The 109571-nt window shown below is 70.0% G+C and carries 110 protein-coding genes and 2 pseudogenes (2 of these 112 running past the window's edge); 58 read left to right on the top strand and 54 right to left on the bottom strand.

Going from position 1 to position 109571, the window contains the following annotated elements:
• Together LCY71_RS10835 and LCY71_RS10840 are read right to left on the bottom strand one after the other, a co-directional pair.
• Positions 1-763, bottom strand: partial view of a hypothetical protein gene (locus LCY71_RS10835; RefSeq protein WP_225333161.1) — the start only. 1046 nt of this gene lie to the left of the window's left edge; 763 of the gene's 1809 nt are visible here — the first part of the coding sequence; its start codon is at positions 761-763; the stop codon falls past the left edge of the window.
• A gap of 2 nt (positions 764-765) precedes the next feature.
• Positions 766-1533 carry a hypothetical protein gene (locus tag LCY71_RS10840; protein ID WP_225333162.1) on the bottom strand — a complete coding sequence of 256 codons (768 nt, stop codon included), beginning with the start codon at positions 1531-1533 and terminating at the stop codon, positions 766-768.
• 53 nt (positions 1534-1586) lie between these two features.
• Here LCY71_RS10840 and LCY71_RS10845 point away from each other — a divergent pair, with 53 nt between their 5' ends.
• Complete coding sequence (locus LCY71_RS10845; protein WP_225333163.1) at positions 1587-2222, top strand: IS6 family transposase; 636 nt, start codon at positions 1587-1589, stop codon at positions 2220-2222.
• Positions 2223-2397: 175 nt separating this feature from the next.
• Here LCY71_RS10845 and LCY71_RS10850 read toward each other — a convergent pair whose 3' ends face one another.
• Positions 2398-2721 (bottom strand): zinc ribbon domain-containing protein, encoded by a 324-nt coding sequence (locus tag LCY71_RS10850; protein ID WP_225333164.1) that lies wholly within the window; start codon positions 2719-2721, stop codon positions 2398-2400.
• Positions 2722-2795: 74 nt separating this feature from the next.
• Here LCY71_RS10850 and LCY71_RS10855 point away from each other — a divergent pair, with 74 nt between their 5' ends.
• Complete coding sequence (locus LCY71_RS10855; protein WP_225333165.1) at positions 2796-3359, top strand: DUF6735 family protein; 564 nt, start codon at positions 2796-2798, stop codon at positions 3357-3359.
• Positions 3360-3371: 12 nt separating this feature from the next.
• Entirely contained in the window at positions 3372-4100 is a 729-nt protein-coding gene (gene nucS, locus LCY71_RS10860; protein WP_373325129.1) for an endonuclease NucS, read from the top strand.
• 2 nt (positions 4101-4102) lie between these two features.
• Here the strand turns inward: nucS and LCY71_RS10865 are convergent, their stop codons facing one another.
• Positions 4103-4390 (bottom strand): HalOD1 output domain-containing protein, encoded by a 288-nt coding sequence (locus tag LCY71_RS10865; RefSeq protein ID WP_225333166.1) that lies wholly within the window; start codon positions 4388-4390, stop codon positions 4103-4105.
• A gap of 102 nt (positions 4391-4492) precedes the next feature.
• Between LCY71_RS10865 and LCY71_RS10870 the strand changes: the two genes are divergently transcribed.
• A complete protein-coding gene (locus tag LCY71_RS10870) occupies positions 4493-5200 on the top strand; it encodes a helix-turn-helix domain-containing protein (protein ID WP_225333167.1) in 708 nt (235 codons plus the stop codon).
• Between the two features lie 14 nt (positions 5201-5214).
• Here LCY71_RS10870 and mutS (LCY71_RS10875) read toward each other — a convergent pair whose 3' ends face one another.
• Both mutS (LCY71_RS10875) and LCY71_RS10880 read right to left on the bottom strand, forming a co-directional pair.
• Positions 5215-7965 (bottom strand): DNA mismatch repair protein MutS, encoded by a 2751-nt coding sequence (gene mutS / locus LCY71_RS10875; RefSeq protein ID WP_225333168.1) that lies wholly within the window; start codon positions 7963-7965, stop codon positions 5215-5217.
• 506 nt (positions 7966-8471) lie between these two features.
• Complete coding sequence (locus LCY71_RS10880; RefSeq protein WP_225333169.1) at positions 8472-8711, bottom strand: hypothetical protein; 240 nt, start codon at positions 8709-8711, stop codon at positions 8472-8474.
• A gap of 41 nt (positions 8712-8752) precedes the next feature.
• Here LCY71_RS10880 and LCY71_RS10885 point away from each other — a divergent pair, with 41 nt between their 5' ends.
• Positions 8753-9223, top strand: a complete 471-nt coding sequence (locus LCY71_RS10885) for a DUF7847 domain-containing protein (protein WP_505706964.1) — start codon at positions 8753-8755, stop codon at positions 9221-9223.
• Positions 9224-9293: 70 nt separating this feature from the next.
• Positions 9294-9626 carry a thioredoxin family protein gene (locus LCY71_RS10890; protein WP_225333171.1) on the top strand — a complete coding sequence of 111 codons (333 nt, stop codon included), beginning with the start codon at positions 9294-9296 and terminating at the stop codon, positions 9624-9626.
• Here the strand turns inward: LCY71_RS10890 and LCY71_RS10895 are convergent.
• From LCY71_RS10895 to LCY71_RS10905, 3 genes are all read right to left on the bottom strand, one after another.
• Positions 9623-11923: a glycoside hydrolase family 3 N-terminal domain-containing protein gene (locus tag LCY71_RS10895; RefSeq protein WP_225335908.1), complete on the bottom strand. Its 2301-nt coding sequence runs from the start codon at positions 11921-11923 to the stop codon at positions 9623-9625. The two genes, LCY71_RS10890 and LCY71_RS10895, sit on opposite strands and share 4 nt — an antisense overlap.
• Positions 11924-12088: 165 nt before the next feature.
• Positions 12089-12724 carry a DsbA family oxidoreductase gene (locus LCY71_RS10900; RefSeq protein ID WP_225333172.1) on the bottom strand — a complete coding sequence of 212 codons (636 nt, stop codon included), beginning with the start codon at positions 12722-12724 and terminating at the stop codon, positions 12089-12091.
• A 139-nt stretch (positions 12725-12863) separates the two neighbouring features.
• Positions 12864-13070, bottom strand: a complete 207-nt coding sequence (locus LCY71_RS10905) for a DUF7331 family protein (RefSeq protein WP_444542727.1) — start codon at positions 13068-13070, stop codon at positions 12864-12866.
• Between the two features lie 118 nt (positions 13071-13188).
• Between LCY71_RS10905 and thiD the strand changes: the two genes are divergently transcribed.
• Positions 13189-14484: a bifunctional hydroxymethylpyrimidine kinase/phosphomethylpyrimidine kinase gene (gene thiD / locus LCY71_RS10910; RefSeq protein ID WP_225333174.1), complete on the top strand. Its 1296-nt coding sequence runs from the start codon at positions 13189-13191 to the stop codon at positions 14482-14484.
• 37 nt (positions 14485-14521) lie between these two features.
• Here thiD and LCY71_RS10915 read toward each other — a convergent pair whose 3' ends face one another.
• Positions 14522-16675, bottom strand: coding sequence for a CARDB domain-containing protein (locus tag LCY71_RS10915; protein ID WP_225333175.1), 2154 nt, complete (start codon positions 16673-16675; stop codon positions 14522-14524).
• Between the two features lie 180 nt (positions 16676-16855).
• On the opposite strand from LCY71_RS10915, the gene mutS (LCY71_RS10920) reads away from it, so the two are divergent.
• On the top strand, positions 16856-19555 hold the full coding sequence (gene mutS / locus LCY71_RS10920; protein WP_225333176.1) for a DNA mismatch repair protein MutS: 2700 nt from the start codon (positions 16856-16858) through the stop codon (positions 19553-19555).
• A 68-nt stretch (positions 19556-19623) separates the two neighbouring features.
• Here mutS (LCY71_RS10920) and LCY71_RS10925 read toward each other — a convergent pair whose 3' ends face one another.
• Complete coding sequence (locus tag LCY71_RS10925) at positions 19624-20409, bottom strand: NAD(P)H-hydrate dehydratase (protein WP_225333177.1); 786 nt, start codon at positions 20407-20409, stop codon at positions 19624-19626.
• Positions 20410-20648: 239 nt separating this feature from the next.
• On the opposite strand from LCY71_RS10925, the gene LCY71_RS10930 reads away from it, so the two are divergent.
• The 4 genes from LCY71_RS10930 (at position 20649) to LCY71_RS10945 (ending at position 22198) form a co-directional block, all read left to right on the top strand.
• The gene (locus LCY71_RS10930; RefSeq protein ID WP_225333178.1) at positions 20649-20807 is read left to right on the top strand and encodes a ribbon-helix-helix protein, CopG family; all 159 of its coding nucleotides are present in this window, start codon (positions 20649-20651) and stop codon (positions 20805-20807) included.
• 101 nt (positions 20808-20908) lie between these two features.
• Positions 20909-21733, top strand: coding sequence for a M48 family metallopeptidase (locus tag LCY71_RS10935; RefSeq protein WP_225333179.1), 825 nt, complete (start codon positions 20909-20911; stop codon positions 21731-21733).
• On the top strand, positions 21733-21969 hold the full coding sequence (locus LCY71_RS10940) for a hypothetical protein (protein WP_225333180.1): 237 nt from the start codon (positions 21733-21735) through the stop codon (positions 21967-21969). The genes LCY71_RS10935 and LCY71_RS10940 overlap by 1 nt, the downstream gene beginning before the upstream one ends.
• A 43-nt stretch (positions 21970-22012) precedes the next feature.
• Positions 22013-22198 (top strand): PhlB family protein, encoded by a 186-nt coding sequence (locus tag LCY71_RS10945; protein ID WP_225333181.1) that lies wholly within the window; start codon positions 22013-22015, stop codon positions 22196-22198.
• A gap of 26 nt (positions 22199-22224) precedes the next feature.
• On the opposite strand, the gene LCY71_RS10950 is transcribed toward LCY71_RS10945, so the two are convergent.
• Together LCY71_RS10950 and LCY71_RS10955 are read right to left on the bottom strand one after the other, a co-directional pair.
• Entirely contained in the window at positions 22225-23928 is a 1704-nt protein-coding gene (locus tag LCY71_RS10950) for a methyl-accepting chemotaxis protein (RefSeq protein ID WP_225333182.1), read from the bottom strand.
• A 151-nt stretch (positions 23929-24079) separates the two neighbouring features.
• Positions 24080-24478, bottom strand: coding sequence for a hypothetical protein (locus LCY71_RS10955; protein WP_225333183.1), 399 nt, complete (start codon positions 24476-24478; stop codon positions 24080-24082).
• 333 nt (positions 24479-24811) lie between these two features.
• Here LCY71_RS10955 and LCY71_RS10960 point away from each other — a divergent pair, with 333 nt between their 5' ends.
• The 8 genes from LCY71_RS10960 to LCY71_RS10995 all read left to right on the top strand — a co-directional run bounded on the left by LCY71_RS10960 (position 24812) and on the right by LCY71_RS10995 (position 35157).
• Complete coding sequence (locus LCY71_RS10960) at positions 24812-27031, top strand: glycoside hydrolase family 3 N-terminal domain-containing protein (protein ID WP_225333184.1); 2220 nt, start codon at positions 24812-24814, stop codon at positions 27029-27031.
• An 84-nt stretch (positions 27032-27115) separates the two neighbouring features.
• Positions 27116-28321 (top strand): TrmB family transcriptional regulator, encoded by a 1206-nt coding sequence (locus LCY71_RS10965; RefSeq protein ID WP_225333185.1) that lies wholly within the window; start codon positions 27116-27118, stop codon positions 28319-28321.
• 27 nt (positions 28322-28348) lie between these two features.
• Complete coding sequence (gene mutL, locus LCY71_RS10970; RefSeq protein ID WP_225333186.1) at positions 28349-30562, top strand: DNA mismatch repair endonuclease MutL; 2214 nt, start codon at positions 28349-28351, stop codon at positions 30560-30562.
• A 102-nt stretch (positions 30563-30664) separates the two neighbouring features.
• Entirely contained in the window at positions 30665-31606 is a 942-nt protein-coding gene (locus LCY71_RS10975; RefSeq protein ID WP_225333187.1) for a PfkB family carbohydrate kinase, read from the top strand.
• A gap of 82 nt (positions 31607-31688) precedes the next feature.
• Positions 31689-32783: a CAF17-like 4Fe-4S cluster assembly/insertion protein YgfZ gene (gene ygfZ, locus LCY71_RS10980; protein WP_225333188.1), complete on the top strand. Its 1095-nt coding sequence runs from the start codon at positions 31689-31691 to the stop codon at positions 32781-32783.
• Between the two features lie 210 nt (positions 32784-32993).
• Positions 32994-34139 carry a LolA family protein gene (locus LCY71_RS10985; RefSeq protein WP_225333189.1) on the top strand — a complete coding sequence of 382 codons (1146 nt, stop codon included), beginning with the start codon at positions 32994-32996 and terminating at the stop codon, positions 34137-34139.
• A 336-nt stretch (positions 34140-34475) separates the two neighbouring features.
• The gene (locus LCY71_RS10990; RefSeq protein WP_373325130.1) at positions 34476-34847 is read left to right on the top strand and encodes an ArsR/SmtB family transcription factor; all 372 of its coding nucleotides are present in this window, start codon (positions 34476-34478) and stop codon (positions 34845-34847) included.
• 1 nt (position 34848) lies between these two features.
• Entirely contained in the window at positions 34849-35157 is a 309-nt protein-coding gene (locus tag LCY71_RS10995) for a DUF7521 family protein (RefSeq protein ID WP_225333191.1), read from the top strand.
• A 160-nt stretch (positions 35158-35317) separates the two neighbouring features.
• On the opposite strand, the gene LCY71_RS11000 is transcribed toward LCY71_RS10995, so the two are convergent.
• Positions 35318-36406: a geranylgeranyl reductase family protein gene (locus LCY71_RS11000; protein WP_225333192.1), complete on the bottom strand. Its 1089-nt coding sequence runs from the start codon at positions 36404-36406 to the stop codon at positions 35318-35320.
• A 149-nt stretch (positions 36407-36555) separates the two neighbouring features.
• On the opposite strand from LCY71_RS11000, the gene LCY71_RS11005 reads away from it, so the two are divergent.
• A complete protein-coding gene (locus LCY71_RS11005; RefSeq protein WP_225333193.1) occupies positions 36556-37287 on the top strand; it encodes a sugar phosphate isomerase/epimerase family protein in 732 nt (243 codons plus the stop codon).
• Between the two features lie 22 nt (positions 37288-37309).
• Here the strand turns inward: LCY71_RS11005 and LCY71_RS11010 are convergent, their stop codons facing one another.
• The 3 genes from LCY71_RS11010 to LCY71_RS11020 are packed head-to-tail and all read right to left on the bottom strand — an operon-like array spanning position 37310 to position 40309.
• Complete coding sequence (locus LCY71_RS11010) at positions 37310-38287, bottom strand: Gfo/Idh/MocA family protein (protein ID WP_225333194.1); 978 nt, start codon at positions 38285-38287, stop codon at positions 37310-37312.
• Positions 38284-39300, bottom strand: coding sequence for a Gfo/Idh/MocA family protein (locus tag LCY71_RS11015; protein ID WP_225333195.1), 1017 nt, complete (start codon positions 39298-39300; stop codon positions 38284-38286). The genes LCY71_RS11010 and LCY71_RS11015 overlap by 4 nt, the downstream gene beginning before the upstream one ends.
• 55 nt (positions 39301-39355) lie before the next feature.
• Entirely contained in the window at positions 39356-40309 is a 954-nt protein-coding gene (locus LCY71_RS11020) for a WD40/YVTN/BNR-like repeat-containing protein (protein WP_225333196.1), read from the bottom strand.
• A gap of 464 nt (positions 40310-40773) precedes the next feature.
• On the opposite strand from LCY71_RS11020, the gene LCY71_RS11025 reads away from it, so the two are divergent.
• Positions 40774-41418: a hypothetical protein gene (locus tag LCY71_RS11025; RefSeq protein ID WP_225333197.1), complete on the top strand. Its 645-nt coding sequence runs from the start codon at positions 40774-40776 to the stop codon at positions 41416-41418.
• 164 nt (positions 41419-41582) lie between these two features.
• Positions 41583-41828, top strand: coding sequence for a DUF8593 domain-containing protein (locus LCY71_RS11030; protein WP_225333198.1), 246 nt, complete (start codon positions 41583-41585; stop codon positions 41826-41828).
• A 469-nt stretch (positions 41829-42297) separates the two neighbouring features.
• On the opposite strand, the gene uvrA is transcribed toward LCY71_RS11030, so the two are convergent.
• Complete coding sequence (gene uvrA / locus LCY71_RS11035) at positions 42298-45339, bottom strand: excinuclease ABC subunit UvrA (RefSeq protein WP_225333199.1); 3042 nt, start codon at positions 45337-45339, stop codon at positions 42298-42300.
• A 124-nt stretch (positions 45340-45463) separates the two neighbouring features.
• On the opposite strand from uvrA, the gene LCY71_RS11040 reads away from it, so the two are divergent.
• Both LCY71_RS11040 and LCY71_RS11045 read left to right on the top strand, forming a co-directional pair.
• The gene (locus tag LCY71_RS11040) at positions 45464-46045 is read left to right on the top strand and encodes an LURP-one-related/scramblase family protein (protein ID WP_225333200.1); all 582 of its coding nucleotides are present in this window, start codon (positions 45464-45466) and stop codon (positions 46043-46045) included.
• Positions 46046-46097: 52 nt separating this feature from the next.
• Positions 46098-46298 (top strand): hypothetical protein, encoded by a 201-nt coding sequence (locus LCY71_RS11045; protein ID WP_225333201.1) that lies wholly within the window; start codon positions 46098-46100, stop codon positions 46296-46298.
• A gap of 25 nt (positions 46299-46323) precedes the next feature.
• Here LCY71_RS11045 and LCY71_RS11050 read toward each other — a convergent pair whose 3' ends face one another.
• Positions 46324-47061 (bottom strand): SDR family NAD(P)-dependent oxidoreductase, encoded by a 738-nt coding sequence (locus LCY71_RS11050; RefSeq protein WP_225333202.1) that lies wholly within the window; start codon positions 47059-47061, stop codon positions 46324-46326.
• Positions 47062-47157: 96 nt separating this feature from the next.
• Here LCY71_RS11050 and LCY71_RS11055 point away from each other — a divergent pair, with 96 nt between their 5' ends.
• Positions 47158-48555: an LVIVD repeat-containing protein gene (locus tag LCY71_RS11055; protein WP_225333203.1), complete on the top strand. Its 1398-nt coding sequence runs from the start codon at positions 47158-47160 to the stop codon at positions 48553-48555.
• A gap of 50 nt (positions 48556-48605) precedes the next feature.
• Here the strand turns inward: LCY71_RS11055 and LCY71_RS11060 are convergent, their stop codons facing one another.
• From LCY71_RS11060 to LCY71_RS11070, 3 genes are read right to left on the bottom strand one after another with little or no spacing between them, the layout of a single operon-like run.
• Positions 48606-50036: a ribonuclease FAU-1 family protein gene (locus LCY71_RS11060; protein ID WP_225333204.1), complete on the bottom strand. Its 1431-nt coding sequence runs from the start codon at positions 50034-50036 to the stop codon at positions 48606-48608.
• Positions 50033-50407: a DUF7532 family protein gene (locus tag LCY71_RS11065; RefSeq protein WP_225333205.1), complete on the bottom strand. Its 375-nt coding sequence runs from the start codon at positions 50405-50407 to the stop codon at positions 50033-50035. The genes LCY71_RS11060 and LCY71_RS11065 overlap by 4 nt, the downstream gene beginning before the upstream one ends.
• A gap of 47 nt (positions 50408-50454) precedes the next feature.
• A complete protein-coding gene (locus tag LCY71_RS11070; protein ID WP_225333206.1) occupies positions 50455-50610 on the bottom strand; it encodes a preprotein translocase subunit Sec61beta in 156 nt (51 codons plus the stop codon).
• Positions 50611-50877: 267 nt separating this feature from the next.
• Between LCY71_RS11070 and LCY71_RS11075 the strand changes: the two genes are divergently transcribed.
• Complete coding sequence (locus LCY71_RS11075; protein WP_225333207.1) at positions 50878-51144, top strand: thioredoxin family protein; 267 nt, start codon at positions 50878-50880, stop codon at positions 51142-51144.
• Between the two features lie 148 nt (positions 51145-51292).
• On the opposite strand, the gene npdG is transcribed toward LCY71_RS11075, so the two are convergent.
• The 3 genes from npdG to LCY71_RS11090 all read right to left on the bottom strand — a co-directional run bounded on the left by npdG (position 51293) and on the right by LCY71_RS11090 (position 53426).
• On the bottom strand, positions 51293-51961 hold the full coding sequence (npdG, locus tag LCY71_RS11080; protein ID WP_225333208.1) for an NADPH-dependent F420 reductase: 669 nt from the start codon (positions 51959-51961) through the stop codon (positions 51293-51295).
• A 111-nt stretch (positions 51962-52072) separates the two neighbouring features.
• Positions 52073-52936 carry a TIGR01548 family HAD-type hydrolase gene (locus LCY71_RS11085; RefSeq protein WP_225333209.1) on the bottom strand — a complete coding sequence of 288 codons (864 nt, stop codon included), beginning with the start codon at positions 52934-52936 and terminating at the stop codon, positions 52073-52075.
• Between the two features lie 79 nt (positions 52937-53015).
• Positions 53016-53426: a UPF0146 family protein gene (locus LCY71_RS11090; protein WP_225333210.1), complete on the bottom strand. Its 411-nt coding sequence runs from the start codon at positions 53424-53426 to the stop codon at positions 53016-53018.
• Between the two features lie 39 nt (positions 53427-53465).
• On the opposite strand from LCY71_RS11090, the gene LCY71_RS11095 reads away from it, so the two are divergent.
• The 4 genes and pseudogenes from LCY71_RS11095 to LCY71_RS21690 form a co-directional block, all read left to right on the top strand.
• Positions 53466-53987: an archaemetzincin family Zn-dependent metalloprotease gene (locus tag LCY71_RS11095; RefSeq protein WP_225333211.1), complete on the top strand. Its 522-nt coding sequence runs from the start codon at positions 53466-53468 to the stop codon at positions 53985-53987.
• A gap of 127 nt (positions 53988-54114) precedes the next feature.
• Positions 54115-54321, top strand: coding sequence for a hypothetical protein (locus tag LCY71_RS11100; protein ID WP_225333212.1), 207 nt, complete (start codon positions 54115-54117; stop codon positions 54319-54321).
• Between the two features lie 248 nt (positions 54322-54569).
• On the top strand, positions 54570-55619 hold the full coding sequence (locus LCY71_RS11105) for a pentapeptide repeat-containing protein (protein WP_225333213.1): 1050 nt from the start codon (positions 54570-54572) through the stop codon (positions 55617-55619).
• A 266-nt stretch (positions 55620-55885) separates the two neighbouring features.
• Positions 55886-56081, top strand: a pseudogene (locus LCY71_RS21690) (RNA-guided endonuclease TnpB family protein); the annotation flags it as partial.
• A gap of 52 nt (positions 56082-56133) precedes the next feature.
• On the opposite strand, the gene LCY71_RS11110 reads toward LCY71_RS21690, so the two are convergent.
• Both LCY71_RS11110 and LCY71_RS11115 read right to left on the bottom strand, forming a co-directional pair.
• Positions 56134-57963, bottom strand: a complete 1830-nt coding sequence (locus LCY71_RS11110) for a ribosome biogenesis/translation initiation ATPase RLI (RefSeq protein ID WP_225333214.1) — start codon at positions 57961-57963, stop codon at positions 56134-56136.
• A gap of 2 nt (positions 57964-57965) precedes the next feature.
• Positions 57966-58265 (bottom strand): EMC6-like membrane protein, encoded by a 300-nt coding sequence (locus tag LCY71_RS11115; protein WP_225333215.1) that lies wholly within the window; start codon positions 58263-58265, stop codon positions 57966-57968.
• A gap of 147 nt (positions 58266-58412) precedes the next feature.
• Between LCY71_RS11115 and LCY71_RS11120 the strand changes: the two genes are divergently transcribed.
• Positions 58413-58679: a winged helix-turn-helix domain-containing protein gene (locus LCY71_RS11120; protein ID WP_225333216.1), complete on the top strand. Its 267-nt coding sequence runs from the start codon at positions 58413-58415 to the stop codon at positions 58677-58679.
• A 170-nt stretch (positions 58680-58849) separates the two neighbouring features.
• A complete protein-coding gene (locus LCY71_RS11125; protein ID WP_225333217.1) occupies positions 58850-59809 on the top strand; it encodes a hypothetical protein in 960 nt (319 codons plus the stop codon).
• 65 nt (positions 59810-59874) lie between these two features.
• Here the strand turns inward: LCY71_RS11125 and LCY71_RS11130 are convergent, their stop codons facing one another.
• From LCY71_RS11130 to nikR, 9 genes are all read right to left on the bottom strand, one after another.
• Positions 59875-60606, bottom strand: coding sequence for a hypothetical protein (locus LCY71_RS11130; RefSeq protein ID WP_225333218.1), 732 nt, complete (start codon positions 60604-60606; stop codon positions 59875-59877).
• Positions 60607-60732: 126 nt separating this feature from the next.
• A complete protein-coding gene (locus LCY71_RS11135; protein ID WP_225333219.1) occupies positions 60733-62604 on the bottom strand; it encodes a PINc/VapC family ATPase in 1872 nt (623 codons plus the stop codon).
• A 295-nt stretch (positions 62605-62899) separates the two neighbouring features.
• A complete protein-coding gene (locus LCY71_RS21870) occupies positions 62900-63202 on the bottom strand; it encodes an ATP-binding cassette domain-containing protein (RefSeq protein WP_505706966.1) in 303 nt (100 codons plus the stop codon).
• Complete coding sequence (locus tag LCY71_RS21875; protein ID WP_505706965.1) at positions 63157-63603, bottom strand: ATP-binding cassette domain-containing protein; 447 nt, start codon at positions 63601-63603, stop codon at positions 63157-63159. The genes LCY71_RS21870 and LCY71_RS21875 overlap by 46 nt, the downstream gene beginning before the upstream one ends.
• Positions 63603-64403, bottom strand: coding sequence for an ABC transporter ATP-binding protein (locus LCY71_RS11145; protein WP_225333220.1), 801 nt, complete (start codon positions 64401-64403; stop codon positions 63603-63605). The genes LCY71_RS21875 and LCY71_RS11145 overlap by 1 nt, the downstream gene beginning before the upstream one ends.
• The gene (locus LCY71_RS11150) at positions 64400-65548 is read right to left on the bottom strand and encodes an ABC transporter permease subunit (protein ID WP_225333221.1); all 1149 of its coding nucleotides are present in this window, start codon (positions 65546-65548) and stop codon (positions 64400-64402) included. Before LCY71_RS11150 ends, LCY71_RS11145 begins: the two co-directional genes overlap by 4 nt.
• Complete coding sequence (gene urtB / locus LCY71_RS11155; RefSeq protein WP_225333222.1) at positions 65549-66487, bottom strand: urea ABC transporter, permease protein UrtB; 939 nt, start codon at positions 66485-66487, stop codon at positions 65549-65551.
• Positions 66488-66489: 2 nt separating this feature from the next.
• Positions 66490-67800, bottom strand: a complete 1311-nt coding sequence (locus LCY71_RS11160) for an urea ABC transporter substrate-binding protein (RefSeq protein WP_225333223.1) — start codon at positions 67798-67800, stop codon at positions 66490-66492.
• A 316-nt stretch (positions 67801-68116) separates the two neighbouring features.
• Positions 68117-68527 carry a nickel-responsive transcriptional regulator NikR gene (nikR, locus tag LCY71_RS11165; protein ID WP_225333224.1) on the bottom strand — a complete coding sequence of 137 codons (411 nt, stop codon included), beginning with the start codon at positions 68525-68527 and terminating at the stop codon, positions 68117-68119.
• Positions 68528-68657: 130 nt separating this feature from the next.
• Here nikR and LCY71_RS11170 point away from each other — a divergent pair, with 130 nt between their 5' ends.
• From LCY71_RS11170 to LCY71_RS11220, 11 genes and pseudogenes are all read left to right on the top strand, one after another.
• The gene (locus LCY71_RS11170) at positions 68658-69296 is read left to right on the top strand and encodes an energy-coupling factor ABC transporter permease (RefSeq protein WP_225333225.1); all 639 of its coding nucleotides are present in this window, start codon (positions 68658-68660) and stop codon (positions 69294-69296) included.
• Entirely contained in the window at positions 69296-69595 is a 300-nt protein-coding gene (locus tag LCY71_RS11175) for a PDGLE domain-containing protein (protein WP_225333226.1), read from the top strand. Before LCY71_RS11170 ends, LCY71_RS11175 begins: the two co-directional genes overlap by 1 nt.
• Position 69596: 1 nt before the next feature.
• On the top strand, positions 69597-70388 hold the full coding sequence (cbiQ, locus tag LCY71_RS11180; RefSeq protein ID WP_225333227.1) for a cobalt ECF transporter T component CbiQ: 792 nt from the start codon (positions 69597-69599) through the stop codon (positions 70386-70388).
• Entirely contained in the window at positions 70385-71170 is a 786-nt protein-coding gene (locus tag LCY71_RS11185) for an energy-coupling factor ABC transporter ATP-binding protein (RefSeq protein WP_225333228.1), read from the top strand. Before cbiQ ends, LCY71_RS11185 begins: the two co-directional genes overlap by 4 nt.
• Before the next feature lie 259 nt (positions 71171-71429).
• A complete protein-coding gene (locus LCY71_RS11190; RefSeq protein ID WP_225333229.1) occupies positions 71430-71873 on the top strand; it encodes an urease subunit beta in 444 nt (147 codons plus the stop codon).
• Entirely contained in the window at positions 71870-73627 is a 1758-nt protein-coding gene (gene ureC / locus LCY71_RS11195) for an urease subunit alpha (protein WP_225333230.1), read from the top strand. Before LCY71_RS11190 ends, ureC begins: the two co-directional genes overlap by 4 nt.
• Before the next feature lie 2 nt (positions 73628-73629).
• Entirely contained in the window at positions 73630-73986 is a 357-nt protein-coding gene (locus LCY71_RS11200; RefSeq protein ID WP_225333231.1) for an urease subunit gamma, read from the top strand.
• Positions 73983-74606: an urease accessory protein UreG gene (gene ureG, locus LCY71_RS11205; RefSeq protein WP_225333232.1), complete on the top strand. Its 624-nt coding sequence runs from the start codon at positions 73983-73985 to the stop codon at positions 74604-74606. Before LCY71_RS11200 ends, ureG begins: the two co-directional genes overlap by 4 nt.
• A complete protein-coding gene (gene ureD / locus LCY71_RS11210; RefSeq protein WP_225333233.1) occupies positions 74606-75559 on the top strand; it encodes an urease accessory protein UreD in 954 nt (317 codons plus the stop codon). The genes ureG and ureD overlap by 1 nt, the downstream gene beginning before the upstream one ends.
• Entirely contained in the window at positions 75559-76164 is a 606-nt protein-coding gene (locus tag LCY71_RS11215) for an urease accessory protein UreE (RefSeq protein ID WP_225333234.1), read from the top strand. The genes ureD and LCY71_RS11215 overlap by 1 nt, the downstream gene beginning before the upstream one ends.
• A pseudogene (locus tag LCY71_RS11220) lies at positions 76161-76852 on the top strand (urease accessory protein UreF). Before LCY71_RS11215 ends, LCY71_RS11220 begins: the two are co-directional and overlap by 4 nt.
• Before the next feature lie 28 nt (positions 76853-76880).
• Here LCY71_RS11220 and LCY71_RS11225 read toward each other — a convergent pair.
• Positions 76881-77882 carry a DUF368 domain-containing protein gene (locus tag LCY71_RS11225; RefSeq protein WP_225333235.1) on the bottom strand — a complete coding sequence of 334 codons (1002 nt, stop codon included), beginning with the start codon at positions 77880-77882 and terminating at the stop codon, positions 76881-76883.
• Positions 77883-77997: 115 nt separating this feature from the next.
• Here LCY71_RS11225 and LCY71_RS11230 point away from each other — a divergent pair, with 115 nt between their 5' ends.
• From LCY71_RS11230 to LCY71_RS11240, 3 genes are all read left to right on the top strand, one after another.
• On the top strand, positions 77998-79092 hold the full coding sequence (locus tag LCY71_RS11230; RefSeq protein WP_225333236.1) for a M20 family metallopeptidase: 1095 nt from the start codon (positions 77998-78000) through the stop codon (positions 79090-79092).
• A gap of 80 nt (positions 79093-79172) precedes the next feature.
• A complete protein-coding gene (locus LCY71_RS11235; RefSeq protein ID WP_225333237.1) occupies positions 79173-80669 on the top strand; it encodes a carboxypeptidase M32 in 1497 nt (498 codons plus the stop codon).
• Between the two features lie 99 nt (positions 80670-80768).
• Positions 80769-81734 carry a methyl-accepting chemotaxis protein gene (locus tag LCY71_RS11240; RefSeq protein WP_225333238.1) on the top strand — a complete coding sequence of 322 codons (966 nt, stop codon included), beginning with the start codon at positions 80769-80771 and terminating at the stop codon, positions 81732-81734.
• Between the two features lie 59 nt (positions 81735-81793).
• Here the strand turns inward: LCY71_RS11240 and LCY71_RS11245 are convergent, their stop codons facing one another.
• Positions 81794-82597, bottom strand: coding sequence for a cupredoxin domain-containing protein (locus tag LCY71_RS11245; protein ID WP_225333239.1), 804 nt, complete (start codon positions 82595-82597; stop codon positions 81794-81796).
• Positions 82598-82786: 189 nt separating this feature from the next.
• Between LCY71_RS11245 and ubaA the strand changes: the two genes are divergently transcribed.
• Positions 82787-83596 (top strand): SAMP-activating enzyme E1, encoded by an 810-nt coding sequence (gene ubaA, locus LCY71_RS11250; RefSeq protein ID WP_225333240.1) that lies wholly within the window; start codon positions 82787-82789, stop codon positions 83594-83596.
• Here the strand turns inward: ubaA and LCY71_RS11255 are convergent.
• Positions 83566-84528: a cobalamin-binding protein gene (locus LCY71_RS11255; protein ID WP_225333241.1), complete on the bottom strand. Its 963-nt coding sequence runs from the start codon at positions 84526-84528 to the stop codon at positions 83566-83568. The two genes, ubaA and LCY71_RS11255, sit on opposite strands and share 31 nt — an antisense overlap.
• A 186-nt stretch (positions 84529-84714) precedes the next feature.
• Positions 84715-85008 carry a DUF6432 family protein gene (locus tag LCY71_RS11260; RefSeq protein WP_225333242.1) on the bottom strand — a complete coding sequence of 98 codons (294 nt, stop codon included), beginning with the start codon at positions 85006-85008 and terminating at the stop codon, positions 84715-84717.
• Positions 85009-85164: 156 nt separating this feature from the next.
• Here LCY71_RS11260 and LCY71_RS11265 point away from each other — a divergent pair, with 156 nt between their 5' ends.
• Complete coding sequence (locus LCY71_RS11265) at positions 85165-86109, top strand: DUF7093 family protein (RefSeq protein WP_225333243.1); 945 nt, start codon at positions 85165-85167, stop codon at positions 86107-86109.
• 26 nt (positions 86110-86135) lie between these two features.
• The gene (locus tag LCY71_RS11270; RefSeq protein WP_225333244.1) at positions 86136-86528 is read left to right on the top strand and encodes a DUF5611 family protein; all 393 of its coding nucleotides are present in this window, start codon (positions 86136-86138) and stop codon (positions 86526-86528) included.
• Positions 86529-86859: 331 nt separating this feature from the next.
• On the opposite strand, the gene LCY71_RS11275 is transcribed toward LCY71_RS11270, so the two are convergent.
• The 4 genes from LCY71_RS11275 to LCY71_RS11290 form a co-directional block, all read right to left on the bottom strand.
• Complete coding sequence (locus tag LCY71_RS11275; protein ID WP_225333245.1) at positions 86860-88095, bottom strand: COG1470 family protein; 1236 nt, start codon at positions 88093-88095, stop codon at positions 86860-86862.
• A 161-nt stretch (positions 88096-88256) separates the two neighbouring features.
• Positions 88257-89051, bottom strand: a complete 795-nt coding sequence (locus tag LCY71_RS11280; RefSeq protein WP_225333246.1) for an ABC transporter permease — start codon at positions 89049-89051, stop codon at positions 88257-88259.
• The gene (locus LCY71_RS11285; RefSeq protein ID WP_225333247.1) at positions 89048-90022 is read right to left on the bottom strand and encodes an ABC transporter ATP-binding protein; all 975 of its coding nucleotides are present in this window, start codon (positions 90020-90022) and stop codon (positions 89048-89050) included. The genes LCY71_RS11280 and LCY71_RS11285 overlap by 4 nt, the downstream gene beginning before the upstream one ends.
• Before the next feature lie 166 nt (positions 90023-90188).
• Complete coding sequence (locus tag LCY71_RS11290; RefSeq protein WP_225333248.1) at positions 90189-90548, bottom strand: cell division protein SepF; 360 nt, start codon at positions 90546-90548, stop codon at positions 90189-90191.
• Positions 90549-91014: 466 nt separating this feature from the next.
• Between LCY71_RS11290 and LCY71_RS11295 the strand changes: the two genes are divergently transcribed.
• On the top strand, positions 91015-92097 hold the full coding sequence (locus LCY71_RS11295; RefSeq protein ID WP_225333249.1) for a GNAT family N-acetyltransferase: 1083 nt from the start codon (positions 91015-91017) through the stop codon (positions 92095-92097).
• A gap of 217 nt (positions 92098-92314) precedes the next feature.
• Here the strand turns inward: LCY71_RS11295 and LCY71_RS11300 are convergent, their stop codons facing one another.
• Positions 92315-92845 carry an RNA-binding protein gene (locus LCY71_RS11300; RefSeq protein WP_225333250.1) on the bottom strand — a complete coding sequence of 177 codons (531 nt, stop codon included), beginning with the start codon at positions 92843-92845 and terminating at the stop codon, positions 92315-92317.
• A gap of 271 nt (positions 92846-93116) precedes the next feature.
• Between LCY71_RS11300 and LCY71_RS11305 the strand changes: the two genes are divergently transcribed.
• Complete coding sequence (locus LCY71_RS11305) at positions 93117-93392, top strand: DUF7562 family protein (RefSeq protein ID WP_225333251.1); 276 nt, start codon at positions 93117-93119, stop codon at positions 93390-93392.
• Between the two features lie 134 nt (positions 93393-93526).
• Positions 93527-94717: a DUF7344 domain-containing protein gene (locus tag LCY71_RS11310; protein ID WP_225333252.1), complete on the top strand. Its 1191-nt coding sequence runs from the start codon at positions 93527-93529 to the stop codon at positions 94715-94717.
• 221 nt (positions 94718-94938) lie between these two features.
• On the opposite strand, the gene LCY71_RS11315 is transcribed toward LCY71_RS11310, so the two are convergent.
• The gene (locus tag LCY71_RS11315) at positions 94939-97437 is read right to left on the bottom strand and encodes an integrin alpha (protein ID WP_225333253.1); all 2499 of its coding nucleotides are present in this window, start codon (positions 97435-97437) and stop codon (positions 94939-94941) included.
• A gap of 511 nt (positions 97438-97948) precedes the next feature.
• Between LCY71_RS11315 and LCY71_RS11320 the strand changes: the two genes are divergently transcribed.
• Positions 97949-98797: a M14 family metallopeptidase gene (locus tag LCY71_RS11320; RefSeq protein ID WP_225333254.1), complete on the top strand. Its 849-nt coding sequence runs from the start codon at positions 97949-97951 to the stop codon at positions 98795-98797.
• 350 nt (positions 98798-99147) lie between these two features.
• Positions 99148-100461, top strand: a complete 1314-nt coding sequence (locus tag LCY71_RS11325) for an RNB domain-containing ribonuclease (RefSeq protein ID WP_225333255.1) — start codon at positions 99148-99150, stop codon at positions 100459-100461.
• Positions 100462-100639: 178 nt separating this feature from the next.
• On the opposite strand, the gene LCY71_RS11330 is transcribed toward LCY71_RS11325, so the two are convergent.
• Together LCY71_RS11330 and LCY71_RS11335 are read right to left on the bottom strand one after the other, a co-directional pair.
• Positions 100640-101248 (bottom strand): YciE/YciF ferroxidase family protein, encoded by a 609-nt coding sequence (locus LCY71_RS11330; protein ID WP_225333256.1) that lies wholly within the window; start codon positions 101246-101248, stop codon positions 100640-100642.
• A 157-nt stretch (positions 101249-101405) separates the two neighbouring features.
• Positions 101406-101756 (bottom strand): winged helix-turn-helix transcriptional regulator, encoded by a 351-nt coding sequence (locus LCY71_RS11335; RefSeq protein WP_373325131.1) that lies wholly within the window; start codon positions 101754-101756, stop codon positions 101406-101408.
• A gap of 247 nt (positions 101757-102003) precedes the next feature.
• Here LCY71_RS11335 and LCY71_RS11340 point away from each other — a divergent pair, with 247 nt between their 5' ends.
• Both LCY71_RS11340 and LCY71_RS11345 read left to right on the top strand, forming a co-directional pair.
• Positions 102004-102228, top strand: a complete 225-nt coding sequence (locus LCY71_RS11340; protein ID WP_225333257.1) for a DUF8015 family protein — start codon at positions 102004-102006, stop codon at positions 102226-102228.
• Between the two features lie 329 nt (positions 102229-102557).
• Entirely contained in the window at positions 102558-103514 is a 957-nt protein-coding gene (locus LCY71_RS11345; RefSeq protein WP_225333258.1) for a phytoene/squalene synthase family protein, read from the top strand.
• Positions 103515-103593: 79 nt separating this feature from the next.
• Here the strand turns inward: LCY71_RS11345 and LCY71_RS11350 are convergent, their stop codons facing one another.
• The 3 genes from LCY71_RS11350 to LCY71_RS11360 all read right to left on the bottom strand — a co-directional run bounded on the left by LCY71_RS11350 (position 103594) and on the right by LCY71_RS11360 (position 106945).
• On the bottom strand, positions 103594-104184 hold the full coding sequence (locus LCY71_RS11350) for a 50S ribosomal protein L15e (RefSeq protein WP_225333259.1): 591 nt from the start codon (positions 104182-104184) through the stop codon (positions 103594-103596).
• Positions 104185-105328: 1144 nt separating this feature from the next.
• Positions 105329-106225 carry a serine/threonine-protein kinase RIO2 gene (locus LCY71_RS11355; protein ID WP_225333260.1) on the bottom strand — a complete coding sequence of 299 codons (897 nt, stop codon included), beginning with the start codon at positions 106223-106225 and terminating at the stop codon, positions 105329-105331.
• Positions 106226-106402: 177 nt separating this feature from the next.
• On the bottom strand, positions 106403-106945 hold the full coding sequence (locus tag LCY71_RS11360) for an iron transporter (protein WP_225333261.1): 543 nt from the start codon (positions 106943-106945) through the stop codon (positions 106403-106405).
• A 106-nt stretch (positions 106946-107051) separates the two neighbouring features.
• Here LCY71_RS11360 and LCY71_RS11365 point away from each other — a divergent pair, with 106 nt between their 5' ends.
• Positions 107052-107387, top strand: a complete 336-nt coding sequence (locus tag LCY71_RS11365) for a DUF8062 family protein (protein ID WP_225333262.1) — start codon at positions 107052-107054, stop codon at positions 107385-107387.
• 73 nt (positions 107388-107460) lie between these two features.
• Here the strand turns inward: LCY71_RS11365 and LCY71_RS11370 are convergent, their stop codons facing one another.
• The 3 genes from LCY71_RS11370 to LCY71_RS11380 form a co-directional block, all read right to left on the bottom strand.
• Positions 107461-107883, bottom strand: coding sequence for an acyl-CoA thioesterase (locus LCY71_RS11370; RefSeq protein ID WP_225333263.1), 423 nt, complete (start codon positions 107881-107883; stop codon positions 107461-107463).
• A 7-nt stretch (positions 107884-107890) separates the two neighbouring features.
• Positions 107891-108415 carry a peptide-methionine (S)-S-oxide reductase MsrA gene (msrA, locus tag LCY71_RS11375; protein ID WP_225333264.1) on the bottom strand — a complete coding sequence of 175 codons (525 nt, stop codon included), beginning with the start codon at positions 108413-108415 and terminating at the stop codon, positions 107891-107893.
• A gap of 69 nt (positions 108416-108484) precedes the next feature.
• Positions 108485-109571 carry the 3' portion of a vWA domain-containing protein gene (locus LCY71_RS11380; RefSeq protein ID WP_225333265.1) on the bottom strand. 563 nt of this gene lie beyond the right edge of the window, so only the last 1087 of its 1650 coding nucleotides appear in the window; its start codon lies off the right edge, out of view; its stop codon occupies positions 108485-108487.

Genomic DNA, 109571 nt, shown 5'->3' on the forward strand with positions numbered 1-109571 from the left:
CGCTGCCCTTGTCGGGCAGGTAATCGAGGAAGTCCCGCGGGACGTGCATGTGCGCGTCGTCGGAGTCGAACGTGGGGCACAGCTCCGCCAGCGTCGTGTCGGCGGTGATCTCCGAGGCCGGCAGCACGTCCTCGGGCTCCTTCTCGTTGCCTGCCTCGACCTCCCAGGGCCAGGCCTCGGGGTCGGTTTCGGTCGGCGGCGGCGTCGACTCGCCGTCGTCGTCACCGATCGACGGGAACGGCGTGGCGGCGAAGGCGATCCAGTCGACCTCGACCCTCCCGCTCTCGCCCTGCCAGAAGTTCAGGCGCACGTCGTCGACGGCCGATCGGTCGACGCCCATCGCGTCGATGTCGACGGCGACCTCCGCGAACTCGGTCGCGATCGGTTCCTCGGTCAGGTCGGCGAGCCGTCCCTCGGTACCGCCGACCTCCACCTGGATGCCGCTCTGCTCGTCACCGGAGACGCCCCGCATCGACAGCACCAGGTACTGATAGTCGGAGACGTCCTCGTGGACGCGGGTCGCGAAGAAGCCCGACTCGTCGTACGCCAGGCTGAGGGCGCCGTCCTCGACCTCGGCGCTCTCCAGCGCGGCCGTCGTCCAGTCGCGGTCGAGGCTGTTCTGGTCGCCGGATTCCTCGAAGTCCTGTACCACGAGCGGGTCGGGCGACGAGTCTTGGGCGCCAGCCAGCGACGAGCCGGCCACGCCAGCGAGACCGCCCGTCCCGAGCGCGAAGCCGCCCTTGATGATGGTTCTGCGTCGCATAGTTACACCTCCCCGAACAGGTCGACGAGGTCGGCGTAGTCGACGTCGCCGTTGCCGTTGTAGTCGTAGTACTCGACGTTGTCGGTCATCGCGTCGCTCTCCATGTTGTCGAAGTAGGTGACCACGTCGTCGTAGTCGACCTCGCCGTTGCCGTTGAGGTCCTCGTACTCGCCGTCGCCGTCCGGGTCGGTCGGGCTTGCGTCGTTCCTGCCGACCGGCGGCGGACCGTCGCCCCCGTCGCCGTCACCGCCGGCGAACCGGACGGCGGCCAGGTCGACCCGGCCGTTGGCCTCGGGTCCGAAGGTGAGCCAGACGTCGTCGACGGCCGTCCGGTCGACGCCCGCGGCTTCGAGGTCGACGGCGACCGTCGACAGCGAGGTGCCGACGTCGTCGCCGGTCAGTTCGGACAGGGCGTCCTCGACGCTGCCGACCTCGAGGCGGACGTCGCCCTCCTCGCCGCCGTCAGCGCCGCGGACGTCCAGTTCCAGCCGCTGGTACGCAGACACGTCGCGGCCGACGTTGGTCCCGTACCAGCCGCCGCCGTCGTACGACAGGCGCAGCGCGCCGTCGGTGACGGTCGCCTCCTCGGCCAGGTCGCCGGCGTCGGTCCACTCCCCGAGGTCGTTCTCCCCGGGCCAGCCCGGGTCGCCGTCGAAGTCGTCGACGACCAGCGCCGATTCGCCGGACTGTCCGCTCGCCGTCGTCGCGAGAATCGCCGTTCCGGCGACCCCCGTCGATACCCCCTTGATGAATGTGCGGCGTCGTATCACGGTCGTGTTTAGTTAAGCGTGAAAAGTGAGGCGGGAGAATTTCTTGCTGGTTCATGGCAGAAATCGCCCGCCTCAACGGCAGTAGCGACTGGATAGATTTGGGTTTTGTGGAGCGCGAGCGGACACCCGAGCCGGCGATGATGCTGGGTATTCGATCGCACGTTGCGGGGCTATCGCTGTCGAATACCGTCGATTTGCTCGAGGACCTGGGTGTCGATCGGTCGCGGAAAGCGATCCACGATTGGGTGCAGAAAGCCGATTTACAGCCAGAACTAGGGAAATCGCCGAATCAGATCGCGATCGACGAAACGGTGATTCGGATCAACGATCAGCAATTCTGGCTGTACGCCGCCGGTGATCCTGCTAGAAACGAGCTGCTGCACATCCGGCTTTTTTCGACGACGACCACCGCTCTCACCGAAATATTTCTCCGCGAACTCCAGCAGAAACACGACATCGAAACAGCCGAATTTCTCGTTGATGGTGCCCAACACCTCCAAACCGCATTGCAACGAGCAGGCCTCCGATTTCAGATATCTCGCCACGGAAATCGGAATACTATCGAACGGATTTTTCGAGAACTCAAGCGCCGAACCTCGTCGTTCTCGAATTGCTTCAGCCACGTTGAGCCGGTAACAGCCGAAAATTGGCTCCAGAGTTTCGCTCGCTGGCACAATGCTTCTAACTAAACACGACCCGTATCACTGTCTCCCCCTCGTCAGTTCACATTTGGAACAAAGACGATAAATTTTGCTATGAGATGCGATATATAACGGCGTTCGTCAGGGGAACAGCGGGCTCGGTGAGTATCGGAACACGCCCGCAGTCGACGGTCGAACCGGAAGCCAGCGGCGACAGTCCGCGTCAGTTCGGCTGCGTTCGGCCCGTCGGCCCGTCCATCCGCGGCCGGCCGCCGGGCAGCTCCGCGACGCACTGCTTGCAGAAGCGGTACCCCGACTCGTTGGACGTCCCGCACTCGGGGCAGCGGCAGACTCCCGCCTCGTCGTCGCCGACCTCGGTGCGGGCCTCGCCGTCGCCCAGATCGGTGCGGGCCTCGCCGTCGGCGTCGTCCTCCGCCTCGCCGACCGCCGCCGGATCGCCGCGCATCCGGTAGGCGTACAGCAGGGTCAGCAGGTGTGCACCGAGGAGCACCGCGATAGCGGTGTACACCCACTCGTTCCCCAACATGTCTAATGATAGGCATAGTCGTCACTTCAGCGTTGCGTCCAGATACTTTAGGGCGATGACGGGCCAGGCCCGCCATGGCTCACCGCGCCCTCGTCGCCTATCGCCGACTGCCGGACGCGTACGCGCTGCACTACGCTCACTGGGGGACGGGACTGGCCGACGCAATCGGCCCCGACGCGCCCTTCGGCGGGGTCCGCGAGTTGGCTGACCCGGCCCGCGGCGTCGCCGAGCGCCTCGGTCTCGACGCGTCCGGCGGGTACGATCCGCCACCGACGCGGGTCGATCCCCGGCCGCTGCGCCGCCGGGCGACGCCCGAGGCCGTCCTCTCCGCTGTCGATCCGAGCGTCGAGTCGCTGGTGGTCGTCGACCGCGACTACCGGGCACAGACGTACGTCGTCTGCCCGGTCGGGTTCGGGCCGGCGGACGCGCCCGGCGACCCCGGCATCGTTCTCGCCCACCCCGACGGGGACCCGGCGGCCCTCCGCGAGCTGGTCGTCGAGACGCGGTCGGCGCTGGACGCGGCGGTCGCCCGCGTCGCCCTGACGCCGGACGCGGCGCGGGCGGCGTTCCGACGTGCGCTGGCCGCGCGTGCGACGGTGTATCCGGCTGACGACGCGTCCTTTTTACGCGCCGACTGACTACACAACCGCGTGACGACCGTCGAGCGCGACCCGCAGTCGCTGTCGGACCCGACTCCCGACGAGGCCCGGTCCCTGATCGAGCGCGGCCTGGACGCAGACGCCCTCGTGACCGTCTTCGGCCGCTGTACCGTCGAGTACGAGGGCCGAGCGGCCAGCACGCTCGGGCCGGGCGACCGCCACGTCATGCTCAAACCCGACGGGGCCGCCCTGGTCCACACCGACGAGGGCCAGCAGCCGGTCAACTGGCAGCCGCCGGGCTGCGAGCACGCCGTCGACGTCGCGGACGGCGAACTGATCGTCGAGAGCGACCGCGAGTCACCCGACGAGCACCTCTTCGTGACCTTCGAGCGGGTGGCCCACGCAGCCGCCTTCGACGTGGTCGACCCCGAGGACCTCGCGCTGACCGGGACCGAGGAGGATCTCCGACAGCGCATCCTCGACGAACCGGCGCTCGTCGAACCGGGGTTCGCACCGCTGTCGACCGAGCGAGGAACGCCCGCCGGCGCGGTCGACATCTACGGCGAGGACGCCGACGGCCGGACCGTGGTGGTCGAGCTGAAGCGACGACGGGTCGGCCCCGACGCGGTCGGCCAGCTCGGCCGGTACGTCGACGCCCTCGAGCGCGACCTCCACGACGACGCCGAGGTACGGGGGATTCTGGTGGCACCCTCAGTCACCGACCGGGCGCGCGACCTGCTCGCGGAGCGCGGGCTGGAGTTCGTCTCGCTGGAGCCCTGAGGTCAGTCTCCGGGGTCGACGTCCGAGTGGACGCTGACGACCCCCGACGCGGTCACGACGACCCCGAAATCGCAGTATCTGAAGGCGACGAGTCCCTGTCCCGCCTCACCGAACAACTCCCCCAGCGCGTCCGGATCGCCGGCCTCGTACAGCGGCGGAAGCCTGTCACGCGGGACGCCGCGGACCGAGGCGATCGACCGCGTGACGACCGCGGCGACCGACTCGCTGTCTCCGATCGTCGTCTGGACCAGCGGCGTCGTCTTCCAGGGGCGCTCGCGAACCAGATCCATGGGTCTAATGACTGGGTCGTCGCCATCAAAGGCGATTGGGCTAGACATCTAGCCACCTCTCGACGGGAAGGTACATGTTCTCCTGGTAATACTGGTGATCTAATGGGTGTGAACGACGGTCACGCCGATGCGTCCGCCACGAGAGTCGAGTTCACCTTCGACGCGTCCGACAGCGGCCTGCCGTTCGTCGAGGTCGCCGCACGCGAGTCCTGTTCGGTCCGTTTCGAGGAACTCGTCCCGCGCGGAGCCGACCGCTACGCGGAGTTCTTCAGCGTCCGCGACGCCGATCCCGACCGGGTGCTCGCCCACCTCGAATCGGTCGACGGCCTGGACGCGGAACTGATCACGGGCGGCTCTGACGGCGGGCTGTTCGAGTTCCTCCTGACCGGCCGGGACTGCCCGGTGGTGACCCTCGCCGAGGCGGGCGCACTTCCGCGGGGCGTCCGGAGCGTCGACGGTGGCGCCCGGATCGTCGCCGAGGTACCCGGCTCCGGCGACGTCGGGGCCGCCGTCGACGCGTTCGCCGACGCCTACCCCTCCGCAGAACTGGTGTCCAAGCGCGAGGGTGAGGGGCCGACGACGATCTTCGCCGAGCGGGACCTGCTGAGCGCGCTGGACCGACGGCTGACTGATCGCCAGCGGGTGGCCATCGAGGCCGCACACGAGTCCGGCTACTACGAGTGGCCCCGCGAAGCCACCGCCGAGGAGGTGGCCGACGAACTGGGCGTCGCCGGCGCCACCTTCCACAAGCACCTCCGGGCCGCCGAGCGCAAACTCATCGCCGCGCTGGCCGAGTACGCCGGCGAATAGTCGTCCGTCCTCTCTCAGTCGTCCGTCCGCTCTTTCAGTTCCGCGAGCGCGTTCATCGCCTCCAGCGGCGTCATCGTCGCCACGTCCAGCTCTCGCAGTCGCTCGCGAACTGGACCGTCCGCCGTCGCCCGCTCGCCGTCGTCGGCCCCGGCGTCCGTCCACCGCTCCAGCGAGGGCGCGGTCGCGTCGGCGCCGTTCGCCACGTCGGCAGCGGGCGCGTGGCCGTTCGACGTCGCGCCGGTCCCGTCCGACCCGTCGGCCCCGGCGTCCGCGCCGTTCGCCCGGGCCGCGGCGTCGTCCGTCTCGGCGTTGGCGGCCTCGCCGTCCAGCAGGTCCCGGGAGCGCTCGACGACGGCGTCGGGAACGCCGGCCATGCTGGCCACCTCGACGCCGTAGGAGGCCGCGGCGGCCCCCTCGGCGACGGAGTGCTCGAAGACCACGTCGCCGTCCACCCGCCGGGTCTCGAAGTGGAGGTTGAACGCCCCCGGCAGGTCCGCGGCCGTCTCCGTGAGGTCGTGGTGGTGGGTCGCGAAGAGAGCGTACGCGCCGACCTCGTCGTGGACGTACTCGGTGACGGCGCGGGCGATGGCCAGCCCGTCCGCGGTGGAGGTCCCGCGGCCCACTTCGTCCAGCAGGATCAGCGAGTCACTGGTGGCGCCGCGGAGGATGTCCGACAGTTCGTCCATCTCGATCATGAAGGTCGACCGGCCGCCGGCGATGTCGTCGCTGGCGCCGACGCGAGTGAACACCCGGTCGACGACCGGCAGCGTCGCGCTCTCTGCGGGCACGAAGCTCCCGGCCTGCGCGAGCACACAGAGTAGCGCCACCTGGCGCATGTACGTGGACTTCCCGCTCATGTTGGGGCCGGTGATCACCGCGAGGAAGCGCTCGCGGTCCAGCTCGGTCCCGTTGGGGACGAACGACTCGTCGGTCCGCTCGACGACGGGGTGGCGCGCCGCGTCCACGTCGAACGCGTCGGCGCCGACCGTCGGCCGGCAGTAGTCGTGGTTGGCGGCCACCTCGGCGAAGGCCACCAGCGCGTCCAGCGTCGCCAGCCGGTCGGCCAGCGCCTGCACGCGCTCGGACTCGCCGGCGACGGCGTCGCGCACCTCGCAGAACAGCTCGTACTCCAGGTCGTCGGCGGCCGACTCCGCCCGGAGGATCTCCTCCTCGCGCTCCTTCAGTTCGGGCGTGTAGAAGCGCTCGGAGTTCTTCAGGGTCTGGCGGCGCTGGTAGTCGTCGGGCACCCGGTCGAGGTTCGGGTCGGTCACCTCGATGTAGTAGCCGTGGACGGAGTTGTGCCCCACCTTCAGCGAGTCGATGCCCGTCCGCTCGCGCTCCTGGGCCTCGAGGTCCTCGATCCAGGACTTGCCCGACCGCTCGGTCTCCCGGAAGCCGTCCAGCGTCTCGTCGTAGCCCTGCCTGATCACGTCGCCCTCGGTCACCTCCTGGGGCGGGTCCTCGCGGATGGCGGCCTCGATCTCCTCGCGCACCGCGGTCAGCGGGTCGATCGACCCGTGGAGGTCGGCCAGCAGGTCGCTCTCCGCGCCGGACAGCGCCTCGCGGACGTCCGGGACGACCGACAGCGACGCCGCCAGCGAGCGGAGGTCGCGGGCGTTGGCCCGCCCCCTGGCGACACGAGAGATCAGCCGCTCGAGGTCGTAGACGTCCGCCAGTCGCTCGTGGAGCCGCTCTCGCGTCCGGACGTCGCGGACCAGTTCTTCGACCGCGCCGTGGCGGCGATCGATGCGCTCCCCGTCCAAGAGCGGCCGGCGGAGCCAGTCGCTCAGCTGTCGCCGGCCCAGCGCGCAGGCGGTCTCGTCGACGGTGTCCACGAGCGTCCGGCCCTCGTGGCCCCGAACCGACCGTCGCTCGAAGACCTCCAGGCCGTCGAGCGCCACCGCGTCCAGCAGCATGTACTCGCGGGGGTCGTACCGCGTCAGGTGGTTCAGGTACTCCAGGCGGCCGTCCTCGCCCCCGGAGATCTCGTCGCTGGTGCCGGCCCCGCCGCCGCGGGTGTACTCGGCGTACTCCAGCAGGGCCCCGCAGGCCCGCACCTCGACGTCGCCGGCCAGTAGCGTCTCCGGCTCCCCGAAGTACGCCCGCACGCGCTCGCCGGCGACCTCGCGGTCGAACACCCCCTCGTCGTAGGGCGAGACCTGACACGCCGGGCCGAACACGCCGGCGTCGTCCACGTTCGGGCCGACGATGGCCTCCGCCGGGGCGAACCGGTCGGCCTCGTCGGCCACGGTGTCGACGTCACTCGCGCTCGTGGCGTAGAAGTCGCCCGTCGAGACGTCCAGCATCGCCAGCCCGTAGCGGCGGCCGTCCGTGGCCAGCGCCGCCGCGTAGTTGTTGTCCGGGCTCTTCAGCAGTTCGTCCTCGGTGAGGGTCCCGGGCGTGATGACCCGCGTGACCGCGCGCTCGACGACGCCGCTGACCTCGTCGGGGTCCTCCACCTGGTCGGCGACGGCGACGCGGTAGCCCGCGTCCAGCAGCGTCTCGACGTAGCTCTCGGCGTTGTCGATCGGGACGCCCGCCATCGCGTACTCCCCGGTGGAGTCCTCCCGTTTCGTCAGCGTAATCTCGCAGAGCCGCGCCACCCGCTCCGCCGCCTCGCAGAAGGCCTCGTAGAAATCTCCGACCTGAAAGAGCACCAGCGAGTCGTCGTAGCGCCGACAGAGCTCGTAGTACTGGCTCATCATCGGCGTCAGATCGTCGGCGTGCTCGGCCATCTGCTCCGGCGGCCCCAGCACCGCGTCCATGTGCGACCCCGGGCGTTCGCGGTAGATAACCCCTGGGATCGACCACTGTCGGAGCTTCGCTCCGACAAGGTTCGCCTCGTGTCTCTCGGCTCACCACCGTCAGAGAGAACTCCGACGAGGTTCGCGATTCGCTGGTCGCTCACCACCGTCAGAGAGAACTCCGACGAGGTTCGCGATTCGCTGGTCGCTCACCACCGTCAGAGAGAACTCCGACGTGGCTCGCCTCGCGTTGCTCGGCTCACCGCCGTCCTCGGGGCCGTCGGGCGAACTGGTTTCCCGACGCCGCTTCGCACCGCCGGGTTCCACGGAAAACGAAACGACCGCCAGCGAGAGCATCCGAGACGCTATTTTCCCGTCTAAAACGGGAGAAGATATTTACGAGGGCGCCGTGCAGGTCCGGCCGACATGTCGATCGATATCAGCGACGCCCTGAAAGGCGGCTTCCGGCGGTTCGCCAGCCGCACCGGCGCGGCCCTCGTCCTCGGGTACTTTCTCCTGTTCGCCGTCTACCAGATGGCGTACAACAGCCTGTTAGCGAGGCTGTACTCGTTGCTCGACCTGGCGACGCCCGCACCGGGACTGACGCTCGACGTTCCGGCCGCCGTCGCCGGCGTCGTCGTCCTCGCCTGTCTCGTGGCGATGACGTACCTGTCGGTGGTCGCGATCAGGACGTTCCTCGCCGGATCCAGGTCGTCGTTTCCCGACGCCGCTCTCTCGCGGAACGCGCCCGTCGCAGTCGGTAACATGATTGCCGGCGGAATCTCGCTGATGCTCCTGGGGGGGGCTGCTGTTCGGGGTCCCTGTGGCCGTCGTCACCCAGGTCCTCGACGGTTTCGCGGCCGTTGGCGCCGCACTCGTCGTCGGTCTCGCGGCCCTCGTCGCGGTCGTCTACCTGACCGTGAGCCTCGTCTTCATGCCGATGTACGTCGCCGCCGAGGACCGTTCGTTCGTCGCCGGTTTCCGCCGGAGCTGGGCGCTGACCCGCGGTGAACGGCTCTCGGTGTTCCTGCTGTACCTGGTCCTCTTCGTCCTCGCGGTCGGGGTGAGCATCCCGGTCGCGCTCGTCAGCTTCGTCGCAGTGATCGGCATCGGCAGCAGCGGGATGGCCGTCTCCCAGTTCCTCAACGTCCTGCTGATCGCGCCGTTCGCGATGTTCCAGCTCGCCGTCTTCGCGGTCGCGTTCCAGCAGCTCCGCGGCGACGAGGTGCCGGATCAAGGCGGCGCCGCAGCGAACGACGCGCCTCCCTCGCCCGTCTGACATCGCCGGCGCTGCGAGCGCCGCACACAGCCCTGAAAGCCTTACCCGCGCTCGGCGCGTACGCTCCGCTATGTCCACGACAGACTACGACCGGCCCGTCCCGCTCGATTCGAAGGACGACCTCGACGCCCTCGTCGCCGACCACGACCGCGTCCTCGTCGAGTTCCACACGGACGGGTGTTCCATCTGCGCCTCCCTGGAACCCGTGCTGGGCAACGTCGCCCGCGAGAGCGACGCCGTCGTCGCGACGATGAACCCCCGCGACGACCCCGTGCTGGTCGACGAGTACGACGTCCGGTCGGTTCCGAAGCTCCTGCTGTTCGTCGACGGCGAACTCCGCGAGACGCTCGAAGACGGGTTCGTCCCGACCGAAGACCTCCTCGAGTTCGTCGGCGACGTCTAGCGCTCGACCTCGCTCTCGCCGGCGTAGACGCGACCGCTCCGGGGGACCTCGCGGCGGTCACCGACGACTTCGAGGTCCGCCGTCGACTCGACGTCGGCCGCGGAGCGCCCGACCCGTAGCTCGTACTCGCCGGGCTCGACCACGAGGTCCATGTCGGCGTCGTGGTAGGCGAACTGGCCGGCGGCGACGGTGAAGGTGACCGTCGCGGACTCGCCGGGCTCGAGGTGGACCCGCTCGAAGCCCAGCAGCTCCTGGACCGGCCGGGCCTGGCGCGGGTAACGGTGGTGACCGTACAGCTGGACGACCTCGCTGCCGACGACGTCGCCGGCGTTCTCGACGGTGATCGACGCTTCGACGGTCCCCGCGGGACCGACTTCGCCGTCGGCGAGCTCGACGTCGCCGTACTCGAAGTCGGCGTAGCTCAGCCCGTGGCCGAAGGGATACAGCGGGTCGCTGTCGGCGTAGACGTGGTCTTCCTCGCGGCTGTTGGGCTTGCGCGAGTAGTAGACGGGGAGCTGACCGACCGACTTCGCGACGGAGACGGGCAGCCGACCGCTCGGGCTGTGCTCGCCCAGGAGGACGTCGGCGACGCCGTGGCCGCCCTCCTCGCCGGGCAGCCACGCGTGGAGGACGGCGGGCACGTGCTCGTCGATCCACTCGACGGCGTGGGGCTTGCCGCTGATCTGGACCACGACGACCGGCGTGTCCGTCTCGTGGAGCTCCTCGACCAGGTCCTGCTGGACGCCCGGTAGTCCGAGGTCGGTGACGTCGGCGCCCTCGCCGCTGGTGGGGACGTCGGGCTGGTCCTCGTGGTCGGCCTCGTCCTCGTCGGTGAGCGAGATGGCCGACCGCGCGCCGACGAAGGCGACCGCCACGTCGCTGTCCTCGGCGGCGGCGACGGCCTCGTCGAACCCGTCCGTCGCCGGGCCGGTCGTCGTGCAGCCCTCCGCGTAGGCGACGCGGTCCTCGCCGAGGCGCTCCTCGAAGGCGTCCCGGGGCGTGACGACCCGCCGGTTCGACTCCTTCTCGGGGTAGTGGGCGGCGTAGGCGTAGTCGCCGAGCTGGCCCTCGGGGGTGTCGGCCTTCGGACCGACGACGGCGACGGACTCGTCGCCGGAGAGGGGCAGCAGGTCGTCGTTCTTCAGCAGCGTCACGGACTCGCGGGCGAGGTCGCGGGCGTAGTCGCGGTCGGCGTCGGGGCCGAAGGCCTCGTCGGGCGAGGGTGGATCGACGGCCGCGTCGCCGCTCGCGTCGGGGTGATACTCCTCGAACAGCCCCTTCTCGACCTTCTGGCGGAGGACGCGCCGGGCCGCGGTCTCGACGGTCTCCCGGGCGAGGTCGCCGTCCTCGACGGCCTCGACGAGCAGCTGGTAGCACTCCCGCTGGGGCAGTTCGACGTCGATGCCGGCCTCGACGGCGCGGATTGCCGCCTCCTTCCGGTCGCGGGCGACGCCGTGTTCCTCCTGCAGGAAGCGGACGCTGAAGTAGTCCGAGACGACGGTGCCGTCGAAGTCCCACTCACCGCGGAGGATCCCGGTCAGCAGCGACTCGTCGGCGGCGCAGGGGATCCCGTCGACGTCGTGGTAGGCGTTCATCACCGACTCGGCGCCGGTCTCGCGGACGGCGACCTCGAAGGGGAACAGGTGGACCTCGCGCAGTTCGCGCTCGCCGATCTGTACCGAGGAGCGGTTCTTGCCGCCCTCGCCGACGGCGTGGCCGACGAAGTGCTTGACCGTCGCCGAGACGCCCTCGGCGGGGCTCTCGCCCTGGAGGCCGCGCACGTAGGCGCTGGCCATCTCGGCGACCAGCAGCGGGTCCTCGCCGAAGGACTCCTCCGTGCGGCCCCACCGCGGGTCGCGGGCCACGTCCAGCACCGGGGAGAGGGCGTGGCGGCAGCCGATGGAAAGTAACTGCTCGCGGATACGGGCCGTCATCCCTTCGACGAGGTCGGGGTTCCACGTGCTGGCCAGGCCCATGCCCTGGGGGTACGTGGTCCCGTCCGGGCCCATGTAGCCGCTGAGACACTCCTCGTGGGGGACCGCGGGGATCCCGAGGCGCGTCTCCTCGACGAGCATCTCCTGGAGTTCCTCGGTCACCTCGAGGGCACGCTCGGGTTCGAGGCCGCCGCCGCCGCCCAGGCGGGTGAAGTGGCCGACGCCGCCGGCCAGGAGGTCCCGGGCGGTCTCGTGGTCGATGTCGCCCTCGTCGTCGAGCAGCTCGTCGGGGTCGTCGGCCTCGCCGGTCAGCGGGCTGGCGGGGACCGAGGTCAGCTGTGCGACAGTCTCCTCGAGCGTCATTCTGTCGAGTAGGTCGTCGACGCGCTGCTCGACGGGCAGAGTGGAATCGAGATATGGGGGCGTGTCAGAACTCACACCCTCTCCGATGATGGCCTCCGATTAAATTCTAATGGACGACTGGGAAGGTCGCTGTAGCCAGTTGACGGGTCGGGTGGCCCGGCGCGGTCACTCGCCCTCGACGAGCCGCTCGAGGTGCTCCGGGGGGACGGCGCCGCGCGCCGCGTGGCCCTCGTAGGCGAAGGTGGGGACGCCGGTGACGCCGCGCTGGCGGGCGTGCTCGAACAGGGCCTCGACGTCCTCGCGGAGGTTCTCGTCGTCGAGGGCGTCGCGTACTTCGGCCGGGTTGACGTCGGCGTCCTCCGCGAGCTCGGCCAGCACGTCCGGGTCGCCGATGTCCCGGCCGTCCTGCCACAGCGCCTCGTAGATCCCGTCGTCGAACGCGCGCCACCGCTCGTAGTCGGAGTGCTCCTTGACGTAGTAGGAGGCGACCTGTGCCTGCAGGGAGTCGACGTCCGTGACGAGCTCTTGCGCCATCTCGACGCCGTACTCGTCCTGGAGCCGCCGGACGTTCTCGCGGGCCTGCTCGTAGTAGTCCTCGTCCTTCCCGCTGTCGGCCTCGGGGTCGATCTCGCCGTCGGGACCCCGCTCGTTGGACCGGAGGTCGAACGGATGCCAGTCGACCCGCAGCTCCTCCTCGCGGCCCTCCTGGTACCAGTCGAGGGACTGTCGGCCCAGATAACAGAAGGGACAGACGTAGTCGGCGAAGAGCGTGATGCTCTCGTCGGTCTGCTGTTCGCTCATGGTTCCCGTTCGCGCTCGGGACACAAGAGGCCGTCGTGGCTGTGGCCGTGCCGTGCACGGGCCGCTGGCACCTCGACGACGGGTTTCTCGGGGCTGCGAACCGGTACCGCCGGGACCGTAGGTGGACGCCAGAAAGGCCCTAGGCCTCGGCTTCCTCGTCCGGTCCGACGGACACCGAGTAGTCGGACTGGATCCAGGCCTCGGGGTTCCGTCGGTCGTAGACGATGGTGTCGCCGCCGCCGGTGGTGAACGCGCCGTACTGGTCGTCGGCAGTCTGGTCCTGGTCGGTCATCGATCGGTCGGTGGACGTTCTAGAGGGCCCGGACCGTATAACCCTTTCAGCCAAATGATTTGTGTTGTGGGGAACATACCAGTCGGCTTCCAGTGAGTCCAGTCGCCAGCGACGCTCGCGGGCCGGCTGCGGGACCACCACTGCTATTACCACCTGGATGTACAACTCGGATATGACGCGACAGCCCGCACCGGTCCGACCGCCGGTCGTGCTGACGATCGCCGGCAGCGACGCCGGCGGGGGCGCCGGGATCCAGGCCGACCTCAAGACGATCGAGGCCGGCGGGGCCTTCGGGACCAGCGCGATAACGAGCGTGACCGCCCAGAACACCCGCGGCGTCGAGAGCACGCACCTGCTGCCCCGGGAGGAGATCGAGGCGCAGATCGAGGCCGTCCGCGGGGACTTCGACGTCGCCGCGGTCAAGACGGGGATGCTCGCGACGACCGGGGTCGTCGACCTGGTCGCCGAGCGCGCGCCCGACCTGCCGAACCTCGTGGTCGATCCCGTGATGGTCGCGGCCTCCGGGGACCGACTGCTCGAACCTGAGGCGGAGGCGGCCTACGAGGACCTGATCGCCGAGGCGCGCCTCGTGACCCCCAACGCCGACGAGGCCGAGGTGCTGACCGGGATCGAGGTGACCGAGCCCGAGGCCGCCCGCGAGGCGGGCGAGCGCCTGGTCGAGGCGGGCGCCGAGGCCGCGCTCGTCAAGGGCGGCCACGTGTCCGGCGACGACGTCGTCGACGCCCTCGTCAGCGGCGACGCGGTCCGGACGTTCCGCCACGACCGCGTGGACACCGACGCGACCCACGGATCGGGGTGTACCCTCTCCAGCGCGATCGCCGCTCGCCTGGCCCGCGGCGACGCCCTCGAAGCCGCGGTCGGCGCGGGGATCGACCTGCTCTCGCGGGCGGTCCGGTACAACCTCGACGTTGGCGAGGGGCCCGGCGCAGTCCACCACGCCGTCGCCCTCCGGAACGACGCCGCGCGCGCCGGGACCGCCGCGGCCGTCGAGTCGGTCGCGACGGCGCTGGCCGAGGCCGACGCCGGGACGCTGACCCCGTCGAGCGGACCGACCGTCGTCGGCGCGACTCCCCACGCCGAGACGCCCGCGGACGTCGCGGCCGTCGAGGGCGACTCCGGGGCGGCGGAACTGCGGGCGGACCGCGGCGTCCGCTTCGGGACCGCCGGCGACCCGGCCGAGCGCCTGCTCGCCGCCCGAGAGGCCGATCCGTCGCTGCGGTTCGCCGTCGACTGCCGCCGGTCCGATGCCCTCCGCTCGGCCGTCGATGGACCGGTCGCGACCGCCGAGGCGGGGGCGGACGTGGGGGTCCAGCGGGCCGTGGCCGCCGTCGACGGGACGCCGGCGGCCGTCGAGGTGACCGACGCCGACCTGCTCACGCTCGTCGCGGCGGACGCCGACCGGCTGGCACACCGGGTGCAGGCCCTCTCGGCGGCACTGTCGGCGTAGCCCGGACGCCACGGAGCGCCCGAGGAGAATAGACCGCTCACAGCCGGCGACCCAGGAGCGCGAGCGCGACTGCCGCGGCGAGCGCGACGGCACCGAAGCCGGCGCCGCTCCCGTCGGTGGACTCGCCCGGCGTGGTCGTCGCTGACGGATCGGCCGCCGTCGTTTCCGCGTCCGGCGTCGCCGCCGGCGTCCCGTCGCTGCCGTTCACGCCCTCGTGGACCGGTTCGACCCGTATCTCGGTGGAGCCGGCGTTCTCCGCGCCGACGGAGACCGTCCCGGCCTCGGGGAGGGCGATCTCCGCCTGCACCTCCCCGGTCGTGCCCGACGGGAGCTGGACGGTCCGACGCTCGACGACCTCGGAGCCACGCGTGAAGTTGACCGTGGCGCGCCCGGGCCGGTCGGCGTCGTTCGCGACGGTCGCCGTGGCGGTGATCCGCCCGCCCTGCCGGATCGTGGTGCGATCCACTCGCAGCCCGGTCACCGCGGCGGTCGCCGGCTGTTCGACCACGACTGTCACGGCGTCCTCGTCGACGCCGACCTCGTAGCGGCCGGGATCGTCGAACGTGTGGTTCAGCTGCGCGGTCGTGGACTCGCCCGCCTCGACGGTGCCGTAGGCCCGTTCGACCACCGTGCCGTCGACGGTCAGCGGCACCGCGTAATCGCCGGCAGCTCCGCCGGAGTTGTTCACCCGAGCGCGGACGGTGAGCGACTCGCCGGGCACGAGTCGGATCGGCTCGCTCCCCCCGACGGATCCCACCCGGTACGGTCCGTCGACCCCGAAGCTGTTGAAGTGGGTCGGGTCCGGGAGGGAGTAGTCGATCCGGGCGGGCACCTCGCCGAAGGCCGCGCTGTGGGTCGAGGCGTTCCACATGGTCGCCGTCGCGGTCCGCTCCGTGTACCGCCGACCGGCGTCCGTCGCCCGGTCGCCGCCGGTCTCGCCGAGCGTCGCGAGCAGGGCCGATTGCGTCAGCCGGTCGTTGCGGGTGTTGCTCTGCCTGACGGCGTCCTGAAGGCTCCGCTCGCCGCCGGTCGCACGCCTGATCGCGAGGTCCAGGCGGCCGGCGATCAGCGCGCCCCGCTCGTAGTTGGCGTGCCCGACCCAGGTCGACGAGTTCGACAGGACGACCTCCTCGTAGGTGGCGTGCTCGCCGTCGGCGAGCATGTCCGCGAACGCCTCGAAGCCGATCAGGCCCTGCTCCAGGCTCAGCAGCGCGCCGTAGTAGGTCGCCGTTCCCTCGTTGAGCCACACCGTCTCGGAGGTCGACCGGAACCGCTGGCGGGTGTGGACGTACTCGTGGAGCCAGACGTTGTCGGCGGTGTCGAGGCGCTGTACGTCTCGGACCCACATGTCTGCGTCGCCGGTCTGGGCGCCGCGGACGCCCCAGCCGACGCGGCCCGTCGGCGCGGCCACGACGAACACCTCGTCGTCCCGGTCGCCGACGCGGAAGTCGTCCGAGGCTCTCGCGAGCGAGTCGAGGACCGCCTCGCGGTCGGTCGCCAGGTCCGCCGCCGCGGGGACGATCAGCTGGAACCGCTGGCCGTTGGCCTCCCTGCCGTACTCCTCGTACTCGCCGAGGTAGACGAGCCACTCGCCGGCGGTTCCGTTCCCGACCGTCCGGGTCCGGCGCTCGAAGCCCAGCGGCTCGGACCCCCTGTAGGTCCAGTTCGTCGGCATACTCGGGCGGGCGAACAGCGCCCAGTCGCCGACGCCGGCGTAGACGTAGCGCCCGTCGGCGGCTTCCGGTCCGCCCGTCTGGATGGTCTCGTTGACCTCGTGCCGGTAGGTGATCGACGCGGTGTTGTCGTCGCCGGTCCAGGCGTAGCGCCGCCCCTCGTCGCGCTCGAACGACTCTGTCTCTACGAGCGTCGCGCCCTCTGGGACGGTCGTGTTCAGGCTCACCACCCGCTCCGGGACGGAGTAGTCGAGCGTGACGGTCACTTCACCCGGCCGCTCGGGCGCCAGCGCGAAGGCCTGGGTCGCGCCGATCTCCTCGTCCCCGTCGACCTGCTGGGCCGGTGCGCCGCTCCCGCTTCCGGCGCGGACGACGGGGAACCGGTCCTCGGCGGCCTCCGGGTCGAGGACGCCGGCGACGGCTGGGTCCGGCCCGCTGCCGAGTGCCGGGGTCAGCCCGCCGGACACCAGCAGCATCGCCAGCGCGAGCGTCAGTAGCCCGCGGCGAAGCACCGCCATGTTACCCCTCATTGTTCGTGATGACTCAAATAGCTGACTCGGGTTCGGGTTCCGGCCGGACGCGCGCGAATCCATCGTTGGCAGTCGCCGCCCCGCCCGGACGGCCGGTCATCCCCCGCCGGCCGACACTTTCAATCCGGACCCGTAGCGTTTTACACCGCACCCGACACACCACAGGGTATGACAGAGGCGACGGGCATCGTGGGGGAGTTCCTCGCGCTCAAGGAGGAGACGGACGCGGACCTGCTGGCCATGCAGTGCGGGGACTTCTACGAGTTCTTCGACGAGGACGCGGAGATCGTTGCCGACGAACTGGACCTGAAGGTCTCCCAGAAGTCCTCGCACGGGTCGTCGTACCCGATGGCGGGCGTGCCCGTCGACGACCTGACGCCGTACGTCTCCGCGCTGGTCGAGCGGGGCTACCGGGTCGCCGTCGCCGACCAGTACGACACCGCGGACGGCCACGCGCGCGAGATCACCCGCGTCGTCACGCCGGGGACGCACCTGGAGACCAGCGACGACGCGGCCCAGTACCTCGCGGCGGTCGTCGAGGCCGACGCGGACGACGCCTACGGGCTGGCCGTCGCCGACGTGACCACGGGCGAGTTCCACGTCACGCAGGTCGACGGCGAGGACGCCCGCGCCCGCGTCGGGACGGAGCTGTACAAGTTCGACCCCGCGGAGGTCCTTCCGGGGCCGACCCTCCGATCCGCCGACGAGTTCGTCGACCGCGTGCGCGAGCGGACCGACGCGGCGATGACGCTGCACGACACCGAGTCGTTCGCGCCGGGGCGCGCCCGCCACCGCGTCCGCGAGCAGTTCGGCCGGGAGACCCTCGAGAGCGTCGGCGTTGCAGGCCAGCAGGCGGCGATCAGAGCGGCCGGGGCCGTCCTCTCGTACGTCGAGGAGACCGGTGTCGGGACGCTGGCCTCCGTCACGCGCCTGCAGGCCTACGGCGCGACCGACCACGTCGAACTGGACGCGACGACCCAGCGCAACCTCGAGCTCACCGAGACGATGCAGGGCGAGAGCGACGGGTCGCTGTTCGAGACGGTCGACCACACCGTCACCTCCGCCGGCGGGCGCCTGCTGCGCCAGTGGCTCCAGCGCCCGCGCCGGGACCGCGCCGAGCTGACCCGTCGGCAGTCCTGCGTGAGCGCCCTCGCCGAGGCCGCGCTGGCTCGCGAGGAACTGCGCGAGACGCTCGACGGCGCCTACGACCTGGAGCGCCTGGGCGCGAAGGCCGTCTCGGGCAGCGCCGACGCGCGGGACCTCCGGGCCGTCGGCGAGACGCTTGCGCTGTTCGAGCGCGTGGCCGATCTGGTCGCCGAGTCGGACCGGCTGGCGGAGTCGCCGCTGGCCGACGCGCTGGAGGGAGCAGACCGTGCGGCCGCGACCGACCTCGCCGACGAACTCGACGCCGCGCTGGTCGAGGACCCGCCGGGCACCGTCACCCAGGGCGGCCTGTTCCGCCGGGGCTACGACGAGGACCTCGACGCCGTGATCGAGGACCACGAGGACGCGCTGGAGTGGATCGACACGCTCCCCGAGCGCGAGAAACGGCGGACGGGGATCACTCACCTCTCCGTGGATCGCAACAAGACGGACGGTTACTACATCCAGGTGGGCAACAGCGAGACCGACCAGGTGCCCGAGGAGTACGAGCGCATCAAGTCGCTGAAGAACTCCGAGCGCTACACCGTTCCGGACCTCCGCGAGCGCGAGCGCGAGGTGATGCGCCTGGAGGAGCAGCGCCACGACATGGAGCGGGACCTGTTCGACGAACTGCGGGAGCGGGTTGGCGAGCGCGCCGCGCTGCTGCAGGACGTCGGCCGCGCGCTGGCGGAACTGGACGCCGTCGCCGCGCTGGCGACCCACGCCGTCCGCAACGACTGGACCCGGCCGGAACTCACCGAGGGCCGGGAACTGGACGTCGAGGCCGGCCGCCACCCCGTCGTCGAGCGCACCACGGAGTTCGTGCCCAACGACCTCCGGATGGACGGGGATCGGCAGTTCCTCGTCGTCACCGGCCCCAACATGTCCGGGAAGTCCACGTACATGCGACAGGCGGCGCTGATCACGCTGCTCGCGCAGGTCGGGAGCTTCGTCCCGGCGCGGTCCGCTCGAATCGGCCTCGTCGACGGCATCTACACGCGCGTCGGCGCGCTCGACGAACTCGCGCAGGGGCGCTCGACGTTCATGGTCGAGATGCAGGAGCTCTCGAACATCCTCCACTCCGCGACGGAGGACTCCCTCGTGATCCTGGACGAGGTCGGCCGCGGGACGGCCACCTACGACGGCATCTCCATCGCGTGGGCGGCGACCGAGTATCTGGCGAACCAGATCAGGTCGAAGACCCTCTTCGCCACCCACTATCACGAGCTCACGACGCTGGGCGAGGAGATCCCGACGGTGCACAACGTCCACGTCGCCGCCGACGAGACCGACGGCGAGGTCACGTTCCTGCGGACGGTCCGCGACGGGCCGACCAATCGGTCGTACGGGGTGCACGTCGCGGACCTCGCCGGCGTCCCCGAACCGGTCGTCGACCGCTCGCGGGACGTCCTCGAACGGCTCCGCGAGGACAAGGCGATCGAAGTGCAGGGCAGCGACCGGTCCGGTGGCGACGGCACGGAACAGGTCGTCTTCGACCTCGGCTCGGGCGAGCTCACCGCTGAGGGGTCGGACAGCAGCCAGCAACAGGTCGCGACCGACGGCAGCCAGATGGAAGCGCCCGCGAGCGACTCGAGCGGTCAGTCGCTCGATCCGGAGACGGAAGCCGTCCTCGACGAACTCGGCGATCTCGACGTCAACGAGACGCCGCCCGTCGAGCTGATGGCGAAGGTCCAGGAGTGGCAGTCGGAACTGGACGACGCGTAGGCGGTCGCCGACGCAGCGCACGCGCCTCGTGGCTGTCGACGGTCCGCCCTACGGCGCGTCGCGGTCCGCTATCGCCCCTCCCGAATCGCCCGCGGGATCCGTTCGATGACGTCGGTCGCGACGATGCCGGTACCGTACTCGTCCGCGGCGAGCACGCCCGCACGGCCGGCGATCCACGGGCCGAGCCGCGCCGCTTTCGCTGGCCTCAGTCCCTGTCCGAGCAGCGATCCGACGATCCCGGCGAGGGTGTCGCCGGTCCCGGCGACGGTCATGGCGGGCGACCCGACGTCGTTGGTCCACCGCTGCTCGCCGTCGATGATCTCGTCCTCCGCGCCCTTCGAGACGACCACGACCTCCGTCTCCCGCGCGAAGTCGTCCAGCGAGCCGTACTCGTCCTCGATGGCGTCCACCTCGGCGGCGTCGGGCGTCACCACGGCGGTCCCGACGTCGGCGTCGAGCGCCGCCCCGATGGCGGTCGCGTCGATCACGAGGGGGACGTCGATCCCGTCGACGATCTCCCTGATCGCGTCGGGGTGTGGGTTCTCCAGGCCCGGCCCGATCACCACGGCGTCGGACCACTCGGCCAGCGTCAGCGCCTTGCTGACCGAGTCCGCCGTCAGGACGTCGCCGGTGAACCGACCGGCGAGCAGGTTCGGCGAGAACCCGGCGACGGTGTCGACGGCGCGCTCGGAGGTGAGGATCCGCGCGACGTCGGTCCCGGTCCGGAGCGCCGCCAGCCCCGAGAGCGCCGGCGGACCGGGGTACTCGATGCTGCCGCCGACGATGCTCACGCGCCCGTTGTCGCCCTTCTCGGAGTCCGCTGCCGTCGAGAGCTCGCTCAGGAGGTCGTTCACGGACGGGGTTCGGCCCGGACGACCATGTGCCGCCGGGGATCCGGGAACCGAGCCGACGCAATCCGCGTCCAAGCGGACGGTTCTGGGAAGCGACGCGCAGCTATCGCGGGGCCGAGACCGGACGCCGGCGGTGAGGTCGGACGGCCGCGAGCGGCCGCGACCGCGCGTCGCCGGACGTGTCGCCTGTCCGACCCTCGTCTGACGGACTCTTTTATAGGTCACGGTCGTTCGTCGGGCCGATGAACGACGGCGCGCTGGACATGGAGGTGGTCACGCTCGAGCTCACCGAGGAGGAGCTGGAGGCCATCGACGAGAAGGCCTTCGCTGAGCACCGGGACAACCGCGAGGCGGCGATCCGGGACCTGTTCGACGAGTGGCTGAAGGCCCGCGAGGACTGACGGCGACGGCCCCAGAACGGTCGCACCCTAGTGTAAAATACCAAACAGCTAGCCGATCCCCAGCCAGAAAGTACTAGTGGCCCGGTAGGTAACCGGCGCACATGCGACACCCAGGTCTGAAAGCGCGGATGGCGATCGCGGGATCGATCCTGTTCGCGTTCTACGCCGTCGCCGCGGTGGTGGCGATGGGGATGTTCGACGCGCCGCTGGCTCTCGTGCTGGCCGGCAGCGTCGTCTTCGTGGGGTTCCAGTACAAGGTCGGGAAGTGGATGGCGATCCGGTCGGTCGGCGCCGAGGACATGCCCGAGGACCAGTTCCCGGAGATCCACCGCCGCGTCGAGTACCTCTCCGAGGACATGGGCATCGAGAAGCCGCGGCTGATGGTCGCCCGGATGGGCGTGCCCAACGCCTTCGCCGTCGGGCGGAAGGGGGCCGGCACGGTCGTCGTGAGCCAGGAGCTGCTGGCGATGCTCGACGCCGACGAGGTCGAGGGCGTCCTCGCCCACGAACTGGCCCACATCCGCAACCGCGACGTAGTGATGATGGTGCTGGGCCAGGGCGTGGCCTCCATCGTCGCCATCGTCGCCCAGTGGATCGTGCTGCTGACGGGCGACAACGAGATCGTCGACTTCTTCCTGGCCATCGTGGTCGGCCAGATCGTCCAGATGCTCGTGATGGTCTTCGTGCTGGCCATCTCGCGGTACCGCGAGTACGTGGCCGACGCCGACGCCGCGGCCGAGGTCGGCGGGGAACCGCTGGCCAGCGCCCTGGAGAAGATCAGCGCCGGCAACGAGCGGGCCCGCGAGTCCGCCGTCGACGAGAACGTCAGCGCGCTGTGCATCTTCGGCCAGGAGCGGGGCCTGATCGCGACGCTGTTCGCCTCGCACCCGCCCGTCGAGAAGCGCATCGAGCGCCTGCGTAACTGATGCCCGTCGACTTCCGGACGCTGCTGGCCGGCGTGCTCGGCGTCGGTCTGGGCCTCCTGCTGGTCGCCGCTCCGGAGTCCGTCGTGCGCGCCCACGGGGTCGGCCGCGTCCCGGGTCCACGGCGGGGCGAGTACGGGGACGACGGCGACTCCAGCGGGCGTGTCCGGCTGGTCGTCCGGGCCGTCGGCGGCCTGCTCGTCCTCGCGGGGCTGTACTTCGGGTATCAGGCTGTCTGAACGGCCCCGTCACTTTTTCCCGGAGCCGAGCGAGTCGAGAACCATGGGACTGTTTCGCGACCTCGGGGAGCGCGTCGAGAAACTCAAGCGGCAGGCGACGGACGCCGCGTCGGAGACGTACGTCTGCGCCGAGTGCGGGGCGGAGTTCGCGACCGGCTACGAGACGTGCCCCGAATGCGAGAGCGAGAGCGTCGAACGGGTGGAATCGAGCGGCCGGGGAGGACAATAGAGCGGTCGGGGAGAACCGACTGACGGCTAGTCGTTGCGGAGGTCCCGGGCGGTGTCGTTGAGGTCCTGCAGCACCTCGTCCTGCTCCTCGGCGACCTCGGTGGCCCTGGTCGCGAGGTCGTTGACCTCCTCGGAGAGGTCCTCGGCGCTCTCGACAGTCGCGGTCACCTCCTCGACGCGGCTGGCCTGGTCGTCGTTGGCGCGGGCGAGCTCCTCGACGCCGGTCGCGGCCTCGTCGATGGCGTCGGCGGTCGCGTCCATGGCCTCGAGGGCGGTCTCGATCTGCTCGCCGGCCTCCTCCAGGCGCCGGTTCGAGTCGGCCACGGCCTCGACCGTGGCGTCGGTCTGCTCGTCGATGACGTCGATCTGGTCGGCGATCTCCGCGGTCCGCTCCTGGGTCTCGTTGGCGAGGCTCTTGACCTCCTCGGCGACGACGGTGAACCCGCTGCCGTCCTCGCCGGCGCGGGCGGCCTCGATGTTGGCGTTCAGCGCCAGCAGGTTCGTCTGCTCGGCGATGTCCTCGATGACCTCGACGATCTCGACGATCTCGTCGAGCTGGGTCTCCAGTTCGTCCATCTCCGCCTCGACGCGCTCGCCGGCCTCGACGATCTCCTCGGTGGCCTCGTCGGCGGAGGCGGACGCGTCCTGGCCGCTCTCGGCGGCCTCGCGGGCCTGCTGGGCGCTGGTCGAGACCTGGTCAGCGGTCGCGGCGATCTCCTCCATCGAGGCGGAGAAGGAGGACATCTCGTCGGCGACCTCCTGGAGCAGCTCGAGTTGCTCCTCGGTGCGGTCGTCGGCCTCGTCCATGGCCGACGCCGTCTCGTCGGCGAGGTCGCAGACGTACTCGACCTTCTCCCGGATGTCGTCGGTCAGCGTCTCCAGCGTCCCGGCCATCTCGTTGACGTGGGTGACGACCTCGACGACCTCGTCGTCGAGGACCGCCTCGGCCTCCGCCGGGGCCTGTGCCCGGACCGAGAGGTCGCCGCTACCGACCGCGTCCAGCGTCGTCGCGACCTCCTCGACGAGCGACCGGATGGCCGCCTCGCGTTCGACCTGGTCGCTCTGGTCGTACACCATCTCGACGACGCACTCGAGGTCGCCGTGCTCGTCGAACAGCGGCTGCGCGGTGAACCAGATGGGGATCTCCTCGCCGCTGGCGTCGAGCATCGTGCTCTCGTCCTCGTAGCGGATCACGCCGACGTCTCCGTTCCGGTTGACGCCGTACTGCTCGTGGGCGGTCCGCGGCGCGTCGACGATCTTGTCCGCCAGCGTCTTCGAGCGCCGGTCGTCCTGGTAGAACGCCGTCGCCGACTCCGCGGTGCCGACGACGTCCTCGCGGTCGGTGCCGCACAGCTCCTCGGCGCCGCTGTTCCAGGCCAGCACCTCGTGGTCGGGCGCCATCACGAAGATACAGAAGGGCAGCGCGTCGAGGACGTCCTCCGGCCGCAGCCCCGCGGTCACGAGCCGGCTGTCGGGCGCTCGCCGCGAGGCGGTCCCGTCGCCGCGGTCGGCCTCGTCCCCGGCGTTTTCGTCCTCGGCGCCGTCGCCGGACACGTCGGCAGCGTCGTCGGTCGCGGGACCGCCCTCTGACCGCACCCCGCCGTCGGCGACCCGCCGCTCGCCCGAGCCGGTCGCCGTCCGGTCGTCGGGCGCGGCTCCCGATCCAGCCTCCGCGAACGACGGGTCGCGACCCGGTACTAACCTGTTGAGCAATCCCGTTATCTGGTTCATAGGTGGGGTAGCCGTGGTAACGACCTTAGTCTATTCCACCAGTATCAAACGTGATACTCTGGCGGCGAGAGAGCGGCGGACGAGCCGTCGCTCGGCGGGGTGACGCCCGCTCACGGCGGGTCAGCCGGCTGCGACTCGTCAGGCCCCTCGCTCACGGCAGGCCGCCGGGCCCGCTCGCCTCGACCCAGTTGTCCTCGTCGAGCATCAGTTCCGAGAGGGCGGCGGCCACCTCGCGGGCGGTCGCCTCGCGCTCGAAGAAGGAGAGGTTCACCAGCGCGTCGCCGAGGGTCCGCCCCACCTCCTCGGTCGGGTAGCCGTCGTCGCCGACGACCGCCTCGACCCGGCGTGTGAGCAGCTCCTTCAGCTCGGAGTGGGCGGACTCGGAGAGGCGATAGCCCGCCGGCATGAGGTCGGCCGTGACGGCGTACCCCTCGTCGTAGCGCTCGACGGCGAAGAAGGGTCTTCCCTCGGCCTCCGCGGCCGCGTAGGCGTCGTCGCGGGCTGACTGGGTCTCGTACAGCGGCACGTCCGACGGATCGTACCCGGGCACGGTCGACGATAGCGCCTCGACCGGCATGTAGTTGTTCCCGGGTAGCGGGGTTCCGACCGCAGGGAGGAACCCCGATAGCAGCGAGCGGGAGTGAGCGCAGCGAATACACGTGGGCCGCGAAGTCGCGACCGCAGGGAGCGGCCTCGGAGAGAGCGAGCGGGAACGGAGCGAAGTGAGGCGACACGCGAGCCGCGAGTAGACCGGCTGGCCCTCGTCCGAACCGCCCCTCAACCGGCCAACCGACCGCAAACGGCGGCGTCGGGGCCGCTGGCGGCGCACTGGCTGTCCCGCGACCCATATATTTATGTGGACACTATCGGAATCGAAGGGCGTATGGCATCTAGCGAGTCGGTATCTACGACAGGCGGTGACGCCGTCGACGTAGACGAGCTCCTCGAGAATCTCTCGCTCTCGGAGAAGGTCGGGCAGATGGTGGGGACGTTCGTCGGGTCGATGGACTTCGACGTCTCGCCGGAGGACGCCAAGGAGATGATCCGCGAGCACGACGTGGGCTCCGTCGCGGCCTTCGGGATCGGGGTGTCCTGGCACCACGACCCCGAGGCGGTCGCCGAGCTCTCGAACGAACTCCAGCGGGTAGCGGTCGAGGAGACCGACCACGGCATCCCGGTGTTGCTGCCGGTCGACGCAATCCACGGCAACGCGTACGTCAATGAGGCCGCGGTGTACCCCCACGGCCTGGGGATGGCGGCGACGCGCAACGAGCCGCTGGTCGAGCGCAGCGGCGAGATCACGGGCACGGAGATCCGCGCCAGCGGCGCCCGGATCAACTACGGCCCGAACTGCGACCTCGTCCGGGATCCCCGGTGGGGGCGCACCTTCGAGACGTTCGGCGAGAGCCCGCTGCTGTGTGGCGACTTGGGCGCGGCGCTGATCCGCGGCCAGACCGACCCGCCGGAGGGCGAGGGCGTCGCCGCGACGGCCAAGCACTTCCCTGCCTACGGCGACCCTGAGGGCGGCGAGGACACCGGCGCCGTCGACCGTTCGCCCAGCACTATCCACCACACCTTCCTGCCGCCGTTCGAGAAGGCCATCGACGCGGGCGCGCGCATCGTCATGCCCTGCTACAACTCCATCGACGGCCTGCCGGTCCACGGCTCCGAGCGGTACCTCACGGAGCTGCTGCGCGAACGCCTGGGCTTCGACGGTCCCGTCCTCTCGGACTGGGGCGGCGTCGACATGCTCCACGAGAAGCACAAGACGGCCCGCGACCAGCGCGACTCCGCCCGCCAGGCCGTCCAGGCCGGCCTCGACCAGGTCTCCATCGGCGGTCCCGAGTACGCCGAGCACATCCAGTCGCTCGTCGAGGACGGCGAGCTCAGCGAGGAGCGCGTCGACGAGGCCGTCCGCCGCATCCTCGAACTCAAACGGGACGTCGGCCTGTTCGCCGACCCCTACGTCGACGTCGACCGCGCCAGCGAGGTCATCGGCCGCGAGGAGCACCGCGAGCACGCCCTCGAGGCCGCCCGTCAGGCCCAGACGCTGCTGAAGAACGAGGACGACCTGCTGCCGCTCGACCCCGACGTCGACTCGGTCCTGCTGACCGGGCCGAACGCCGACGACCTCAAGCACCAGATGGGCGGCTGGGGCGTCGACGAGGTCGAGGAGACCTCGGGCACGACCGTGCTGGAGGGCGTCGAGGACGTCGTGGGCGACGAGACCACTGTCCGCTACGAGCGGGGCGCCACGGTGCGGGAGACGGACGACCTCGACGCGGTCCGCGAGGCTGCCGCGGACAGCGACGTCGCCGTCGCCGTGCTGGGCGAGAACTGGTACTTCCACGAGTTCGGGCCGCAGGACATCGCCGGCCAGACCGGCACCTGGCCCACGCGGACCGACCTCGAACTGTCCGACGCCCAGCAGGAGCTGTTGCGGACCGTCCACGAGACGGGGACGCCGACCGTCCTCGTGACGATCACCGGCCGGCCGCTGGCGATCACCTGGGCCGCCGACAACGTCCCGGCCATCCTGCAGTCCTACTACCCGGGCAACGAGGGCGGCCAGGCCGTCGCGGAGACGCTGTTCGGCGAGCACAACCCCGCCGGGAAGCTCCCCATCTCGGTCCCGAAGTCCGCGGCACACCTGCCGACGCGCTTCAACTACCTGCGCCATCCGACCCCGATCGGCGCGGACGAGCACCCCGACTCCTACGACCCGCTGTTCGAGTTCGGACACGGCCTAAGCTACACGGACTTCGCGGTCCGGAACCTGGAGCTGTCCGAGACCGAGATCGGGCCCGGTGAGTCGGTCACTGCCACCGTCGAGGTCGAGAACGTCGGCGACCGCGCGGGCACACGCGCCGTCGACGCCTTCCTGTCGGACGCCGTCAGCAGTCGCGTCCGGCCCGTGAAGGAACACGTCGGCTACGACCGCGTCGAACTGGCGTCCGGCGAGTCCGCGACCGTCGAGATCGAGGTCCCGAACCGCGCGCTCGCGGTCACCGACTCCGACGGCCGCAAGACCATCGAGCCCGGCCGGTTCGACCTCGAAGTCGGGGGTCTGGAGGCCTCCTTCGAGGTCACCTCCGAGTACTGACTGCGCCGTTCGAACCGCTCACTATTCAATTAAGTGCAACGACTGCGGCGGAACGTTTTACTCCTGAGACGTTTGCTATCCTCCATGGACACCGACCGGCTCCACGACGCGCTGACGCGCGCCGGGCTGACATCGTACCAGGCGGACGTCTACCTCGCACTGCTGGAACTGGGGTCGGCGCCAGTGGTGGACGTGGCCGACCGAGCCGGCGTCCCGACGTCACAGACCTACGACGTGGTGCGGTCGCTGGAGGATCAGGGCTTCGTCGAGACCGTCGAGCGCGACCGGCTGCACGCCCGGGCGACCGAACCGAACACCGTCCTCGAGGAGCTACGGGGGACGGGGGAGCTGCTGACCGACGCGGCCGACGAGATCGAGGACCGCTGGGAGCGGCCCGCCCCGGAGGACTACCGGGCCAGCGTCGTCAAGCATCGGGAGACGGTCCTCGACAGGGCTAGGGAGGCCCTCGGGGAGGCCGACGTCTCGGTCGAGATCGCCCTCAGGTCCGACCAGTTCGAGGCGCTGCGGCCGGCCCTCGTCGAGGCCGCCGAGCGGGGCGTCATCATCCGGGTGGTCCTGTACGGCCCGGCGGACGGTCTTGACCTCGCGGACACGTCCCTGACGGAGGTCCACCACAGGGCGCTCCCGGGGCCGTTCCTGGCCATCGTCGACCGGCGGCAGTCGTACTTCGCACCGAACGTCCACGGCGACGAACCGTACGGCATCCTGCTGGACGACACCATCCTCTCTTTCATCCTGCACTGGTACTTCATGACCTGCGTGAAGGCCCAGTCGGACACGCTGACCGTGGGGGCGGACCGCCCTACCTACGTCAGCATCGAGGAGTTCGTCCGCGACGCCGCGCCGCTGTGGCACGACGGGGCCGCAGTCGAGATCACCGCCGAGGGCCACGTGCCCGGGACCGGCGAGCGCGCGACCGTGGGCGGCGTCGTCGTCGACATGCTCGCCGAGGACGCGCTCTGGCCCTCCCGGTCGCCCACGTTCGAGGAACTGGCCGGCATCTCGGCGCTGGTCGTCCTGAACGACGAGGGGCAGCTCCGGACGGTCGGCGGCTGGGGGACCCTCTACGAGGACCTCGAGACCGAAGTCATCCGCGTCGACGGGATCTCTTACCCCGGCTCGTCGCCCGCCGACTCGTCGCCCGCCGACTGGCTCTCGCCCGGGGGCACCGAGTGGCCGGTCGACGAATCGGCGGTCGAGACGGCGACGGACGGGGAAGCGACGACCGACGGCGACGGTCGAAGGGGCTTTGACGCCGGCGACGAATGATCAGGGCATGACAGGCGGGTGGCTCCCATGACGGAGATCCGGGAACTCGATCCGGAGACGGTCGAGCGCATCGCCGCGGGCGAGGTGGTCGAGCGGCCGGCCTCGGCGGTGAAGGAACTCGTCGAGAACAGCCTCGACGCCGACGCCGACCGCGTCGAGGTGGCCGTCGCTGACGGCGGCCGCGACGGGATCCGCGTCACCGACGACGGCGTCGGGATGACCCGCGAGGAGGTCCGCCGCGCCGTCGAGAAGCACACCACCTCGAAGATCACCGACGTCGACGACCTGGAGGGCGGCGTCGCGACGCTGGGCTTCCGCGGCGAGGCCCTGCACGCCATCGGGGCCGTCTCCCGCGTGACCGTCACCACGCGCCCGCGGGGCGGCGGCGAGGGCACCGAACTCCGCCTGGAGGGCGGCGAGGTCACTGACGTCTCCCCCGCGGGCTGTCCCGAGGGGACCACCGTCGAGGTCGAGGACCTCTTCTACAACGTCCCCGCGCGCCGGAAGTACCTCAAGCAGGCCTCGACGGAGTTCGCCCACGTCAACACCGTCGTCACGAGCTACGCGCTCGCGAACCCTGCCGTCGCGGTCACCCTCTCCCACGACGGCCGCGAGACGTTCGCTACCACCGGCCAGGGCGACCTCCGGGAGACGGTGATGAGCGTCTACGGCCGGGAGGTTGCGACGTCGATGACCTCCGTCGAGGCCGACGGCGACGAGTTGCCAGACGGGCCACTGGACGCCGTCACGGGGCTGGTCAGCCACCCCGAGACCAACCGCGCCGGCCGCGAGTACCTCTCGACGTACGTCAACGGCCGGTACGTCCGCGCCGACGCCGTCCGCGAGGCCGTCGTCGAGGCCTACGGGACGCAGCTGGCGCCGGACCGCTATCCCTTCGCCGTCCTCTTCTGCGAGATGGACCCGGCCAACGTCGACGTCAACGTCCACCCGCGGAAGATGGAAGTCCGATTCGCCGACGAATCGGGCGCCCGCGAGCAGGTCGAGACGGCCGTCGAGGACGCCCTGCTCCGGGAGGGGCTGCTCCGCTCGACGGCGCCCCGCGGCCGGTCGGCGCCCGAGCAGACCGAGATCGCGCCGGAGCGCGGAGAAGAATCCGGCGGCGACGCCGCGAGCGAGTCGGGCGTCGCGGACGGCACCGCGGGCACAGTCGACCCGGACGCGGCCGATTCGGCCGACCCCGGCATGACGGAGGCCGGCGACCGCGGGCCGGCCGTCGACGGCCAATCTGCCGCCGACCGCGAACCCGCCGTCGACGGCGATTCGGGGTCAGGGGCGTCGGCGGGTATCGACGCCGGGGCGTCGACCGGCCGAGGCGAGACCGGGGTCGGTAGCGGCGACCGGTCGACCACCGACGCGGCCGCGTCGGCGCGGAGCAACGGCGGGTCCGCGCCGCGATCGTCCCAGGGTAGTTCGTCGGGCGCGGACCGCAGCCCCCGGCCGTCCGGCGGCGCGTCCGCGGACGCATCCGCCGCCGACGATGACCGTACGGCCCCCGCCTCGGGTCGAGCGGACGACTCGCCCACCGACGCCCCTGGCCGGAAGTTCGCCGGCGGCGGCGAGCAGTCCCGGCTGGGCGAGGACCCCGACGACCCCGCGGCGTCGTTCGACTCGCTGCCCGCGATGCGGATCCTCGGCCAGTATCGGGAGACGTACGTCGTCGCGGAGACCGACGACGGCCTCGTGCTGGTCGACCAGCACGCGGCCGACGAGCGGATCAACTACGAGCGGCTGACGGCGACCTTCGAGGGCGAGACGACGACGCAGGCCCTGGCCGAGCCCGTCGAGCTGGAGCTGACGGCCAGGGAGGCCGCCGCCTTCGCGGACCGAGAGGCCGCGCTGGCCAGCCTGGGCTTCCACGCCGAGCGGACCGGCGAGCGGACCGTCGAGGTGCGGACGCTGCCCGGCGTCGTGGCCGAGGCGGCCGGCCCGGACCTGGTGCGGGACGTCCTCTCGTCGTTCGTCAGCGAGGACCGCGACGCGGCCGAGACGGTCGAAGCGGCCGCCGACGACCTGCTGGCCGACCTGGCCTGCTACCCCTCGATCACCGGCAACACGTCGCTGACGGAGGGGTCGATACGGGACCTCCTGGCCGAACTCGACGACTGCGAGAACCCCTGGGCCTGCCCGCACGGCCGGCCCGTGGTGGTCCGGCTCGACGAGGCCGAACTGGAGGATCGCTTCGAGCGGGACTACCCCGGGCACACCGGCCGGCGGGAGTGACCGGGGCGACCGGGCCCGCTCGGGCGAACTGTCGGCTCGGACCCGGTCCGGTCTGGCGATACTCCCGCATGAGTTAAGCCGCACCGGACTGACGGGGTGTCCATGACGCGACTCGTCGCCGTCGGGGAGACGCCGCTGGCACTCGCGCCGTCGGAGAGCGACCGCCTCGAGCACGCCCGCGATCTGGGACTGCGGGCCGATGGGACCGAGAGCAACGCGGCCGTCGCTGCGTCGCGGCTGGGCGCTGCGGCGACGTGGGTCTCCCGACTCCCCGACACGCCGCTGGGACGGCGGGTAGTGGCCGAGCTGCACGAACACGGTCTGGACACGGCGGTCGACTGGATCGAGGACGGCCGCCAGGGGCTGGCCTTCAGTGAGCCGGGCCGAGAGCCCCGCGAGGGCGCCGTGATCGAGGACCGGACCGGCGCGGCGATGGCCGAGACCGAGGCCAACGCGCTCCCCAGAGCACCTATCGAGCACGCGGAGACGCTGTTCGTGGCCGGGTCGACGCCGGCGCTGTCCGAGACGGCGCGGCGCACCGCCCGATCCCTGTTCCGGCACTTCGACGGCACCCGCGTCCTCGACCTGGACTACCGGCCCGGGCTGTGGTCGGTCGAGGCCGCCCGCGAATACTTCACTGACGTGCTCGACGCGGTCGACGTGCTGATCGCCCGCGAGCGGGACGTCGAGCGGGTGCTCGGCGAGTCGGGGTCCGCCCGCGAGGTGGTCCACGCGGTCGCGGCGGGCCACGACCTCGACTGCGTCGTGATCACCTGTGCCGACGGCAGCGCCGCCGCCCGCGTCGACAACGTGGTCCACGAGGTCGCGGCCGTCGAGGCCGACGTGGCGAACTCCGCCGGCGATCACGAGGCCTTCACGGGCGCCTTCCTCGCGGCGCGGCTCGACGACGAACCGGTCGCGGACGCGCTCGACCGCGGGGCCGCGGCCGCCGCGCTGGCCCGGACCCTCGAGGGACCGATCCCCGACGTCTCCGCCCGCGAGGTCCAGCGACTCGTCGACGAGCGGTCGTCGAGCGGGCGGTGACCTGCGCTGAGGTGCCCACCCGGATCGCGGACCGGAAGCAAGTGCGGGAGCCTTAACCGGGTCACGCTCCCATCCGTGACCAATGACTGTCATCGAGGGCGTCCACGAGGACCACGGCGCGGCCTTCCGCGAGGTCGGGGGCCGGCGCGTGGTCGACCACTACGGCAAGCCCGAGCGCGTCCACCGCGCGGTGCGCACCGTCGTCGGCGTGATCGAGATGGGCTACGGCGTCGTGACCGTCACCGGCGAGGACCGCGTCGACTTCGTCGACGATGCCGTCTCGAACCGCGTGCCGACGACCGACGGCGAGGGCGTCTACGCGCTCCTGCTGGATCCCGACGGCGCCGTCGAGACGGACATGTACGTCTACAACGCCGGCGAGCGACTGCTCCTGTTCGTGCCGCCGAACCGCGCCGACCCGCTGGTCGAGGACTGGCGCGGCAAGACCTTCGTCCAGGACGTCGAGATACGCGACGCCACCGACGAGTTCGCCGTCTTCGGCGTCCACGGCCCGCAGGCCACCGAGAAGATCGCGAGCGTCCTCAACCACGCGGCTTCGCCCGACGGGTCGCTCTCCTTCGTCCGCGGAACGATGGTCGACGCCGGCGTCACCGTGATCCGGGGCGACGGTCTCGCCGGCGAGGAGGGCTTCGAGGTGGTCTGTGCCGCCGACGTCGCCGAGGAGGTGTTCGACACGCTGGAGAACCGCGGGCTCAACGCCGCTCCCTTCGGGTACCGGACGTGGGAGGCGCTGACACTGGAGGCGGGGACGCCCCTGTTCGAGCCCGAGATCGAGGGCCGGATACCGAACGGTGTCGGCCTGCGCAACGCGGTGGACTTCGAGAAGGGCTGTTTCGTCGGCCAGGAGGTCGTCGCCCGGATCGAGAACCGCGGCCGCCCGCCCGAGCGGCTGGTCGGGCTCTCCTGCGAGGCCCTCCCCGCGGCCGGCGCGGCCGTTCTGGACGGCGACGCCGCCGTCGGCGAGGTCACCCGCGCCGTCGAGAGCCCGACGCTCGGTGAACCGATCGCGCTGGCCGCGGTCGATTACGACCCGCCGGCCGACCTGACCGTCGGAGTCGACGGCGACGCCGTGGCCGCCGAGCGGACCGCCCTCCCCTTCGTCGACGGGTCCGACGACTCCGCTCGCCGGCCGCGCTACCCCGACGACGCGGCGTGACGGTCCGCTGACTGCGGTCGCGACGCCCGCGGCGAATTCGTGACCCCGATCGACTGGATCGATCGGTGCCGGATAGTCACCGATCCGTGACCGCCAGAATTTAAATACCCAATATCTGGATCTAGTATCAACGCCGCCCTGCGGCACACGAAAAACATCGCTCCTCTACACATGGTACGTCGGCACGTCACCACCGAACGTCTCGTTCTCGTGGCTGTCACGCTGGTCGTCGCGAGCGGGCTCGCCGGGACCGCCTGGCTGGTCGCCGCCGACGGGGACGCGCCGGCCCGCCCCGCCGTCGACGCCGACGTGGCAGCACAGTACGACTCGATCGACGGCGTCGCGGCCAACCGGACGACGGTGATCGAGCGCAACGGAACGGTCGCCGGCGAGACGACCTATGCGGTGCGCCTGCGACCCGGGACGGGCGAGCGGCGCCTGGTCCTCCGGTCGGGCCCGCACCGGTACGACCGCCGCGTCTCGAACGGCTCGGTCCGCTGGCTGTACGACGCCGACGAGGGCACCGCGATCGTGATCCCCGACGGCGGCGTCCCGGAGCAGACGGTCCGCGGCGAGCGGACCGAGCGGCTGTTCGCCCGACTGAACGCGTCTGCGGGCGACGAGAGCGCACGTCCGCCCGTCGAACCGCTGCCGGTCGTCCCCGAATCGGGCGGCGCGGGATCGGTGCCCGCCCGGACCGACCTCGGTGTCAGCTACGCCGGTACGGAGGCCGTCGACGGCCGGCCGGCCCACGTCCTCCGGATCACGCCCCGCGAGGGCGTCGACGTCGACTACGAGCAGACGCTGTGGCTCGACGCCGAGCGGTTCTTCCCGCTGCGCCAGCGGACGGCGTGGACCGACGACGGCGAGCGGACCGTCCTGACGACGACCTACGCGGACGTCCGCTTCGATCCGGGGCTGTCCGACGACGCCTTCGAGCCCGCCGCCCCCGAGAACGCGACCGTCCGGCACCTGGAGACGCCCGAGACGCGGACCTTCCGGCGGGTCGACGACCTCCGGGCGGCGACGAACGTCTCGGTACCGGCACCGGACCTGCCGCCGTCGTACGCCCTTACCTACGCGACGGCGACCGAGGGGCGCGTCAGCGGAGTCAGTCTCCGGTACGCGAACGAGACGTCCTGGATCGGCGTCGCGAAGTACGACTACACCTACCGGAACCGGAACGACGGCGAGCGCGTCCGGATCGGCGACCGGAACGGGACGCTCGTCCGCGGGACGACCCACTCGCTGTCCTGGCAGTGCGACGCCTACCGCTACACCGTCCGCGGACGGGGCGTTCCACCCTCGCTGCTCGTCGAGGTCGGCCGGTCGGTCGGCTGTCCGGCCGACCGATAAGGCGGCGTCGACGGTCGGTGTCGCCGGTGTCGCTCTGCCACCCCCGACTTCTGGGTCAGAAGCCCGCCGCCACGGTTTATGATCGCCCCGCGCGCAGGACGAAGTGCAGCGGTCGTGATGCCACACCCCTCGCGACCCACTCCATCACGGTCCCCGCTGCCATCCCTGCCCGAGCCCCGCTGTCGCTTCGGGGTGTCTCCGTCTCCCCGGCCGACCGGGCGGTCCGCCCGTCGCGGGCGTCGTTCCTGGCCGACCGCCGGTCGGCCGGGGGACCCGGACTTCTCACCCGGAAGCCGACGGAACCATTTATTTCGTGACCCGCCGATGACTCGAACCGTGAGTGGGGACTCGGAGCTGGCCGCGCTCCTCGACGTGCTCAGCGACGACTACGCGCGGTCCATCCTCGCGGCGACGAGCGTGCGACCCATGTCGGCGAAGCAGATCGCCGAGGAGTGCGACATGTCCGGGCCGACTGTGTACCGCCGCGTCGAGCGGCTCCGGGAGCACGACCTCGTCGAGGAACAGACCCGCGTGCGAGTCGGCGGCAACGACTACAACACCTACGCGGCGACCCTCTCGGAGTTCTCGTTGCAGCTCGACGAGGGCTCCTTCGAGGCGACGCTCGAGGCGGCGCCCCCGCCGGAGTTCCCCGGACAGCACGAAGACGACGCGGCGGACCGATTCACAAAGATGTGGGAGCACCTCTGACATGGCCGCCTGGACGCTCGTACAGTGGCTGATCGCGGCGCTCGCCTTCGGCTCGACAGTCGTGGGCGGGTACGTCGGCTACCAGGCCTACCGCGGCTTCCGCCGCCACCACAGCCGCACGATGCAGTACCTCTCGCTCGGCCTCATCTCGCTGACCGCCGTCTCCTTCGGCGTCGCCTTCGCCGGCTCCGTCCTGCTGCGGCGGGGCTACCTCCCGGCGTCGTACCAGCAGCCGCTGACGCTCGCGACGCGGACGTTCCAGTTCGTGGGCGTGTCGCTGATCGCCTACTCCCTGCACAGGCGCGGCTGATCGGTGCGTCGGTCGTCGAAACGAGAAATGAGGCGGCGGTAGAAACGCGCCGCCTCGTCGCCCTGAATGATCCCCGCTGACGCTCCGGCCCTCCAAGACGGAGCGTCGCCGACAACTCGGGCGAGGATCGATAAAACAGTTACGCCATGGGACGCCGCTGTCAGCGGAGCGACGGGACGAGCGCGCGCAGCTGTTCCCGGGAGAACAGCGTCGTCGGACGGTCCATGTGGACGCCAATCTCGCCCTCGAAGGCGCGCATACCGGCCCGCTGGAGCGGTTCGGGCGCCGAGTAGCCCGCCCGCACGAGGCGGCCCAGCCGGATCTCGTCGCGGAGGTCGTCGCGCCAGGCGCGCTCGTAGTCGCCCAGCGTTCCCGGGTCGGTCGGATCGATCTCGCGGGCGGCGTGGTCGGCCGCGGTCATGCCGTAGAGGATGCCGCCGCCCGTGAACGGCTTGGTCTGGGCGGCCGCGTCGCCGATCAGGAACGACCTGCGGCCCGTCACGCGCTTCGGCGGGCCGATGGGGATCAGCCCGGAGCAGCGGCGGTCGGTCTCGACGCCGTAGCCGCCGGTGAAGGCCTCGAAGCGGTCGCGGACGTCGTGGCCGGGCGGCATGGCCAGGCCGTACTCGACGCCGGTCTCGCCGCGGGGGATGCGCCAGGCGAAGAAGCGCGGGACGGTGAGGTGGACGTCGACGAAGTCGCCGTCGTCCCGCTCGTCGGTGAATCCCAGCACGCCGTGGAGCAACTCGTCCGGTTCGGGGAGAGAAAGCGCGCGGCGCACGCGGGACTTCGGGCCGTCGCAACCGGCCACCATGCGCGCCCGATGAGTCTCCGTGCCGTCCGGCCCGCGCACTTCGACGGCGACGTGGTCCCGGTGCTCTGCCACGTCCAGGACGGTGTGGTCCTCGCGGAGGTCCGCGCCGGCGTCGCGGGCCGCCTCGGCGAGCGTCCGGTCGAGGCCGACGCGGTCGATGACGTTCGAGATCACCTCGTCCTTGTGGAAGCGGTGGGCGCGGCTGTCGGCGTCGCCGAGGTGGAACCGGGCGCCGTACACCTCGTTCTGGAGGAGGTCGGCGCGGGCGCCGTCGGGCGCGTACTCCCAGACATCGGTGCTGACGTGGCCGGAGCAGGCCAGCGGCTCGCCGACCGCGCCCTGCTCGAACGCGAGGACGTCGTAGCCGGCCTCGCTGGCCCGGCGGGCGAAGCGCGAGCCGGCGGGCCCACACCCCACCACGACGAAGTCGTGCATACGCGGCGAGTCCGTCGCCGATTCCCTTGTTAGTTGGCTTTTTCCGTCTGAACGCGGCACCGAATCCGGTGGCCGTCGGCCGCGCCCGGGCCACCGTCGCGTCCGGAGTCCGCGCCAGTCCTTTTGTGCCCCCCGCTCCTCTCCCGGATATGGACGCGATCCAGCTGTACACGCTGCGGGAGATCGACGCGCCGGTGACCGAACTCCTCGAACGGGTCTCCGAGGCCGGCTTCGACGGGGTGGAGTACGCCTACCGCGTGCCCGAGGCCGACCCCGAGGCGGTCCGCGACGCGCTCGCCGAGACGGGTCTCCGGGTTCCGGCCGCCCACGTCCCCATCGAGGACCTGGAGGGAGACCTCGAGGCGACCGTCGACCGCTATCGCGACCTCCGCTGCGAGCGGCTCGTGGTGCCCTACCTGGACGACGAGCACTTCGCCGACGAGGAGTCCGTCACGGAGACCGCCGAGCGCCTGGAGGCGCTCGCGGACCGCCTGGACGAGCACGACGTCCCGCTGCTCTATCACAACCACGACGCGGAGTTCACCGAACTGGCCGGCGGGACCGCGTTCGACACGCTCGTCGCCGAGACCCAGACGCTGGACTTCGAACTCGACGTCGGTCTCGCGGCCAGCGCCGGGACGGATCCGGCCGAACTGATCGAGAGCTACGGCGGCCGGATCGAACTGCTGCACTGCACTGACGCCGACTTCGACGACCCGGACCCGGCGCACGTCTCCTTCGGCGAGGGCGACGTCGACTACGGCGCGGTGTTCGACGCCGCCGCCGACGCCGGCATCGAGTGGTACGTCTACGAGAACGGATCGACCGACGAGCCCGCGGCGGAGCTCGCTCACGCCGGCGAGCGGTTCGTGCGGCGGTAGCCGCCCCCTCCCGCGAGCGGGATCACTCGACGGAGACGGGCTCGCCGCGCTCGACGGACTCGTAGGCGGCCTCGATCACGGCGACGATCCGCACCGCCTCCTCGCCGGAGATCTCGGGATCGCGCCCCTCCCGCAGGCTCGCGACGAAGTCCTCGATCAGGCCGGCGTTCGGATCCCGGCCCCAGAACGCCGTCTCGGTGTCGGTCTCGCCCTGGCTGCCGACGTACTCCAGAGTCTGACCGAAGCAGTCGACGGCCATCGTCCCGTCGCGGCCCTGTAGCTCCAGCGTCGCGCCGCCCCACGTGGGCCACTCGTCGGGCCGCGACCAGGACCCGTCCAGCAGGAACTGCGTGCCGTCCTCCAGCGTCATCGAGAGCACGTTGACGTCCTCGACGGGAACGTCGTGAAAGCGGGAGCCGCTCTCGGCGTACACCTCGGCGACCTCCCGCTCCGTCAGGTCGTGGACGACGTCGACGACGTGTGCGGTGTGGTCCATGATCGCGCCACCCCCGGACTCCTCGGGGTCGGTGAACCAGCCGCCGGGCATCTCGCCGCGGTTGGTCCCCGAAATCGCGTAGAGGTCGCCCAGTTCGCCCGCGGCCAGCGCGTCCTCGGCGCGCCGGATCGGCTCGCTGAACCGGAGCGGCATGGCCACGCCCAGACGGATCCCGGCGTCCTCGGCCGCCTCGACGGCGGCCCGGGCCTCGTCGACGGTCGGCGCCAGCGGCTTCTCCGAGAGGACGTGCGTCCCGCGCTCGCCCGCCCGCTCGATCCACTCGCGGTGGGCGGCGTTGGTCGAGCAGACGACCACGCCGTCCGCCGCGTCGAGCAGCTCGTCGGGCTCCCGGTAATCACAGCCGAGCGCCTCGGCCGCCGACCGGCCGCGCTCCTCGTCCCCGTCGGCGACGCCCAGGAACTCGACGCCGTCCATCCCCTGCAGGATCGGGGCGTAGGCCGCGTGGTGGAGGTGGGCCGTCGAGCAGATGCCGACGCGGGTCATGCGTCCACCTCCCCGTCCGCGGCCGTATCGTCGCCGTCGGCGGTCACCTCGGCGACCGCGACCGGTTCGCCGCGCTCGGCGGACCGCTCGGCCGCCTTCGAGATCCGCATCGCCTCGATGGCCGCGTCGACGTCCACGTCGGGCGTCGCGCCCGACCGAACGCAGTCGACGAAGTGCCGCAGTTCCCGCACGTAGCCGTCGGCCGGCCCGGCCGGACTCTCGTCGCTCGCCGCCTCCCCAGTCCACAGTCGCACGGGCGCGTCGTCGCCGGAGTCGTAGCTCACGACGCCCTCGTCGCCTGCGAGTTCGAGCTCGAACTCTAGCTCCCGGCTCCCGGGCTGGGCCCACGACGCCTCGACGTAGCCCGTCGACCCGTCTTCGAAGGACAGCGTCGCCGTCCCGTGCTCCAGGCCGTCCTCGCGGGTCCGGCGGGCGAAGACGCGCTCGACCTCGCCGACGGTCCACCGGAGGAAGTCGAAGTCGTGGATCGCCAGATCGAGGAAGACGCCGCCGCTCGACTCCCGGTCGGCGTACCACTCGGCCCAGTCGGGGAACGGCGAGAGCCGACGGGCGCGGGCGACGCCGGCCGCCCCGATGCGGCCGTCGGCGACCTGGTCGCGCGCGGCGGCGTACTGCGGGAAGTACCGCAGGACGTGCGCGACCATCACGGGCACGTCGGCCCCTGCGACCGTCTCGCGGACCGCGGCGGCGTCGGCGAGCGTCGGCGCCAGCGGCTTCTCGCAGACGACGGGCAGTCCAGCCTCGACCGCCCGCTCGACGTGCTCGCGGTGGGTGTGCGTCGGCGTGCAGACGTCCACCGCGTCCACGTCGGCCTCGGACAGCGCCGTCTCGACGTCGGAGAACGCCGTCGCGTCCAGCCCCTGCTCCTCGACGAACGCGTCGGCGCTGTTCGGCGAGACGACGGCCGTCACGTCGACGTCCTCGACGTAGTCGTACGCTCCGCAGTGCATCTCCGCCATGAACCCTGCGCCGAGCAGACAGACCGATACCATACCGGTCCGTGGGACCGGGTCACTAATTAGCTTATGTCGGTGAAAGCGACGGAACTCAGACGACCGCCAGGCCGCGGGGCACCTGCTCGCGGTACGCGCTCGACCAGGACAGGTCCAGCGGCTCCCAGGCGTACCCTTCCTCGCTTGCGTAGACGCCGTCGTTGCTCAGCGCGTAGAAGCGATCACGGTGGGCGAGGACCGGACGGGCGGCGCCCTCCGGTCCCGGCAGGCCGTCCATCGCGACCGCCCAGTCGTCCCCCGACCGCCGGTATACGTACGCGGTCCCGTCCGGGTCGTGAGCGGACCGCGCCCCGCTGGCCGAGGAGACGACGACGTCGTCCGGGTCGTCGCCGACGGCCAGCCCCCAGACGTAGCGGTGGTCGAGGCCGTCCTGCGGGTGGGTCCACGTGTCGCCGCCGTCGGTCGACTCGGCGTACCCGTCGCCGGCGGCCGAGTACACGCGACCCGGGGCGTCGGGATGGGTCGCGATCGTGTGGTTGTCCCGGCGCGCGCCGGCGGGGTGGTCGATCCACGTCTCCCCGGCGTCGTCCGTCCGGACGAGCGCGCCCGCCTCGATGGCGACGTAGAGGCGGTCCGGGTCGCGGGGGTCGACCTCGATCCAGCGGACGTGGTGGGTGTGGGGCCGCGGCGGGAACGACCAGCGCTCCTCGCTGTCGAGGTCGGTCAGGCCGGGCCGCGCGGCCCAGGTCTCGCCGCCGTCCGTCGAGCGGTAGACGGCGGAGGGTTCGGTGCCCGCCCAGACGACGTCCGGGTCGTGTGGGCTCACCGTCGCGGCGGTGACGCGAGCGTCGACGTCCAGCGAGCGGTCCCACGTCTCCCCGCCGTCGGTCGTCCGCCGGAGGCCCGCGTCGACGGTGCCGGCGAAAGCCCGGCGGGGTGCGTCGGGGTGGGCCGCGACGCACTCGAGGTCGTAACCGACGAGGGCGTCGCTGACGGCTTCCTCGACCGCGAGGACGCGGTCGTCGAGCGCTGCGTAGAGGGTCGGCATACCGCACGCTACGGTTTCGGGGGATAAACAATCTCGCCGGCGTCCGGGCCTGCACCACGACGCCGGGATGGCCCACGCTCGACGTCGGTGAGCGGTCCACGTCAGGGCACCGTCGTGGCGGTGGTCTGCTCGCGTCGACTGGCTGCCGCGGTCGGTAATCTACCGCCCCGGTCCCGCCCTAGGCCGACGGTACGCGCCGCGTGAGGTCGGTAAGGGGGCGCTGCTGGCCGACGTGCGTCGGCAACTCGCAGGTGATGACACCGAGTATGAAAGTCGGGCGGCCGCGACCGGCCAACGACCGCTAGCAAGTCACGGGCAACTCCGACTCGACGTCGCCACTATTCAGTTCCAGCCGGCCGCAGTAAGGCAGTCTTAGCCGATACCGCGCCGCTCCGGAACTGCAAACGGTCGCCCTGTTTACGTGTGTCAGAACGTCAACTAGAGCTGCGGATGGAGGATCACTCATGACTGACGACCACGACTTACTCGACAAGTTCACGGACCCGACGCGTCGATCGGTACTGAAAAAGGGAGCGGCGGCGACGGCCGGACTCGGACTGACTGCTGCGGGCTCCGGCAGCGCGGCCGCACAGGACGACGGGGACGACGATATCATCGACGACCGGGAGTGGGACAAGGCGATCATTCCGGCCGGGCAGTTCCAGCCCCGCAGTCGGTTCATCATCACGTCGCCGGTGCTCCAGTGGAACCCGCGGGTCGAGGAGATCCGCGACAACGTCTGGTCGGAGTACAACACCCGGGCCATCCGGTACCTGAACAGCAACGAGCACGTCCTGTTCTGGCAGGCCCAGGACGCCGAGGTCCCCGAGTTCGATCAGGAGGCGGGCTACGTCGTCGACGCTGAGGGCGACACCTTCCAGGACGACACGCCCCAGCCGGAAGTGTTCCGGATGCACTCGGAGGGTGCCCTGTTCGGCGACTCGGGGTACGTCACGATCAACTTCACCCCCGTCGGCGAGGACGAGGAGGACCAGTTGTTCAACGACGAGGGCGACGTCTTCTTCGAGGACGAACCGCGGGAAGCCGAGCCGGTAGGCCTCGACGACGTCCCCGGCAACTTCACCGACACCGACGGCAACAACTCGTAACTGACGCCCCGCCGGACCGCAGCGCGGGCGTCGAACCGCTGATCGATCGCGGCCGCCTCTCTTTTGGCTCCAGCGCGACCGACATCCTCGACGAACTCGCCGCCTGCCAAGCGACGAGTGGGCCCGGCGAGCGTATTTATGGTTAGGGAACCAACAAGAACGCGATGGCAGTACTCTCCGACGACGACGAAGGGAAGTACCTCGTGGACGACACCGGCGAACAGCTCGGCATCGTGTCAGAAGTCGACGAGGCGGCGGGCGTCGCCTACGTCGACCCCGACCCGGGCGTCATCGAGTCGCTCGTGGAGACGTTCGGCGGCGGCGACGCCGACGAGGACGACATCCGGGTCCCCGAGAACAGCGTCTCGAACGTGACCGACGACGAACTGCGAGTCGACGCGGACCTGTAGGTCCCTCTTCTCGACTTCTCGCATCGGTCGTCCGCCGACTCAGTACTATCGACCCCGGAGTTACGCGAAGGAGTGCAACCTGAAGGGCGTCACCACCTGCGTGAGCGACGAGGAGCCGGACTCCGTCGATCGACTGACCGGGGCGAAGGCCGAGAGCAGGAGCGACGCCGTTCGGTAGGCGCTTCGGCGCGGTGTACGGGCGAAACGCCGGTCTGATCGGGCGGGAGGAAGAAGCGGTAGCCGTCGGAACCGGACGTGAACGGAGTGAGCGTCCGGATTTGTCCGCCCACGTTTTTTGGCAGCGAGGGATCTTCGATCCCTCGGGCCGTGCGAACGGGCGCTGCGCGCTCGTGAGCAGACGGGGTCGAGCGCTCGTCCGGCGACCGCGAGGTCGTTCGAAAGATGCCTCCGGCGTCTTTCGTGATCACGAGAGCTTCGCTCTCTCGGACGACCCCGTGAAAAAGGGCAGTTAGTCGTCGCCGGTCCCTGCAACGACGTCGCCGTCCGCGTCGGCCGCGATGACCCGATCCGAGCGCGGCCCCTCCAGGTCGACGCCGGGCAGCAGGTCGCGCAGGTAGCGACCGGTGTGGGAGTCCTCGTTCCGGGCGACGTCCTCGGGCGTGCCCTCGGCGACGAGTTCGCCGCCGTTCTCGCCGCCCTCGGGGCCGAGGTCGACGATGTGGTCGGCGTTCTTCACCAGGTCCAGTTCGTGCTCGATGACGACCACGGTGTTGCCGTCGTCGGTCAGCCGGTGGAGGACGTCGATCAGCTTGCGCTCGTCCTCGGGGTGGAGCCCGGTGGTTGGCTCGTCGAGCAGGTAGAGGGCGTCGCCGGAGTCCTTCTTGCCCAGCTCCTCGGCGAGCTTGATGCGCTGGGCTTCGCCGCCGGAGAGCGTCGTGGAGGGCTGGCCCAGCCGCATGTAGTCGAGGCCGACGTCCTTCAGGAGCTTCAGTCGGCGACGGATGCCGGTGTGGCCCTCGAAGAAGTCGTAGGCCTCCGCGACGGTCATGTCGAGGACGTCCGCGATGGTGGCGTCCTTGTAGGTGACGTCCAGCGTCTCGTCGTTGTAGCGGGCCCCGCCGCACTCCTCGCAGGGGACCTGCACGTCCGAGAGGAAGTTCATGTCGATGGTGACCGTGCCCTGGCCGCCGCAGGCCTCGCAGCGGCCGCCCTTGACGTTGAACGAGAACCGGCCCTGGTCGTAGCCGCGCTGCTTGGCGAGGCTGGTCTCCGAGAACAGCTCCCGAATGTGGTCGAAGACGTTGGTGTAGGTCGCCGGGTTCGACCGGGGCGTCCGGCCGATGGGCGACTGGTCGATCAGGCGGACCGTCTCCACCTCGTCTAAGCCCTCGATGTCGTCGTGCTCGCCGGGGTTGACGTCGGTGTCGTTCATCCGGCGCACGATGCCCTTGTAGAGGACGTCGTGCATCAGCGTGGACTTGCCGGAGCCGGAGACGCCGGTGATGGCGGTGAACGCGCTCAGCGGCAGGTCCACGTCGAGGTCCTTCAGGTTGTGCTGGCGAGCGCCCCTGACCGTGAGGGAGCCGTCGGGATCGCGTCGCTCCTCGGGGACCGGAATCGCCCGCTCGCCGGCGAGGTAGTCGCCGGTGACGCTGTCCTCACAGGCCTTGACGTCCTCGACGCTGCCGTTGACGACGACCTCGCCGCCGCGCTTGCCGGGGCCGGGCCCCATGTCGATGACGTTGTCCGCGCGGCGCATCGTCTCGGTGTCGTGCTCGACGACGAGCAGCGTGTTGCCGAGGTCGCGCAGCTCAGCCAGCGTGTTCAGCAGGCGGTCGTTGTCGCGCTGGTGGAGGCCGATGGAGGGCTCGTCGAGCACGTACAGCACCCCGACGAGGCCGGAGCCGATCTGGGTGGCCAGGCGGATGCGCTGGCTCTCGCCGCCGGACAGCGTCGCGGCCTCCCGGTCGAGCGTGAGGTAGTCGAGGCCGACCTCGACCATGAAGCCGAGACGGGCGCGGATCTCCTTGAGGATCTCCTCGGCGATTTTGGTGTCGCGCTCGTCGAGGTTGGCCTCCATGCCCTCGAAGTGCGCCAGCGCGTCGCCGATGGACATCCGGTTGACCTCGGTGATCGAGGTTCCGTCGGAGGGAACCTCCGACGACGTTCCGCTCGCATCGCTCGCGGAACTTCCGTCCACGAGCACGGCGCGCGATTCGGCCTTCAGGCGGGTGCCCTCGCAGGCCGGGCACGTCGTGGTGGCCATGAACTCCTCGATGTGCTCGCGGGCGCGGTCGCTGTCGGTCTCGACGTGGCGCCGTTCCAGATTGGGGATGACCCCCTCGAAGCGCTCGGTCTTCTCGCGGGTGCCGTTCTTGGTCCGCCACTGGAAGTGGACCAGGTCGTCCGTGCCGTAGAGGAACTGCCGCTGGATCGCCTCGTCCAGCTCCTCGAAGGGCGTGTCCAGCGAGACGCCGAAGTGCTCGGCGACGTTGTCCAGCTGGCGCGAGTAGTAGGTCCGGTCGTAGCTCCAGGGCTCGAAGACGTGCTTCAGCGGCTTCGAGGGGTCCTGGATCACGAGGTCCTCGCTGACCTCCTTGGTCTCGCCCAGCCCCTCGCACTCCGGACAGGCGCCGTGGGGGCTGTTGAACGAGAACGAGCGGGTCTCGATCTCGGAGATGTCGATGCCGCAGTGGGTGCAGGCCAGGTCCTCGGAGAACTCCACGACCAGTCGCTCGCGGTCGCTGTGGTCCTCGCTGTCGCCCTCACCGGCGAGATCGCCGGTCGACCGGGCAGTCGAGCCGCCCAGCTCCGCGTCCTCGGGCGGGTCCGGGAGGATGACCTTGATGATCCCGTCGCCCTCCTCCAGGGCGGTCTCGACGGAGTCCGTGATTCTGGACCGGGCGTCCTCGCTGACCTTCACGCGGTCGACGACCACGTCGACGGTGTGGTCGTAGTTCTCGTCGAGGTCCGGGCGGTCCAGCGTCAGGTCGTACTCCTCGCCGTCGACCTCGACGCGGGCGTACCCCTCGCCGACGAGGTCGTCGAACAGGTCCTCGAAGGCGCCCTTCTGGTCGCGGACGACCGGAGCACAGATCTTCGCCCGCGTCCCCTCGGGCAGGTCGAGGATCCGACTCACCATGTTCTGGGCGCTCTGCTCGCCCACCTCGCGGCCGCACTCGGGACAGTGCGGCGTGCCGACGCGAGCGTACAGCAGGCGGAGGTAGTCGTGCAGCTCGGTGACCGTCCCGACGGTCGAACGGGGGTTGTTGGCGGCGTTCTTCTGGTCGATGGAGATGGCCGGCGACAGCCCCTCGACGTTCTCGACCTGCGGCTTGTCCATCTGGCCCAGGAAGTTCCGGGCGTAGGCGGACAGCGACTCGATGTATCGGCGCTGGCCCTCAGCGTAGACGGTCTCGAAGGCGAGCGACGACTTGCCCGACCCCGACAGCCCCGTGACGACGGTCAGCTCCTCTCGGGGGATCTCGACGTCGACGTCCTTGAGGTTGTGCTCCTCGGCCCCTCGGACCTCGATGACGTCCTTACTCATCTATCCAATCACAGGCGTCGGCAGTTGAAACCCTGTCGGTTGCGCGCGCCCGCGCGTTTTGACCGACATCCGGTCCCGAAAACCTTTACCACAAGGTGCGGCCATCCCTCAGCAGAGATTGACAATGAGCGTGACCAGTGAGTACGACATTCAGGGAGTCGACCTCTCCGAGGACAGGTATGTCGTCGAGCAGTCGCTGATCAGGAACAAGTACAGGGCGATGGACTCGGCGGGGGACGTCGTCCTGCGGGGCAAGCAGAAGCTGTTCAAGATGAAAGAGGAGTTCCCCTTCACCGACGCCGACGGCGAGGACGTCTTCACGGTGAAGGCCGGCGGGATCATCGACGTCGCCGGCAACTACGTCCTCAGCGACGCCCGGACGGGGGAGGACCTGGTCATCCTGGACAACGACTACTCGCTGCTACAGGACACGTGGAAGATCCGCGACGCCGACGACGAGCGGAAGATCGCCGAGATCAACTCGCGGGGGGCGCTGGTCACCGTCGCGCGGAACGTCCTGCCGTTCGGCGAGCTCATCCCGCACAGCTACGAGATCACTGACGCCGACGGCGACCACGTCGGCTCGATCGGCGGCCAGCTGTCGCTGCGGGACCGCTACGAGATCGCGATCGACGACGCCGGCGACGTCCCGCGGGAGCCGGTGGTCGCGGCCGCGATGGTCATCGACGCGATCCAGGACAACTAGCGGCTACCGTTCCGACGGACACGTACTTACGTGATCGTCGGGTAGCCCGAGCGTGGCATCCGACAACCGATCGCCGCTCACCAAACTGCTCGTTCCTGCCGGGACGCTCTACCTCGTCTGGCTCGCGCTCCGGCCGCCGCCGGCCCGCTGGGTGGGGCTGGCCTGCCTGGCCGTCGTCGTGCCGCTCGTGATCGGCTGGCTCCTCGGAAACCTGGCCGGCGTCGGACCCTGGGCGGATCCGGAGACGCGGTAGGGCCGGCCCCGGTCTTCCCGTCGCGCTACACCGTCTCGGGTAGCCAGCCGCCGTCGACCTCGACGTTCTCGCCGGAGACGTAGTCGGAACCGGGATCGAGGAAGAACATCGCGGCCTGGATCAGGTCCTCGAAGGCGGCCGGCCGGTCCCGCGGCAGGTCGTCGGGGAACTCGTCGGAGTTCTCGACGACGTACGGCGAGACGGCGTTGACCGTGATCCCGCCGTCCTGCGTGTCCGCGGCGAGCATCCGCGTGAACATCAGGACGGCCTTCTTGGCGGCGAAGTACGGGAAGTTCTTCGGGTTCACCATGCCCTGCTCGGCCGACGCGTAGCCGACGTTGACGATCCGGCCGTACTCGCCGTCGCGCATCCCCGGTAGCGCCCGCTTCGAGCAGAGGTAGGTCCCGTTGAGGTTCGTCTCCCACACCGCGTTCCACGTCTCGAAGTCCATCTCCTCCCAGTGGCTGGGCGCGAACGCGCCGACGTTGTTGACCAGCACGTCGACGTTCCCCAGGTCGGACTCGACGGCGTCGAACAGGTCGTCGACCGCGTCGGGATCGGTCACGTCGCCCTGCGTCGCCGTCGCCGTCGCGCCGGCCTCGCGCGCCCGCTCGGCCACTTCCTCGGCCGCCCCCTCGCTGGAGCGGTAGTGGACGGCCACGTCCGCGCCCCGGTCGGCGATGGCCAGCAGGAGCTCCCGGCCGATGCCTTTCGCGCTGCCCGTCACGAGCGCCGTCCGACCGCTGAGGTCCGGCGTGAGCATACGCTCCCTTGTGCCGGCCGCGCCTTCACTCCGGTGCTCTCGGCCGGCGCGGCCCCGAGCGCAACGCTTCTACCGGCGGAGGCCGAAGCCGGGTCCGTGCATCGCCGGTCCTTCCTCCGTACCATCGCTGGCGCCGCGGTCCTGACCGGCGCCGGCGTCGCTGGCGCCCACCCCACCGTCACCGACCCCGCGACGCCGCCCGAGGAGAGCGCGCCCGAGCCGCTGGGCGCGCTCGAAGTCGAGACCGCCCGCGAGGCCGTGGTGGGCGGCGACGGCCCGGTCTACGTGGCCGCAGACGACGGCTTCCTCGTCGTCGACGCCGCCGACCCCGCCGAGCCGACGGTCGTCTCCGAGACGCGCGGACTGGCCGGGGACGGCGACGCCGACCCGATGGAGGACGTCTACGACCTGAGCGTCGAGGGCGACCGCCTGCTGGTCGTCGGCCCGGCCAATCCCGGCCACGACGGGTTCCACGGCGCGCTTCTGTTCGACGTCTCGGACCCGGCCGCCCCCGAGCGCGTCGCGGTCCACGAGACCGACTATCCGATCCACAACGCCTGTCTGGTCGACGGACTGGCGTACCTGGCCGGCACCGCGACCGAAGGCAACCCGCTGGTGGTCGTCGACGTCGGCGACGGCGAGGTGGGCCGATGGTCGCTGTTCGACCGGGACGACGCCTGGCGCGAGGTCGCAGCGCCGCTGCGCGTGCTCCACGACGTCACCGTTCGCGGCGACCTGGCCTACCTCGCCCACTGGGACGCCGGGACCCGGATCCTCGACGTCTCCGACCCCGAAACCCCCGAGTTCGTCTCCCGCGTCAGAGGCCGTGACCCGGAGACGCTGGCCGACCTCGACTTCGACGAGGCGACGCGCCCGCCGGGCAACGACCACCGCGCCGCCGTCGGTCCGGAGGGGGACCTGCTGGGGATCAACGCCGAGGCCTGGGCGGTCGAGGCGGACGCCGACCGCGGTCCCGGCGGGATCGAGTTCTACGACGTGAGCGATCCGTCCGAGCCCGTGCGGCTGTCGCGCATCGACCCGCCGCCGACGCCGGACCCGACGCGCGACGGCGTTTGGACGACGGCGCACAACTTCCAGATCACCGGCGGGCGCTGCTACACCTCGTGGTACCAGGGCGGCGTGAAGGTCCACGACGTCTCGGACCCCCTCGCCCCGCGGGAGCTGTACCACTGGCGCGACGCGGGTCAGGCGCGGTTCTGGACCGCCCAGCGCCTGTCCGACGGCGACGCCTTCGTCGCGTCGAGCATGGGCGTCCCCGGCGAGGACGGCGCCCCCGGCGGCCTGTTCGCCTTTCCCGATCCCGACGCGCCGGACGACTCCCGGGGGAGCGAGTCCGCGCCGTCGGCTGACGGAGGGCCGCCGGGCGGAACGTCGACCGGCGGGGAGCCGTCCGACGCGACGGGGGACGCCCGGGCGCTCGGCCTGCTCGGCCTCGGGGCCGCCGCAGTCGGCGCCTGGGCGCGGCTCAGATAACGCGACGACGGCAGCGCTTCGAGTCGGCCCGTGCCGTCGCCGCTTCCGCGTTACTCCAGCGCGTGCTCGACGCTCGCGGCGACGCTGCGGGCCTTCTCCGCGAGTTCCTCGCTGACGTGGCCGGCATCGACGGCAGCGTCCAGTTCGTCGTCGTCTACCCGCTCGACCGTGCCGTCGGCGTGTTTCACCACGTCGACGTGGAGGTCGACGTACCGGACGCCGTCGGGGAACACCTCGACGGGTGTGCAGACGTTGACGTAAGTGCCGCGGCGCTGCCCGTCGCTGCCGCGGTACACCGTCGGGTACCACCACCGGCCCTCGCGGACCTTCGTGGTGGCGACGTCGCCCGCCTGCCGCCGGACGCCGAGGCCGTCGTAGGTCCCGCCGGGGGACATCTCCCGCTCCAGCGTGACCGTCCCGTCGGGGTCGACGGCCTCGACGCTGGCCTCGCCGAGCGTGATCAGCCGGCCGTCGGGCTTGCCGTGCTCGATGGCCACGGAGTCGCCCTCGCGCGGGCCGTACTGGCCGGTCACCGCCTCGAAGGGGAAGTCCGACTCCCCCGTACGGAACCCGTCGGCGACGGCCTCGGCGAGGTCCACCCCGCCCGACGCGCTCGCTGAGCCGGCCTTCACGCGGTGGTGGCCGGGCATCGTGGTCGTCACGTCGCGGCGGACCCCGTCGAGTTCGAAGCGGGCCTCGCGGCCGAACCAGACCCACGCCGTCGCCTCGGGAGCGACGTAGCAGTGGGGCGCGGCGTCGGCGGGCGACGGGGCGTCCTCGACGGCGGCGTCGACGGTCTCGGCGCGCTCGTTCGCGGCGTCCAGCGCCCCGCCGAGCGCGTCCAGGCCGGCGTCGTCGCTGGCGCGGTCCCAGGTGATCCCCCAGCCCTCGCGGGGGTCCGCCGGGAGCACGTCGGCCAGCTCCGGCCCGTTCGCGCTGCTCGTCCCGCCGCGGACCAGCGTGGCGAGCGCGCCGTGGGCCCGGACGGTCGTGTCAAGCACCGGCCGACCGCCGGTCCAGGGCACCGTCGGCTCGTCGACCTGAACGCGGAGCCGGTCGCCCTCCTCGATCCGTCGCTCTGTCTTCGAGTACGGCAGGAACCCCTCCGGATCGACGCCGGCCGTCGACGCCGGCACCGCGTCGGCCGGGTCGACCGCAGTCAACTGGACGACGGCGCCCCCGCCCAGCGTCTCCGTCACCTCGCCGGCGTAGACGGCCCCTCGGGGCGTCGGGTCCGCCCAGGCCATCGCGTCCCGGCCGACCGCGCGCAACCGCTCGACGGCGGCGGCGACCGTCTCCGGGTCGCCCGTGACGCCGACGCCCTGGCGGTCGTCGGTCGTGGTGACTGTCGCCCGCGGCCGCTCGTCGGAGAACTCGCGGTCGAATCGCTCGGCGATGGTCGGCGACGGCAGGGCGACGCCAACGTCAGCCAGCAGCTCGGTCAGCGCCGTCGCGTAGATGCCCCGCACCCGGACCGTCATAGGTCGGCGCGGTCGGCGGCGAAGCGGACCCGGTCGTGGACGGTCGGCCCCAGCGTCAGTTCGACGACCCCCTCCGAGAGGACGCGCCCGCCCTCGACGTAGACGCCCCACGCGTCGAACCGGAGGTACCCGCGGACGTCGTCGGCGTGGGTGAACAGGTCGAGGTACTCGACGGCGTGCTCCTGTACGTCGCTGCTGCTGTGGGCGCGGTCCATGTCCGAGTAGACGACGTCGCGGCCGTCGAAGAAGTCCTCGAGTTCCTCGGCCGCCGCCTCCGTCGCGTCGGCGACGGCGTCGGACGCAGCCCTGATCTCGTCGGTCGAGAGACCGGCCTCGCGCAGCGCCGCCTGTTCGCGGGAGCTGAAGTGCATGGCCGCGCTTCGCGGGCCCGGTAGGAAAACGTCGCGGTCCCGGAGCGCTACAGCGCGTTCAGCAGGAGGATCATGAAGCCGAAGGCGGCCCCGACCGCGACGACGGTTCGCGGGTCGAAGCGGATCGTGTTCTGGTCTTCCGCGTCGAAGTACCGCACCAGTCCGGCGCTGGACATCAGGCCACCGCCGTCGTTGCTGCTCATACTGAACTCTGGTCACCGGGCCGGAGTAAGCCTTTCCCTTCGGACGCCCGGCGGCGGTCGGCGTCCTCGCGGCTCGCGTGTCGCTCACTTCGTTCGCTCTTGCTCGCTCTGCCGAGACCTCTCACTGCGTTCGAGGTCTCGCGGCTCGCATGTCGCCTCGCTGGTTCCGAGGTTCTTCCCTTCGGTCAGAACCTCGCCGTGGGTAGGCACACCCGGCGAACGCGGTGACAATCCTTATCCCGCCTGCCGGGTAAGTACGTGGCGAGTATGTCTGTCACGCTCAAGGACTTCTACGCCGACTGGTGCGGTCCGTGCAAGACTCAGGACCCCATCCTGGAGGAACTCGAGGAAGACTGGCCGGACGTCGACTTCGAGAAGGTCGACGTCGACGAGGAGCAGGACGTGGCCAACGAGTATCAGGTCCGCTCGCTCCCGACGCTGGTCGTCGAGAACGACGACGGCGTCGTCGAGCGCTTCGTCGGCGTCACCCAGCGCGACGACCTCGAAGAGGCCCTGCAGACGGCCGAAGCGTAACTGTCGGCTTCTCGGCGGCCGATCGGCCGCCTCGCGTCGCTACCGTCCAGTAGCGGCGTCTCTGATCACGACGGATTTCGCCGTCGACGCTGCTCACGGGTCGCTCCGCTCCCCGCTCGCTGGTTCCGAGGGCTCGCTGCGCTCGCCCTCAACGGAACTCCAGCCCGAGATCGTGCATCCCGTCGTTGTGCCGCGCGACGTTGATCAAAAGCGGCGTCACCGCCTCGACCTCGGCGGCGTTCTCCAGGGGGCCGCCGTCAAGCGGCCGGAGCCCCTCGATGGACTCGGCCAGTTCCATCACGGTCGCCTTGGCGTCGCCGTCGTCGCCGACGACGACGGTGTCCCACTCGAGGGTGACGTCGAGGTTGGCCAGCCGGCCGGCCGCGAGGTTGTGGAACGCGCCGACGACGGAGACGTCCTCCGGCGCGGCGCTGGCCGCCAGTTGCGTCACGCTGCCGGCGCCGGGGCGGTTGTAGTGAAAGCCCGCCTCGTCGCGCTTCATGCCGACGGCGGGGGAGACGAGCACGTCGGTCGGTTCCAGTTCGTCGGCCACGGCCTCGACGGTGTCCGTCAGGTGGTAGGCCGGGACGGCGGCGACGACGACGTCCGCCCGCGCGGCCGCCTCCTCGTTGGCCAGGCCGTCGATGTAGGCCTCGACGCCGCGACTGTCCAGTTCCGTCTCGTACTCCTCGGCCTTGTGCGCGGCGCGGTCGGCGTCGCGCGAGCCGATGATCACGTCGTGGGGCGAGTCGTAGGCCCACCGCAGCGCCAGTCCCTCGCCGATGTCGCCCGTGCCGCCGAGCAACGCGATGTCCATGTCGAGGAATTGGACGAACGGCGAATAAGCGTTGTGCGACCGGCCGAGGTTGCCTCGGTCCCGGACGCGGTCGGACGTGTGCGTCCCGCCCGGCAAATTCGGTCGAGACGGCTACTCCAGCAGGTCCGGCAGGTCGTTGACGCTCTCGACGACGGCCGCCGCTCCCTCGCGGCTGTACTTCCGTCGTCCCTCGTCGCCGGTGAGGCCGCCGGTCAGCACGCCGACGCCGTAGTAGACCCGCTCGTCGGCCGCGTCGGCGTTGACCGCCGTCCGAACGTCGTCGAGCGTGTCGCCGACGAAGGCCACCCGATCGGCGCCGAACCGCTCGGCCAGCGTCACTAACGCGGCCGGGTCGGGCTTGCCCTCGTCCCAGTCGTCCATCGTGAAGCGGTGCTCGTCGGACACGTCCAGCCCCGCCCGCACCAGCGCGATGTCGGCCTCCGCGGCCGGCCGGCCCGTCAGGACGCCCACGTCGTAGCGCTCCCGGAGTTCGGCGACCGTCCCCTCGTCGACGATGACCGGCTCGTCGTGGATGAACCCCGCCGTCTCGAGATCGGGTTCGCCCCCCTCCAGGTCGCGGTAGAGGTCGCTCCCGAGGTACAGCCGCTGGAAGACGTCGCGGAGCCGTTCGGGGTCCCACTCCTCGAAGACGTCCTCGGCGTCCGTCTCGGGGAGCGCGTCCCGGACCACGGCCTCCGCCGCGTCCAGGCCGCCGCCGCGCTCGGCGATGCGGTCGGTGAACTCATCGACGCCGAGGTCGAACCCCGACTGCGAGCCCAGCACGTACAGGGCCGCCGCGTACGTCAGCTCCCAGTCGTTGTTGAACCCGCCAGCGTCCTTGAACGGCTGAATCTCGGCCCGGTCGATCGTCTCGCCGTACACCCGCTCGACGGACTCGACGATCGCGCGCCGGTAGGAGTCGGCCACGTCCACCAGCACGCCGTCGACGTCGAGCACGACAGCGTCCACGTTCATGTCCGCTCCCTGGCGGCCGGGCCACATTTCGCTTCCCATTCGCGGCGTCGGCGGACCGGCCGGTAGCCGCGCCGCTCCGCTACTCCGGCACGCCCGGCCCTTCCTCACGGGCCCAGTAGAGCGTCTCGCCGTCCGGCAGCGACGCCCGTTCGACGGGAATCGCCGGCCCGTCGCCGCCCAGCGTGGTGAACAGGAAGGCGGCGTCCGCCGCGCGGGCGGCTTCCCACGTCGGTCGATGCAGTTCCGGCGGGAGGCTCAGCGCGTAGACGGCGTCGACGCTGGCGTAGACGGACGGGTCCGGATCGGTCACGTCGTCGCGGACGAAGCGGACGCCGTCCGGCGTCGACCGCTCGACGACGTCGGTGGCGGTCACGCCGGTGCCGCGATCTGCCAGCGCCGCGGCGACGGCCGGCCGCCGGCCGATCCCGACCTCGACGAGCCGGTCGAAGGCGGACAACCGCTCGACGAGGGCGTCGCGGGCGTCGGTCATGGCGGGATGTTTATGGTATCCCCACCCATATCGCTTGGCATGCACGTCGACGTCGTGCCGGTGGGTGACATCTCGGCCCGGGTCAAGCGGGAGGCCTCGGACGGCCTGCGCTCGGTGTACGACTGCGAGGTCACCATGCACGATCCGGAGTCGGTGCCGACCGGCGCGTACGACGCCAACCGCGACCAGTACCGCGCGGAGGAGTTCATCGACCTGGCCCAGCGGGTGGGGGACGGCACCAAGAACATCGCGATCACGTCGCACGACCTCTACTACCGGCGGCGCAACTACGTCTTCGGGCTGGCGTACCTCTCCGGTAGCGGGAGCGTCATCTCGACCAACCGCCTCCAGACGTCCTCCGACGGCGGCTTCTCGAACCGATCGGCCGGCGACATCTTCGCCGACCGCGTCCGCAAAGAAGTCGTCCACGAGATCGGTCACACGCTCGGCCTCGAGCACTGCGACAACAAGCGCTGCGTCATGAACTTCTCGCCGACCGTCCGCGAGGTCGACGTCAAGGAGCAGTCGCTGTGCGGCTCCTGCCAGCGCCAGCTCGACTGATACGGACCGTCGTGGCGACGTTGCACTCCGACAGTCCGTCCGACGACCCCGCAGCCCCGCGGTTCTCGCGCTCCCAAATCAGTTAGGCAATATCGCTATTTACTGTGTGCTGTTATGACACGTTGTCATGAGCGAGAGTCAATCCAACTCCAGCACCGAGGACCTGAGCGACCTCTTCGTCTCCGTCACGGGCGACGACTCCGTCACGGAGCGCCAGGAAGAGGACCAGACCAACCGTGAGGTCGCCGAAGAGGAGGTGATCGACGTCGACGACGGCCTCGACGACGCCGTCGAGGGTGCCGAGATCGGGACCGTCGGCGACCCGTCGGCCTGACGGCGACGGATGTGAACCGACGGCGAATCGACCGCACGCCGTCGTGCGGCCGCGTCGGCCCGCCCGTCACCTGACGGGACGCGTCGCGGACACCCGTCGCTTCTGCCCGCGCATCGACACCGGGACGTCGGCCACCCCTGACTGGTCACGACGTCCTGATCAGGCGACTGACCGCGAAGCCCCAGTTACGGCGGTCGTACCCGCCGATGCGACCGGGAACACTTGGGGCTGGCGCTCGATGTGTCAGTATGGTATCGGATCCCTCCGACCGGTGTGGGTTCCGTCTGAACGTCGGCGTCGACGGCGCCGGCCCGGACGAGCCCTGCGACCGACCGACGTGGGAGGACCACGACCACTGCATCTGGCACGCCGAGGTCGACGGCAAGACGCGCGATCAACTCGAGGACGCCCGGTCCGATGGTGAAGACGGCCTGAACGGCGCGTACCTCCGGGAGGCGTCGCTCGTCGGCGTCGACTGGTTCGCCGACGCGTCGCTGATCGGTGCGGACTTTTCGGGCGCCACGCTCATCGACACAGACTTCTCCGGTTCGGATCTCACGCTGGCGACGCTGACGGACGCGAACGGGATCAACGCGGACTTCTCCGGTGCGAACCTGGAAGGCGCGATCTTCACGAACGCCGACCTCCGGCGCGCGAACCTGCTGGACGCCTACCTCAACGACGCGGTGCTCACCGACGTCCACATCGGCGAGGAGACCGAGTTCGGCGATCTGTCCATCTACGAGCGCGAGACCGCCGAACCCGGGTTCGGGAACAACCACCCGCTGGAGGCCGCGTCGTGGACCTACCGCGAACTCCAGCAGCTCTACCGCGACAACGCGCTCCCGAAACTGGCCCGCCGGAGCTACAACCTCGAGAAGGACGCCCGACGCCGGCTCGCCTGGACGCAACGCGACTACGGGAACGCGATCAAGTGGGAGGTCTCGCGGTGGGTGATGCACTACGGCTCCAGCCCATACCGCGTCCTCGGCGTCTCGCTGTCCGTGATCGTGATCTGCGCGCTCCTCTTCCCGCTCACCGGCGGGATTCAGGAGACGCAGGGCGGACAGGCCATCACCTACACGATCGAAGACCCCGAGGCGACGCCGCTCTGGTGGACGGCCGAGATCCTCTACAAGAGCCTCTACTTCAGCATGATCACGTTCGCCACGCTCGGGTACGGCGACATCCAGCCCGTCGGCCCCTACGCCCGCATGCTCGCCGCCGTCGAGACCATCATCGGCTCCCTGCTGTCGGCGATCCTCGTGTTCGTGCTCACACGAATCGTCACCTGGTGAACGTTCCACGTTGTCGCCACTTTGCCCCAGGTTTCGAGTGGAGAACCACGACGAGCGGTGGCCGAAAGCGGCCGCCTCCCTGCGATTCACCGATCATTGCGTCTCCCGATCGCCAGTGAGGTACGCCACGGTTCGCTCCCCGTTTGCCAGTTCAGAGAACCGTCGCTTCACTCAGGAGATCCCTCTCTCACGGTTCCCTGCGGTCACCGCTCGCATATAGGAGGTTCTCACGCCGCTCACTGCGTTCGCGGCGGTCAAACCTCCCTACAGCGTCAGAGACGTTCCTGCAGCGGCACGCAGACCAGACAGCCAGGCCGATGGCTCGGCCCCGTGCGGTTCGAGTGGAATGACCACCGATGGTCGGAGTCACCACACTCTCCCGTGAGGGTCAGTCCCAAAGAACAGCGCACAGACATCAGTACCGTCCACAGTGACGGGAATGTTGCCTCCGAGGATTCGTAGACTAACTAAGACTCCCACGGAGGAAACCCCGTCGTGAACGACGGGGAGGATGTCATGGCGCGTAGTAGTACTCCCCGTCCCGCTTCTGTTGCTTGTCCAGCTGCGAGCCGGGCTTGTTGATCCGGGGCCGGCCGGTTCGCTCGTCGCGGCGGAAGGTGACGTCGAGGTTCGCGAGGAACTCGTTCATGCCCTCGCGCATGCCGACGGGCGGGCTGGCCTGCCCGCGCTTCGCGGGTTCGCCGTCGAAGACCAGCAGGCGATCGGACAGCAGGTCGATCATGTAGATGTCGTGGTCGATGACCATCGCCGTGGCGTCGTTGTTCTCGGCGTAGCGGCGGATGGCGTCGGTGGCGAGCACGCGCTGCTCGACGTCAAGGTGCGCGGAGGGCTCGTCCAGCAGGTAGAGGTCGGCGTCCTTCGAGAGGCAGGCCGCGATGGCGACCCGCTGGCGCTCCCCGCCGGAGAGGTCGGTGAGATCCTGCTCCATCACCCGCTCCAGCTGGAGGGGCTTGGCGATCTCCGTGTTCCAGTAGGAGCTCCCGAAGTCGTCGGTGATCGACGAGAGGAACGCGTCGACCCGCATCGGCTGGTCGATCTCGATGTACTGGGGCTTGTAGGCGATGTCGAGGTCGGCGTCGACCTCGCCCTCGTCGGGTTCGAGGCGGCCGGCCAGCAGCTTCGCGAACGTGGACTTGCCGATCCCGTTCGGGCCGACCACGCCCAGCACTTCGCTCTCGCGGATGTTGCCGCCCTCCACCTCCAGCGAGAACTCGCCCTCGCCGTAGGACTTCGACAGGTCCGGGTACTCGATGACCACGTCGCCGGCAGACACCTGCCGTGGGGCGTGCTCCTCGAACTCGATCTCCTGCTGGCGAAAGCGCATGTTCTCGTTCTCGAGGTAGCCCGAGAGGTACTCGTTGATCCCGTTCTTCGTGGACTTCGGGCTCGTGATGATACCGTACGCGCCCGGCTCACCGTAGGCGACGTGTAGCGCGTCGGCCAGCAGGTCGAGGATGGCGAGGTCGTGCTCGACGACGAGCATCGAGCGGTCCTCCTCCTCGGCCAGCTCCTGAATCAGCCGCGCGGCGGTCATCCGCTGGCCGATGTCCAGGTAGGGCGTGATCTCGTCGAGGAAGTAGAAGTCGGCGTCCCGCGCCAGCGTGGCGACCAGCGCGACCCGCTGGAGTTCGCCCCCGGAGAGGTTGTCGACGTCGTTGTCGACGACGGGGGCGATGCCGACCCGCTCGATCAGGTCGTCGAGCGCCCCGCGCTCGTCCGTGGACTCCAGCAGCTGGCGGGTGGTCCCGTCGAACTGGTCGGGGATCTGGTCGACGTACTGGGGCTTGCGAGCGACGGTGACGTCGCCGTCCCGGAGCTCCTCGAGGTAGCCCTGCAGTTCGGTGCCGCGGTACTCCTCGAGCACGGCCTCCCAGGACGGCTCGTCGTCGAACCGACCGAGGTTGGGGGTCAGCTCGTCGGCCAGGATGTGGACGGCCGTCGTCTTCCCGATGCCGTTCGGCCCGAGGATGCCCGTCACGCGGCCCTCCTGGGGCGCGGGGAGGCCGTACAGCGCGAAGGTGTTCTCCCCGTAGCGGTGGACGGGCTCGTCCTGCAGTTCCTGGGGCAGGTTGATGATCTCAATGGCGTCGAACGGGCACTTCTCGACGCAGATTCCGCAGGACTCGCCCAGACAGATCTCCTCGGAGATGCTTATCTGCTCGGGCGTGCCGTCGAACTCCTCGCCCTCCTCGAAGCGCTCGTCGCGCGTGACGATGCACTCCTTGCCCGTCCGGTTGGGCGGGCAGAAGTTCGCGCACTCGTAGTTACACCGGTCGGGCTGGCACCGATCGAGGTCGACGACGGCGATGCTATCCTCTGCCATCGTTAGATCTGGGTGGTCGTCAGCAGGATTCCCCAGGAGACGAACCAGAGCGCGAACGTCATGAACGCGACGTAGAGGTAGTCCTTCGTGGAGAAGTCCTCGACGTCGACGCCGATCAGCCGCAGGATCGGGAACTGCGCGATGATCGCTGCCGCCAGAACCACGAGCCCGAGGTTGTCACCCGGGCCGGCGGCGACCATGCTGGCGGCGACACCGGCGGACAGCCCGCCGATGGCCGCCACCGTCGTCACCGTGAGCCCGCGCAAGTGGGGGCTCATTCCCTCGACCGTGTCCGTAGCCATGGTCCAAGGTCGGCCACCCGGGACCAAAAGCCGCCCGGTTCTGTCGCCGCGCGAGCGCGCCCGCCGCCGCTCCATCCCCGGACGCGACGGCCGCCTCGCCGCCTCACTCCTCAATCTTTATTGCGAACGCGCAACTCGTACCACGTGATGACCGAATCCGACGGGGAGGCCCTCGCAGACCTTCCGCCGAGCGCGAAGCTCGTGTACAAGGTTCTGGAGTACGACGGCCCACTCACCCAGAAGGGGATCGTCGAGGAGTCGATGCTCTCTGCGCGGACTGTCCGCTACGCGCTCGAACGGCTGGACGAGGTAGGCGTCATCGAGGAGGACGTCTACTTCGCCGACGCCCGACAGAACCTCTACGAGATCAGCGAGCCCCCTGCCGAGCAGGCCGACGCCGCCGTCTCCGACTAACAGGACTGTCGTAGCCGCGCTCCCCCGCTCTTTCTGCCCTCCCGCTCCGGGCGTCTCCTCCGTCCGATCCCGGACCGACTCCGATCACTCGACCCACTGCTCGTCGCCGCCACTTGCCCGATACCTGCCACCCCCGGCCACGGTAAGGGCGTCCGGCGCGTAGCGGGCACATGGTCACGCTCGACGACCGGGACACCGCGACGCTCTGGCGGCTCCGCCGGGGCGACGCCGACGTGGGAACGCTGGCCGAGACGGTCCGGTGCGACCCCTCGCCCCTCCAGGACCGGCTGGCCGAACTCGCGGACAACGGGCTGGTCGCCGCCGTCGACGGCGGGTATCGCATCACCAGCGACGGCGAGCGCGTCCTCGCGGCCAGCGGGACGGGAGCCGACGACGACCGGATCGACACGTCGCCGGACGTCGAGCAACGGATCGAGTCGTTCGCCCTCCGGGCCGACAGGGAGGCTGCTGTCCGGTCGGCCTTCGCCGTCCTCCACTACTGGGGCGACGCTACCCGGGGGGAGATCATCGACGCCGTCTACAGCGAGGACCCCGCCGGCTACGAGACGCGCGACGAATGGTGGGGCGAGGGCGTCCGCGCGAACGAAGCGAGTGCGGGCTCAGAAGACGACCAGCGGGAGTCTTCTGGCGTTCGAGAGTACCTGGCCGACCTCCCCACCGTCGATCCGCCGGACTCGCCCGACGCGCCCGGTGCCACGTGGCGCTACGAGGGGACGCCGACCGTCGCGGAACTGACCGACGATGGCCGCGTCCTCCTCGAACGAGCGGTGACGCCCTTCAGCGCCCGGTTCGCCGTCGAGCGGCTGGACCTGTCCGACGACGAGCGAGCGGCGGTCCGGGCCGCCGTCGACTGGCTCGTCCGCGAGGGCGAGAGCGACGCCGAGGGGATCGCGGACGCGGTGTTCGGCAACTATCCCGCAGGTCACGACTCGCCGGAGAAGTGGTGGGCCAGTTGCGTCGAGCCCGCGTTCGAGGCGATACCGGGCGTCCAACGTGCGGACAGCGAAGAGGAGCGGTGGCGCTATCGGCAGCGGTCGATCGGCCGGACGTCGACCGATCCCGGCGCGGGCCTGCCCGACGAGTCGCTGGCGTCGGACGAGGACCCGTGACGGGATCTGTGTCCGCGTTTACAGGCTGTCGAGGTGAATGCCCCGAGGCTTGACCCCGAGGCGGTTCACGACGACTTCGCCACGACTTCTCCGTCGTGCTCGACGACGACGGTCTCCGGTTCCGAAGACACCGATCCGGACATCTCGTATTCGAGCTGGTTCTCGAGGGTACACACGGTCCCCTCTGGTGGGGCGGCCGTGGCCACCGACAGCGTCAGCCGTCCATTGTGATACGTGACGTCGTCCAGCAACGCGTCGTAACACGTCCCAATCTGAATTGTCCCGTCGACGGAGACGTCGGTTCCGTCGACGCGAACGGTGGCGTCGTTCTCTGTACCGACACTCGAATCGGTGATACGGAAGCCGAAGCCCGATACCTGGAGTTCGTGGACTACCTCGACCTCTGCGGGCTCGCTCGTCGTGGCTACCGTCACCTCGTAGTCGACTGCGGAGGCCGTCGTCCCCCTCCGACTGCGAGTCCGCCGACTGACGCCCGACTCGTCTTCGTTGAATCCGGCCACCACGGTCAGTACGCCGTCGTCGAGCGACGCCGCGAAGTCGGTCAGCTCGACCGGATCGTTCGTCGGTCCGGTGACGGTCCCGGTCACGGTAATCGTCCGTCCGTCGTCCGACCTGGAGACGTCGTAGCCGTCGTACTGTGCCACACTGGGTCCCCACGTGGCAAACTCGACGGAGGCCTCGGACTTTGTGGCGGTCCGGCGCGCCGACGCAGCACTGGTCGCACCGAGGAGGGCTGTACTGGCGAGGGTCCGCTTCAGGAAGTTACGGCGTTGCATCAGATTAATCAATATACGAGTTGTAACAAATATATTTACATTACGCCCGCGCATCACGAATTGCGAATCGGAAGCGGTGGATCTGCTACCCGACGGCGAGACGAGCCGTCCCGCGTCGCGCGGCCGTCACGACGGGACGACGCTGATCGTCTTCCCGCGGTCGATGGCCTGTTCGAGTTCCTCGGCGATGGCGCTCCCGCGTGAGACCTGGATCTCGCCGCCGCGGGAGACGGTGGCGGTGAACAGGTAGTCGCCGTCGGCCTGCACCTCGACGGTGTCGCCCTCGTGGCCGTCCATCGGGACGACGACGTGGCGGGAGGTGACCTCCGGCGTGACGGTCTGGCTGGCCTGACCGCCGCTGGGACCGCCGCCGCTGGGACCGCCGCCGCCGGCACCGCCGCCACCGGTCGAGGGTTTCTCCGAGAGCGTGCGGACGTCGATGTCGATGCCGAGGCGGTTCTCGACGTCAGAGATGCGGCCGCCGCCCTTGCCGATCACGCGGGAGATGTCGTCGTCCTCGACCCACACGACGGCGGTGTCGGAGCCCTTCAGCTCGACCTCGACGTGGCCGTGGGCGATCGACCGGATCTCCCGCTCGATCTCCTGCTTGGCGATGCGGTCGACGCCGGTGTCGCGGCCGTTGCCCTCGCCCTCGTCCAGCGGGACGGTGACGACTTGGCGGTTGAACGTGTAGATCTCGTAGGCGGGCTTGCCGGTCTCGAAGTCGCTGACGAGGATGACCGGCCGGGCCAGGTCCTCCTCCATGAGCCCCTGCGGGACCTTGACCTCCGTCGTCACGTCGTAGACGGTGTCGACCTCGCCGGCCTCGATGTAGACGACGGTGTCGACGACCTGCGGGATGAGGCCGAGTTCGACCCGGCCGATCAGCCGCTGGAGCGCGTCGATGCCGCGGGTGGCGTGGACGACGCCGACCATGCCGACGCCGGCCAGGCGCATGTCGGCGAACACCTCGAAGTCGTCGGTCTTGCGGACCTCGTCGTAGATGGTGTAGTCCGGCCGGACCATCAGCAGCGAGTCGGCGGTCTTTGCCATCGAGCCGCCCAGTTCCGTGTACTGGGTGATCTCGTCGCCGACCTGCAGGTCGCGGGGCTTCTCCATGGTCTTGACGGCGAAGCCCTCGTCGGCGAGGAACTCGCCGACCGCCTGCGCGAAGGTGGACTTGCCGGCCCCGGGCGACCCCGAGATCAGGACGCCGCGCTGGCGCTCCAGCAGGCGCTCCTGCAGTTCGTCGGCGTGCTCGTAGTCCTCCATCGTGGTCTTGACGATGGGGCGGACCGCGGTGATCTCCAGCGCGTCGGCGAAGGGCGGGCGGGCGATGGCGATCCGCATGTCGCGGAACTGGACGATGGTCATGCCCGGTTCGTCTAGTTCGACGAAGCCGTCGGGGCTGGCGCGGGCGCCCTCCTCGATGTTTGCGGCGTACTCGCGGATCTCCGCCTCGTCAGCGGGATCGTCGCGGATGGGCTGGTACTCCATGTCGCCGATCGAACCCCGCTTGGCGTGGGGTCGCATGCCGGCCCTGAGGTGGACGCTCATCGTCCCCTCGTCGAAGAAGTTCTCGATGGTCAGCCGCTCGAAGTCCCGCACTCGCGGCTCGATGTACTCGACGTCGAGGCCCTTCGACTGGGCCACCTCCGCCTGGACGTCGTCGCTGGTGACCAGCGCCGCGCCGCGGTCGGCGGCGACGTCCCGGATCAGCGCGTCGATCTCGCCCTCGCCGGCCTCGCGCTTCTCGACTGCGTCCGGGCGGCGGCCGACGTACTCGACCTCGATCTCGTCCTCGTCGGACAGGTCGACCAGGCGCTGGAGCTCCTCCAGCCCCTCCCAGCCGGTCTCCCGGCCGTCGTTGGCCTGGGACTCCAGTTCGCCCACGACGGCTTCGGGAACGACCACGGTGGCGCCCGCGAACTCGCCGGACTCCACGCGCTCGGACACGCGACCGTCGATGATCACGCTCGTGTCCGGTACGATTTCCATACCCGAACTTGGCCGTCGCCCCTCAAAAGGGTGTGGAGTGCCGGCGGAGCCGTCGGCTCCTCTGTCCCGGAATCGGCGCGAATCGCGGGGGAAGAGTGGTGGGAGTGAACAGCGATGGAAGTGAAGGTGGGGGGTGAAACTGGTGGGGGATCGCTGTCGTCCGATCACCGGGACCGGACGCAGATATGCTTTGACGAGTGATACACAAAAAATTACGTGCAGTTTTGACTGTCGTTACGGGGCCCGGCGTCGGTGGTGGTCTCCCGAGACCGAACCGAGTTGCTGGCGGCCGCCCTCAGACCGCCAGATACCGCTTGAGGGCGTCGTCGCCGGTCAGTTCGTCGGGGCCGAGTTCGTCGACGACGGTGCCTCGCTCCACGGCGTAACACCGGTCGGCCATCTGGCGGATCACGCCGAGGTTTTGCTCGACGAAGAGGACGGTCGTTCCGAGTTCGTCGTTGATCGCGCGGACGTCCTCGCCGATCCGATCGACGATCGACGGCTGGACGCCCTCGCTGGGTTCGTCGAGCAGCAGGAGGTCGGGGTCGCCCACTAGCGCGCGGGCGATGGCGAGCATCTGCTGCTGGCCGCCGGACAGGGTCCCGCCGTCCTGCGTGGCCCGCTCCTCGAGGACGGGGAAGAGGTCGTAGACCTCGTCGTAGAGGGTCTCGGGGAGCCCGCGTTGACGTGTTCGCCCATCCTGAGGTTCTGCTCGACGGTGAGGTCCGGGAAGACGCCGCGTCCCTGTGGAATGTAGCCGATGCCCGCACGGGCGCGGGCGTCGGCGGGCGCGTCGGTGACGTCCTCGCCCCGGTACTCGACGCTCCCGCTCTCGGGTTCGAGCAGTCCGATCACGGTCTTCAGCAGCGTCGTCTTCCCGACGCCGTTCTTGCCGACGACGCCGACGATCTCGCCCGCCTCCGCAGCGAGGTCGACGTCGCGGAGGACGGGCGTCGCGCCGTAGCCGGCGGTCACGTCGCTCAGTTCGAGCAGCGCCATCACTCCTCACCTCCGAGGTAGATGCGACGGACCTCCGGATCCGACTCGATCTCCTCGATCGACCCCTCCCGGAAGACGTCTCCCCGGTGGAGGACCGTCACCGTGTCGGCGATCTCGGCGACGAAGTCGGTGTCGTGCTCGATGACAACGAAGGCGATGCCCGCCGCCTCGTTGAGCTGGGTGACCCGCTCGGCGATCCCCTCGCGCTCCTCGACGGAGAGGCCGGCGACGGGCTCGTCCAGCAGGAGGAGGTCCGGCTCCAGCGACGCCGCCATTCCGATCTCCAGTTGCTGTTGCTGGCCGTGCGAGAGGGCGCTGGCGGGGACCTTCTCGTAGCCGTCCAGGCCGGCGGCGGCGACGGCCTCGTCGACGCGCCGCCGCCGCTCCTCGCCGGCGGCGAACTGCTGGACGGGCAGGCGGGCGTTCTCCCGCACCGTGAGGTCGCCGTACACCGACGGCACCTGGAACTTCATGCTGATCCCGCGCTGGACTCGCTCGTGGGGCTCCAGGTCGGTGACGTCGTGGCCGTCGTAGTAGATCCGCCCGGCCGTCGGCTCGTAGGCACCGGTGATCAGCTTCAGCAGCGTCGACTTGCCGGCGCCGTTCGGGCCAATCAGACACCGGAGCTCGCCCTCGTCGACGGCGAAGCCGGGCTCGTCGGTGGCCGTGAAGCCGCCGAACCGCTTGACCAGCCCGTCGGTCTGCAACAGCGTGTCGGTCTGCTCGCCGGTCGCCTTCGCGGCGGGCGTCCGGCGGACGTTCGGTCCGAGGTTCCGTGCGCTCTCGTCGGTCTCGCTCATTGATCGCTCACCTCGGTGTGTGCGTCGGGGGTCCCCGGACCCTCGACGTCTGCCGGATCGGGGCGGTTCCGGACGATCGTCCCGTGGAGCCACGGGACGAGGCCGCCCGGCAGCGCCAGGATCGTCACGAGCAGCAGGGTACCGAGGACGACGAGGCCCCACTCGCCCGACGTGGAGACGCGGATCCACTCGACGGCGACCGTCGCGACGACGGCGCCGAGCAGGCTCTTGCGCCCGCCGACGCTCACCCAGATGACCGGCAGCGTCGCGAACGTCAGCGAGAACACCGTCGGGTCGATGAACACGTTCCGCGCGGCGTACAGCACGCCGGAGAGCCCGGCGAGCGCGCCGCCGATCACGAACGCGGTCAGCTTGACGCGCCTGACGTCGTAGCCGAACATCTCGGTCCGGTCCTCGTCCTCGCGGACCGCGACCATCACGCGGCCGAAGTCGGAGTTGACCAGCGCACGTAGTCCGAGGTAGGCGATCACCAGGAGCGCGAGCGCGAGGTAGTAGAACGGGTCGAACTCGGCCGTTCCGAGCAGCGGCAGCCAGAGGACGAACTCGTTGTAGACGAACTGGAACGACGCCCCCTCGACCCCGAGCGCCAGCAGCGGGATCTGCGGCATGCCGTTGAACCCGCCCAGCGGGGCCTCTCCGATAGTCCACGCCGAGCCCGCGGTCTGGGCCATGAACGTGTGCAGCACCATCGTCGTGACCAGCGTGATGATGGTCACGTACACGTCGCGGACGCCGCCGTAGAACATGAAGTAGCCGAGCAGGGCCGCGCTCAGTCCGCCGCCCACCACGCCGGCCAGGACCGCGGCGGTGATCCCGCCCGGCGTGGCGACGTTGATCGAGACGACGCCGAACGCGTACCCGCCGACCCCGAAGAACACGACCTGGCCGAAGCTCAGCACGCCGGAGTAGCCCCACACGAGCGACAGCGAGAGCCCCAGCAGCGCCAGTACCAGGAACAGCGAGAACTGCCCGCTGCGCCCGTACCAGGGGAAGAGGAACAGCGCGAGGACCGCAACGGCGAAGGCCGCCCAGAAGCCCCGCGAGCTCCCGATGGTGTGGGGCCCCTCGAGACGGGCGCGGAGGCGGGCGAGCGCGCCGCCGGCCGCGGCCGGATCGGCGGCCATCTACGCTCCCTCCCGCCTGCGGGTGCGGACCCGCTCGACGAAGCCGGTGACTCCCTCCGGCAGGAACCGGAGCGCGATCACGGCCGCGATCAGCAGCGCGATGCGGCCGACGAACGTGCCGTAGAGGTTCGAGAACGCGGCGTCGATGGCGCCCAGGACGACGCCGGACAGGGCCGTCCCGAGGACGACGCTCGGGCCGCCGACGACGACCGCGACGAACGCCTCCACGAGGAACTGGTCGCCCAGCGTCGGCTGCATCGAGACGATCGGTGCGAACAGGGCGCCGGTCAGACCGGCCAGCCCCGAGCCGACGGCGAAGGTCGTCACGTACGTCCGCTCGGTGTCGACGCCCAGCGCCTTCGCGGTCTCCTCGTCCTGGATCGTCGCGCGGGCGCGCATCCCGTAGTCGGTCCGGGTGAACACGTAGTACGTCACCAGCAGGACGGCGACGCTGACCCCGGAGAGGACGACGCGGTACGTCGAGTACGAGAACGCCCCGTAGGCGATCTCGCCGAGGGGCGTCGCGATCTGGTCGATCGAGTTCCCGAAGACGATCCGGGCGCCCTGGACCATGACGAGGCTCAGCCCGAACGTCGCGACCATGGAGTCGGCCAGGCGGTCGTACAGCGGTTCCATCACGTCGCGGCCGGCGACCCGCTGGCCGACGGCGTTCGGGACGGCTCCCGAGACGATGGTCCGTTCGACGACCAGGCCGAAGAGGGCCGTCACGAGCGTCCCCACCGCCATCGCGACCACCAGCGGGAGTCCCAGCTGGGTCGCGGCCAGCGTCGTGGCGTACGCCCCCACGAGGATGAACTCCCCGTGGGCCAGGTTGATCACGCCCATGATCCCGAAGACGATGGCCAACCCCGCCGCCGCCAGCACGATGAAGGCGAAGCTATCGAGGAACTGCAACGCGAGACTGAGCCCGTTGACCATCCCTACTCGGCCTCCTCGAAGTAGTCTCTGGGCGTGTACTGCGTCTGTTCGGCCTCCTCGCGCAGGTCACAGCCGACCGTCTCCGAGAGGAACTGCTCGGGGACCGTCCGGTCCTCGACGGCCTCGATGGTGTGCTCCTCGTCGGCCCGGAGGACCCACATGTGGTGGTCGACGTGGTGGGTCGCGCCGTCGAGTTCGACGGTCTCTCCCTCGGGCGCCTCGGGGGCCCGTTCGGTGCCGAGGCTGATGCCCGATTCGAGGGCCTCGATGACCTCCGGCTGTTCGAGCGTCCCGGCCTGCTCGACGGCCTCCTTGTACATGTACGTCGAGAAGTAGTTCGTCTCGGCCTCCTCGTTGAGGTAGGGGGCGTCGGGGTACTTCTCGAAGTAGCGGTCGACGAAGCCGCCGTCGCTGGTGTTGCTCTCCGTGGGCACCTCTTCCATGTAGTTGACGCCCGCGTAGATGTTGGCCATCGCGGGCGGTTCGAGCCGGCGGTGCTCGTAGCCCTGGGCCATCGCCGTCGAGGTGCCGATCGGGATCTCCAGGCCCGCCGAGGCCTTCTGCTCGTAGAAGGACGTGTGGTTCGCGCCCACGAGCATGGACATGACGAAGTCGGGGTCCGCCTCCTGGATGCGGTTGATCGTCGAGCCGAACGAGGACTCGCTGAGCGGGACGAACTCCTCTCCGACCACCTCGGCGTCGTGCTCGTCGGCCAGGACCTTCACCCAGTCGGCCGACAGCTGACCGAAGTTGTAGTCGGCCGCGACGGTGTAGATCTCCGGGCCGTACTCCTCGCGCAGGTACGGCAGGACCGTCCCGAGCTGCTGGCGCGCCGTCGGGCCCGGTGCGAACGTGGTCTCGTCGCAGACGCCGCCCTCGTACTGGGTCGTGTAGAAGTACAGCTGCTCGTTGCGGTTGATGATCGGCCGGATGGCCTCCCGGGTCGCCGAGGAGTAGCCCGCCCAGAGGACGTCGACGTCGTTCTCGTCGATCATCTCCCGCGTCAGTTCCTGGTAGCGCTGGTTGTCCGACTGCGGGTCGCGGGAGTAGACCTCGATCTCCTTGCCGTCGATCCCGCCGCTGGCGTTGATCTCCTCGATGGCGAGCATCGAGGCCTTGTGCTTGGGGTCGCCGACCAGCGCGAAGTTCCCCGACTGGTCCTCGAGGACGCCGATCTCGACGACGTCGGCGCTGCTGGCCGTGTCCGTCGACGCGCCGCTGCCGCCGCCGCTCGAACAGCCCGCGAACCCGGACACCAGAGCGGCGCCTCCGGCCGTGACGAACCCTCGGCGACTGACGGTCGAACGGCTCACGCGGCTCCCCCCGTCGGACCGCGTTCGTCTACCTTAAGGACGGATTCTGTGCTCGTACCGGATGTACTTCCGACTGAACTCGGACGTTCGTCCATCATTTCGCTCACGGACTGGAATTTTGCAGTGCATAAATAAGGTTTCCCACTTCATTCTTATATTCGCCTTGGTATGGGTGATTGTGTATAAGGATATTCTAAGATGCTGCGATAAATCGAGAAGTTCGAATAGAGAACTGGAGAATTAGTTGAAACAAGTGATTTTCGGCGGGGGTCGGCCGGGGCCGCGGCAGGCGTTGCCGTGAATGACGGTCGATCCCTCAGTCGCCGACCACGACCACTTTGACCTGCTGGACGCCGGAGACGGCACGCAGTCGGTTGGCGAGTTCGGTGATCTCCGTCCCGGGTCCCTCGACGATCAGCGTCTCCATGCAGGTGTCGTGCGAGAGATGGATGTGCTGGACGGACGTGACGATGTCGGCCATCTCGTGTTGCACGCTCTGGAGTTCGTCGGCGATGCCCGAGACGTGGTGGTCGTGGACGACGACGATGGTCCCGTGGTGAACGGCGTCGCCACCGGACTCCCACTCGTAGGCGGCGAAGAAGTCCCGGAGCGCGTCCCGGAACGCCTCCGACCGGCTGGCGTACTCCCAGTCGTCGACGATGTCGTCGAGCCGGTCGACCATCGCCGGCGGTAAGGTCAGGCTGATGCGGTCGAGGTCGTCGCTCATGGCCGCCGTACGGAAGCGGACGGTAAAAGGAGTGGCTACCGACGCTCGGGGGACGCGCCCGGCGCTGCGAAGCCCGAGTAATACTGCACTATCGAAAAGTATTATTGGCGGGCGCGGGGACGGGACGGACATGCACATTCCGGACGGCTACCTGGACCTCTCGATCGCGCTGCTGGTCGGCGCGCTCTCGGTCGCGGTCCTGAGCTACGCTGCCAGGCGCATCAACGGCGAGATTACCGATGCGCGCGCCCCGATGCTCGGCGTCGTCGCGGCGGGGATCTTCGCGGCACAGATGCTGGACTGGCCGATCCCGGGCGGGACCAGCGCCCACTTCGTCGGCGGCGCGTTCGCCGGCATCCTGCTGGGCCCGCACCTCGGGGCGCTCTGTGTGGCGACGGTCGTCACCATCCAGGCGCTAGTCTTCGGCGACGGCGGCCTCGTCGCGCTGGGGGCCAACGTGTTCAACATGGCCGTCGTCGAGGTGTACCTCGGCTACGCCGTCTACCGGCTGCTGGCCCCCTACGGCGAGTTTCGGGCGGCCTTCGCCGCCGGCTGGCTCGGCATCACGGCCGGTGCCGTGGCCGCGGCGCTGCAACTCGGGCTCTCCTCTGCCTTCCAGTACGAGGTGGTGACGACGCTGTCGATCATGGGCGTCGGCCACCTCGTCCTGGGCCTGATCGAGGGCGGGATCACCGCCGTCGTCTACCGCTACCTCGCGGAGGCTCGGCCGGACCTGCGGCCCGACGCCGCGCCCGAGGTGAGCGCCTGATGGCGCCCGACTGGCTCCCCCGCGCGCTGGCGGTCCTGCTCGTGCTGGCACTGCTCGCGCCGGTCTTCGCCTGGGCGGCCGGGCAGGTCGGCTACGCCGAGCCCCTGGAGAACGCCGCCGAGGCGACCGGCGCGACCGAACACGCAGAGAGCCTCCACGAGGGCCTGTTCCCCGACTACGGCGTCCCCGGCATGGACGCCTCCTCCGGCACGTTCGTCTCGGCCGTCGTCGGGACGGCGCTGACGCTCGCGGCCGCCGCCGGGATCGGCCGCCTGCTGGCCGACGACGACCCGAGCTAACATGTCGCGTGACCTGCTGGATCGCACCGTCGCGACGGTGGCCGACCGCGCCCGGTGGTTCCTGCTCGTCGAGGACGTCCCCGACCGCGACGGCTTCCTGCAGGCCGTCTCGCCGGGCGTCAAGCTCGCCGGGACGGTCGCGCTGGTCGCCGTCGCCGCCACCCGCCGGACGCTGCCGCCCGCCATCGCTCTGGCGGCGCTGTCGGCCGCGCTGGCGCTGGCCTCCCGGGTGCCCGCCCGGACCTTCCTCGGCCGCCTGTCCGGCCCGCCGGCGTTCGCGCTGGTCGTCGTCGCCCCCCAGGCCGTCCTGATGGGCGGCCCGCCGCTGTCCGGGACGCCCCTGTCGGCCGCCGGCGTCGAGTACGTCGCCGTCTTCGCCGTCCGGGTCGCCGCCTGCGTCGGGCTCCTCTCGGCGCTGCTGTTGACGACCCGCTTCGCCGATCTGCTGGCCGCGCTGCGCCGCCTGCGGGCCCCGCCCATCTCGGTCGCGCTGCTGTCGATCACCCACCGGTACCTGCTGGTGACCTTCGGCGAACTCGGCCGGATGGTCCGGGCGCGCCGCGGGCGGACGCTCGCCGAGCCCGACGCCCGGCGCACGTGGCGGGACTCGGGCAACTTCGTCGGCACCTTCCTGCTGCGGACGCTCGAGCGCGGCGAGCGCGTCCAGCGGGCGGCCCGCGCCCGCGGCGGCACCGGGACGCCGCCGCTCCGACAGCGCGACCCGCTCGGCCTCCCCGACGCCGCCTTCGCCGCGGTGGTCGTCGTCGCCGTCTCGGTGGTGGTCGTGGCGTGACCGCCGTCGAGGCGACGGGGCTGCGCTACGCCTACCCCGACGGGACCCTCGCCGTCGACGGAATCGACGTGACCGTCGACGACGGCGAGCGGGTCGCCCTGCTTGGCCCCAACGGGGCCGGCAAGTCGACGCTGCTCCAGCTGCTCGGCGGCCTCGTCGAGCCAGACGACGGGACGGTCCGGTACTTCGGCGAGACGACCGACGCCGACGCCGTCCGCGACCGGGTGAGCGTCCTCACGCAGGACCCCGCCGACTACCTGTTCAACCCGACCGTCCGCGAGGACCTGGCCTACGGGCCGGCCCAGCTCGACGTCCCCCGCGAGGAGGTTGACCGCCGGATCGAGCGCCTGGCCGACCGGCTGGACCTCGACGGCCTCCTCTCGAAGCCGCCCTTCCGGCTCAGCGGGGGCGAACAGCGCCGGGCCGCGCTGGCCAGCGCCCTCGCCGTCGAGCCGGACCTCCTCCTGCTCGACGAGCCGGTGAGCAACGTCGACGCGGCCAACCGCGAGGCGGTGCTCGCCCTGCTGGACGAACTGGCCGCCGAGGGCGTGACGCTCGTCGTCTCGACGCCGGACACCGAACTCGTCCCGCGCGTCGCCGACCGGGTGTCCCTGCTGGCCGCCGACGGGACGGTCGTCGCCGAGGGATCGACCCGAGAGGTGCTGACCGACGCGGACCTGCTGCGGGCCTGCGATCTCCGTCCGCCCCAGGTCGTGCGGCTGTTCGCCGACCGCGAGGACGTCCCCCTGACCGTCGACGAGGCGGCCGAGCGGCTGGACTGACGGTCGGCGACTCGCCGGCCTGCCGCTCAGTAACTCGCCAGCCCGCGAGCCGCGACTGGACGGTCAGCGACCGACGGCGTCGACCCAGCGGCATTTTTGACCGATTGTCTACTATAGCGGCGTGAAAACCTCATTAGTGAGGTATTATGGCGGCGCTATCGCGGTAATTGCGCCGAGCAGTATCGGTTTATCCCGAGTGTCCAAACCTGTCGGCGTATGTTGGACGAACGGTCGCGTCTATCGCGGGGCGTGGTACGGCATGAGTGAGGAGCTCGTCCCGGGCGAGGTGGTGCCCGGCGAAGGAACGGTGACGCTCAACGAGGGCCGGGAAACGACCGAGGTGACGGTCGGCAACGCCGGCGACCGGCCGGTGCAGGTCGGCTCGCACTTCCACTTCTTCGAGGTCAACGCGGCCCTGTCGTTCGACCGCGAGGCCGCCTTCGGGATGCGACTGAACGTCCCGGCCGGGACGGCGGTCCGGTTCGAGCCGGGCGAGCGACAGACCGTCGAACTGGTCGCCATCGGCGGCGAGCGCCGCGCCCACGGGATGAACGGGCTGGTCAACGGCAGCGTCGGCGGCGAGGGCGGCGAGGCGCTGGAGCGGGCCCGCGAGGCCGGCTTCGGCGATACGGGGACGAGCGAACAAGCGGGAGCGGACGAGGAAGCGGGCGCCAGCGGCGACCCGGAGGTGATCGAGGAATGACCCGGGAGATCGACCGCGAGGCCTACGCCGAGCTGTACGGCCCCACCGAGGGCGACAGGGTTCGGCTGGGAGACACCGAGCTGTTCGCCGAGGTCGAGCGGGACCTCCGGACGCACGGCGACGAGGCGGTCTTCGGCGGCGGGAAGACCCTCCGCGACGGCCTCGGGATGGCGCCCGACGTCACCCAGGAAGAGGGCGCGCTGGACTGGGTGATCACGAACGCGACGATAATCGACCCCGTCCTGGGGATCGTCGCGGCGGACATCGGCGTCCGCAACGGCGAGATCGCCGGGATCGGTAAGGCCGGCAACCCGGATACGATGGTCGGCGTCGACATGGTCGTCGGTCCGTCGACGGACGTCTACCCCGCCGAGGGGGAGATCGCCACCGCGGGCGGGCTGGACATCCACGTCCACTGGAACTCCGCCCAGCTCCACGAGCACGCGCTGGCCTCGGGGATCACGACGATGCTCGGCGGCGGGTACGGCGGCGGCGCGACGACCTGCACGACCGGTCCGGAGAACGTCAAGCGCCACCTGCAGGCCGCCGAGGAGTGGCCGGTCAACGTCGGCTTCTACGGCAAGGGCAACGCCTCCGATCCCGAGCCGCTGCGCGAGCAGATCGAGGCCGGTGCCTGCACCCTCAAGCTCCACGAGGACTGGGGGTCGATGCCGGAGGCCATCGACACCTGCCTCGACGTCGCCGAGGAGGAGGACGTGCAGGTGTGCATGCACACCGACACGCTCAACGAGGCCGGCTTCGTCGAGAACACCTTCGACGCCGTGGACGGCCGGACGATGCACCTGTTCCACATCGAGGGCGCGGGCGGGGGCCACGCGCCGGACATCGTGGAGATGGTCGGCGAGCCCAACATGCTACCCTCCTCGACCAACCCCTCGATGCCGTACACGGACAACACGTTCGACGAGCACCTGGACATGGTGATGGTCTGCCACCACCTGAACCCGGACGTCCCCGAGGACGTCGCCTTCGCCGAGTCCCGTGTCCGGGCCGAGACCATCGCAGCGGAGGACGTCCTCCACGACGAGGGGGCCATCTCGATGCTGACCACCGACTCCCAGGCGATGGGGCGGATGGCCGAGCTGATCCCCCGCACCTGGCAGACCGCCTCGAAGATGAAGGCTCAGCGCGGGCTCCTCCCCGAGGACGCTGACGAGCGAAGCTCGTCGAGCTCTCGTTCGTCTCCGACTCACGAGAACGAAGGAACCGGCGCGGACAACCACCGCATCAAGCGGTACCTCGCGAAGTACACGATCAACCCCGCGATCTCCGCCGGCATCGACGATTACGTCGGGACGCTCGAACCAGGAAAGATCGCCGACGTCGTGCTGTGGGACCCGGCGTTCTTCGGGATCAAGCCCGCGATGACGTTCAAGGGCGGCTTCCCGGTCCACTCGGAGATGGGCGAGGCCAACGGCTCGCTGATGACCTGCGAGCCGATCCGCCAGCGCGAGCGGGCGGGCGCCGTCGGCAAGGCCGCCCAGGGCCTCTCGTTGACGTTCGTCTCCCCGGCGGCCGCCGAGGCCGGCGTCGGCGAGGACTACGGCCTCGACTCCCGCGTCGTCCCCGTCGAGGGCGCTCGCACGCCCGGCAAGGACGACATGCTGTACAACGACTACTGCCCCGACGACGTGGAGGTCGATCCGGAGACCTTCGAGGTCCGCGTCGACGGCGAGCACGTCACCTGCGAACCGTCCTCCGAGATCCCCCTGGCACAGCGGTACATGCTCTGACCATGAAGCTCACGCCCAAGGAAGAGGAGCGACTCACGATCTTCACGGCTGCAGAGGTCGCGCGGCGCCGCGAGGAGCGCGGCGTCCTGCTGAACCACCCCGAGGCGGTCGCGTACGTCAGCGACTGGTGCATCGAGCGGGCCCGCGAGGGCCGGTCCGTCGCGGAGATCCGCGCCGGCGCGTCCCAGCTGCTGGGCCGCGACGACGTCATGGAAGGGGTCCCCGAGATGGTCGACGTGATCCAGGTCGAGCCTGTCTTCCCCGACGGGACGAAGCTCGTGACCGTCCACGACCCCATCCGATCGGACAGCGTCGGCGGGACCGACGAAGCGTCTCCCGATCGCGGCGAGGAAGCATGAGTCCGACCCACCGCGACGTGGCCACCGTCGGCGTCGGCGGCCCCGTCGGCTCGGGCAAGACCTCGCTGCTGACGGAGCTGGTCCCGCGGCTGCGCGAGGAGGGGCTGTACGTGGGCGTCATCGCCAACGACATCCTCACCCGGGAGGACGCCGAGCGGCTGCGCGAGCGGTTCGCCGGCGTCGTCCCCGAGGACCTCGTCGCCAGCGTCGAGACGGGCGCCTGCCCGCACACCGGCATCCGCGAGGACCCGTCGATGAACCTCCAGCAGATCGACGCCTTCCTCGCGGACTACCCCGACCTGGACCTCGTGCTGATCGAGAGCGGCGGGGACAACCTCGCGGCCACGTTCAACCCCGAACTGGCCGACTACTCGCTGTACGTCATCAGCGTCGCCGAGGGGGAGGACATTCCCCGCAAGCGCGGGCCGGGCGTCGTCGACTGCGACCTGCTCGTCGTCAACAAGACCGACCTCGCGCCCCACGTCGGCGCGGACCTCGCCGTCATCGAAGAGGACGCCGCCGAGGTGCGCGACGGCCCCGTCACGTTCACCGACTGCAAGTCCGGCGAGGGGATCGACGCGGTGCGGGAGCACGTCAGCGAGGGGGTGCTGTTCGCCTGATGGCCGCCGACGCCCCGGACGCCGACGGGGAGGCGCTGGACGCCCCCGACGCGGGCGGAGAGTCCGATGCCCCGCACCCGGCCTTCGAGCCGTACGCGGCCGAGCCCGTCCCGCAGGCCGCGGTGGGTGTCCCGGGCAAGGACGGGACGCTGGAGCTCACCTTCGCCAGCAACGAAGGCGGGACGAAACTCGTCCGCGACTACGCGACGGTGCCCTTCCACGTCTCGGGGACGCTCGGCCACGACCCCCACCCCGACGCATCGACGGTGTTCGTCCAGTCGCCCACCGGCGGCGTCGCGCAGGGGGATCGCCACGACGTCGACGTCGCGGTCCGCGAGGACGCCGTCGCCCACGTCTCGACGCAGAGTTCGACCAGGGTGCTCACGATGGAGCGCAACTACGCGGCCGCGGACGCGACCCTCTCCGTGGGCTCCGGCGGGCACCTCGACTACGTCCCGGAGCCGACCATCCTCCACGCCGACGCTCGGTACTACCAGAACACGACGGTCGAACTCGACCGGGACGCCACGGCCGTCGTGGCCGACGTGGTCGTGCCCGGACGGCTCGCCCGCGGGGAGCGATTCGAGTTCGAGCGGTACCTCTCGCGGGTGCGCGCAGAGGGTCCCGACGGCCTCCTGTTCGAGGACGCGACCCACCTCACGCCCGCCGAGTCCGACCCGCGAGCGCCCGGCGTCCTCGGCGAGTACGAGGTCTACGGAACGCTGTTCGTCGTCGACCCGGACGGCGACGCGGTGGACAGCGACGCCCTCCACGACGCCGTCGCCGATCGCGAGGCCCGCGCCGGCGCGACCCGACTGCCCAACGACGCCGGCGTCGCCGTGCGGGCGCTGGGCGACCGGGCAGAGACGGTGACGGACGCGCTACACGCTGCGTGGGACCGCGCGCGCCGCGAACTGATCGACGCGCCGGCGCCGGAGGGGCGGAAGTACTGATGCTCGTCGCCGACGCCTACCTCGGCCACCGCGAGGACCCCGACGTGGCCGAGCGACTGGCCGACGCCGACCCCGCACGGGTCGTCCTCTCGGACGTCGACCGCCGGCGCTCGCGCGTGCGGACGGAGACCGAGAACGGCCGCGACCTGGGCGTCGTCGTCGGCCGCGAACTCGCCGACGGCGACGTCCTCGAGACCGAGTCCGGCGAGTTCGTCGTCGTCGAACTGGCCGCCGTCGAGGCGCTCGTCGTCGAGTTCGAGGACGCCGACGTCTCGACCACGGCCGCGCTCGCACTCGGCCACGCCGCCGGTAACCGCCACTGGGACTTGGCCGTCCGCGGGGGCGAGGCGCTGTTTCCGCTGGCCGACTCCGCCGACCGGATGGAGGCCGCCCTGGCCGACCACCTGCCGGAGGACGTCGCCGTTCGCACCGAGCGCGTCCCGCCCACGACGTTCGACGACGGCGGCGCGCACGCGGGCGGTCACGACCACTCGTACGGGGACGGAGACGGCCACTCGCACGACCGCGGCGGCGGTCACAGCCACTCTCACGGCCACGCCCACGACCACGGCATCCGCACCGTCGACGGGGGTGACGACGCGTGAGCGACGACGCCGCCGAACTAGAGGCGTTCCGCCTCGCCGACTCGTTCCTGCCAGTCGGGACCTACACCGTCTCCTACGGGCTGGAGCAGTTCGTCCAGGACGGGCGCGTCGAGGATGCCGAGGACCTCGGAGACCTGCTTTCGACGTACCTCCGCCGGCAGGTCGGGGCGTCGGAACTGGTCGCGCTGCGGGCGGCCCACGCCGCGGCGCGCGAGGGGGACCTGGAGGGGATCTGCGCGGCCGACCGCCGGCTCGACGCGGCGACCCTGGCCGCCGAGTTCCGCGAGAGCGCCCGCCAGTCCGGCGACCGACTTCTCTCGCTCCAGCGGGAGCTCCGGGACGAGCCGCTGCTGGACGAGTACGCCGAGCGAGTCGACGACGGCGACGCGCCGGGCACCTACGCGGTCGCGCTGGGCGTCGCGACGGGGCTCGCCGGCGTCGACGAGCGGCGGGCGTGCCTGCTGTGCTGTCACGGATTCGTCACCGGACTGCTCGGAGCCGCCCAGCGCCTGCTGTCGCTCGGCCACACCGACGCCCAGCGGATCCTCGACGACTGCAAGCCGGCGATGGCGGCCGCCGTCGACGACAGCGCCGGCCGGTCGCTCGACGACGTGACGCCGTTCGCGCCGCTGGTGGACGTGCTCTCGGCCGACATGAGCGGGCCGACAGACGGCTGTTCCTGAGCTAGATCGTCCCCGAAGTAGTCGGACCCCGGATCAGGCCGTCTCCAGGTCGATGTCGACGGCGAAGTAGTCCAGCACGAGGACGACGGCCGCGCCGACGGCGGCCGCGGCGGCGAACGCGACGATCGTGTCCGTCGTCCACGCGATGCCGCGCGTGCCGATCCGGTCGACGGGCGCCCGGAGCGCGCCGACGACCAGCGCCACGAGGAAGGAAAGCGTCGCGCCGCGATTGGCGTCGAGCGCGCGCCGCACCACGCGCGCGATGGTGAACAGCCCGACCAGCCCGCCGAGGACGAAGGTCACGACGACGGTGCCGTGGTCGACGAGGTCGGCGGTCGCGCCGCCGGTCACCGCAGCGCCGAGGGCGTCGATGAACGCGTGTAGCGTCTCGGACATCCGCGTGTACTGGCCGAGTATCACGAGGATGAGCGCGCCGGAGAGCCCGGGGAGGATCATCGCGCTGACCGCCAGCGCGCCCCCGACGAAGACCAGCGCGAGCCCGCCGCCGCCGAGGAGGCTGGCCTGTCCGGCGGCGACGAACGCCGCGGCGAACCCGGCGACGGCGGCGGCGATCTCGTCGGCCCGCCGAATGCTGATCGCACGCAGCAGGATCACGGCGGAGGCGCCGATGAGCCCGAAGAAGACGCCGAACAGGAGGACCGGATACCGCTCGTCGGCCCAGTCGACGACCCCCGTCACCGTGACCAGCGCGGCGACGATACCGACCAGCAGCGCGAGCAGGAACCAGCCGTCGACCTCGTCGAAGATCCCGATCGCCCGGTCGACGTCGATCCCGCCGTCGACCGGCGCGAGCGCTCGCAGGAATCCCCCGACGCGACTTGGCGTGACGGCCGAGACGCCGGCGATCAGGCGCTCGTAGACGCCCGCGATGAGGGCGATGGTGCCGCCGGAGACGCCCGGGACGGCGTCGGCCGTCCCCATGCACAGGCCGACGAGGAAGGTGGTCAGCCACTCACGCAGGGGCGGTACCGACTCGCTCAGGCTCAACGTTCGCTCGCCGTCGGCCGTGGTCATTACCTCACCGTACTGCTATCGGCGTCATGGTTCTTGTGGAGTCGGGGGCGTGCGTCCGGCGGACGCGGCCTGCCAGTCCGGACAGCCTTTAGTCGACGCCGCCCGCCCTGGGAGTATGGACGTCGCGGACCTGACGCGGGAACTGGTCGCGATTCCCAGCCACGACGACGAGACGGCCGCCGGCGACTACGTGGAGGAGTGGCTCCGGGAGCACACCGACGCCGCTGTCGAGCGCGACGAGCACGGCAACGTCTTCGCGCGCAGGGGCGCGGGCGAGGCGTCGCTCGCGCTCGCCGGCCACCACGACGTGGTCCCGCCCGACGCGTCCCAGGTCGTGGGCGGTTCAGTCGAGCCCGAGAGCGACTACGTCCTGGAGGAGCGCGACGGCCGCCTCTACGGCCGCGGCACGGCCGACATGAAGGGCTGTCTGGCGGCGGCGATGTGCGCGTTCCGCGACGCCGACCCCGACGACCTGGACTGCGAACTCGTCTTCGCCTCCTTCGTCGAGGAGGAGGACGGGGCACTGGGCTCGGAGAAGGCCGTCGAGGACGGGTTCGCACCCGACTACGCCGTCGTCGGCGAGGGATCGACGGGCTACTCCGCCGCGGGCGTCACAGACGTCGCCGTCGCCCACAAGGGCCGGCGCGGGAGCACGATCACCGCCCGCGGGACCGCCGCCCACGCCAGCGAGGCCGAGGAAGGCGAGAACGCCGTCTACGCCGCGACCGACGCGATCGAACTCCTCCGCGAGATGGAGGTCCCCGAGACGGAGGTGCTGGGCCACGAACTCGAGGGCAGCGTCGTCGTCACCGAGATCGAGGGCGGATCGGCCTGGAACGTCGTCCCCGAGCGCTGCGAGATCACCGTCGACGAGCGGACGGTCCCCGGCGAGCGCGCGCCCCTGGAGTGGGTCGAGACCTACGAGGCCGTCGAGTGGACGGTCGATCAGGACCTCGAACCGATGGCCTGCGGCGACGCCGACTTCGCCGAGCTCGCGCTGGACGTCGCCGCCGCGGAACAGGCCGGCGATCCCGAGCACGTCGTCAAGCCCCACGCGACCGACGCGGGCAACCTCGCCGAGGCCGGCACCGACTGCCTGGTGATCGGCGCGGCCGAGCCGGGGGAGGCTCACACCGCCGACGAGTCCGTCTCGATGGACGTCCTCGACCGGTGTTTCCGGATCTACCGGGGAATCGCGGAGTCGCTGTGAGCCGGCGGCGCGGCGGCGGTCGGCCGGAGTCGGTCACCGGTAACGCGGGGTTTTAGCCGGGCCCGGCCGTCCCGTGGGACATGGCCACGCAGGAGGCGACTGACGTCTACGAGGAGTTCGAGGACCACGTCCGGCGGCTGACCTACGTCGGCGACGCGGCCGGGATCCTCCAGTGGGACCAGGAGGTCATGATGCCCGAAGGGGGAACGCCGGCCCGCTCGAAGCAGACGTCGGCGCTGTCGACGCTGAAACACGACCTGCTCACCGACGACCGGCTGGGCGAGTGGCTCGACGAACTGGAGGGCAACGACCTCGACCCCGAGCGCGAGGCGGTCGTCCGGGAGGTCCGCCGGGACCACGAGCGGGCGGTGCGCGTCCCGAGCGACCTCGTCGAGCGCATCTCGGAGACCACGTCCAACGCCCTGCCCGTCTGGAAGCAGGCCCGCGAAGCGGACGACTTCGACGCCTTCGCCGACACGCTCGAGGAGATCGTCCAGCTCAAGCGCGAGTACGCGGAGGCCATCGATCCCGACCGGGACCCGTACGAGGTGCTGTTCGAGGACTACGAGCCGTACCTCGGCCTCGACACGGCCGAGCGCGTGCTGGAGCGGCTGCGGGACGAGCTGGTGCCGCTGATCGACGACATCCAGGACAGCGACGTCGAACTGGCCGACCCGTTCTCCGGGAGCTACGACGAGGGCGCCCAGGAGGAACTGGTCCGTGAGGCGCTCGACTACCTCGGCTACGACTGGGACCGCGGCCGCCTCGACACGGCGCCGCATCCCTTCTCCTCGGGGACGCAGTTCGACGCCCGCGTCACCACGCGGTTCGACCCCGAGGACCCGCTGGACGCGCTGGGGTCGACGATCCACGAGTTCGGCCACGCCACCTACACGCAGGGGCTCCCGCGCGAGGAGTACGGCACGCCGCTGGGCGACTCGCGCGACCTCTCGGTCCACGAGTCCCAGTCGCGGCTCTGGGAGAACCACGTCGGCCGGTCGCAGCCCTTCTTCGAGGGCTTCGCGCCGACGATCGAGGACCGCCTCGGCGTCTCGGCCGACCCGCGTGCGCTCTACGAGGCCGCCAACACCGTCCACCCTGACAACCTGATCCGGGTCGAGGCCGACGAGCTGACCTACCACATGCACATCGTCCTGCGGTTCGAGATCGAGCGCGACCTGATCCACGGGGACCTCGACGTCGCGGAGGTGCCGCAGGTGTGGAACGACAGGATGGAGGAGTACCTCGGAGTGCGCCCGGACACGGACGCCGAGGGCTGCCTGCAGGACATCCACTGGACCCACGGCTCGTTCGGCTACTTCCCGACCTACTCGCTCGGATCGGTGCTGGCCGCGCAGCTGTTCGCCGCGGCGGCAGACGAGTTGGACGACGTCGACGGGCGGGTCCGCGACGGCGAGTTCGACCCGCTCCGGGAGTGGCTCGTCGAGAACGTCCACCGCCACGGCGCCCGGTACACCACCGACGAACTGATCCGCGAGGCCACCGGCGAGGACTTCACGGCGGACTACTTCCTCGACTACGCCGACGGGAAGTACCGGTCGCTGTACGACGCCTGACGCCGGCCATCGCCGACCGCCTGCGGCGCCCCCAGTTCTCGCGTCTGATACTGTTAGGTACTGGGTTTTATACGGTTCACCCGGAAGCCGGGCACACCAATGGCCGACAGCGAACTGGGGACCGACGGGCTGGCCGACGACCGCGCGGACGACGCCCTCCGGGAGAGCGTCGAACAGGACATCGACGAACGGGCGGGCTACGACAGCGAGGCGGCGAGCGAGATCCAGACCTCGATCGCGGAGCTCCAGGCCTCCTCCGAGGACATCGCGGCGGAGACGGCCGACATCCGCGAACTGGCCGCCGAGCAGTACGACGGCATGACCCGGGTCGCAGAGGAGGTGTCGAACCTCTCGGCAGCCGTCGAGGAGATCGCCTCCTCCTCCGAGCAGGTCTCCGCCGCCAGCGAACAGGCCCGCGAACTCGCCGAGACGGGCCAGGCCAACACCGAGGACGTCCACGACGCGATGGAGTCCATTCAGGCGGCCGCCGAGAGCGTCGCCAGCGACGTCCGGACCATTCAGGACGGCGTCGGGGAGATCGACGAGATCGTCGAGGTGATCAACGACATCGCCGATCAGACCAACATGCTGGCGCTGAACGCCTCGATCGAGGCCGCCCGCGCAGGCGAGGCCGGAGAGGGCTTCGCCGTCGTCGCCGACGAGGTCAAGAGCCTCGCCGAGCAGGCCCAGTCCGAGGCCGGCGAGATAGAGGAGATGGTCGGCCGCATCCAGGGTGACACCGAGAACGCCGTCGAGAGCCTGGAAGAGTCCAACGAGGTGATCGAGACCGGCATCGAGTCGGTCTCGGAGTCAGTGAACATCCTCGACGAGATCGAGGACGCCGTCCGCGAGGTCAACGACGGCATCGAGGAGGTCGCCACGGCCACCGACCAGCAGGCCGCCTCCACCGAGGAGGTCGCCAGCATGGTCGACCAGGCCACCGACGCCGCCGAGGACATCGCCGAGTCCACTGCTGAAATCGCGGACGAGGTCGACGACCAGACGCGCCAGATCAGCGACGTCAACCACGCCGTCGACGACCTCGTGGCCGACTGGCAGGGCTAATCGAGCGCGCCGGAGCGGCAGAGAAAGCGAGCGTCAGATCGACTGACGCGGCAGGTGTGCTACTCCTCGACCGGTTCGAGCAGGAGCCGTTTGTTCTCCTGTGCGATCTCGTCCCAGCTCACCGAGCCCTGCTCCTGGATGTTCTCGGGGGCCAGCGCCTCGTCGCTCAGGACCAGTCCCGACGTGTACTCGGGCGGGCGGGCCTCCTCGCCGCCGGGTGCCTCGCCGATCGGGTTCGCGCCCGGGCCGCTGGCCTCGCCGACGACGATACGGCCCGACATGCCGAACACCTCGTGGGGAGCGCAGGTGAAGTCGTGGACGCCCTCCTCCTCGAAGGTGTACAGCCAGTAGTCCCCGGCCGCGAGGATCGGCGAGGAGAACGGCGGCACGCCGTCGGGGACGCGCTGGGTGTAGCCGAACGCGGGGTGGAAGGCGTTGACGTTGTGGTGGGGCGTCGCCACGTTGAACTTGACCGTGTCCCCGGGCTCGATGGCCAGCCCCGTCGGTTCGAAGTAGAACTCCGGGAGGTCGCCGCGTCCCTCGACGAACGTGAACTCGAGGTTGATCGTGTGGTCGGGCTCCACCGGCGGCTCCTCGTCGGACGAGGTCCCGACGTACCCGAATCGCGATCCGATCTCCGGTTCGTCAGCGGTCTGTGTGCTCTGAGTCATCGTGTCCGTCTCCGCGTCGGTCTGGGTGCTGGTCGCCGTCGCGCCGGACCCGCCGCTGTCGCCGAGGCAACCGGCGACGGCGGCCGCTCCGGCGGTGCCGATCGTCGCGATGAGGTCCCGTCGCCTCGTCGCGAGCGACGCGAGGTCGGGGCAGTCCGCCCCGTCCGTCGGATCCGTTCCGTCTTCAGTCATCCGCTCGGTCGATGAATTCCCTCCTACAAAGGAATTTCTAAAGCCGTAAGCTTAACCGAACATATTACGTCCCGTATTTTAATATTTCATTACACTTTTTATAGCCGTTAGGGTGCGTGACGGAGCACTACGATTTGTTCGGGTCAGGACAGTCGCGCCGCTTTTGGCGTTCGGTCGCCAGACTCCGGTATGGCCGACCTCGACCCGGAGCAACTCGACCGCTACTCGCGCCACGTCATCATGGACGACGTGGGGCCGGAGGGGCAGGCGGCGCTGCTGGACGCGCGGGTGCTCGTCGTCGGCGCCGGCGGTCTGGGTGCGCCCGTCCTCCAGTACCTCGCCGCCGCCGGCGTGGGGACGCTGGGAATCGTCGACGACGACGTCGTCGAGCGCTCGAACCTCCAGCGCCAGGTGATCCACGGCGACGCCGACGTGGGCCGCCCGAAGGTCGACAGCGCCCGCGAGTTCGTCGCGGACCTGAACCCAGACGTGACTGTCGAGACCCACGAGGCGCGCCTGGACGCCGACAACGCCGACGACCTGATCGCCGACTACGACCTCGTGGTCGACGCCTCCGACAACTTCGCCACGCGCTTTCTGGTCAGCGACGCCTGCACGCTCGCCGGCGTTCCCTTCTCCCACGGCGCCATCTACCGCTTCGAGGGCCAGGTCACCACCTTCTCCGGCGACGGCCCCTGCTACCGCTGCCTGTTTCCCGAGGCGCCGCCTGAGGGCGCCGTCCCGGACTGCGCCGAGGCGGGCGTGCTGGGCGTGCTTCCCGGCACGATCGGCAACATTCAGGCGACGGAGGTCGTGAAACTGATCCTCGGCGAGGGCGAGACGCTGGAGGGCCGCCTGCTGGTCTACGACGCCTCCGGGATGTCATTCGAGGAAGTGCCCGTCGCGCCGCGGTCGGACTGCCCGGTCTGCGGCGACGAGCCCGCTATCGACGCCGTCGCCGAGGCGTCCTACGAGGGGCGCTGCTCGCTGTCCGATTGACGGTTCGTTTTACGCTTCGATTCCGCTTCCGCCGTCGCCAGCCGCTCGACCACGCCGTCGGGCGGCGACTCGAACAGGTCCGGGTGGACGATCCCGGCGAGGGACTCCAGCGTGTCGACCAGCCGCGGGCCCGACCGGTTGACGTAGTGGTGGCCGTCCATCAGATAGACCCGCCCCTCCCGCACCGCAGTCAGGTCGTCCCACCCCGGCCGCTCCGTGAGGTCGGTCAGGTTCTCGCGGGTCTGTTCGAGGTCGAACCCGCAGGGCGCGACGGCGAGCACGTCGGGGTCGTACTCCCGTACCTCGTCCCACCCGCGCGGGCGCGAGTGCGCGCCCGTCGACTCCATGCCGTACTCGCCGCCGGCCAGGTCGACCATCTCCGGGACCCAGTGGCCGGCGACCATCACTGGATCGATCCAGTCCAGCACCGCCGCGCTCGGGCGCTCCTCGGCCGCCGCCGCCCGCGCCTCGACGGCGTCGACCCGCTCTCGCAGGTCGGCCACCAGTTCGGCCGCCCGCTCCGCTCGGTCCACGGCGTCGCCGATCCGCCGGATCGACGCGAACAGGTCGTCGAGACTGTGGACATCGAGCGTCAGCACTGCCGCGTCGAGCCCCAGGTCGTCGACGGCCTGCTCGACCACGACCTCGTCGACCGCGCAGACGTCGCAGACCCCCTGCGTGACGATCAGGTCCGGATCCAGCTCGGCCAGCCGGTCCTCGTGGATGCCGTAGACCCCCTCGCCGCGCTCCGCCTCGGCCACCTGCTCGTTGATCTCGGCGCTTCCCGCGTCGGGGTCGATCCGGGCGTAGTTGACCGCCGGCAGGTCCGCCGCCTCGGGCGGGTGGTCGCACTCGTGAGACGTTCCCACGGGCTCGACGCCGAGGGCGTAAACGATCTCCGTGGCCGAGGGCAGAAGCGTGACGACGCGCATACCCCCGCTTGTCCCCGTGTCTCCGTAAACGCAGCGGGGCGGGAAAGCGGTCCTACCCGAGGTGCCGCGCCCGAGAGCGGTCCCGCGCTCGATCGCTGACCTGTTTGCGTCGGCGGCTCTCGTAACGCTGCTCGGAGTACCGAGCTTTCCGGACGCGGCCGACCGCGCCGGCGAGCATCGCCTCGATTAGCGCCCGAACCGGCGCTTGATCGCGTCGAACAGCGACGCCTCGTCGTCGGTCTCGTCGGGCCCGACGACCCGTTCCTCCGGAAGGATGACGGTCCGCTCCGTCTCGTTGGTCACCTCGATCAGGTCGTCCTCCTTCAGGTTCGCGAGGGCGTCCTCCAGCGAGTCGATGTCGACGTCGACGTGGGACCGGAGCTCGAGGACCGTCAGTCCCTCCTCCGGCCGGTCGGCGAGCGCGTCGAGGATGGCGACCTCCGTGTCCGGCCGGTCGCGGAACTCCGCCTTCGCTTTCATACGTGTCACGTACTCTCGGCCCACTCTTGTGCTTGTCCCTCGGGTCGGGGAGTAAGTGCGCCGCGCGCTGGATCCGCCCGACGGCGCGACCGCGTTCCCGCCGTCCACCCGTCCCAAGCAGTAGGCTTATGTGCGGTAGGGAGCCATCACGTGACAATGAGTCTCAAGTGTTCCGTCCTCGGTCACTCGTTCGGCGAGACGGAGGTCGAGCGAGACCGGGAGGAGCAGGGCAGCGAGGTGGTCATCACGATCCGCGAGGTCGAGACCTGCGAGCGGTGCGGGACCGAGCGCACCGTCTCGGAGAACAAGGAGGTCACCGCCATCGAGACGCCGGACGACGGCGTCGTCGGCGGCCCGGCCGACGACGCGGACGAGCCGGCGGACGCGAGCGCGGCGACGGACGACGGCGGCGAGACGGCCGGGGCGGAGTCGGACGAGGCGGCCGTCGACGAACCGACCGACGACGGGGCGGCGGAGATCGTCGACGGCGAGCCGGCCGACGAGTCCGGCGGCGACGGGGACGCCGAACCCGCGGTCGCCGCCGACGCCGCGGCTGAGGCCAGCGGTTCCGACGGCGACGCCGCGGACCCGGACGCCGCGCCCGGCGGTGCGTCCGCCGCCGACGCCCCCGACCCCGACCAGGGCGCGGAGATTATCGACGCCGAGGACGACGAGCCCGTCGAGCCCGTCGACGACGAACTCGCAGACCCCTCGGTGGGCGAGCCCGAGCCGTCGGACGAGCCCGAGCCCGACCCGGCCGAGGCCGACGACGCGGTGTTCATCGACGACGCGGACGACGAGGACGACGATCGGGACGACCGCGCACCCGGCGAGTGGCCCGACGAGGGCGACGAGGACGACGGGGGCGACGGGGAGTGGACGCCGGACGTCGGGACGGGGGAGCCGGCCGAGGGCCCCGAGATTCGCAACTCCAGCGGCGTGTCCGTGACGGTGCCCGAGGGGCAGTTCCGGTGTCCGGAATGCGACTACACCACGCCCGTCGAATCGTCGTCGCTGCGGGCCGGTGACTTCTGTCCGGAGTGTCACCGCGGGAGCCTGGTCAACGAGCCGGTCCCGGAGGACGGAACGCGAAAAGAGTAAGGCTGGTCCCCTGCAACCCATCGCTCATGCGAGAGTACAAGATGCGCCGGGGCGAGCACCTCGAGGACCGCGTCCCAGACATGGAGGCGTTCATCGAGGAGTACTTCGGGGAGATCACGGGGACCGAGGAGTACAACGACACGGAGCTGTTCGTCGTCGCCGATCCCGACAACCCCGCCTTCGATCGCGTCGTCGCTGGAACCGTCGAGTACAGCAGCAAGAAGGACAAGCTCGCGCTGGACATCGAGGAACGTCCCGCCGAGGAGGTCATCGCCGAAGGGCACGTCGAGGCCGCCGAGGACGCCGTCAACGCCAAGAACGACTTCCTCGAGGAGGCGACCGGCCGCGACGCAAAGGCGCGCCGCGACTCGATGAAGCGCTCCGTCGAGGACGACGCCGAGACGCCGGACAACGTCTGATCGCCCGTCTTCTGCGGTACTCGTCACCCGCCACCAGCGTCAGCCTCAAATACGTGCATGACATACGGTCTCATACGCCACGGTCGGAGGCGGTCCGAAATGTCCGGCCACCCCGCGACGCCACAGAGTGGCGCGGACTCACGTCGACGCGCGGCCGGTCGGGCGGGTAGGACCGGCTGGCCGCGCCGTGTCGACGACGCCGTTTTCGCCCGTGACGTCTCACTCCGTCGTATCGACTGGTTCGAGCGGCGTCGCTGCCGGTACCGGTGGCCAGTCGCCGGGCGTCGCCCGCGTGAAAAATGAGTCGGCGAGTCGTCGGCTTGCGGTCTCGTCAGTTCTCGTCGCGGGTGATCTCGTAGCCGAACTCGATGGTGTTCTCCGGCATGACGCGAGCGGTCCACTCGCCGCTCGCGGGGTCCTCGATCCGGTACGTGAACTGCTGTTCGGCGTTGCTGTCGGCGTAGTCGCCGTCGGTCCGGACTGCCCGGCGGTCGGCACCGAGACTGACGCGCCCGCTGTCGGCCCGTCGGACGCGCTCGGCGTCGACCTCGGTCCCGTTGGGCGCGACGAAGGTCACGTCGAAGCCCGGCTCCGGACCGTCGTTGCCGTCGGGACTCCGTGCCGTCAGCGTCAGCGTCGCGTTTTCGGTGCCCTCGACGACCTCGAAGTCGGTCTCGAAGGGCTCGGCGGGCTGCTCCCAGACCTCGACGGTCAGATCGACGCGCTGCCAGTGGTCGCGGTCGTCGGGTCGGGCGGGGTCCTGGAGGCCGAGGTCGATCACCGCGTCGTAGCGCCCCCGGTCGGCGTCCTCGGGCGGCGCGACGACGACCTCGATGGTCTCGGACTCGCCGGGTGCGACCTCGGCGGGGGCGTCGATGTCGAACCACGAGGCCTCGAGCGGCTGGAAGTCGCCGGCGTAGTGGATCCGATCGTTGGTCTCGATCTGCGGGTTCACCGGCACCGGCTGGTCACCGTCGTTCTCGACGACGATCTCGTGGACCGTCGTCTCGCCGGACTGGACCTGCGCGGCCCCGTAGGATCCGGACGTGACGGTCACGGTCGGCTCTTCACGCACGTCCAGGCTCAGACTCGCGGTGTGGACCGGGTACGCCGGCTGCCCGGGGTAGTCGATCGTCTCGTTGTTGAACGCGATCGCGCCGCTGTACCGGCCCAGTTGCGCGTCCTCGGGGACCGCGACGGTCGCGTTGACCGTCAGCGTCTCTCCGGCGTCCAGGGACGTCTCGCCGGCGTCGATCGACACCCACTCCTCCTCGACGGGCCGCTGGCCCGCCTTCGGGACGTAGACGTGGGGATCGATCGTCACCGCCTCGTCCTCGCCGTTCTCGACGCTGACCTCGATGCTCTCGGACTCGCCGTGCTTGAGCGTCAGCGACCGGTACTGCTCGTCGACGTACAGCCGCGTGACGTTGCTCCCGTCGTCGGTCTGGGCGACTGCGGCGGTGGCGTTCCCCTCGATTCCGTGACTGTTCAACTGACCCGTCACGCCGACGGTCGCGGCCGGGAGAGCGACCGCGAACGCCAGCGCGAGTGCGAGCTTTCGTTGCATAGTTGTGGCTGTTCACCCCTCGACCATTGCTGGAGGGCAAGTGGGAGCGGGGGCTCGTCCGGTCGATGTCATGTCTAATACGAATACTTTCAGGTAGAGAATCAGGTGTGCGTCGGGTGCATTCCAGTCCCGGGCGGACCGACGGGTCTCCAGAGGGCGTCTCAGTCCACCAGGCCGTACCCGCGGCGGACGAGTTCCACGTCGATCAGGAGTACCGTGACGGTCAGTCCAGTCAGCACCGCTAGCGAGAGGTCCGGTGCGACGTCGACGGCGTCCGGTACGACTCCGTAGCGAACGCCGTTTACCATGTACACCATCGGGTTCAGGTAGGAGACGTCCCGGGCGAACCCCTCCAGGGCCTCCAGCGGGTAGAAGACCGCGCCGAAGAACACCAGCGGGCGGATGATGAACTGGTTCATGACGGTGAGATAGTCGAAGTCCTCCGCCCACAGGCCGCCGATGACGCCCAGGCTGGCGAACAGCACGGGGATGACGATCATGAAGGCCGCCAGGTAGAGCGGATTGGCGATCGTTATCGGCGCGAAGAGGGCGCCGATGACCCAGATGATCCCCGCCACGATCAGTCCCCGCAGCGCAGAGGAGAGGACGTAAGCCAGCACCATCTCGGTGTGTGAGAGCGGCGACGTGAGCACCTCGTGGATGTACTCGTTCCAGCGCCCGTGGAAGATGGAGAACGACGAGTTCTCGAAGGCGTTGGAGATGGTCCCGAGCACGACGAGGCCGGGCAGGATGAAGAGGATGTACGCCTGGCTCGGCGAGAGCCCCGTGCCTGCGAGGCCGACCCCCTCCAGATCGATCCGTCCGCCCAGCACGACGCCGAAGACGGTGAAGTACAGCAGGTTGGTGATCATCGGCGGCAGGAACGTGTTCCGGGGCCGCCGGACGTACCGGAGGATCTCCCGCCGGAGCAGGGTGACGAATCCGGTGGCCCTCATGCTTCGACCTCCGCCGCCTCTCGGTCGCCGTCGTCGGCCTCCTCACCGTCGTCGCCGGTGCGAGTCATGTCGACGAACACCTCCTCCAGCGACGCCCGGCGGATATCGAGCGAGGCCACGGTGTGGCCCGCTCGCTCCAGCTGGCGCATGACCGCCGGGGCAGCCTGGCTGCCGCCCGCGGCGGTCACCAGCAGGCGATCGCCCTCCATCGTGACCCGGTGGATGCCGCCGACGTCCAGCGACGGCGCCGTCGCGGGCGGGTCGGCGAGCTCGAACTCCAGAGTGTCGGTGCCGCGGTCCCGGAGCTCCTCGGGCGTGGCCACCTCGACCTTGCTGCCCTCGTCCATGATGGCCACGCGGTCGCAGAGCCGCTCGGCCTCCTCGATGTAGTGGGTCGTCAGCAGGATCGTCGTCCCCTCGTCGTTGAGGTCGGTGATCAGCTCCCAGAGGTCCCGCCGCAGTTCCACGTCGACGCCGGCCGTGGGCTCGTCCAGGATGAGCAGGTCCGGGTCGGAGACCAGTGCCCGCGCGAGCATGAAGCGGCGCTTCATCCCGCCCGAGAGCCAGTCGAAGCGGGTGTCGCGCTTGTCCCAGATGCCGACCGTCTTCAGCGCGTCCTCGGCACGCTCGCGGGCCTCACCGCTGGGGACGCCGTGGTACCCGGCCTTGTGCTCCAGGACTTCGACGATCGGGAAGAACCGATCGACGTTGTATTCCTGGGGCGCGAGGCCGATCCGGTCGCGGGCCTCGCGGTAGTCGTCCTCGACGTCGGCGCCGAAGACGGTCGCCTCGCCGCCGTCGGCGTGGACCAGCCCCACGAGCGCGTTGATGAACGTCGTCTTCCCGGCCCCGTTCGGGCCGAGCAGGCCGAAGAACTCGCCCGACTCGACGGTCAGCGACAGCCCGTCGAGCGCCTGCACGTCGCCGTACGACTTCTGCAACTCCCTGGCACGGATAGCCGGCGCTGTCATCGGTATCGACTACCCGCGGACGCGGTTAAGAACACTGATACGGCTGTCGTAGCTGTTTTTCCGGTCGACCGACGCCGGGCTGTCGTGCCGGTACCGAACTACGAGAGCCCGTATAGAACCGCGGCGTCAGCGATGGATCCGCCCTTCGGATCCCCTGTGCGCCGGCTCAGCGACCGAGGCGCTCGCGGCTGATCGCCACGCCGGACGGCGTGATGATGAGCTGGTCGTCGTCCTTCTGGACGATGTCGCCGCCCACCTCGTCGGCCACCTGCTTGAGTTCGTCGCTGATGTGCTCCATCGTCCGGTCCTGCGTGCTGTGGCGGGTGATGTCCGCGATGACGATGTCGCCGTCGTACACCGCGTCCTTGATGTCGATGACGTCGCCCTTCTCCCCGATGCGAGCGATCCGGACCTGGCGATCGGCCTCCCCGGCCGACGCGTCGAAGTCGTCGGCGTTCAGTTCGACGTAGTCCTCGGTCTGCCGGGACGGCCCCGAGTCCCCGAGGATTTTGCTCATCAATCCCATGTTCCTCCAGCGGGCGGGAATCCGTATAGGCTTTACGTCAGACGCACCCCGCGGCGGCGGTCTGCCCGCGTGTACTGCGCCGCCGGCGGCGGTCCGGTCGGAGACCGGATCGCGTCGGACCTGCGGTCCGACGGCGTCTCGGCGGCCCTGTTTGGTAGTCGCCCGATACTCGATCGGACGGACTGGGGTCGCGACGCCGGATCGCGATATGTCTCCGTGAATGGCATAAACGAGGCTGTACCGCAGTCCGATGCCGCTGACGCGGTACGACGACTGAAGACGGCGACGCGGCGGTCGCTCGCCGTAGCGACCGGGGAAACGGCGCGTTACCTGGTCGGGGCGAGCGGCCGCCGTCGAAAACGGTTCTGCCTTTTTAAGTCACGGCCGGGTCTCTGCGTTCGCCCGAACAGCGCGGCCGGAACGACTACCGCTTACTGTCGGCCGCGGCCGACCGAATCATCCAGATATGACAGACGTAACCACGCGCACCGTTGGCACGATCGACGACGTCAACGAGAACCAGCTCAACACGCTCGTCGAACAGGCCGAACAGGGCTCGATCTTTCACAGGCACGAGTGGCTCGCCGCCCACGAGGCGGCCATCGACCACGACCCCTACCACGTCGTCGTGACGAAGGGGAACAACCCGGTGGCCTTCCTGCCGAACTTCGTCCGCGACGTTCCCGTGCCGACCGCCGTCGCCGAACGCGCCCTCGACGCCCTCGCGATCAGGATGGTCTCGCCCCCGAAGCCCGGCTACGGCGGGCCCGTCTTCGTCGGGAACGAGCGCGAGACCATCGATCGGCTGTTCTCCCCGTCGAGAGACGGCCACGACGCCCGGTTTCTCCTCCACCGCATCCAGGGCTTCGACTCGGAGCTCGTCCGCTACAGCAAACAGCTCTACGCGATGGGGTACGAGCCCCGGATGCAGCAGTCGCTGCACTTCCTCTCGCTGCAGGACGACTGGGAGACGATCAGGGAGAACATGGACGCCGAGCGCCGGAAGGCGCTGCGCAAGGCCACCGATCAGGACCACGAGGTGACCGTCGCCCCGCTGGCGGACGACCTTGACCGCACCTACGAGATGTACGTCGCCAACATGCACCGGATCGACGGGGAAATCCTCCCCCGGAAGTTCTTTCAGGAACTCGCGGACCGCATCGGCGACCGGGTCCAGGTGTTCAGGGCGTCCGTCGACGGACGTGACGTCGGCCGGTACGTCCACGTCCTCGACGACGAGAGCGGCGTCCTCCACCACTGGCTGACGGCGATCGCCGACGAGTCCGACTTCCAGTACTACCCCTCGGAACTGCTCCACGGGCGTGCGATCCCGTGGGGGATCGAGCGGGGCTACGACCGGTACAGCTTCGGCATCTCCAGTCCCCACTTCGACGACTCCATCTTCAGGTTCAAGGACAAGTTCGGGGCCACCGCGGAGCCGCTGTTCAGGTGGGAGAAGGGACTGCTGCCCGGGATGTGGCACGCCTACGACGCCGGGCGGGCGTGGTACCTGCGCAAGGACCTCGACGGCGACCTCGCCGAGGGGTGACCGCCCTCCCGGTCGCGATACCTGATCTGATTTGCGCGCCGTCGTTCCGCACGGTCGACGGATCAGGACCGTTCACCGCCTCGATGACATCCTCCCCGGCGTGAGCAGAGCGGGACCGGAGGTCCGCTGGAAGCGGGCCGCAGGCCGGCGACAGAGCGAACGAGAGCCCGGGAGAGCAAAGCTCTCCCGGTGGCGAACATTCGGTCGATAAGATCTCTCAGACGGTGAACTCGAAGAGGTCGTCGCCGACGTGGTGGATGGACTTCACGACCTTGCCGCTGTCGCCGACCATGTCGTCGCCGTCGGTCATGGCGCGGCCGACGGCGAGGAACTTCCCGTGAGCCTCTTCGTTGATCGCCACCAGATCGCCCTCATCGATGCCATCGTCGGCCTCGACGATGCCGGGCCGCATCACGTCGGCGCCGTCTGAGACGAACGAGACGGCGCCGGCGTCGACGGTGACGACGCCGCGCTCGGGCGGGTACTCGTTGGCGCCCTGGACCGTCAGGAACGGTTCCGTCTCGTCGGTCGCGGCTTCGCCGCTCCCACTCGAGGCGGCTCCCGCCTCGCCGCCCACGTACAGGACGAGGGGCTCCCCGTCCAGGAGGACGACGTTCCAGTCGCTGTCCTCGAACTCGACTTTCTCGTAGCTCTCGGCGTCCAGTTCGACTCCGAGGTGCTCCGCGACGGCGGTCTCGATCTCGTCGACCGCGTCGTCGCGGAGGTGGTGACGCGACTTGACGTCCATGCGCGAGGGGTGGACCGGCGGGGGGATAAATCGCCCGTTCGCCCGCGGCACCCCGCCCGTCCCCGGCCGCCGTCTGAACGTCCGTCCCGACGCTGGCCGGGGGAGCGGCGGTCTGCATACCGCGCGCTCGCGAACACGCGGTCCGAGAACGAGATGAGACGCACGCACCGATCGCCGGTACCGCCGACGAACCCGCTGGCGTCCCGGTCAGATCGGCCGGAGCGAGTACCTCGCGAAAAGCGCTAAGTGATAGTAGGACGAACGGTTAGCCATGCTTGGCTCCCGGCGTTCCCGCGACGCCGTCACCTGCATCGCATGCGGCGAGTCGGTCCCCCGGGCCAAGGCTCGCGAGTACGACAAGCACGGCGACCGATGGGATCGTCGCGACAAGGAGTTCGAGTACCTTTGCAAGCCCTGTCACGGCGAACTCACCCACCAGCCCCGCTCCGGCCTCGAGGACCTGCTCGCCGCCGTCGAGGACGAGGCCGACGACCGCGATGCCTTCCTCCATCGCTATCAGGAGTTCGTCGAGCAGCGCCAGGACTGACGTCCCCGTTCCCTCTCCGGGTTTCGATCGCTTTCGTCGGGATACAGGGTAGTTACCAGTCCGTTACGGTTGCTCGCAAATTGAAACATTTAGGCGATTCCCTCAACCCCCAGGCTGGGTAATGGAGGGATACGATGACCGTCACGCAGGCGGATCAGGGGCAGTCGATCGATCAGGTGATTGGGGCGATCGCGGACGAGCGGCGCCGCACGTGTCTCGCGGTTCTGGGGGACCGCGACGGCTCCGTTCCGGTCACGGACCTCGCCGCGGCGGTCGCGGCCCGGAGCAGCGGCGTCTCGCTGATCGAAGTGAGCGACGAACACCACCGGCAGGTACTGACCGACCTCGTCCACGCGCAGCTCCCGGCGCTGGCCGAGGCCGACCTCGTCGACTGGGACCGCGACGCGGGGGTCGTCGCGGCCGCCGACCACCCGGCGCTGACCGACGACGCCGTCGAGGAACTCCTGGCCGTCGACGAGGCGGGCTGGGACGAGGTCCTCTCCGCGCTGTCCGACGCCCGACGCCGCCGGGTGCTCGCCGTTATCGCCGCCGCCGGCGAGGCCGAGCGCGACGCACTCGTCCGGCGCGTCCTCGCCGGCGAGCGCGATTGCGAACCCGACGCGGTGTCCGACGACGACGTCTCCGACGCCGCCGTCGAGTTCCACCACGTCCACCTCCCGGTGCTCCAGCGGGCCGGCCTCCTCGCCTACGACGGCGACGCGGCCGAGTACCTGGGCCACCCCGCCCTCGACGTCGACCGGCTCCCGCTGGCCGCGGACGCGCCCGGGGCGTGGGCCGACGACGCCGGCGACGCGACCGGCGACAGTGGGACCAGCGGCGACGCTGTTCGGACGATCGACGGCCGGGCAGACGTGATCGAGCGCGGCCAGCGCCTCATCGACGGGGCCGACGAGGAGCTGTTCCTGATGATCACAACCGACGGCCTCCTCGAAGAGGCCTGCGTCGAGAAGCTCCGGGCCGCCACCGACCGCGGGGTCGACGTCTACGTCGGCTCGCAGACGCCCGCCGTCCGCGACCTGGTCCGCGAGGAGGTGCCCGACGCGATGCTCTGGGAGCCCCAGCTGGACTGGATGAACTTCCCGCCCCGCCGCGAGCGGGTCGGCCACCTCGTGTTCGCCGACCGCGAGGCCGTCATGGTCGGGACGCTCGGCCGGGAGACCGACGACGGCGTCCGCCGCGAGACGGCCGTCACAGGCGAGGGGGCCGGCAACACGCTCGTGCTCCTGCTGCGGGAGCTGCTGGGCAGCCGGCTGGACCACCTCGACGAGCAGAGCCCGGATTTCCGCTCGCAGATTCCGCTGTGATCCCCTCGCGGACGGGCTATCCGGCTCGGCTCGCGTGACTACGCCGAGTGCGGCCGGTCCGCGCACGGGCGACTGATAGAACGCGACTGCCGACGCTTCTGCCGTCTGTCGCAGCGACGACGTGGCCGCCCGCACAGTCTGCTCTCCATTCGTCGATCCGACGGCAGCGGTCCGGGGTCACCGGAACGGGATCGGTGACAGTCCGGAGCCGCCGGGGTCGGTCACTGACCGGCGGAGCCGGGACAGCTCTCGACCGTTCCGCTCTGGGGGAGATCTCCCGATCCGCCGCCGTAGGTGCACGTCTCCCCGCCCGCGCCGACGACGGCACCGGTCACCTCGTAGGTGCTCGAGGACCACGTGGCTGCGACCGGTTCGCCGGGTTCCTTGAACTCGGTCGCCGTCACCGACGTCCCGGCCGAATCGCCCTCGGGGGCGAACGTGCTGCCGGTCCACTCCCAGCGTACGAAGGGCTCTCCCGACGGGCAGTCGCCGGATCCCGCCCCGCCGACTGACGGCGCGCCCTCGTCGGTCGTACAGAGGAGGACGTAGCTGATGGCGGCACGGTCGTCTTCAGTCGGGGTCTCGGGCGTATCGGTTGGCGTAGCGGGCGTGTCGGTTGGCGTCTCAGGCGTGTCTGTCGGAGTATCGGGTGTGTCAGTCGGAGTCTCAGGCGTATCGGTTGGCGTCTCAGGTGTGTCAGTCGGAGTATCGGGTGTGTCGGTTGGCGTGTCGGGGGTATCGGTTGGCGTCTCGGGCGTGTCTGTCGGAGTCTCAGGCGTATCGGTTGGCGTCTCAGGTGTGTCAGTCGGAGTATCGGGTGTGTCGGTTGGCGTGTCTGGGGTGTCCGGGGTGTCCGGAGTGTCAGGCGTGTCAGGCGTATCGGGCTTGTCCGGCGTATCGGGCTTGTCCGGCGTATCGGGCGTATCTGGAGTGTCAGGCGTATCTGGCGTTTCCGGTTCCTCGGTCGGGGTCTCGGGCTTTTCAGTCGGCGTTTCGGGTAGTTCGCCTGGCGTCTCCGGCTTCTCAGTAGGTGTCTCGGCCTCCTGGGTCTGCGTCGCGGGCTTCTCCGTGGGCGCCTCCGTCGGTGTTCCCTTCGGCGTCTCGGTCTCCGCCGCCGTCTCGTGGTCCGTCGGCGTGTCGGCCTCCGTTCTCGTCTCCGTCGGCGTGTCCGCCGCCGGCGTTGCGGTGTCCTCGGGGGTCTTCTCCCGCGTCTCGGTGTCCTTGGGAGTCCGTTCGGTCGTCTCGGTCTTCGTCGGCGTTTTCTCGGGCGTCTCGGTGTCCTTGGGCGTCCCGGTCCGCTCGCGCGTTTCGGTGTCTTTCTCCGTGGCGGTGTCTTCCGCGGCGCAGTCCCCGTGGACGACGTACGTGGCACCGGCGTCGGGGTGCGGGTCGTTGTACGGCGCACCGATGACGACGTCCTCGTCGCCGTCGCCGTTCAGGTCTTCGCCGTCCGCGACGGCGCGGCCCGCGCGGTCGCCGTCGGCCTCGCCGAGCAACGTCGCCTGTGCGTCGGCCAGGCTCCGGTTCGCTTCGTCCGTGCCGCCGGCGACGATGTACGCCGCTCCGGCGTTCGTCGCGGCGGCGTCGGAGCCGGGCGCACCGACCAGCAGGTCGTCGACGCCGTCACAGGTGACGTCGCCGGAGCCCGCGGCCGACACGGAGTAGCCGGCCTCGTCGCCGGCGGCCTCGCCGGTCAGCCTCACGTCCGCGTCGGACAGCGAGTTGCTCCCTTCGGGGTCGCTCGATCCGAACACGACGTAGGCAGCGCCGGCGTCGGTCCCAGCGGCGTCGGCGCCGGGTGCACCGACGGCGTAGTCGTCGCGTCCGTCGTCGTCGTAGTCGAACTCGCCGGCGACCGATGCGCCCGCACGCTCGCCGCCGTCGCCCTCGTGTCGGGCGTCGGCGCCGGCCAAGTCGATCTGCCCGGACCGATCAGCGACGCCGGAGAGCAGGTACGCCGCGCCCGCGTCGCCGTCGTATCCCGGCGCACCGATCAGTGCGTCACTGGCACCGTCGCCGCCGGTGTCACCGACGAACGCGACCGACGTGCCAGCTTCGTCGCCGGGTGATTCCCCACTGTACCTCGCCGCGGCGTCACCCAGGGTATCGCCGGTCGACGGGTCGCTGACGTAGTACGCGGCCCCGACGGCTTCGTCCTGGCCGGGGGCACCGACGAGTAGCCCGGTGCCGTTCTCCGGGGTCGCGACGGCGAAGCCCGCCGACGCGCTCTCGCTCGTCCCCGCCAGCGCGTAGCCGGCGTCCGAGAGCGACTGCGTGCCGTCTGCGCTCCCGTCCGCCTCGACGACGTAGACGACCCCGGCGCTGGAGCCGGCAGCGGTGTCCCGACCGGGCGCACCGATCACGACCTCGTCGCCGTCCGTCCCGTCGACGTCGCCGACGGCGACCGACCAGCCTGCGGCGTCGCCGGTCGCTTCGCCGACGAACGTCGCGTCGGCGTCTGAGAGGGAGACGTCGCCCGCCTCGACTGGTCCGTAGAACAGGTACGCGGCACCGGCCAGGTCCTCGCTCAGGTCGCTCTGGGGCGCGCCGATCAGCAGGTCGGTTCGCCCGTCGTCGTTCACGTCACCCGTCGCGACCGACCAGCCCGACGTCTCGTTCGCGCGCTCGCCGAGCAGCGTCGTCTCGGCCGCGCCGAGACCGCGCTCCCCGCTGAGCGGCGCCGTCGCCTGATCGCTCTGGGACAGTGCCGGGTGACTCATTGCTGTCGCCCCGTCGGGCGAGGCCGGTGCCGTAGCGGGCGGTACGACGAACCCTGCGACGAGCCATCCTGTCACGACGATCGCGGCGATCGAGGCCAACTGACGATGTCGAGCCATAGCGGTATCACCGTGTCTACCTCCTTTGTAATTTGAATGATATCTACGGCTATCGTTACCCTATCAGCCGTCGGTCTCGGCTCATTCGCCGATTTTTCGCCGCGCCGTTTCGTTACGGATCGGCTGTAATCACCCGCTTCACGGAACGCGGGCGTTACCGCCGGCGACGCCGTGTTACGGGCTCGTCGTCGCCGAACCCGCAGACGGCGGCGAGTAAAAGACGGCCCTAGCCGGCGACGGGACCCGGTAGTGGAGTTCGGTACTCCGGAGGTCGCGGTTCTCAGCACAGCGTACTCGCGAGCGAGACCGACGCTCGGCCCCGAACCGCGACCGGATCCGTCGATCAGTCTGCGGCCGGCCGACCGCTTTTCCGGCCCGCGCCCCTATCGAGACCATGTTCGACGGGAACGTCTCTCCGGACGTGTCCGTGGTCGGTCCCGGCGACCACGACGATCCCGATGTGGCCGTCATGGTCAGTGTCCACGGCGACGAGTTCGCCGGCCCGCGCGCGGTCTACCGCTTCCTCGACGAGGATCCCGACCTCCAGCGTCCGGTCAAGTTCGTCGTCGCCAACCCGCCCGCGGCCGTCTCGGACCTCCGGTACCTCGACGTCGACCTGAACCGCGTCGTCCCGGGCGATCCCGATTCAGAGGATCGCGAGCGCCGCCTCGCCGCACAGATCGTCGAAGAGATCGAGGGCTGCCTGACCCTCTCGATCCACACCACCCACGCCACGCCGGAGCCGCTGGCCTTCCTCCACGCCGGCTTTCCCGACGCTCTGGCGGCCGCCGCGGACCTCCCGCTCGACCACGTCGTCGAGGAGGGCCGGGTCCTGGAGGGCGTGTTCGCCTCCCGCGGCGTGGTCTCCGTCGAGACCGGCATGGCCCGCTCGGACGCCGCGACGAGCAACGCCCGGAAGATCGTCCGCGCGTTCCTGCGGCACGCCGACGCCCTCGAGGGCGAGCCCCGCGGCGCGGATCGGGAGACCCGCTACTACGAGATCTACCAGATGGCGACGAAGCCGTCCAGTACCGACGACTACCGCCTCCTCGTGGAGAACTTCCGACCGGTCGAAGCCGGAGAGACCTACGCGGAGTACGAGGACCAGCGCCTCGTCGCCGAGGAGGACTTCGTTCCCGTGCTCATGTCGGTCCACGGCTATCCCGACATCTTCGGGTACAAGGGCCGCGAGGTCGGCCGGACTCTCGAAGCGGCGCGAGAGGCGTGGATCGATAACGAGTGAGTTCACGCCCGTCGTGCCCCGTCCGTCGACGCCGTCCGAGACGTGCCTGCCCCCCGAGTGCAGCACCCGACGCCCTATTTGCGGGTGTGACGGGAGATCGTGAGCGTGTCGTAGACGACGAAGAGGGACGCGGGAACGGCCAGCGCCCAGCCGGCGTAGGCGATGTCCTCGCTGCGCTCGGACATCGTCTGGCTCACGGGTCGCTTCGCTCTCACGGCTCGCGCTGCTCGCCGTTCGAGCATTCGAGGTCGCTTCGCGACCTCGCGCTCCCCGTTCGCCCGTTCGGAGCGATTCACTTCGTTCATCGCTCCTGCGACACGCCTAACTACCCACTCCTCATAGCCGCCGTCATGAGCAACGAGGACGCACAGGCCCAGGCGGGGACGCCGGAGGGCCAGGGCCCCGTCGAGATCGACGAGGAGATGGCCCGTCACCTCGAGAACAAGCGCGAGGAGCTGTTCGAGAAGTTCGAGATCCCGGACGCGTTCCCGCCGGAGGTCATGGAGGAGGCCGAGGCACGCACCGAGGACGTCCAGGCGGAGATCCAGTCGGCGGTCGACGAGCGCCGGGACCTGCGGGACATGACGACCTGGACGACCGACCCCATCGACGCCCAGGACTTCGACGACGCCCTCTCGATCGAGGAGCGCGACGAGGAGTACGTGCTGTGGGTCCACATCGCGGACGTGACTCACTACGTGAACCCCGACACCGCGATGTGGGACTCCGCCGTCGAGCGGGCGAACACGGTCTACCTCCCGGGGTATACGGTCCACATGCTGCCGCCGATCCTCGCCGAGACGGTCTGCTCGCTGGTGCCTAACGAGGACCGGCTGGCCCACACCGTCGAGATGCACCTCGACAAGGAGAACCTCGGCTACGAGACCATCGACATCTACAAGTCCGTCATCCGGTCGGACGCCCGCCTGACCTACACCGAGGCCGAGAACATACTCGACGAGCCGGCGGCCGCCGACGACGTCCTCGAGGACACCGAGGTCGACCTGGCGGAGAAGACCGAACTCGTCTGGGAGCTGGCCGACGCGATGCACGAGCAGCGCAAGGAGGAGGGCTCGCTCGTCCTCAACCCTCGCCGGGACCGCGCGCACACCATCATCGAGGAGTGCATGCTCAAGGCCAACAAGGCCGTCACGCACGAGCTCATGTGGGACCGCGGCGTCGAGGCGATGTACCGCGTCCACCCCCAGCCCTCGCCGGAGGAGTGGAACGAGGCCCTTCAGGAAATCCAGGAGCTGGACGGCGTCTCCGTCCCGGGCGAGGCCTGGGACGACCCCCGCAAGGCCGTCAACGCCACGCTGGAGGAGGCCCCCGAGCGCCAGCTCGACAAGATCCAGTGGGCCGTCATGAAGGTGATGCCGCGCGCGAAGTACATGAACGACCCCTTCGGCGGCCACCACGCGCTCAACTTCGAGATCTACGGCCACTTTACCTCGCCCATCCGCCGCCTCTCGGACCTGATCAACCACTGGATCGTCCACACCAACGACGTCCCCGAGGACCTGATCGCCCTCTGCGACCGCGCCAGCGACAAGCAGCAGGACGCCGAACAGTGCGAGCGGGAGTACAAGCAGTTCCTCGAGGAGGTCGGACTCGACCCGTCGGCGGTCAACAACCGCGGGATAGAGGTCGTCGACGAGGCGTAGCCGAGTCGACTGCTCGACAGACGGAGTCTGTCGGTGTTATCGAGTCCGAATAGGACTCGATCGCTCGGGAGAGCTCTGCTCTCCCGGTGTCGTCGACTGAGAAGGGCCCGAGCGCAGCGAGGGGCCTCCTGTCGGGCGAGCGGTGACGCCGGGAACCGCGGGCCGGGCTGAATCGCCTTCAGGACTCGCCTTCTTCGGACGACTGCGCCCGCCCGCCCCGTGACGGCTGGCCCTGCCTGGACGGCCGTCCCAGCCCCCAAGCACCTCGCTCCTGACCGCCCTGTACCTGTTCGCGGGCGCGCTGTGCGGCCTGGGACTGCGCGAACGAGCCGGCGATGTCGGTGAGCCGCTCCAGCTGCTGGCGCTCGTCCGCGAGGTTGGCCTCCAGCAGCTGGGCCACCCGGTTCAGTCCGAGCACGTTGGCTATCCGGACCAGCTCCTCGTAGGCAGCGACCTCGTAGTGCTCGGCCCGCTGGCCGACGCCGACGTCGAACAGCGCGTGCATCTCGGCCGTCGGCTGACGCCGCCCCACGAAGCTCTCGTGCTCCGCGACGATGCCGTCGATCCCCTCGCAGCGGACGTCCGCCGGCTGCTGACCGATCGTGCCGAAGACTTCCTGCAGCCGGTTGACGTGCGTCTGCGTCTCGGCGCGGTGGGTCCGGAACGCCTGCCGTACCTCCTGGGTCGTCCACTCGCGGGACATGCGATCGAGCGCCTCCGCGAGCGCCAGTTCGGCGGCGTAGACGTCCTGCAGTTCGTGGACGAACAGCTCCTGGGGCGTTTGCATGCTGGTGTCACCCACTCGAACCGTGGGACCGGCCGCCGTAAGGCGTTCTTGCGGACCGGTGATCAGCTGCTGTGGAGTTATACCGTCGGCTGTAACGTCTCGAAAGGACTCGCCTCTCCGGGGTGGCGAGTATCTTCGTGCACTACAGCCGGCGGTGTTACTCGTCCCGCGCGTCGAGGTAGCGTTCCCCCCACTTCTCCATGACGGTGACTACCAGTTCGAGCTGTTCGCCCCACTCGGTCAGGGAGTACTCCACCCTGACTGGCTTGTCGTCGAGTACCGTCCGCTCGACGAGGTCGCGCTCCTCCAGGTCGTCGAGGCTCTCGGAGAGCACCTTGTCGGAGATGCCGGTCACGCGTTCCTTCAGGTCGTTGAACCCCAGCGGTCCGGCCTCGAGCAGTTCGGCGACGATGAGCGGGTGCCACTTCTTCCCAAGAATGGTGGCTGTCGTGGTCAGCGGCCGGGAGGCCCCGACCCTGTTCGTCGTGTTGTCCCCCATCCCTTCCATGCCTCGTTTCCGTCGCCCCAGCCAAATAAAAACCCCAGTTCGTTCGACGGCGGCGCTCACGACCGGATCCTCGGCTCGCCGGATCACTGGCCGACCGGGCGGGGCCAGGGCGGCCTGAAATAATATACGTATTATACCAGTATGCTAGATGAAAAACCGAAATGACAATGAAGTATGTTCGGAAAACTGAACTCACGTAACATTTTAGTACGATCCCGTAGAAGTGACAGACAGGAGGTGAACACGTATGGCGGTCAGCGACAAGGACGACCCGCAGTACGGCATCGACGGACGACCGGGCCGGTTCTCCCGGTACGACCTCGTTCTGACCGTCATTCCGGTGGCGTTCCTGCTGGCGGGGCTGGCGAGCCAGGTCACGCCGCTCGCGCCGCAGACGCTGCTCGGCGTCGCAGCCCTGATCGGAGCGCTCGGCCTGGTCGACGTGCTGTTCATCAACCCGCCGCAGGCCTGATCGGGTCAGTCGGCACCGGTCGTCAGTCCTCGCTGCTCCTGTCCCGATAGCCGCCGCTGTCTGCGGGGCCGTCGTCGACCGTCGCGTTCCGGATTGCCGGCGCGACACCTACGCTGTTGGCACACTACTTATGGTGCTTCTGCGATATATGTAAATCATCCAATGACTATTCCGACGCCACCGGTCGACGGTCGAGATCGGCAGTCCGTTCCCCGGGGAGCCGTGCGCTCCCGCGCACACGCCCGCCAGCGCCGTTCCGACTCGCCGGCCCCGGCCGAACCGGGGCGGGGCCGATCGATCGCTCGACTGCCGCGGTCGCGCCCGTCGAGATGGTAGACGCGGACTCGGTCAGGACGGCCAAGGCCGTCCAGCAGCGAACCGGCCGGACCTTCCACCTGGCGACGCGGCTCCTCCCGGAGCGGATCCGCCGTCCGACGTACGTGCTCTACGCGTTCTTCCGGGTCGCCGACGAGGTCGTCGACCGGACGGACGACACGCCGGCGTCCGTCCGGCGGGAGCGCCTCGAGCAGATCCGGTCAGCCGTGCTGGACGACGCCTCGACCGACGACCCGGTGATCGCGGCGTTCCGATCGCTGTGTGCCGACGGCGACGTCGACGACGAGGAGGTGGCCGTGTTCCTCGACGCGATGGAGAGCGACGTCGACCGGGCCCGCTACGACACCTTCGCCGACCTCCGGGAGTACATGCGCGGCTCGGCCGTCGCCGTCGGCAACATGATGATGACCGTCATGGACGTTCCCGACCCCGAGGCCGCACGGCCCCACGCCGCCGCCCTGGCTGAGGCCTTCCAGCTCACCAACTTCCTCCGCGACGTCCGCGAGGACGTCCGTGACTACGGCCGGGTCTACCTGCCGCAGGAGACGCTGGCCGAGCACGGCGTCACGGAGGCGGACCTGGCCGACGCGAACGTCACCGAGGGGTTCCGGGACGCGATGGCGGACGAGCTCTCGCGGGCCGAGCGGCTGTACCGCGAGGGGGTCGCCGGCATCCGCTATCTGCCGGCGGACTGCCGATTCGCCGTCCTCCTGTCGGCCACGCTGTACGCGGAGCACCACCGGCTCATCAGGGATCGCGACTACGACGTCCTGACCGCGACGCCGGAGCTGTCCCGCGGTCGCCGGCTTCGCGTCCTCGCCCGCACCTGGTGGCACTGGTGGCGCAGGCCGGACCCGGAAGCGGCCTTCTACGCGGCCAGCCCCGTTCCGGAGTGGTCGAGCGACACCGACCCGCCCGTCGGCGTCCCGGACCCCGGGCATCCGGTCTGACGGCGCTGCCGTCAGTGCGCTCCGCTCTGCCCGGGACGGAGCAGCCGCTACGCGGTCGAAAACGGGAGAGAAGACCCGGTTACTTGCCGCGGCCGCGGTTGGCCGAGAGGCTCGGGCGGGTGTGCTCGCTGCCCGTACCCTTCTCGCTCAGGCCGCGGTTGCGGCGGCCGGCGCCGGTGATGCCGCGCAGCGCGCGCTCGGCCTGGTCGTCCTCGCAGATCCAGTTGAGGTCGTCGTCGTTCTGGATCGCGGGGTGTTCGGGGTCGACGAGGATGACCTCGTGCCACTTCTGGCGGCCGTCCTCGCCCACCCAGTAGCTGCTCAGCACGCGCAGGTTGGGGAACGTGCGGGTGGCCCGTTCCTCCGCGACGCGCTGGATGTCCTTGCGGCGAGTGACGCGGGTCACGCCCTGGCGCTTCGAGCGGCGCCCGGCCGTGAACCGCTCCTTGCGGGCCCCGCCCTTGCGGACGGAGACGCGCGCGACGACGATGCCCTGCTTGGCCTTGTAGCCGAGCGAGCGGGCCTTGTCGAGGCGGGTCGGGCGCTCGATGCGAACGACCGAGCCCTGGTCGCGCCAGTCTTGCTGTCGCTGCCACTGCAGTTCCGCGAGCTTGCCGTCGTCCGGGTCCTTCCAGGCGTCCCGGATGTACGAATATGCGCTCTTAGCCATGTGTATCACCACGGGCGTTTAGCGGTTCAAATCCCTCGGCGGCCGCGCCGCCTCCGTCGAGGCGCGAGGCCTCGCTGGATTCACATCCCGACCTGTACAGACAGGTGCCCGCTGGTGCCCGTCGCCCAGCGAGTTACCGGTTGTATCCGCGAAACGCCCTTAAGAGATTCGGACTCGCCTCGGCGTTCCCCGGCCCGCTACCGGGACCCCGCCAGGGGGACCCGTCATCGCGTCGGTTGCTCCATCGGTGGCGGCGTCGACACCGCGTCCTCGTCCGGACCCCCGGCGGGTTCAGCTACGAGTGCTCTGGCCGGTTTCATGGCAGTCCGCAAGCGCCGATATCGACTCAGTTAGACGTCGAACAACCGTTCTCCGATTCAGCCGGTCGAGACCATCGACGTCCAATTCCGTATATCGATATTTGATTTATGCATGTCTATCCCGGTCTGTCTCGCCCTGGCCGAACCGACGGACTCCCACGCCGTGGCGCCGTGACGGCCGTCTCGATGTCTGATCCGGCCGGTCGGTCCCGGCCGGCGACGCAGCGGACTAGCGACGAAGACAACCACTGAACTACTCGACCCGTACTGCTAACCGGTTCCCCAGCAGCGGGGGATCGCTGGACCTGATGACCGGACAGTGAGACACACCGTATCCGTACCCTGGACGACCGACGCCGTACCGCCGGCCGCCCCCGAGCGTCCGTGCCGGGACGGTGAACGATGGTTGCGATGGAGCCCCATTTTCCACACCGAGTCCCTGGGGTCGAGCGTCGAAGACCCACCGCGAGGCCGGACCAGGATACGATTCCTACGCCCCCGAAGCGGCGTCTCCTCTCCGGATTCCCGCTGACTGCTGGCGGACTCCATCGTTACCTGGCCGCCGAACTCGCTCGACCTGCCCGAAACGGCGACCCGACTGCAACGGCTGCCGAGGCAGTCCTCGACGACTCCGGCGACGGGCCCCAGCCGTGCTGCCTGAGGCTCCGACGCCGGGCGTACCGTCGGGCTCGTTCGTTGCCCCCGTTCTGGGCTACCGTTCCGGCCGTTTGATATAGCGGACTGGAATTTACGCAAACGACGTCCGTTCCCGCAGCTATTGGGCTGATACAGTCAGCGACCGCGAGACCGGGGACGAGCGAGAATCAGACGAGGCCGTCGAAGTCGCCGGCCCGGAGTTCCTCGGCGACCCGATCGTCGTCGACGTCGCCCACCTGTCCGGGGTACTTCCGGCGGAAGTAACCCAGCAGGTTCTCCACGTCCCGGTCGAGGAGTTCGTCCGCGTTCTCGTGGTCGACGGGGACGGCCTGTGGCCAGTCGAACACCGTCACGCCGTCGCTGGCGACGAAGACGTTGTACTCGCTCATGTCCGCGTGCACGAACCCCTCGGCGTAGGCCGTGGCCATCTCGTCGAGGATCAACTCCAGGACCGGAACGACCTGCTCGTCTTCCAGGGCCGTCCGGGAGAGCTCGACGCCGTCGATCTTCTCCATGACGATGGCGTGGCGGTTGGCGTCGATCGGCTGGGGGACGCTAACCGACGGGTACAGCGTCTCCAGGGCCTCGTACTCGCGCTCGGCGGCCTTGCGGGCGGTGTACTGCCAGGAGACGTGGTCCCTGTCGGCGGTGTACTCCCGCTCGCGGTTGACTTCCCGGAAGTTGGTGTATCCCTCGCGGTGGAACTTCAGGGCCATCGGCTTGTAGGAGGCCACCTCGTAGACGTCGCTCTCCTTGCCCACCCCCAGGGGCGCGCCCACGCTCTCGATGGTCTCGCGCTCGGCGAGGGTGTGCAGCGCCAGCGCGTCGTAGCCCTCGAAGGTGAGCTTGTACCCCTCGTACTGGATCGTCTTCCGTTCGAGCAGGCCGCGGTCCTGACAGCGGTCCAGCCGGTAGTCGACGTCCTCCGCGGTCAGCCGGGAGAACTCCGGGAGCTTCTCCCTGGCCACGTACTCCGAGAACCGCATCCCCTGCTCGACCCCGGAGAGGAGGTAGAAGTCCTCGTCCTCCAGGTCCGCCATCTCGGCGGCGACGTTCTGGACCATCAGAGAGCCATAGTCGGCGGATTCGTATAAGTGCGACGCGTCAGGGCGCTATTTAGTGGTAAATCGCATGCTGCTATATCGAACACAGATCGGCACTGACACTGCTGTTCGATCCGGCCGTCGCCGTCCAGCATCGCCTGGAAACCCGCAACGCGCTTCACGGATCCCGGCAGCGAATCAGTCCTGCCCCGTCTCGACGTCGACGTCCTCGAAGGTCTCGTCGATGGGCTCGGTGAACCGGTCGCCGTTCTCCTCGTCGTGGCGCGGGAAGCCGGGCGCGTCGGCCTCGACGTGCAGGTCGTATGTCCCGTCGCCGGGCAGCGAGACGTTCACGCCGTAGTGGTACAGGCCGGGGTGCCAGACGAGTGGCACGTCGACGGGACCGACCGTCTCCTCGTCGCCCTCGAAGGTGACCTGCGGGTTCATTCCCGGGAGGAACCGGCCGTCCGCCGAGCTCGCGACGACGACCTCGACGTGGCAGTTCTCGTCGTCGCCGGGTTCCCGCCAGTTCAGCTCGCCGTCCTCCACGTGGTACATCCCCTCGGCCTCCTCCTGGGCGAACCCGACGAGGCAGTCGCCGACTTCGCGGGTGTCGCCGGTGTGAGCGACCTCCTCGATCATGTACTCGACGGCCGCCGTGAACGCGTCGCCGGCCTCGCGGGCGAGTTCGAGCTGGCGCTCGTCGGCCTCCTCGCTGGGCTGGAGCGGATCGGTGGACATGCGCTTATTATTAGCAATTCAACACGAATAAGCCCCCGCCCGAGCCACGAGAACCGCGGGACGGGACCGCCGTGGATTGAAGGGGCTGGTGGCCCGAGTGGATCACGTGACCGTAGACGACGCTCCCGACGACCCCGGGAACGCCCCCACTGTGTCCTGCCGCCGCTGCGGGCGCGAGTGGGACCTCGGCGACGAACTGGACGCCGTCGGCAACAGCGCGTTCGAGCAGTTCGCGCTCGACCACCGGCGCCACACCGGCCACTTCCCCGACGGCATCGAGACGTGGCGAGCCGTCTGTCGTCACTGCCCCGAACGGGCCGAACGGATCGAGGAGTCGGGCGTCCGCCGGTGGGCCCGGACGCACGCCCGTCACACCGACCACGCCGTGGAGATCGAGGGGGCCGACGGCGAGTCGGCACTGATCGAGCCCGGGTCGGGGTAGCAAATACCGTTATGTGGTCTCTGATGGTGTCTGACGGCATTTAATGGGGTGCAGTGGCCGATGCCGAGAGCCGCTACTCCGCGTCGAGCCCCTCGAACTCGACGATGGCCTCGCGCCACCGATCGGGCAGCGGTCGGGACTCGGCGGCGGCCCGGTCGTAGGCGACCAGCGTGGTCTCGCCCGTCGCGACTACCGCCTCGTCGCGCAGTTCGTACTCGATCGTCACGCTCGACCGACCCAGCGCCGTCGTCTCCACGGTGACCGTCACCGCGTCGACGGTCCGCAGCGGGCGCTCGAAGTCCAGTTCGAGTCCGGCCATGACCAGCCCGGTACCGTCGGCGGCCGGCGACAGCAGGTCCGCCGCCTCGTCGCCCAGCACCGCCTCGAGGTACGCGATACGGGCCTCCTCCATGTACGTGGCGTAGACGGCGTTGTTGACGTGCCCGTAGGTGTCCACGTCGGTGAACCGGACGTCGACGGTCGTCTCGAAGGTCATGCGGGCGTTACGCGACCAGCTCCCGGAACCGATCCCGGACCTTCGAGACCTTCGGCGCGACGTTGACCGTGCAGTACGCCTGGTCGGGGTTCTCCTCGTAGTAGTTCTGGTGGTAGTCCTCGGCGGGGTAGAACGTCTCCAGCGGCTCGATCTCTGTGACGATGGGGTCGTCGTACTCCGATTCGAGGTCGTCGACGAACGCCTCGACCGTCTCGCGCTGGGTCTCGTCGTGGTAGAAGACGGCCGAGCGGTACTGGCTGCCCACGTCGGGGCCTTCGCGGTCTCTCGTCGTGGGGTTGTGCGTCGCGAAGTGGACGGTCAGGACGTCCTCGTAGTCCAGTACGTCGGGGTCGTACTCCACCCGGACGCACTCGGCGTGGCCCGTCTCGCCGGAGCAGACCGCCTCGTAGCTGGGGTCCTCGACGTGGCCGCCCGCGTAGCCCGATGTGACGGACTCGACGCCCTCGATCTCCTCAAACACGGCCTCGGTACACCAGAAGCACCCGCCCGCGACGGTGGCTGTCTCGGTCATGGACCGCGGTACGCGCTCTGGCGTCAAAAAGCGACCGTCACGCCGTGTCGGTCGGGCCGCCGTGGGCAGTCAGCCCGCAGTCGACGTGGCCGTCCGCTCGGCGTCCGTCGCGGCCGGCGTCTCCGTTCCCCCGGCCTCGGTCGTCGCCGCGTCTTCCCCCTCGTCGTCGGCCTCCCGGAGCAGCCGGTCGAGGACGGCCAGGTCGTCCTCGAAGTCGCCGGAGAGCGCCGAGGCCTCCGCGCGGAAGTGCTCGGCGAACCGCGGGAGTCGCTCGTCGTACGGCGCCGTCACCCGGAGGTCGACCGACTGCTGCTCCCACTGGCCGAGTCCGCGGCGCTCGATAGCGTCGTCGGCCTCGACCGCCACGCCGCCCCGCTCGTGGGCGGCCCATGACCGCAGCAGGTAGGCGTAGTCGGTCAGCGCGACGGCCTTCCGGACGCCGGGGCTCTCGTAGTGCGGTGCCTCCCGGTCGGTCAGGTCGACCTCGCGGGTCGTCTCGTGGACCTCGCCGTCGGGGTCCTCGTAGCTGGCCGTCAGCGTCACCGTCGCGTCGGGCGCCGTGCGGTTCAGCTCCACGAGCATGACGCCGCCCTCGGTGCCGTTCTCGCTGGTCCGCGAGGGAAAGAGCGTGTTCACGTGCAGCAGTTCTCCGGTCTCGGGGTCGTTGGGCGACCCGTAGACGGCCTCGACGTCGGCGCCGTCGCTCTCCACCTGCAGGCTCAGGTTGTACGCGAGCGGGGTCACCATGTAGTCGAAGCCCTCGGTCATCCGCTCGTCGAAGGCCGTCGGCGACTTCACCGAGTAGTAGTTCGCGCCCCGCACCGTCGCGATGGATTCGGTCAGGTCGGCGTTGAAGTCGACGCCGGCGCCGACGAAGGTGGTGTGAATCCCCTCGCCGGCGCGCTCCTGCAGGCGGTCTTCGAGGCTCCGTCCGTCCGTGTCGCCGAGGTTCGGCATCGCGTCGGTCACGTAGACGACCCGCGCCGGGCGGGACTCGTTGGCCCGCTCGTCGAGCATCGCGTGGGCGGTCCGCATCCCGGCGTCGAGGTTCGTGCCCCCGCCGGCGCGGACGTCCCGCAGTCGCTGGTCGACGCCCGAGCGCTCCAGTTCGTCGACCCGCGCGAGCCCCTGCACCCGGCCGGCCGAGTCGTCGTAG

The organism is Halomicrobium urmianum (genome assembly GCF_020217425.1).
Taxonomy (GTDB): domain Archaea; phylum Halobacteriota; class Halobacteria; order Halobacteriales; family Haloarculaceae; genus Halomicrobium; species Halomicrobium urmianum.

Bases quoted from the DNA above. Each gene is read 5' to 3' on its own strand.
- ubaA (WP_225333240.1), top strand. From the start codon at position 82,787: ATGGCCGACCTCGACCCGGAGCAACTCGACCGCTACTCGCGCCACGTC.
- LCY71_RS10965 (WP_225333185.1), top strand. From the start codon at position 27,116: ATGGACACCGACCGGCTCCACGACGCGCTGACGCGCGCCGGGCTGACA.
- LCY71_RS10870 (WP_225333167.1), top strand. From the start codon at position 4,493: ATGGGTGTGAACGACGGTCACGCCGATGCGTCCGCCACGAGAGTCGAG.
- LCY71_RS11095 (WP_225333211.1), top strand. From the start codon at position 53,466: ATGCACGTCGACGTCGTGCCGGTGGGTGACATCTCGGCCCGGGTCAAG.
- LCY71_RS11020 (WP_225333196.1), bottom strand. From the start codon at position 40,309: ATGCCGACCCTCTACGCAGCGCTCGACGACCGCGTCCTCGCGGTCGAG.
- LCY71_RS11010 (WP_225333194.1), bottom strand. From the start codon at position 38,287: ATGACCCGCGTCGGCATCTGCTCGACGGCCCACCTCCACCACGCGGCC.
- LCY71_RS11270 (WP_225333244.1), top strand. From the start codon at position 86,136: ATGCGAGAGTACAAGATGCGCCGGGGCGAGCACCTCGAGGACCGCGTC.
- ureG (WP_225333232.1), top strand. From the start codon at position 73,983: ATGAGTCCGACCCACCGCGACGTGGCCACCGTCGGCGTCGGCGGCCCC.
- mutS (WP_225333168.1), bottom strand. From the start codon at position 7,965: ATGGACGCGGTGCTGGGGCCGCCGGAGCAGATGGCCGAGCACGCCGAC.
- LCY71_RS11170 (WP_225333225.1), top strand. From the start codon at position 68,658: ATGCACATTCCGGACGGCTACCTGGACCTCTCGATCGCGCTGCTGGTC.
- mutL (WP_225333186.1), top strand. From the start codon at position 28,349: ATGACGGAGATCCGGGAACTCGATCCGGAGACGGTCGAGCGCATCGCC.
- LCY71_RS11330 (WP_225333256.1), bottom strand. From the start codon at position 101,248: ATGCAAACGCCCCAGGAGCTGTTCGTCCACGAACTGCAGGACGTCTAC.
- LCY71_RS11240 (WP_225333238.1), top strand. From the start codon at position 80,769: ATGGCCGACAGCGAACTGGGGACCGACGGGCTGGCCGACGACCGCGCG.
- LCY71_RS11070 (WP_225333206.1), bottom strand. From the start codon at position 50,610: ATGAGCAGCAACGACGGCGGTGGCCTGATGTCCAGCGCCGGACTGGTG.
- LCY71_RS11310 (WP_225333252.1), top strand. From the start codon at position 93,527: ATGACCGTCACGCAGGCGGATCAGGGGCAGTCGATCGATCAGGTGATT.
- LCY71_RS11235 (WP_225333237.1), top strand. From the start codon at position 79,173: ATGGCCACGCAGGAGGCGACTGACGTCTACGAGGAGTTCGAGGACCAC.
- LCY71_RS10890 (WP_225333171.1), top strand. From the start codon at position 9,294: ATGTCCACGACAGACTACGACCGGCCCGTCCCGCTCGATTCGAAGGAC.
- LCY71_RS11060 (WP_225333204.1), bottom strand. From the start codon at position 50,036: ATGACGGTCCGGGTGCGGGGCATCTACGCGACGGCGCTGACCGAGCTG.
- LCY71_RS11340 (WP_225333257.1), top strand. From the start codon at position 102,004: ATGGCGGTCAGCGACAAGGACGACCCGCAGTACGGCATCGACGGACGA.
- LCY71_RS11090 (WP_225333210.1), bottom strand. From the start codon at position 53,426: ATGACCGACGCCCGCGACGCCCTCGTCGAGCGGTTGTCCGCCTTCGAC.
- LCY71_RS11175 (WP_225333226.1), top strand. From the start codon at position 69,296: ATGGCGCCCGACTGGCTCCCCCGCGCGCTGGCGGTCCTGCTCGTGCTG.
- LCY71_RS11260 (WP_225333242.1), bottom strand. From the start codon at position 85,008: ATGAAAGCGAAGGCGGAGTTCCGCGACCGGCCGGACACGGAGGTCGCC.
- LCY71_RS10850 (WP_225333164.1), bottom strand. From the start codon at position 2,721: ATGTTGGGGAACGAGTGGGTGTACACCGCTATCGCGGTGCTCCTCGGT.
- LCY71_RS11085 (WP_225333209.1), bottom strand. From the start codon at position 52,936: ATGAACGTGGACGCTGTCGTGCTCGACGTCGACGGCGTGCTGGTGGAC.
- LCY71_RS10900 (WP_225333172.1), bottom strand. From the start codon at position 12,724: ATGAGCGAACAGCAGACCGACGAGAGCATCACGCTCTTCGCCGACTAC.
- LCY71_RS11200 (WP_225333231.1), top strand. From the start codon at position 73,630: ATGAAGCTCACGCCCAAGGAAGAGGAGCGACTCACGATCTTCACGGCT.
- npdG (WP_225333208.1), bottom strand. From the start codon at position 51,961: ATGGACATCGCGTTGCTCGGCGGCACGGGCGACATCGGCGAGGGACTG.
- LCY71_RS21875 (WP_505706965.1), bottom strand. From the start codon at position 63,603: ATGGCGCTGCTCGAACTGAGCGACGTGACCGCCGGCTACGGCGCGACG.
- urtB (WP_225333222.1), bottom strand. From the start codon at position 66,487: ATGGTCAACGGGCTCAGTCTCGCGTTGCAGTTCCTCGATAGCTTCGCC.
- thiD (WP_225333174.1), top strand. From the start codon at position 13,189: ATGACGCGACAGCCCGCACCGGTCCGACCGCCGGTCGTGCTGACGATC.
- LCY71_RS10935 (WP_225333179.1), top strand. From the start codon at position 20,909: ATGCGACACCCAGGTCTGAAAGCGCGGATGGCGATCGCGGGATCGATC.
- LCY71_RS10865 (WP_225333166.1), bottom strand. From the start codon at position 4,390: ATGGATCTGGTTCGCGAGCGCCCCTGGAAGACGACGCCGCTGGTCCAG.
- LCY71_RS11120 (WP_225333216.1), top strand. From the start codon at position 58,413: ATGACCGAATCCGACGGGGAGGCCCTCGCAGACCTTCCGCCGAGCGCG.
- LCY71_RS11050 (WP_225333202.1), bottom strand. From the start codon at position 47,061: ATGCTCACGCCGGACCTCAGCGGTCGGACGGCGCTCGTGACGGGCAGC.
- ureD (WP_225333233.1), top strand. From the start codon at position 74,606: ATGGCCGCCGACGCCCCGGACGCCGACGGGGAGGCGCTGGACGCCCCC.
- LCY71_RS11040 (WP_225333200.1), top strand. From the start codon at position 45,464: ATGAGCGTGACCAGTGAGTACGACATTCAGGGAGTCGACCTCTCCGAG.
- LCY71_RS10845 (WP_225333163.1), top strand. From the start codon at position 1,587: ATGGCAGAAATCGCCCGCCTCAACGGCAGTAGCGACTGGATAGATTTG.
- LCY71_RS11345 (WP_225333258.1), top strand. From the start codon at position 102,558: ATGGTAGACGCGGACTCGGTCAGGACGGCCAAGGCCGTCCAGCAGCGA.
- LCY71_RS11325 (WP_225333255.1), top strand. From the start codon at position 99,148: ATGAGCAACGAGGACGCACAGGCCCAGGCGGGGACGCCGGAGGGCCAG.
- LCY71_RS10940 (WP_225333180.1), top strand. From the start codon at position 21,733: ATGCCCGTCGACTTCCGGACGCTGCTGGCCGGCGTGCTCGGCGTCGGT.
- LCY71_RS11305 (WP_225333251.1), top strand. From the start codon at position 93,117: ATGCTTGGCTCCCGGCGTTCCCGCGACGCCGTCACCTGCATCGCATGC.
- LCY71_RS11135 (WP_225333219.1), bottom strand. From the start codon at position 62,604: ATGGAAATCGTACCGGACACGAGCGTGATCATCGACGGTCGCGTGTCC.
- LCY71_RS11335 (WP_373325131.1), bottom strand. From the start codon at position 101,756: ATGGAAGGGATGGGGGACAACACGACGAACAGGGTCGGGGCCTCCCGG.
- LCY71_RS10855 (WP_225333165.1), top strand. From the start codon at position 2,796: ATGGCTCACCGCGCCCTCGTCGCCTATCGCCGACTGCCGGACGCGTAC.
- LCY71_RS10975 (WP_225333187.1), top strand. From the start codon at position 30,665: ATGACGCGACTCGTCGCCGTCGGGGAGACGCCGCTGGCACTCGCGCCG.
- LCY71_RS10930 (WP_225333178.1), top strand. From the start codon at position 20,649: ATGAACGACGGCGCGCTGGACATGGAGGTGGTCACGCTCGAGCTCACC.
- LCY71_RS11145 (WP_225333220.1), bottom strand. From the start codon at position 64,403: ATGAGCGAGACCGACGAGAGCGCACGGAACCTCGGACCGAACGTCCGC.
- LCY71_RS11370 (WP_225333263.1), bottom strand. From the start codon at position 107,883: ATGACCTTCGAGACGACCGTCGACGTCCGGTTCACCGACGTGGACACC.
- LCY71_RS11075 (WP_225333207.1), top strand. From the start codon at position 50,878: ATGTCTGTCACGCTCAAGGACTTCTACGCCGACTGGTGCGGTCCGTGC.
- LCY71_RS11320 (WP_225333254.1), top strand. From the start codon at position 97,949: ATGTTCGACGGGAACGTCTCTCCGGACGTGTCCGTGGTCGGTCCCGGC.
- LCY71_RS11030 (WP_225333198.1), top strand. From the start codon at position 41,583: ATGGCAGTACTCTCCGACGACGACGAAGGGAAGTACCTCGTGGACGAC.
- LCY71_RS11360 (WP_225333261.1), bottom strand. From the start codon at position 106,945: ATGTCCACCGATCCGCTCCAGCCCAGCGAGGAGGCCGACGAGCGCCAG.
- LCY71_RS11280 (WP_225333246.1), bottom strand. From the start codon at position 89,051: ATGAGGGCCACCGGATTCGTCACCCTGCTCCGGCGGGAGATCCTCCGG.
- LCY71_RS11100 (WP_225333212.1), top strand. From the start codon at position 54,115: ATGAGCGAGAGTCAATCCAACTCCAGCACCGAGGACCTGAGCGACCTC.
- LCY71_RS11355 (WP_225333260.1), bottom strand. From the start codon at position 106,225: ATGGTCCAGAACGTCGCCGCCGAGATGGCGGACCTGGAGGACGAGGAC.
- LCY71_RS10895 (WP_225335908.1), bottom strand. From the start codon at position 11,923: ATGACGCTCGAGGAGACTGTCGCACAGCTGACCTCGGTCCCCGCCAGC.
- LCY71_RS11295 (WP_225333249.1), top strand. From the start codon at position 91,015: ATGACAGACGTAACCACGCGCACCGTTGGCACGATCGACGACGTCAAC.
- LCY71_RS10880 (WP_225333169.1), bottom strand. From the start codon at position 8,711: ATGTTACCGACTGCGACGGGCGCGTTCCGCGAGAGAGCGGCGTCGGGA.
- LCY71_RS11190 (WP_225333229.1), top strand. From the start codon at position 71,430: ATGAGTGAGGAGCTCGTCCCGGGCGAGGTGGTGCCCGGCGAAGGAACG.
- LCY71_RS10995 (WP_225333191.1), top strand. From the start codon at position 34,849: ATGGCCGCCTGGACGCTCGTACAGTGGCTGATCGCGGCGCTCGCCTTC.
- LCY71_RS10950 (WP_225333182.1), bottom strand. From the start codon at position 23,928: ATGAACCAGATAACGGGATTGCTCAACAGGTTAGTACCGGGTCGCGAC.
- LCY71_RS11115 (WP_225333215.1), bottom strand. From the start codon at position 58,265: ATGGCTACGGACACGGTCGAGGGAATGAGCCCCCACTTGCGCGGGCTC.
- uvrA (WP_225333199.1), bottom strand. From the start codon at position 45,339: ATGAGTAAGGACGTCATCGAGGTCCGAGGGGCCGAGGAGCACAACCTC.
- LCY71_RS11315 (WP_225333253.1), bottom strand. From the start codon at position 97,437: ATGAGTCACCCGGCACTGTCCCAGAGCGATCAGGCGACGGCGCCGCTC.
- LCY71_RS11065 (WP_225333205.1), bottom strand. From the start codon at position 50,407: ATGCACTTCAGCTCCCGCGAACAGGCGGCGCTGCGCGAGGCCGGTCTC.
- mutS (WP_225333176.1), top strand. From the start codon at position 16,856: ATGACAGAGGCGACGGGCATCGTGGGGGAGTTCCTCGCGCTCAAGGAG.
- LCY71_RS11025 (WP_225333197.1), top strand. From the start codon at position 40,774: ATGACTGACGACCACGACTTACTCGACAAGTTCACGGACCCGACGCGT.
- LCY71_RS11300 (WP_225333250.1), bottom strand. From the start codon at position 92,845: ATGGACGTCAAGTCGCGTCACCACCTCCGCGACGACGCGGTCGACGAG.
- msrA (WP_225333264.1), bottom strand. From the start codon at position 108,415: ATGACCGAGACAGCCACCGTCGCGGGCGGGTGCTTCTGGTGTACCGAG.
- LCY71_RS11230 (WP_225333236.1), top strand. From the start codon at position 77,998: ATGGACGTCGCGGACCTGACGCGGGAACTGGTCGCGATTCCCAGCCAC.
- LCY71_RS11350 (WP_225333259.1), bottom strand. From the start codon at position 104,184: ATGGCTAAGAGCGCATATTCGTACATCCGGGACGCCTGGAAGGACCCG.
- LCY71_RS10915 (WP_225333175.1), bottom strand. From the start codon at position 16,675: ATGGCGGTGCTTCGCCGCGGGCTACTGACGCTCGCGCTGGCGATGCTG.
- LCY71_RS11000 (WP_225333192.1), bottom strand. From the start codon at position 36,406: ATGCACGACTTCGTCGTGGTGGGGTGTGGGCCCGCCGGCTCGCGCTTC.
- cbiQ (WP_225333227.1), top strand. From the start codon at position 69,597: ATGTCGCGTGACCTGCTGGATCGCACCGTCGCGACGGTGGCCGACCGC.
- LCY71_RS11255 (WP_225333241.1), bottom strand. From the start codon at position 84,528: ATGCGCGTCGTCACGCTTCTGCCCTCGGCCACGGAGATCGTTTACGCC.
- LCY71_RS10945 (WP_225333181.1), top strand. From the start codon at position 22,013: ATGGGACTGTTTCGCGACCTCGGGGAGCGCGTCGAGAAACTCAAGCGG.
- LCY71_RS11290 (WP_225333248.1), bottom strand. From the start codon at position 90,548: ATGGGATTGATGAGCAAAATCCTCGGGGACTCGGGGCCGTCCCGGCAG.
- LCY71_RS11245 (WP_225333239.1), bottom strand. From the start codon at position 82,597: ATGACTGAAGACGGAACGGATCCGACGGACGGGGCGGACTGCCCCGAC.
- LCY71_RS11225 (WP_225333235.1), bottom strand. From the start codon at position 77,882: ATGACCACGGCCGACGGCGAGCGAACGTTGAGCCTGAGCGAGTCGGTA.
- LCY71_RS11275 (WP_225333245.1), bottom strand. From the start codon at position 88,095: ATGCAACGAAAGCTCGCACTCGCGCTGGCGTTCGCGGTCGCTCTCCCG.
- ygfZ (WP_225333188.1), top strand. From the start codon at position 31,689: ATGACTGTCATCGAGGGCGTCCACGAGGACCACGGCGCGGCCTTCCGC.
- LCY71_RS10960 (WP_225333184.1), top strand. From the start codon at position 24,812: ATGGCATCTAGCGAGTCGGTATCTACGACAGGCGGTGACGCCGTCGAC.
- LCY71_RS11110 (WP_225333214.1), bottom strand. From the start codon at position 57,963: ATGGCAGAGGATAGCATCGCCGTCGTCGACCTCGATCGGTGCCAGCCC.
- LCY71_RS11105 (WP_225333213.1), top strand. From the start codon at position 54,570: ATGGTATCGGATCCCTCCGACCGGTGTGGGTTCCGTCTGAACGTCGGC.
- LCY71_RS11005 (WP_225333193.1), top strand. From the start codon at position 36,556: ATGGACGCGATCCAGCTGTACACGCTGCGGGAGATCGACGCGCCGGTG.
- LCY71_RS11150 (WP_225333221.1), bottom strand. From the start codon at position 65,548: ATGGCCGCCGATCCGGCCGCGGCCGGCGGCGCGCTCGCCCGCCTCCGC.
- LCY71_RS11125 (WP_225333217.1), top strand. From the start codon at position 58,850: ATGGTCACGCTCGACGACCGGGACACCGCGACGCTCTGGCGGCTCCGC.
- LCY71_RS11265 (WP_225333243.1), top strand. From the start codon at position 85,165: ATGAGTCTCAAGTGTTCCGTCCTCGGTCACTCGTTCGGCGAGACGGAG.
- LCY71_RS11015 (WP_225333195.1), bottom strand. From the start codon at position 39,300: ATGGTATCGGTCTGTCTGCTCGGCGCAGGGTTCATGGCGGAGATGCAC.
- LCY71_RS11130 (WP_225333218.1), bottom strand. From the start codon at position 60,606: ATGCAACGCCGTAACTTCCTGAAGCGGACCCTCGCCAGTACAGCCCTC.
- LCY71_RS11215 (WP_225333234.1), top strand. From the start codon at position 75,559: ATGCTCGTCGCCGACGCCTACCTCGGCCACCGCGAGGACCCCGACGTG.
- nikR (WP_225333224.1), bottom strand. From the start codon at position 68,527: ATGAGCGACGACCTCGACCGCATCAGCCTGACCTTACCGCCGGCGATG.
- ureC (WP_225333230.1), top strand. From the start codon at position 71,870: ATGACCCGGGAGATCGACCGCGAGGCCTACGCCGAGCTGTACGGCCCC.
- LCY71_RS11285 (WP_225333247.1), bottom strand. From the start codon at position 90,022: ATGACAGCGCCGGCTATCCGTGCCAGGGAGTTGCAGAAGTCGTACGGC.